The following is a 114,891-nucleotide window of genomic DNA, read 5'->3' on the forward strand; positions in this document are numbered from 1 at the left end:
GTGTTCGTGGACGAGTACCAGGACACCGACGCGGCCCAGGCCCGGCTGCTGAGGGCGCTGGCCGGAAACGGCCGTACCCTGGTCGCCTTCGGCGACCCCGACCAGTCCATCTACGCCTTCCGGGGCGCCGATGTGGGCGGCATCCTGGACTTCCCGCACGCCTTCCCGCGTACCGACGGCAGCCCCGCCCCGGTCGCGGTGCTCACCACCGCCCGCCGCTCCGGCGCCGCCCTGCTGGCCGCCACCCGGCTGCTCACCCACCGGATGCCGCTCACCCGGCTGCCGGCCGCGGCCGTCCGCGCCCACCGTGAGCTGACCGCCGTCCGGCCGGGCGGCCGGGTGGAGGCGTACACCTACCCGACCCCCGGCGCCGAAACCGAGAACATCGCCGACCTGCTGCGCCGCGCCCATCTGGAGGACGGCGTCCCCTGGGGCGCCATGGCGGTACTGGTCCGGGCCGGTGCCCGCTCGCTGCCGTCCATGCGGCGCGCGCTGACCTCGGCGGGAGTGCCGGTGGAGGTGGACGGCGACGATATGCCGCTGCGGCATGAGCCGGCGGTGGCGCCGCTGCTGACCGCGCTGCGGGTGGTGGCGGAGTCGGCGGTCGCCGGACGGACCGGACCGGCGGGCGGACAGCAGCCGGACGACAACAACGCACCCCGCAGCGCGGTCAGCAGCGACGCCCCCCGGCCGCGCCTGCGGCTGACTCCCGAGGTCGCCCTCGACCTGCTGACCTCGCCGCTGGGCGGCATGGACGGCGCCGATCTGCGCCGCCTGGGCCGGGCGCTGCGCGAGGAGGAACGGGCGGCGGGCGAGGCCGTACCCCGCCCCTCCGACACCCTGATCGCCGAAGCACTCGCCGAGCCCGAACGCCTGATCGCGCACCACAGCTCGTACGCCAGAGGCGCCCAGCGCCTGGGCGCGCTGCTGCGCACGGCGCACGAGCTGCTCGTCCGGGGGCGCACCGTGGAGGACGCCCTCTGGGCGCTCTGGGACGGCACCCCCTGGCCCGACCGCCTGCGGCGCTCCGCCCACCGCGGCGGCGCGGCGGGCCGTAACGCCGACCGCGACCTGGACGCGGTCTGCGCCCTCTTCGAGACCGCCGCCCGCGCCGAGGAGCACACCGGAGGCCCCGGCGCCCTGAACTTCCTGGACGAACTGGACGCCCAGGACATCGCCGCCGACACCCTCACCCGCCGCGCGGTGCGCCCGGACGCCGTCCGGCTGATGACCGCGCACCGCGCCAAGGGTCTGGAGTGGCGGCTGGTGGTGGTGGCCGGTGTCCAGGAGGGCCTCTGGCCCGACCTGCGCCGCCGCGGATCGCTGCTGGAAGCGGACCGGATAGGCCGCGACGGCATCACCGAACCGCTCAGCCAGGCCGCCCTGCTGGCCGAGGAACGCCGGCTGTTCTATGTCGCCGCCACCCGCGCCCGGGACCGCCTGGTGGTCACCGCCGTCAAGGCCGCCGCCGAGGACGGCGACCAGCCCTCCCGCTTCCTCGCCGAACTCGGCGTCCAGCCCGCCGACATAACCCAGCGCCCGCGCCGCCCGCTGGCCGTCTCGGCCCTGGTCGCGGAGCTGCGCGCCACCACCGTGGACCCCACCGCCTCCGCCGTGCTGCGCGCCGCCGCCGCCGAACGGCTGGCGCGGCTGGCCGCGCTGTGCGACGAGGAGGGCCGGCCGCTGGTGCCCGCCGCCCACCCGGACCGCTGGTGGGGCCTGTACGAACCCACCCACAGCCCCGCCCCGCTGCGTGACGCCGGGCAGCCGCTGGCCCTGTCCGGCTCCGCCCTCGGCCAGCTGGCCAACACCTGCTCGCTCCAGTGGTTCCTGGGCCGCGAGGTGAAGGCGGACGCCCCCGCCACCGCCGCCCAGGGCTTCGGCAATGTGGTGCATGTCCTGGCCGACGAGGTGGCCTCCGGCCGTACCCCCGCCGATCTGTCCGTACTGATGGAGCGCCTGGATACGGTCTGGGACGCGCTGGCCTTCGACGCCCCCTTCAAGTCCCGGCAGGAGAAGGAGAACGCCCGCGCCGCCCTGGAACGCTTCCTGCGCTGGCACGTCCTGGAACGCGGCCGTACCCCGGTGGCCACCGAGCACGGCTTCGAGGTCACCCTCCGGGCGGGCGAGCACCGCATCCGGGTGCGCGGCTCCATGGACCGGGTGGAACGGGACGCCGGGGGCCGCGCCTATGTGGTGGACTTCAAGACCGGCCGCACCGCCCCCACCGCCGACGAGGTGGCCCACCACCCCCAGCTGGCCGTCTACCAGCTCGCCGTCGAGGAGGGCGCGCTGGACGAGGCCTTCGGCGGGGTACGGCCCCCGGTGGGCGGCGCCGAGCTGGTGCATCTGCGGCAGGGCGCAGCCAGGAAGGACGGCGGGGACGCCCTGCCCAAGGTGCAGGGCCAGCGGCCGCCCGGCGAGGCACCGGACGGCGACTGGATCGGCGGGCTGCTCGCCGAGGCGGCCGGGCGCGTCCTGGAGGAACGCTTCGCCCCGCGCCCCGGCGCACACTGCGGCAACTGCTCCTTCCGCACCTCCTGCTCGGCCCGGCCCGAGGGCCGCCAGGTGATCGAATAGGGCGTTGTCAGTGGGTCCGGTTAGCGTCTTGTCCCGTGAACCCGCGCCTGACCGACCCCGAGCAGCTCAAGGAGCTGCTGGGCATCCCCTTCACCCCGGAGCAGACGGCCTGCATCACCGCGCCGCCCGCCCCGCAGGTCATCGTGGCCGGGGCCGGGTCGGGCAAGACCACGGTGATGGCCGCCCGGGTGGTCTGGCTGGTGGGCACCGGGCAGGTCGCCCCCGAGCGGGTGCTGGGGCTCACCTTCACCAACAAGGCGGCCGGCGAGCTGGCCGAGCGGGTGCGCAAGGCGCTGGCCCAGGCCGGCGTCCACACCGGGCAGCCGGATGACGGCGCCACCGGCGAGCCGCAGATCTCCACCTACCATGCCTTCGCCGGGCGGCTGCTGAAGGACCACGGCCTGCGCATCGGCCTGGAGCCGGACGTCCGGCTGCTCGCCGACGCCACCCGCTACCAGCTCGCCGCCCGGGTGCTGCGTACCGCCCCCGGCCCGTACCCCGCGCTCACCCGCCCCTTCGGCGACCTGGTCGCCGACCTGCTCGCCCTGGACGGCGAACTCGCCGAGCACCTGGTGGAGTTGGACGAGCTGCGCGCCCATGACACCGAGCTGCTGGCCCGGCTGGAAGGTGCCAAGCTCTCCAACGCCGATCTGCGCAAGGTGCCCGAGACGGCCCGGGCCCGGCTGGAACTGCTGGGCCTGGTCAGTGCCTACCGGGCCGAGAAACGGCGGCGCGGCCTGCTGGACTTCGGCGACCAGATCGCCCGCTGCGCCGAACTGGCCCGCACCCGGCCGGAGGTGGGGCGGCTGCTGCGCGAGGAGTTCCAGGTGGTGCTGCTGGACGAGTACCAGGACACCTCGGTGGCCCAACGCCTGCTGCTGGCCCACCTGTTCGGCGGCGGCAGCGGCCATCCGGTCACCGCGGTCGGCGACCCCTGCCAGGCCATCTACGGCTGGCGCGGCGCCTCGGTGGCCAACCTGGACGACTTCCCCCGGCACTTCCCGCACGCCGACGGCAGCCCCGCCCGCCGCCAGTCGCTCAGCGAGAACCGCCGCAGCGGCGGCCGGCTGCTGCGCCTGGCCAACGGCCTGGCCGCCGAGCTGCGCGAGCGCCATGAGGGCGTGGCGGCGCTGCGCCCGGCCCCCGGCGCCGAGCACGACGGCCTGGTGCGCTGCGCCCTGCTGCCCACCCACGCCGAGGAGTTGAGCTGGCTGGCCGACTCCCTCGCCCACCTGGTGCGCACCGGCACCCGGCCCGGCGCCATCGCGGTGCTGTGCCGTACCGCCACCGACTTCGCCCGGATCCAGGGGGAGTTGACCGCCCGGGACATCCCGGTCGAGGTGGTCGGCCTGTCCGGGCTGCTGCATCTGCCGGAGATTGCCGACCTGGTGGCCGTCTGCGAGGTGCTGCAGGACCCCACCGCCAACGCGGCACTGGTCCGGCTGCTGACCGGCCCGCGCTGGCGGATCGGCCCGCGCGACCTGGCACTGCTGGGCCGCCGGGCGCGCACCCTGGTGCCGTACGGCAGCGCGGGCACCGACCCGGAGCGGCGGCTGGCCGAGGCGGTGGAGGGCCGGGACCCGGCCGAGACCATCTCCCTGGCCGATGCCCTGGACACCTTTCTGACCGGCGAGGACGCCGACGACGGCCTGCCCTTCTCCGCCGAGGCCCGGGTGCGCTTCGCCCGCCTCGCCGCCGAACTGCGCGATCTGCGGCGCTGCCTGGCCGATCCGCTGATGGACCTGCTGCACCGGGTGCTGGCCACCACCGGCCTGGAGGTCGAGCTCTCCGCCTCCCCGCAGGCCCTGGCCGCCCGCCGCCGGGAGACCCTCGCCCAGTTCCTGGACATCGCCGCCTCCTTCGCCGGGCTGGACGGCGAGGCCGGGCTGGCCGCCTTCCTGGGCTTTCTGCGCACCGCCGCCCAGTACGAGAAGGGGCTGGACAACGCGCTGCCCGGCGGCGAGGACACCGTCAAGGTGCTCACCGCCCATAAGTCCAAGGGTCTGGAGTGGGATGTGGTCGCCGTTCCCGGCCTGACCGCCCGCGCCTTCCCCAGCGAGCAGTCCCGCGACCTGTGGACGGCCCAGGCCAGGGTGCTGCCGCACGCCCTGCGCGGCGACGCCGGCACCCTGCCGGAGGTGGCCTCCTTCGACGCCAAGGGGCTGGCCGCCTTCAAGGCCGCCATGAAGGAACACCAGCGCATCGAGGAACTCCGCCTGGGCTATGTCACCTTCACCCGCCCCCGCTCCCTGCTGCTGGCCTCCGCCCACTGGTGGGGCCCGGAACAGAAGCGCCCCCGCGGCCCGTCCGCCTTTCTGCACGCGCTGCGCGAGCACTGCGAGGCCGGCCATGGCGAGATCGAAGCCTGGGCCGATCCGCCCGAGGAGGGCGCCGAGAACCCCTCCCTGACCGCCACCCAGCAGGCCGACCTGGCCTGGCCGCTGCCGCTGGACGAAACGGCGCTGCGGCTGCGCCGGGCGGCCGCGGCGGAGGTACGAGCCCGCCTGGAGCGCCAACTCGCGAGCGGGGACGGCGAGTTGCCCTCCGGGGCGGGCCGGTCGTCGGACCCCGCGCCCGACCCGGAGCACGCCGCCGTACCGGACAAGGCCGCCGAGCCCGCTTGGGCCCACGCCCACGACCCGGACTGGCCACCGCCGGAGGAGGACGAGTTCCCCGAGCCCATGGACGAGGACGGGTTCCCCGAGTCCATGGACTGGGACGCGCTGTCCAGTGTCCGTCCGGACGGTGACCCGGGCCGGGCTCCGCTGCCGGCTCCCCGGCAGCAGGGCGAGGCGGCGCTCACTCACGAGGCGGCGCTCGCCCATGAGTCAGCGCTCACTCCCGAGGAGGCGCTCAGTCATGAGGAGACGCCCACCCCCGAGGAGACACTCACTCCCGAGGAGGCGCGGCTGATCGCCTCCTGGGACCGGGATCTGCGCTCGCTCACCGGTGAGCTGCGCCGGGCCCGGGCAACGGTGCGTGAGGTGCTGGTCCCGGCCTCGCTGACCGCCACCGAGCTCACCCGGCTGGCGGCCGACCCGGACGGCTTCGCCCAGGAGCTGGCCCGGCCCATGCCGCGGCCGCCGCAGCCCGCGGCGCGGCGCGGCACCCGGTTCCACGCCTGGGTGGAGTCCCGGTTCGAGGCCCTGCCGCTGCCGCTGCTGGGCCCGGACGAGCTGCCCGGCGGCGCCGAGGACGAGCCGGAGATCGCCGACGAGCGCGATCTGGCCGCGCTCAAGGAGGCGTTCGAGCGCACCCCCTACGCCCATCGCGCCCCGCACCGGGTGGAGGTCCCCTTCCAGCTGGCCCTGGCGGGCCGGGTGATCCGCGGCCGGATCGACGCGGTCTACCCGGGCGAGCGGCCCGGCACCTTCGAGATCGTTGACTGGAAAACCCACCGACGCCTCCCCCGGGGCCTGGAGGGCCCGGGAGGTGCCCCCATGGCCGACCCGCTCCAGCTGGCCGTCTACCGGCTGGCCTGGGCCGAGCGGCACCGGCTGCCGCTGTCCGCGGTCGGCGCGGCGTTCGTCTATGTACGCGACGGCGAGGTGGTCCGCCCCGAGGGCCTGCCCGACCGGGCCGGGCTGGAGCGGATCCTGCTGGAGGGGGATGGGTGAGGTGGCTCACGGCTGTGGTCAGGCGGGAAACACCGGTCCCGGTTACCGCCGGTGTCCGGATAGGCTCGACGGCATGAGCCCGACCCCGGACAGCGCCGTCCGCAGCTATATCGCCACGCACCGTGCCGCCTTCCTCGACGACCTCGCCGAGTGGCTGCGCATCCCGTCCGTCTCGGCCGACCCCGGCCGCGCGGGCGAGGTACGGCGCAGCGCCGACTGGCTGGCGGCCAAGCTCCGCGAGACCGGCTTTCCCACCGTGGAGGTCTGGGAGACGTCCGGCGGCCCGGCGGTCTTCGCCGAGTGGCCCGCCGGCACGGAGGGCGCGCCGACCGTGCTGGTCTACGGGCACCATGACGTCCAGCCCGCCGCCCGGGAGGACGGCTGGCACACCGAGCCCTTCGAGCCGGTGATCAAGGACGGCCGGCTGTACGCCCGGGGCGCCGCCGACGACAAGGGGCAGGTGTTCTTCCACACCCTGGGCCTGCGGGCCCACCTGGCGGCCACCGGCCGCAGCGCCCCCGCCGTCAACCTCAAGCTGATCGTGGAGGGCGAGGAGGAGATCGGCTCGCCGAACTTCCCGGCCCTGATCCGGGAGCACGCCGACCGGCTGGCCTGTGACGCGGTGATCGTCTCCGACACCGGGATGTGGTCCGAGGACACTCCCACCGTCTGCACCGGGATGCGCGGCCTGATCGACTGCCAGATCGACCTCTACGGCCCTGACCAGGACATCCACTCCGGTTCCTTCGGCGGCGCGGTGCCCAACCCGGCCACCGAGGCCGCCCGGCTGGCCGCCGCCCTGCACGACGAGGACCGCAGGGTGGCCGTCCCCGGCTTCTACGACGGCATCGTGGAGCTGACCGACCGCGAGCGCGAACTCTTCGCCGAGCTGCCCTTCGACGAGAAGAGCTGGCAGCGCACCGCCCACTCGCACGGCACCCTGGGCGAGTCCGGCTTCACCACCCTGGAGCGCGTCTGGGCCCGGCCCACCGCCGAGGTCAATGGGATCTCCGGCGGCTACCAGGGGCCGGGCAGCAAGACCATCGTCCCCGCCAAGGCCCAGCTGAAGCTCTCCTTCCGGCTGGTGGCGGGCCAGGACGCGGAGGGCATCCAGCAGGCGCTGCGCCGCTGGGTGGCCGGCCGGCTGCCCGAGGGCATCCGGCACGAGATCACCTTCTGGGGCGCCACCCGTCCCTGTCTGACCCCGCTGGACGACCCGGCGCTGCGGGCTGTCGTACGGTCGATGGAGCGCGCCTTCGAGCGGCCGGTGCGCTTCACCCGGGAGGGCGGCTCCGGACCGGCCGCCGATCTGCAGGACGTACTGGGCGTTCCCGTGCTGTTCCTGGGCATCTCGGTGCCCTCGGACGGCTGGCACGCGCCCAACGAGAAGGTGGAACTCGGCCTTCTGATGAAGGGCGTGGAGACCGCCGCCTATCTGTGGGACGAGCTCGCCGGCTAGCCGGCCGGCCGTACCCGCCATGTAACACCACCATTCGCAGGGGGAGTTGGAAGCAGCCGTGACCACCTGGACCGAGCCGGCCGCCGACCGGCCGATCAAGCTAAGCGGCGCGAGCGGCATCGACCGCGCCGCGCATCACCGCCTCGACGAGGCCTGGCTCTCCGCGGCCTGGAGCCACCCCTCCACCCGGGTCTTTGTGGTCTCCGGCGGTCAGGCGCTGATCGACGACACCCCCGACGGCCGCACCGAACTGGTGATGACCCCCGCCTTCGAGGCCCCGCCCACCGAGACCCATCGCTACTTCCTGGGCCAGGACGAGGACGGGGTGGCCTACTTCGCGCTCCAGAAGGACGCGCTGCCGGGCCGGATCGACCAGTCGGCGCGCCCCGCCGGGCTGCGCGAGGCCGGGCTGCTGCTCTCCCCGCGGGACGCCGGGCTGCTGGTGCACGCGGTGGCCCTGGAGAACTGGCAGCGCCTGCACCGGTTCTGCTCGCGCTGCGGGGAGCGCACGGTGATCGCCGCGGCCGGGCACATCCGCCGCTGCCCGGCCTGTGGCGCCGAGCACTACCCGCGCACCGACCCGGCCGTGATCATGCTGGTCACGGACGAGAAGGACCGGGCGCTGCTGGGCCGCCAGATGCACTGGCCGGAGGGCCGCTTCTCCACCCTGGCCGGCTTTGTGGAGCCGGGGGAGTCCATTGAGCAGGCGGTGCGGCGGGAGGTCGCCGAGGAGGCCGGGGTGCTGGTCGGGGCGGTGGAGTACATCGCCAGCCAGCCCTGGCCGTTCCCCTCCAGCCTGATGCTGGGCTTCCGCGCCCAGGCGCTGTCCTCCGACATACAGGTGGACGGCGAGGAGATCCATGAGGCCCGCTGGTTCTCCAGAGAAGAGCTGCGGGCCGCTTTCGAGTCCGGAGAGGTACTGCCTCCCACCGGAATCTCCATCGCGGCCCGGCTGATCGAGCTCTGGTACGGCGAGTCCCTGCCGTCCTGAGGGCTTGCGCCCCCGGCCCGGGTCAGATGCCGATCTTGGCCTTGACCTGGGCCAGCGAGGGGTTGGTGAGCGTCGAGCCGTCCGCGAACAGCACGGTCGGGACGGTCTGGTTGCCCCCGTTGGCCTTCTCCACAAAGGCCGCCGACTCGGCGTCGTGCTCGATGTTCACCTCGTTGTACGCGATTCCCTCGCGGTCCATCTGGCTCTTCAGGCGTCGGCAGTAGCCGCACCAGGTGGTGCTGTACATCGTCACGGCGGACATCGAGGCTCCTTTGCGGTCGGGGGTGGGTGGTGCTCCGGTGGTTGAACGCGCGACCGGCTTTGGCCATTCCCCGGCCGGCACGCCCCCGGTTCCGCCGGTACCCCGGTATTCGTATGACCGGCCGGGGCCGGCTGTGGACGACGGTCCCGGCCCGCTCCGCGAACCTGGCAGCATGGCGGGGTGACATCAGCGACGCACTCCACCCTCTTCCCCGCCGTGCCGGAGACCCCGGACGCGGTGCTCGACGGGCTGGACCCCGAGCAGCGCGAGGTGGCGACCTCCCTGCACGGACCGGTGTGCGTACTGGCCGGCGCCGGCACCGGCAAGACCCGGGCGATCACCCACCGGATCGCCTATGGCGTGCGCTGCGGAGTGCTCCAGCCGGCCAGTGTGCTGGCCGTCACCTTCACCAACCGGGCGGCCGGCGAGATGCGCGGCCGGCTGCGGCAGCTGGGCGTCACCGGCGTCCAGGCCCGCACCTTCCACTCGGCGGCCCTGCGCCAGCTGCAGTACTTCTGGCCCAAGGCGGTCGGCGGCGAGCTGCCCCGGCTGCTGGAGCGCAAGGCCCAGCTGGTCACCGAGGCCGCCGCCCGCTGCCGGCTCCGCCTGGACCGCACCGAGCTGCGCGATGTCACCGGCGAGATCGAATGGGCCAAGGTCACCCAGACCGTCCCCGAGGACTATCCGGCCGCCGCCGCCAAGCTCGGCCGCCAGGCCCCCCGCGACCCGGCCGAGATCGCCCGGATCTACGCCACCTATGAACAGCTCAAGCGCGACCGCTCGGTGATCGACTTCGAGGATGTGCTGCTGCTCACGGTGGCCGTGCTCCAGGACCGGCAGGACATCGCCGAGACCGTTCGCCGCCAGTACCAGCACTTTGTGGTGGACGAGTACCAGGACGTCAGCCCCCTCCAGCAGCGCCTGCTGGAGCTGTGGCTGGGGGACCGGGACAGCTTGTGTGTGGTCGGTGACGCCAGCCAGACCATCTACTCCTTCACCGGCGCCACCCCGGATCACCTGCTGAACTTCCGGGTCCGCCACCCCCATGCCACGGTGGTCAGACTCATCCGCGACTACCGCTCCACGCCCCAGGTGGTGCGGCTGGCCAACGGGCTGCTCGCCCAGGCCACCGGCCGGGCCGCCGAGCACCGGCTGGAGCTGGTCTCCCAGCGGGAGAACGGGCCGGAGCCGGAGTACGCCGAGTTCGCCGACGAGCCCTCCGAGGCGGAGGGCATCGCCCGGCGGATCCGCCGGCTGCTGGACTCCGGCACCCCCGCCAGCGAGATCGCGGTGCTCTACCGCATCAACGCCCAGTCCGAGGTGTATGAGCAGGCGCTGGCCGACGCCGGGGTGCCCTACCAGCTGCGCGGGGCCGAGCGGTTCTTCGAACGGCCCGAGGTGCGCGAGGCCCAGCTGCTGCTGCGCGGCGCCGCCCATGCGGCGGGCGGCGCCCTGGACCCCCGGCTGAACAACGCCGGGGAGCTGGCCTCGCAGGTGAGCGCGGTGCTCTCCAGCCGGGGCTGGACGCCCGAACCCCCGGCCGGCTCGGGCGCGGTGCGCGACCGCTGGGAATCCCTGGCCGCACTGGTCCGGCTGGCCGAGGACTTCGGCCGGGCCCGGCCGGACGCCGGCCTGGCCGACTTCTCGGCCGAGCTCACCGAGCGGGCCGCCGCCCAGCACGCACCCACCGTGGAGGGTGTGACTCTCGCCTCACTGCACGCGGCCAAGGGCCTGGAATGGGACGCCGTCTTCCTGGCCGGCCTCACCGAGGGCATGCTGCCGATCACCTACGCCAAGACCGATGAGCAGATCGAGGAGGAGCGCCGGCTGCTCTATGTCGGGGTGACCCGGGCCCGGCGCCATCTGACCCTCTCCTGGGCGCTGTCCCGCTCCCCGGGCGGCCGGCCCTCCCGCCGGCCCAGCCGGTTCCTGGCCGGCCTGCGGCCAGGCTCCAAGGCGCCCCGCCCCGGAACGGCGGACATCTGGGAGCCGGTGGCCGGCGGAATCGAACGCGGCCGGCCGGCCGGCCGGGTGCGGCGGACGCCCGCCCGGTGCCGGGTCTGCGGCCGCACCCTGACCGAGGCCGGCGAGATCAAGCTGCTGCGCTGCGCGGACTGCCCCTTCGAGCTGGACGAGGGGCTCTATGAACGGCTGGTGCAGTGGCGCGGTGAACAGGCCCGTCTGCTGGGCCAGCCGGACTTCTGCGTCTTCACCGACAAGACCCTGCTGGCCATCGCCGAGGCGGTTCCGGGAACCGAAAGCGAGCTGGCGGGCATCCCCGGTATGAGGAGACGCAAGCTCGCCCAGTACGGCGCCGACCTGCTCGCACTGTGCGCCGGAGGAGAGCCGGAGAAGTCTCCCGAAAAATAGTTTGCGCGGTCGGACGGCGTACCCATAGCCTTCCGAACACGGGAACACACGGTTCTTCCGGGAGCCGTTGGTTCCGTGCTGTACTCAACCGAATCCGACGGACTCCGGTCCGTCCCCGAGACGCCGAGAGGAGGCGAGACCAGTGATCAGCTTCATCATTCCGAACAAAATGACCGATCGCCCGGTCTTCGCCATGCTTCCGCTCGGCGCCGCCATCCGTCCCGTTTCCGTTTCGGTCAACGGCACCGGTATGTCCGCCGTCGTCCCGTCCCTGGTCAATGAGCGACCGACCAAGGCGTCTGCGGTAGTGGCAGCGGCAGCCGAAGCGGCACTCGCCCCGGCGAGCGCCCTCGCGCCGAAGACCGAAGGCGCCGGATCCCTGAAGCGGCAGTACCAGCACCACTCGCAGTGGGCCTTCCGTGGGCTCGAACCCTGGAGAGATCCAGCCTGATCGCGTGATCAGGTCGGCACCTTCCAGGGCCGCGGAACCCACACCGGGATCCGCGGCCCTTTTGTTTGTCCCCAAGCCGGGGACGCCAGCCCGGCCACCAGCCGGAACGACAGACGAGGAAAAGAAACCGTGCAACTCAGGACGCACACCCCGTCAGCCACCGACTTGATCCCCCCGCCCGTCCCCACGGAGGACAACTTGACTTCCCTCACCGCCCTGACCGACCTCGACGACGCGATCGAGAACCTGGGCGTGGCCGTTCCCTGCCGCAGCAACGACCCCGAGGTCTTCTTCGCCGAGTCCCCGGCGGACGTGGAGTACGCCAAGTCCCTCTGCCAGGCCTGCCCGTTGAAGGAAGCCTGCCTGGCCGGCGCCAAGGACCGCCGGGAGCCCTGGGGCGTCTGGGGTGGCGAACTCTTCGTCCAGGGCGTGGTGGTGGCCCGCAAGCGACCCCGCGGCCGCCCGCGCAAGAACGCGGTCGTCGCATGAACACCCTCGGCACCATCGACCGCCCCCTGACGCACGACCCCAAGAAGCAGGATCCGACCATGCAGCGCCCGATCTCCGAGCCCTTTGGCTCCGACTCCTTCGCCCGAGACGCCTCCGGCGCGACCGCCTCGCGCCAGAACAGGAACCTTGAAATGCAACTGATCCCAGAAGTCCTGGCCCGTGCCCAAATGCACGACCGGCTGCGCGAGGCCGAAAGCGAGCGCCTGGCCTGGCGCCTGGTCACCGCCCGGCGGATGCAGCGCCGGGCCGAGCGCGCCTCGCTGCGCGCCCGCCGGGCCCTGGCCATGGCCGTGATGCACTGAGGCCACACCTGCGGTGGGCCGGTCCGAACGGACCGGCCCCCCGGTGTTCGGGTGCGTTGTCCGCCGGCCGGGCCGCCCACGGGGATATCGTCTCCGGGTGGACCAGAAGACGCCTGACCCAGCGCAGTTGGACCCTGAGGCCACCGGGAAAACCGTGTGTGCCCGATGCGGCATCACCGCCGCCGGCGGCACACCGCCCACCTGGACCTGCTCCATGGAGAACGGCAGCCGCCGCTACTTCTGCGACGACTGCGCCCGGGCCAACCTCAGAGCGATCGAAGGCCGGCTCGACTCCTCCTGGTGGTAGGGCCCGCGGGACCCGGGCCCCGCCCGCTCAGGCGGGAGCCTCCTGGCTGAGACTGCCCGCCGCGAACCCCGGAACCCACGCCTCCATCTCATCCCGCAGCCGCACCGTCGCGCCGAGCTGGCACAGCACCCCGATGGTGCTGGTGGTCACCCGGTGGATCAGCAAATACGAGGGCGGCAGGTTGAGCTGACGGGCCAACTGATAGGCGGGGGACCGGGGATCGGCGATCCGCGCCGCCTGGGCCCGCATCCAGTCCCGGCTGAAGGTGAACTCCGCAGTCCGCGCCGGCTCGATGATCGGCAGCAGATAGTCCAGCACCGCGCCCGGATCCAGCTCTGTCCCCGGCTTGACGAAGCCCTCCGCACACAGCAGTTGGAGCACCTCCTCCGCCTCGCCGTCCAGCGCCAGCCGCAGCGCGGTGCCGATCTCCGGCGGCAGCCCCTGCGGCAGCCGGTCCACGGTGCCGAAGTCCAGCACCCCCAACCGCCATCTCTCCGGCGGGCCGTCGGGGGAGTCACCGGTCAGCAGCCGGAAGTTGCCCGGATGCGGATCGGCGTGCAGCAGCCCGGTACGTGCCGCGCCCGAGAAGAGGAAGCGCGCCAGCAACTGCCCCGCCCGGTCCCGCTGCTCCTGGCTGCCCTTGGCTATCACCTCGGACAGCGGCGTGCCCTCCAGCCACTCGGTCACCAGCACCTGATCGCTCTGGTGCACCACCTCGGGCACTGTCACATCCGGATCCCCGGCGAACTCCCGGGCATGCTCCCGCTGGGCCCGCGCCTCCAGCTCATAGTCCAGCTCCTCCGACACCCGGTCGCGCAGCTCGGAGATCAGCGGCTTGATGTCCATCCCCGGCACCAGCGGCCCCAGCAGCTTGGCGAACCGGCCCAGTTGGGTGAGATCGGACAGCAGCGCCTCGCCCGCCCCCGGGTACTGCACCTTCACCGCGACCTGCCGCCCGTCCCGCCAGACGGCCCGGTGCACCTGCCCGATGGACGCCGCCGCGGCCGGCTTGTCCTCGAACTCCTGGAACAGATCAGGCCAGTCGGGGCCCAGCCGCTCGGCCAGCGCCGCGTGCACCGACTTCACCGGCATCGGCGGGGCCGCCTCCTGAAGCTTGGTCAGCGCCGCCCGGTAGGGGCCCGCCACTTGCTCCGGGAGCGCCGACTCAAAGACCGACAGGGCCTGACCCAGCTTCATCGCCCCGCCCTTGAGCTGGCCCAGGGTGGCGAAGAGCTGCTCGGCGGTGCGCTGCTGCAACTCCGCGGCGATCATCTCCGCCGGCCGCCCGCCGATACGTTTGCCGAGCCCCAGTGCGGTGCGTCCGGCGAACCCCAGTGGCAGCGCGGCCAACTTGGCGGTACGAGCGACCGCCTTGCGCGGTAGATCAGACATGCGCCCCTCCAACTCGCTGAACAGCCACGCCGCTGACGGCGGTTACCCGTGCATTCTCCCGCGCGGCGCTCCGGCGGCCGAGGGAAAATCCGGATCGCCGGATCCCGCCGCACCGCAGGGGCACCGCGGATGGGGTGCGATGGGACGCGAGGACCAGCCCGGACCCGGCAACGCCAGCTCCAGACGCGACCCCGCGTTCGCCCGGGACCCACCGTCGAGGAACGCCAGCGCCCACGACGCGGTCAGCCCCGCCACCACCGTGGCCAGTGCCATGTCGCAAGACGGTACCCCCGGGCGCCGGCCGGACCTCCACTGGGCGAGCATCCGGGGCCAGGCGGCGTCCCGGTCCGCCTCCGCCAGCTCCAGACAGCCCGCACAGGCCGACCGGCCGGGCAGCACCAGCGGGCCCACCACCCCGGTCGCCTCCACCACCCCCGCGTACAGATGCGGGATACCGGCGGCCAGCAGCTCCCGGGCTCCGGCCGGGTCCGGCGCCCAGACCGACAGGCCGTCCCGGGGCGTCAACAGCTGGAGCGCCAGCGGAGGTTCGGGTGGCGCCCCGCCGCCGACGGCCCGGGCCCGGGGCGGTGGCTGGGAGGCGGTCCGCCGCACCACCCGGCGCGCTGCGGCATCCCGCCGCTCTCCGGTCTGGTCCGGATCCAGCCCGCCGGGGGCCGCGTCCCAGGGCTCCACACAGCCCCCGTCCAGCACATCCACCCGGCCCACTCCGGAGGCGGAGAGCAGCGCCGCGACCATCGCCCCCACCCGGCCGGCGCCCCGCACCTGCACCCGGGCCCGCCTGCGGGCGGCCAGCAGCCCCGCGGCCGCGCCCGGCTCGGGGTGCAGCAGGGCCAGCGAGGACCGGTCCGGCCGCAGCCGGTCGGCGGCCGCGCCCATGGCACGCGGGGCGGCGGCCTCCCGGCCGGCCAGCGGATCGTCCAGGAGACCGGCCGCGGCCAGCCGCCTCACCACGGTATCGGCCCGGTCCTCCGCGAGCCCCATGGCCGCGGCCTGCTCGCGCAGCAGCGGTAGCCCCCGGGTGCCGTCCAGCAGGGAGAGAAAGGCCCCGGTCGCGGTGTCCACCGGGGAGACCACCACCGCATGCGCCCGGGTCATCCCGAACTGCACGGTGTCCCGGCTCCGCCAGGCGCGGCGCAGCGCGGGCTTGATCAGCGGATGCATGGCATCCGGCAGCCTGTCGGAGGACGGCGGGGCGGACGGCGGGGCGGACGAAGGAGTGGATGACGGAGCGGACGACGGAGCGGACGACGGAGCGGACGACGGAGTGCGCTCGCATACGGCGGTGTTCAGCATGGTTCCCCCTCAAGTGAGCGGTTCTGCCCAGGTGTTGGGCGAGTGCCGTTCGGTGGTCTTCAGCATGCGCTACCGCCGCGATTGCCGTGCCGAGTTATCCACAGGCACCTGGTATTCGTCGTACAAACGCTGGCGAGGGTCCCCTTTCTTCGCCAACCCGGCGGGCGGCGGGACTTCACCCGCTGCCAGCGGGTAACGTCGGGGCGTGCCCGTCGACCCCCTGCACAGTGCCGCAAGACCACCGCGCAGTGCCTCGCACCCGCCCGCCAAGGGCGCGGAGAGCGGCGCGGTCGAGGTCCGCCGGAGCGCGCGCCGCCGCAGAACGGTCTCCGCCTACCGCGAGGGTGACCGCACCATCGTCCTGATCCCGGCCCGGATGTCGGACGCCGAGGAGCGGCGTTGGGTGAAGGTGATGCTGGAGCGGCTGGCGGCGCAGGAGAGCAAGCGGATGCTGGGCGACGCCGAGCTGGCCGACCACGCCGCCCGGCTCTCGGAGCAGTATCTGGGCGGCCGGGCGCGGCCGGACACGGTGCGCTGGGTCACCAACCAGAACACCCGCTGGGGCTCCTGCACCCCGGCCGAGGGCAGCATCCGGCTCTCCCACCGGCTCCAGGGCATGCCGGAGTACGTGGTGGACTATGTGCTGCTGCATGAACTGGCACATCTGCTGGTGCCGGGTCATGGCCCGGACTTCTGGCGGCTGCTGGAGGCGTACCCCCGCACCGAGCGGGCCCGCGGCTATCTCGAAGGGGTGGTGGCGGCGGAGCGGCTGCCGCATCTGCCCGCCGCCCGCAGCGAGTGACCCCGGCGGACCAGGGGCCACCCGCCACCACGGCGGCCGCTCACAGCCGGGCGCGGGTGCGCTCCACCAGCCGTACCACCGACTCATCGGCCACCGAGGCCACCTCGTCATAGGCGAACCAGCGGACGTCCAGCGACTCCTCGCTGACCGCGTGCACCGCACCGGCCGGCGCCAGCGCCGCGTACTGCACATCCAAGTGCCAGGCACAGGGCGTCCGATGACGGTCCAGGCGCACCGGACCGCCGGGCAGCAGGGTCAGCCCGGCGACCCCCGACTCCTCGGTGGCCTCGCGCAGCGCGGCCGCTCCCAGGGTGGCGTCGTGAGTCTCGCAGTGGCCGCCGGTCTGCAGCCACATCCGCAGCTTGCGGTGCAGGGTGAGCAGCACCCGGCCGCCCGCCGGGTCCACCACCAGGGCACTGGCGGTGAGGTGGCCGTCCGCGCAGGGCTTGAACATCCCGTCCGGGTGGGCCTGGAGGTGATCCAGGTAGGCCAGCCGCAGCGCCTCCTGCCCGGGTTCGGCGGAGGGCGCGGACCACTCCTTGAGGACCCGCTCGGCGTCCTGGTGCAGGGCCGGCGGGATCACTCCCCGGAGTCCTTGCCCTGGTCCTCCTGGCCCTTGCCCTGCTCCTCGCCCTTGGCGGAGTCCTGGGCGGAGTCCTCGCCCTTGGCGGGCTCCCCGGGCTTCGGCCGGCCGCCGCCCGCCGCCTCGCCCAGCATCTTGTCCAGCTCGGAGAAGTCCAGGTGCTCGCGGTGGACAAAGCCGTCCGGGTCGTCCAGGTCGGCGGCGGTGGGCAGCATGTCGGGGTGCTCCCACAGGGCGTCGCGGCCCTCGGCGCCACGGGCGTCGGTGAGCGAGGCCCACAGCCGGGAGGCGTCGCGCAGCCGGCGCGGGCGCAGCTCCAGGCCGATCAGGGTGGCGAAGGTCTGCTCCGCGGGGCCGCCACTGGCCCGGCGGCGGCGCAGGGTCTCCCGCAGGGCGCCGGCGGACGGCAGATGGGGCTCGGCGGCGGCGTGCACCACCGCGTCCACCCAGCCCTCGACCAGGGCCAGCGCGGTCTCCAGCCGGGCCAGCGCGGCCTTCTGCTCGGGGGAGTCCTCGGGCTGGAACATGCCCTGCTGCAGGGCCTCCTGCAACTGCTCGGGGCGCGAGGGATCGAGCTGGCCGACCGCGTCCTCCAGCTTGGCGGTGTCCACCTTGATGCCGCGGGCATAGCCCTCCACGGCGCCGAACAGATGCGAGCGCAGCCAGGGCACATGGGCGAACAGCCGCTGGTGGGCAGCCTCGCGCAGGGCCAGGTAGAGCCGTACCTCGTCCTTGGGCACGCCCAGGCCGGAGCCCAGGGCGTCGATGTTCACCGGCAGCAGGGCGGCCTTGCCGGCCGGGCCCAGCGGCAGGCCGATGTCGGTGGAGCCGACCACCTCGCCCGCCAGCACGCCCACCGCCTGGCCGATCTGGGTGCCGAACATGGCGCCGCCCATGGAGCGCATCATCCCCAGCAGCGGGCCCGCCATGGCCTGCATCTCCTCGGGCAGCACCCCGCCCATGGCCGCGCCGACCCGCTCGGCGACCGGGTCCACCAGCTCCTTCCAGACCGGAACGGTGGCCTCCACCCACTCCGCGCGGCTCCAGGCGACCGCCGAGGCGGAGCCGGAGGGCAGCGAGGTGACGCCGTCCAGCCACAGGTCCGCCAGGCGCACCGCCTCCTCCACCGCGGCCCGCTCGGCGGCCGTGACGCTGGAGTCCTTGGTGCCGTCGGCGGTGCCCTGGGCGACCGTCTGACGGGCGATGTCCTTGGCCATGTCCCAGTTCACCGGGCCGCCCTCGTAGGAGAGCATCTGCCCGAGCTGCTGGAAGGCGGCGCCCAGATCGGCGGGGTTCATCGAGCCGAACATCGCGGCGAAGGGGTTCTCCCCGCCGCCGGCGCCCGCCCCGAAGCCGAAGGGATTCGCGGGGCCCTGTCCGCGGCCGCCGCCGCCACCCTGGTCACCGCCCTTCTTCTTGCCGTTGTCGCCGTCCTCCGGCTCCTCCGGCGGAAGACCGAATCCGAATGGGGTGTCACTCACGGGTTTCCTCGGCTCGTAGGGCCGCCGGCCCCGGGCCGACGGCGAATGCCCGACAACACCACCCAGCGTAGACACCTCCTCCGGTTCCGGGCTTGGTGCTTCCCCGTCCCGGGGGCTGCGGCAGGATGGACGTCACCTGGTACGTACGGTTCATGACACTGGTGATGGCGCGTACGCACTGAAGACAACCGCTGGAGACGCCCGGTGAGTTCCCCCGACCGAGAAGTTCGCGCAGCGCGAAACGGTTCCGCGCGAGACAGTACGAGCCTGCCCGGCCGACGGCCCGTGGTCGCCGTGACCGGTGCTGCGCAGGGCGTGGGCGCGCTGCTCACGCGCCGCCTGGCCGCGTCCGAGGACATCAAGCATGTGATCGCCATCGATGAGCGGCGCGGTGAGGTGACCGAGGCGCAGTGGCATGTCCTGGACGTCCGGGACCCGGCCATCGCGGAGAAGCTGCGCGGCGCGGATGTGGTGGTGCACCTGGCGCTGGACCTCGACCTGGAGACCGATCCGGCCGCCCGTACCGCCTACAACGTCCGCGGCACCCAGACCGTGCTGACCGCGGCCGCCGCGGCCGGGGTGCACCGGGTGGTGCTGTGCACCTCGGCGATGGTCTACGGGGCGCACCCGGACAACGATGTCCCGCTGGCCGAGGACGCCGAGCTGCGGGCCACCGCCGAGGCCACCGGGGTCGGCGATCTGCTGGAGATCGAGCGGCTGGCCCGGCGGGCGCCACGGGCGCACCCCGGGCTCAATGTGACAGTGCTGCGGCCGGCCGTCCTGGTCGGCGGCACCGACACCGCGCTGACCCGGTACTTCGAGTCGCCGCGTCTGCTGGTGGTGGCCGGTTCCCGGCCCGCCTGGCAGTTCTGTCATGTGGACGACCTGGTCAGCGCGCTGGAGTTCGCCGCCCTGGAGAAGGCGGAGGGCGAGCTGGCGGTGGGCTGCGACGGCTGGCTGGAGCAGGAGGAGGTCGAGGAGCTCAGCGGGATCCGGCGGATGGAGCTGCCCTCGGCGGTGGCGCTGGGCGCCGCCTCCCGGCTGCACCGGCTGGGGCTGACCCCCTCCCCGGCCGGGGACCTGGCCTACACCATGCACCCCTGGGTGGTCAGCGGGCACCGGCTGCACGACGCGGGCTGGCGGCCGCGCTGGACCAATGAGGAGGTACTGGCCGAGCTGCTGGAGGAGGTGGCCGGACGGCACACGGTCGCCGGGCGCCGGCTGGGGCGCAAGGACGCCACCGCCGCGGGCGCGGCGGGTGCGACGGTCGCCCTGCTGGGTACGGCCGCGCTGGTGCGCAGGGCGCGCAAGGCCCGCCGCCGGGCGTAGGCCGGTGCCACACGCCTTGGCGGAACCTCCGGACGCCGGGCGGCCAAGCGGTAGGGACGCCCGGGGCGGGGCAGGATCCGGGGTACGGCACGATGGACGTCATGGCACGCACTGAGGACCACCCCGGCGAACTGGCCGCCCCGGAGCCCGTCCGGCTGCTGGCGATCCGCGACACCCCGCTGTCCGTGGACGAGGTGTTCACCGCCGTCGGCGACGATGCGGCGGGCGGCACCGTGCTCTTCGTGGGCACCGTCCGGGACCACGACGGCGGCGCGGACGTCGCCGGGCTCGGCTACTCGGCACACCCGTCCGCCGAGGCCGAGCTGCGGCGGGTCGCCGAGAAGGTGGCGGCGGACTTCCCGGTCCGGGCGCTGGCCGCGGTGCACCGGGTGGGGGAGCTGACGGTCGGCGACCTGGCGGTGGTGGTGGCGGTGTCCTGCCCGCACCGGGCGGAGGCGTTCGAGGCGTGCCGACGGCTGATCGACGACCTCAAGCGTGAGGTGCCGCTGTGGAAGCATCAGCGGTTTTCGGACGGTACGGAGGAGTGGGTCGGCGCGTAGCGCCGTCCTTGGGGGGTGGTGGCCGGGCGACGGGCGGGAGGGTGGGGATTTAGGGCGTTTGGGGGTTTCGGGGGGCTTTGGGGTTTGAGGGGGCTTTGCTCGGACGGTTCGCCTCCGGTTGCGTAACCGGTCCCCTGACGGGAGCGTTGAGTCGGCAGGCTATTAATCTGCTCATCGGTCAGTTAACGGTGTGTCAAGGGGTCGGAGGCCGGTATGGCGGCGCTCGCGTGGTTGCTGATTCCGGTTGTCGCGGCCGCCGCGGCGGCGCTGTGGGGAAGCTGGGCGGCCCGCAACCGCAAGGCCGGCGATGTCGCGGAGCTGGCGGGGTACGAGAAGTTCCGTGAGGCGATGGAGCGCTCGGATTCCGGGTCGGGCTCGGCCCAGCCCCCCTCTTCGGCCGCCTGACCGGCCACGATGGCCTCCGGCTGCCCCGGACGGACCGCCCCGGGAGTGGACTGTCGGACCGGTCCCGTACTGTCGTTCCATGCCCCGCCGCACCGCGACGATGCTCGCCTCCCTGCTGACGCTGATCGCGCTCCTCTGCGCAGGTGTGCTGATCCCCGTGCCCTACTCGGAGATGTCCCCCGGGCCCACGGTCAACACCCTGGGCGACCACGGCGGCGAGCCGGTGCTGCAGATCTCCGGCCATGAGACGTACCAGAACAGCGGCCACCTCAATATGACCACGGTGCGGGTCACCGGCTCGCAGTACCGGATGAACCTGATAGAAGCGCTCTACGGCTGGCTGGACAACGACTATCTGGTGGTGCCGCACAGCACGCTCTATCCGGACGACAAGTCGCCGGACGAGCTGAACCAGGAGACCGCCGAGGAGTTCAGCCAGTCCCAGGAGAGCGCCAAGGTGGCGGCGCTCAGGCATCTGCACTTCCCGGTGGGCAGCCGGGTGGTGGTCTCCACCGTGGTCAAGGCCAGCCCGGCGGAGGGCCGGCTGCACGCGGGCGATGTGATCAAGGCGGTGGACGGCACCGAGGTCAAGCAGCCCGGTGATGTGGCCAAACTGGTGACCAAGCACCGGCCGGGGCAGCAGGTCTCCTTTCGGGTGATCCCCGCCAAGGAGGCGGCCGCGGCCGAGAAGGAGAAGCGGCAGCCCACGACGGAGAGCACCGTCACCCTGACCACCGCCGCGGCGCCGGGGGACAAGCGGGCGATCGTCGGCATCCAGGCCGGGACCGCGCACACCTTCCCCTTCTCGATCAACATCAAGCTGGCGGATGTCGGCGGGCCCAGCGCCGGGCTGATGTTCGCGCTGGGCATAGTGGACAAGCTCACCAAGGGCGGGCTGACCGGCGGCAAGTTTGTCGCCGGCACCGGCACCATCGACGACGACGGCAAGGTCGGGCCGATCGGCGGGGTGGAGATGAAGACGCTGGGGGCGCGGGCCAAGGGCGCCCGCTACTTTCTGACGCCCAAGGACAACTGCGCCGCCGCGGCCAAGGACACGCCGTCGGGACTGACCCTGGTCAAGGTCGATTCCCTGGACGATGCGTTGGCTGCGCTCGGGAAGATTCGTACGGGGGATTCGGCGGGTTTGCCGCGCTGCACGGCGAGGTGAGGGCCGGCCGGGCACCCGGCTGGGAGTGTTTCGTTGCCGGGTGCGGGCCGTCTATGGCTGGTCGCGCCCACGCGGCGCAGCCGCAGGATGCAGCTGCCCCGCGCCCCTGAGGGGGCGCCCTACTCCGCGAAGGTCGCGGCCAGGGCGTCGGCCAGGCCGGGGACCAGGTCGGGGCCGGTGAGCACCTCGGTGGGGGAGTCCTTCTCCCGCAGCCGGATCGCCGACTCCCGGGCGCCGTCCCGCAGCACCGCCACCGTCATCCGGACCTCCTGCCGCTCCGGGTGCTTGGCCACCCAGGAGGCCAGCTGCTTCTCGCTCATCCCATGCGGCACCGAGCCCTCGGCGGATGGCGGCAGCATCAGCCGCTCCACGGTCAGCGCACAGCCCACCACCGCCTCGGGCCAGGCGATGGTGCCCAGGAACTCGTCCAGCGCGGTGCCGGCGGGCAGCTCCTCCTGCTCGATGGGGGTGTAGGAGGGGGCGGCCCCGCCCTCGGCGGGCTGGTCCAGGCCGAGCTGGGCGGCCAGCGCGGGCTCCTGGGCGCGCAGCCGCGCGGTGTCCACCAGGGCGAACAGCCGGGCGGGCTGGTCCCAGCCGAGGCCGGAGGCATAGTCGTCGATCTCAAGGACGGCGCGGGTGAGCGGGCTGGCGGCCATGGGGGCGCCGGGGTCGGGGAGGCTCGAGGAGCCGGTGTTGCTGGACATGCCCAATATCGTGCCTTGCCCGGGGCCGAAAACGGGAACCGAGTAAGCCCTCGGTAAGTTGCCACACTGGGCCCTGCTATCCCCGGGTCCCGATCCACAGCTCCACCGACAGCGAACTTCGAGGTGCGCACCTTGGCTTTCCAGATGCCGGACCGCGGCGGAGGCCCCACAGGGCCACGGATAAGAGTCGGCCGGCCGCCCCGGCGCGTGAGGACCCTGCTGACCACCCTGGGTGTGCTGGCCGCGCTGGCCATGCTGTTTGTGATGTTCGCCGGGTTCTGGACCGACTGGCTCTGGTACCGCTCGGTGCACTACTCCTCGGTCTTCACCACCACCCTGGGCACCAAGATCGGGCTGTTCGCGGTCTTCGGTCTGCTGATGGCGCTGGCGGTGGGGTTCAACATCTGGCTGGCACACCGGCTGCGGCCGCCGCTGAGCGCCATGTCGGTGGAGCAGCAGAGCCTGGACCGCTACCGGATGGGCATCGCCCCGTACAAGAAGTGGGTGCTGCTGGCGGTCACTTCGCTGGTCGCCCTGGTGGCGGGCGCTTCGGCGGCGGGGCAGTGGCGCACCTGGCTGCTGTGGGTCAACGGGGTCTCCTTCGGCCAGAAAGACCCGCAGTTCCACAAGGACATCTCCTTCTACACCTTCGATCTGCCCTGGTACCGCTTCCTGTTGAGCTTCGGCTTCGCGGCGGCGGTGCTCTCCCTGATCGCCGCGGCCCTGGTGCACTACCTCTACGGCGGACTGCGGCTGACCAGCCCCGGGCATCGGGCCACCGCGGCGGCCACCGGTCATCTCTCGGTGCTGCTGGGCCTGTTCGTCCTGCTGAAGGCGGTGGCCTACTGGCTCGACCGGTACGGCCTGGCCGTCAAGTCCAGCGGTCTGAAGTCCACCGAAGGCTGGACGGGCCTGCGCTATGTGGACGCCAATGCCTTCCTGCCGGCCAAGACCATCCTGTTCATCATCGCGCTGATCTGCGCGGTGCTGTTCTTCGCGACGCTGTGGCGGCGCACCTGGCAGCTGCCGGTGATCGGCTTCGGGCTGATGGTGCTCTCGGCCATCCTGATCGGCGGGCTCTACCCGGCGATTGTGCAGAAGTTCCAGGTCCAGCCCAATGAGCAGGCCAAGGAAGCGCCGTACATCAAGAAGAACATCACCGCCACCCGCCAGGCGTATGGCATCGACGGCGCCCAGGAGAAGGACTACACCGGCGCCAGCGACCTCAAGGGCAAGGACAAGGACAAGCTGCGCGCCGCCGCCGACACCACGGCCGCGCTGCGCATCCTGGACCCCAATATCGTCTCCCCGGCCTTCCAGCAGCGGCAGCAGGGCAAGGGCTACTACCAGTTCCCCTCCACCCTGGATGTGGACCGCTATCAGGTGGACGGCAAGGAGCAGGACACCGTCATCGGACTGCGCGAGCTGAACATCAGCGGCATTCCCGAACGGAACTGGATCAACGACCACTTCAAATACACCCACGGTTACGGGGCCATTGCCGCCAAGGGCACCGACGCCGACGGCCAGGGCGAACCCGACTACCTGGAGCGTGACCTGCCCGCCGAGGGCAAGCTGGGGACGTACCAACAGCGGGTGTATTTTGGCGAGAAGACCACCCAGTACTCGATCGTGGGCGGTCCCCAGCAGGAGCTGGACTACTCCAGCGACAAGGGTGAGAAGAGCTACCGCTACCGGGGCAAGGGCGGGGTGAGCCTGTCCAGCCCGGTCAACCGCGCCGCATACGCGGTGGCCTTCGCCGAGCCGCAGATCCTCTACTCCGGTGCCATCGGCGAGGGTTCGCGGATTCTCTACAACCGCACCCCCAAGGAGCGGGTGGAGGCGGTGGCGCCCTGGCTGACCATTGACGGCGACGCCTATCCGGCGGTGATCGACCACCGCATCCAGTGGATCGTGGACGCGTACACCACCAGCAATGGCTACCCCTACGCCTCCCGCACCACTCTGGGCGATTCCACCGCCGACTCACTGACCACCGGCCAGCGGGCGGTGGTCGCCCAGCAGAACCAGGTCAACTACATCCGCAACTCGGTCAAGGCCACGGTGGACGCGTACGACGGCACCGTCACCCTCTACCAGTGGGACAAGACCGACCCGGTGCTCAAGACCTGGATGAAGGCGTTCCCGGGCACCGTGAAGCCCAAGTCGGCGATAAGCCAGGACCTGTTGGCGCATCTGCGCTATCCGCAGGACCTGTTCAAGGTGCAGCGGGAACTGCTCACCCGCTACCACGTCACCGACGCCGAGACCTTCTACACCGGCAGTGAGCGCTGGCAGGTTCCGGATGACCCCACCAATAAGTCGGGGCACGCCGTTCCGCCGTATTACCTCAGCATGAAAATGCCGGACCAGGCACAGCAGGCGTTCTCCCTGACGACCACATTCACGCCCAACAGACGGGATAATCTGGGGGCGTTCATGGCGGTGAACGCGGATGCCAAGAGCGATGACTACGGCAAGATCCGTATTCTGAAACTGCGTTCGGACCGGACGGTCTCCGGTCCGCGCCAGGTGCAGAGCCAGTTCAACAGCAACAATGAGATCGCCAGCAAGATCAATATTCTGAAGCGCGGCGACTCGGAGATCGAGTACGGAAATCTGCTGACCGTGCCGCTGGAGGACGGGCTGCTCTATGTGGAGCCGGTCTATGTGCGGGGTGCGGGCGTCAACTTCCCGCAGTTGAAGAAGGTGTTGGTCACCTATGGCGACCGCACCGCCTTCGAGGACACCCTGCCGCAGGCGCTCGATGTGGTGTTCGGTGGCAAGGGTGCCACCGCGCCCCCCAAGCCGCCGGGCACCACCCCCACCGGGCAGGACGCCACGGTCCAGCAGGCGCTGAAGGACGCCCAGGACGCCTGGGATGCCTCCCAGAAGGCCCTGGAGAACAAGGATCTGACGGCCTATGACAAGGCCCAGCGGTCCCTGAAGGACGCGCTGGACCGGGCCAGCAAGGCCGAGAAGGAGGCCGCCGCCAAGGGCGGTGGCAAGAAGGAGGGCGGCCAGTAGGCCGAGCGAGGGAGCGTCACCCCGCGACATGGTACGGTTGTGCCACAACAGCGCGGGGTGGAGCAGCTCGGTAGCTCGCTGGGCTCATAACCCAGAGGTCGCAGGTTCAAATCCTGTCCCCGCTACGGAAGGACAAGGCCCGGAGTCCACGGACTCCGGGCCTTGTCGTGCGTCCGGGCATCGGTCCAAGGGCCGGGACCATCGTTCGCATCGGGCGCCACGCTGCTCTGTGCGGGTTATGTGCGGGGCTTTTGATTAGAGTTTGGAGCGCCGTTGTGTCGGGAAGTCGGGAAGTCGACAAAACGCTGAAGTGACCTCACTGGCTGCGGTATTCCAGGTGTACGCAGGTTGCGGGAGTGCGACGATGGGACTTATGGGGGACAGGGCGAGGCTGGTGGAGACGCGTCGGCTTGTGGCTCCCCGCGCCGGGAGCGAGGACGAGCAGGACGCGTCGCCGTGCCCGGCCGAGCCCATGCCCGCCGCGGACACCTCCTGCGCCGCAGACCCGGCGGACCTCGAACTCGAGACCGCCCGCCGCCGCGCCATGGAGACCGGTGACCCGGCGGCCTTCAGCAGACTGGGCGCGCTGCTGCTGCGCCGGGGCGATCTGGACGGGGCCGAGCGCCATCTGCGCGCGGCCACCGCCGAGGGCGACCGCTCCGCCGCCAACAACCTGGGCGTACTGCTGCACCAGCGCGGCTACGCGGACGAGGCCGCCGCCTGGTGGCGGGTGGCCGCGGTGGCCGGCTCCGCCGCCGCGGCCCACGCCCTGGGCCGCTACCACCGCGAGCGCGGCGACGAGCCGGCCGCCGAGTACTGGCTGCGCCAGTCCGCCGAGTCCGGCCATGCCCTGGGCGCCTACGCCCTGGCCGATCTGCTGGAGCACCGCAGCGATGTGGGGGCCGAGCGGTGGTTCCGCTCGGCCGCCGAGCGCGGGCACCGGGAGGCGGCGTACCGCCTGGCCCGCATCCTGGACGGCCGCTCCCCGGGCAAGGTGCCCGCCAACGGCCTGGCCGCCAGCCTGGGCCCGCAGCGCAATGTGGCCGGCGGCGACACCTCGGTACGCGATCTGCGGGCCGCCGCGGCCGGCGGGCGCGAGGCGGCCGAGGCCGAGCAGTGGTACCGCCAGGCCGCCGCCCGCGGCCACCGCCGGGCCGCCCTGCACCTGGGCACCCTGCTGGAGGGGCGCGGCGAGACCGAGGAGGCCGCGCACTGGTATCTGACCTCCGCCAAGGACGGCGAGTCCCGGGCCGCCTGCGCGCTGGGCTTCCTGCTGCGCGATGCGGGCGACACCGAGAGCGCGGCCGTCTGGTGGCGGCGGGCCGCCCAGGACGGCGACGGCAACGCCGCCAATGCGCTGGGCGCCATGCACGCCGACCGGGGTGAGCCCCAGCAGGCCGAGCGCTGGTACCGCGCGGCCCTGGAGGCGGGGGACGTCAACGGCGCCTACAACCTGGCGCTGCTCTGCGCCGAGCAGGGCCGTACCGCCCAGGCCGAGCAGTGGTACCGCCGCGCCGCCTACGCCGGGCACCGGGAGGCCGCCAACGCGCTGGCCATCCTGCTGCTTCAGGGCGGTGACGCGGCGGGCGCCGAGCCGTGGTTCTCCAAGGCGGCCGAGGCGGGCAGCGTGGACGCCGCCTTCAACCTGGGCATCCTCTACACCCAGCGGCAGGACGAGCGCACCGCGCTGAAGTGGTACGAGCGGGCCGCGGCGGCCGGGCACACCGATGCCGCCCTCCAGGTGGCCCTGGTGCTCCAGCGCGAGGGGGAGGATGCGGAGGCCGAGCGCCATCTGCGGGTGGCCGCCGAGGGCGGCAGCGCGGAGGCCGCTTTCCGGCTGGCCTCGGTGCTGGAGCGGGATCCGCACCGGGACGAGGCGGCGGAGACGGAGTGCGAGCGGTGGTACCGCAAGGCCGCCGAGGACGGCCACCGGCGGGCCCAGGTCCGGCTGGGCATGCTGGTCGCCGAGCGGGGCGATGTGGTGGAGGCGGCCCGCTGGTACCGCGAGGCCGCCGAGGCCGGCAGCCGCAATGGCGCCTTCAACCTGGGGCTGCTGCTGGCCCGGGAGGGCAGCGAGCCGGAGGCCGCCATGTGGTGGGCCCGGGCCGCCGAGGCCGGGCACGGCCGGGCGGCGCTGCGGCTGGCGCTGCTGGCGGCCCGGCGCGGCGATCTGGCCGAGGGCCAGCGGTGGTGCGCGCAGGCGGTGGAGTACGGCCCGGCGGAGGTCGCCGAGCGCGCCGCACGGCTGCGGGACGCGCTCCAGCAGGAGCTCTCGGCCTGACCGGGCCGGCCTGGCTTGCCGCTCTTTGGCACTCCGTTTGCGTGACCGTCGCACGGAGGTTACAGTTGGGACATCGACGCGGGGTGGAGCAGCTCGGTAGCTCGCTGGGCTCATAACCCAGAGGTCGCAGGTTCAAATCCTGTCCCCGCTACTGAAGACGAAGGCCCGGATCCTTGAGGATCCGGGCCTTCGGCGTTTCCCGTCCTGCCCCTTCTACCCCGCCGAGCAGTCCGGGCACAGACCCCGGTAGGTCACCTCGACCGCGGAGACCTGGAAGCCGAAGCGCTCCGCGGACGGCAGCCCGGCCAGCAGATCGCCCTCGGGGTGGACATCGCGGATGGTGCCGCAGCGGGAGCACACCAGGTGCTGGTGGGCATGGTGGGCGTTGGGGTCATAGCGCTTGGCCCGGCCGTCGGTGCTCACTTCCAGGACCTCGCCCAGGGAGACCAGCTCCCCGAGGGTGTTGTAGACGGTCGCCCGGGAGATCTCCGGCAGCCGTTCGGCCGCCTTGGCGTGCACTTCGTCAGCCGTGTAGTGCACATGGTCCCCATCGAGCACCTCCGCGACCACCCGCCGCTGCGCGGTCAGCCGCCAGCCGCGTCCTCGGAGCCGTTCCAGCAGGTCACTCATGCCATTCACCCATCAATCGGATAGCTCCAGAGTAGCAGTGGGCCTTGTCCATGCATGGAACCGGTATTTGTGTCACCTTCATCTTGACTTAGACAAAGTCTAATGTAGGATCGGTTTCGGCTCCGGATGGGAGTCAGGACGAGATCTACGGAGGTCGCACGTGTCGGTTCAGGGCGAGGCCACCACTACGGGTCCGCTGACCACGGAGTCCGGGGCTCCGGTGGCGGACAACCAGAACAGCGAGACCGCGGGCATCGGCGGCCCCGTCCTGGTGCAGGACCAGCTGTTGCTGGAGAAGCTCGCGCACTTCAACCGGGAGCGCATCCCGGAGCGGGTGGTGCACGCCCGGGGCGCCGGCGCGTACGGCACCTTCACCGTCACCGCGGATGTCACCCGGTGGACCCGGGCGAAGTTCCTCTCCGAGGTGGGCAAGCAGACCGAGACCTTTCTGCGCTTCTCCACCGTGGCGGGCAACCTGGGCTCCGCGGACGCGGTGCGCGACCCGCGCGGCTTCGCGCTGAAGTTCTATACCGAGGAGGGCAATTACGACCTCGTCGGCAACAACACCCCCGTCTTCTTCATCAAGGACGCCATCAAGTTCCCGGACTTCATCCACACCCAGAAGCGCGACCCGTACACCGGCTCCCAGGAGGCGGACAACGTCTGGGACTTCTGGGGGCTTTCGCCGGAGTCCACCCACCAGGTGACCTGGCTCTTCGGCGACCGGGGCATCCCCGCCTCGTACCGGCACATGGACGGCTTCGGCTCGCACACCTACCAGTGGAACAACGAGGCCGGCGAGGTCTTCTGGGTCAAGTACCACTTCAAGACCGACCAGGGCATCAAGAACCTCACCGCCGAGGAGGCCGCCAAGCTGGCCGGCGAGGACCCGGACAGCCACCAGCGGGACCTGCGCGAGGCCATTGAGCGGGGGGACTTCCCCAGCTGGACGGTGCAGGTGCAGATCATGCCCGCCGAGGACGCGGCCACCTACCGCTTCAACCCCTTTGACCTCACCAAGGTGTGGCCGCACGCGGACTACCCGCCGATCGAGATCGGCAAGCTGGAGCTCAACCGCAACCCGGAGAACATCTTCGCCGAGGTCGAGCAGGCCATCTTCTCCCCGGCCCACTTTGTGCCCGGCGTCGGCCCGTCCCCGGACAAGATGCTCCAGGGCCGGCTCTTCGCCTATGGCGACGCGCACCGCTACCGGGTGGGCATCAACGCCGACCAGCTGCCGGTCAACCGCCCGCACGCCACCGAGGCCCGTACCAACGGCCGGGACGGCTACGCCTATGACGGCCGGCACGGCAAGGCCAAGAACTACGAGCCCAACAGCTTCGGCGGTCCGGCGCAGACCGGCCGTCCGCTGTGGCAGCCGGTGCCGGTGACCGGCGTCACCGGCAACACCGCCGCCCCGGTGCACGCCGAGGACAATGACTTCGTCCAGGCGGGCAACCTCTACCGGCTGATGTCGGAGGCGGAGAAGGAACGTCTGATCAACAACCTGGCGGGCTTTATCGCCAAGGTCTCGCGGGACGAGATCGCCGAGCGGGCGATCAACAACTTCCGCCAGGCCGATCCCGACTACGGCAAGCGGCTGGAGGCCGCGGTCCAGGCCCTGCGTGGCTGATCCACCGCCTGCCGTACCACCGAAGAGGCCGGACGCCATGGGGCTCCGGCCTCTTCGGCCGTCATCGAGCCCCTTTGGCCGTCATGGGGCGAGTGCCCGCTCCCGTACCGGGGCCCAGCAGCGGATCACATCGCGCACCGACACCACACCCACCGCCTCCTGCCCGCTCAGCACGATCAGATGCCGGAAGCCGCCGGCCGCCATGGCGCTCGCCGCCTCCTCCAGGGTCCAGCCCGGAGCGGCGAAGACCACCTCGGTGGTGGTGTGGTCGGCCACTCGCTCCCGGTCCGGATCCTGGCCCGCGCCCAGCGAGTTGAGGATGTCGCGCTCGGTCAGAATGCCGGGCCCGCCGGCGTCCGGGTCGAGGACCACCGCCGCGCCGACCCCGCGCAGGGACATCAGCAGGGCCGCCTGCCGGAGGGTATGGGCGGGGCCGACGGTGAGAACCACCGTGCTCATGGCGTCTTGGACGAGCATGGACAAAGCCACCTCCTTGCCGGACCGTGAACTCCGGGCTGATATTCACAAGTTCACAAGCGTGGCGGATCCTCATCGTCACACAACGGCCGAGAACGGACAAGGGGCGTACAGGGGAGGAGTGCCCGGGGGCCTCCTCCGCCGCACGCCCCCATGGGTCAGCGGGTGAGATAGCCCAGCAGTTCGTCGTGGAGCAGGCCGTTCGAGGCGGCCGCGTTTCCGCTGTGCGGGCCCGGACGGCCGTCCAGGCCGGTGAACCGGCCCCCGGCCTCCTCGACAATGACCACATTGGCGGCCATGTCCCACAGCGAGAGCTCCGGTTCCGCGCAGATGTCCACCGAGCCCTCGGCGACCATCATGTACGGCCAGAAGTCCCCGTAGCCGCGGGTGCGCCAGCAGGCCCGGGTCAGCTCCAGGAAGCCCGGAAGCATCCCGCGCTCCTCCCAGCCGGACAGCGAGGAGTAGGCGAAGGAGGCGTCCTCGATGCGCGCCACCCGGGACGCCTGGAGCCGGGTGGCCGACATCAGGCTGCGGCCGGTGTACGCGCCGGAGTCCTTCGCCGCCCACCAGCGGCGGCCCAGCGCCGGGGCCGAGACCACGCCCACCACCGGGTGGAAACCGCCCTCGCCCTGCACCATCAGCGAGATCAGCGTGGCCCACACCGGCACCCCGCGGACATAGTTCTTGGTGCCGTCGATCGGATCGACCACCCAGCGACGCGGACCGGTGCCCTCGCTGCCGAACTCCTCGCCGAGTATGGCGTCGCGCGGCCGCGCCCGCTGGAGCTGGCTGCGGATCAGCTCCTCGGCGGCCTTGTCCGCCTCGCTCACCGGGGTCATGTCCGGTTTGGTCTCGACCTTGAGATCGAGGGCCTTGAACCGGTCCATGGTGGCCGCATCGGCGGCGTCCGCGAGGACGTGGGCCAGTCGCAGATCATCGTGGTAGTCGGACATGCTGGGAACATTACCCGTGGCCATGGCCTGAGCACGTGCAGGCCCGCTGGGGCTCTTGACACCGTCTGGCGGTGCGTCAATTCTGTGGCCACACTGGTCGTCCACTGTCGTCGGCCGTACGGCCGGGGAGGCGACGATGCCCGCGGCAAGAGATCTCTTACTGGACGCGGCCTTCACCGCGCTCGGGACCCGGCCGTGGAGCGGGGTCCGGATGGTGGATGTGGCGGCCGCCGCCGGGGTGTCCCGGCAGACCCTCTACAACGAGTTCGGCAGCAAGGACGGCCTGGCCAGGGCCCTGGTCCGGCGGGAGGCGGAGTCCTTTCTGGCCGGGGTGGACCGGTCACTGGCCGAGGCGGCCGAGCGGCGGCCGGAGGATCCGGGGGCATGTCTGGCGGCGCTGGCGGAGTGGACGCTGCGGGCCGCCCGTACCAATCCGCTGGTCCGCGCCGCGCTCACCGGCTGCCGCGGCGACCGGCTGCCCGCCCAGGCGGCGCCCGCGGTGCCCGCGCCCCGGACCGCCGCCGCCCCCGGCCCGCGGTCCGCGCCCTCGCCCGGGGCCCTGCTGGAGCGGATGTGCGCCGGGGTGGTGGCCGTGGTGGGCGGAGCGGAGCGTGATGCCGAGCGGGTACGGACGGCCTGTGAGGCGGCGGTGCGGATGACGCTGTCCTATGTGGTGGCGCCGGGGCCCTCGGACGCGGAGGCCGGGGAGCGGGTGGCCGGGGTGGCCCGGGAGCTGCTGGGCGGGTGACGGGGGTTCGGCGGGCGTCCGGTCCCCGGCCTCAGTGCGCCGAGCCGGACAGCTGGAGCCCGATGACTCCCAGGATCACCAGCGCGATGGACACCAGCTTCAGGGTGGAGACCAGGTCGCCCAGGAAGACCATGCCGTAGACCGCCGTGCCGGCCGCCCCGATGCCCGTCCACACCGCGTAGGCCGGGCCCACATCCAGCTTGCGCAGCGAGAGCGTCAGCAGGCCGAAGCTGCCCAGGGCGAAGCAGGCGAAGGCGATGGTGGGCCACAGCCGGGTGAAGCCGTGGGAGAGCTTGAGACAGACGGCGAACCCGGTTTCCAGCAGTCCGGCGACCACCACCAGCAGCCACGCCATCCGATTGCCTCCCGCGTCCTGGACCGCCCCGGGTGTCACCGGTGTGTTTGTTGCACTTGCCGCTGACGGTCAGTCGCAAACCCAGGCGATCGAACGCGGGCGATCAGTCGCCTTCCCGCCGCTCGCGGGTGGCCAGCAGCCGGCGCAGGGAGAACAGCCGCTGGGGGTCGGCATGGCCGTCCGCCACCCACTGGTCCAGCGCGCAGTCCGGCTCGTCATGACTGCACGCCCGGGGGCAGCCCTCGGTGCCCGGCTCCAGGTCGGGGAAGGCGTGGATGACCCGGGAGGGGTCGATGTGGTTGAGGCCGAAGGAGCGTACGCCCGGGGTGTCGATCACCCAGCCGCTGCCGTCGGGCAGCGGCAGAGCCAGGGCCGAGGTGGTGGTGTGCCGGCCTCGGCCGGTGACCGCGTTGACATGGCCGGTGGCCCGCTGCCGCTCCGGGACCAGATGGTTGACCAGGGTGGTCTTGCCCACGCCGGAGTGGCCCACAAAGGCGGTGATCCGTCCGCGCAGCCGCTCGCGCACCCGCTCGGCGGCGTCCCCGTCCGCCAGCTCCTGACGGTTGGTCACCACATAGGGCACACCCAGCGTCCCGTAGGACTCCAGCAGCCGCTCGGCCGGGGCCAGGTCGGACTTGGTGAGCACCAGCAGCGGCTCCAGCCCGGCGTCATAGGCGGCCACCAGACAGCGGTCGATCAGCCGGGGCCGCGGCTCGGGATCGGCCAGGGCGGTGACGATGGCCAGCTGGTCGGCGTTGGCCACCACCACCCGCTCGAAGGGGTCGGTGTCATCGGCCGTCCTGCGCAGCACCGAGCGGCGCTCCTCGACCCGGACGATCCGGGCCAGGGTGTCCTTCTTCCCGGTGAGATCGCCGACCACGGCGACCTGGTCGCCGACCACCACGCCCTTGCGGCCCAGTTCGCGGGCCTTCATGGCCAGTACGGTGCGGTCCTCGACCAGGACCGTCAGCCGGCCCCGGTCCACGGTGAGGACAAAGCCCTCGGCGGCGTCCTCGTGCTTGGGGCGGATGCTGGTGCGGGGGCGGGTGCCCTTGCGGTTGGGGCGGACCCGGACGTCGTCCTCGTCGGTGTGCTTGCCGTAGCGGCGCATGGCTGGTCGCTCTCTCAGACTCTCGGCACCGTCGCTCCGGCGCCGGAGCCGAGCATCGCGGTCCACAGCTCCGGGAAGTCCGGGAGCGTCTTGGCGGTGGTGGCCACGTTCTCCACCCGCACCCCGGGCACCACCAGGCCGAGGACCGCGGCCGCGGTGGCCAGCCGGTGGTCCTCATAGGTGTGGAACACGCCGCCGTGCAGCGGGCGCGGGCGGATGCGCAGTCCGTCCGCGGTCTCGGTGACATCGCCGCCCAGCTCGTTGATCTCCTTGGCCAGCGCGGCCAGCCGGTCGGTCTCATGCAGCCGCAGATGGGCGATGCCGCGCAGCTCGGACTCCGAGTCGGCCAGCGCCGCCACCGCGGCGATCACCGGGGTCAGCTCGCCCACCTCGTGCAGATCGGCGTTCAGGCCGGTGATCCGGCCGGTGCCGGTGAAGGTCAGCCCGGTCTCGGTGAGTTCGCAGGAGCCGCCCATGGCGGTGAAGATCTCGCGCAGCGCGTCACCGGGCTGGGTGGTGTGCTCCGGCCAGTCCGGGATGGTCACCCGGCCACCGGTGACCAGGGCGGCGGCCAGGAACGGCGCTGCATTGGACAGGTCCGGCTCCACCACCAGATCACGGCCCAGCAGCGCGCTGGGCGACACCCGCCAGACATTGGGCTCGCCGCCCGACTCCGGGGTGTCCACCTGGGCACCGGCCGCCCGCAGCATGTCCACCGTCATCCGGATATGCGGCATGGAGGGCAGTACGGCGCCGGTGTGCCGCACCTCCACGCCCTGGTTGAAGCGCGGTCCGGACAGCAGCAGGGCGCTGACGAACTGGGACGAGGAGGAGGCGTCGATCTCCACCGGGCCGCCGTCCAGCGCCCCCGCGCCATGCACCGTCAAGGGCAGCGCGCCGCGGTCGTTGTCGTCGATCCGGGCGCCCAGGGCGCGCAGCGCGTCGATCACCCCGTGCAGCGGACGCTCATAGCTGCGCGGGTCGCCGTCGAACCGGATGGGGCCGTCGGCCAGCGCGGCGACCGGCGGCAGAAAGCGCATCACGGTGCCGGCGTTGCCCACGTCCACGGTGGCCGGGCCGTGCGGATGGGCCGGGATCACCCGCCAGGTCTCGCCGGTGCCGTCCGGGCCCACGCCTTCCTCGATGCCGACGCCCATGGCGCGCAGCGCCTCGGCCATCAGCAGGGTGTCGCGGGAGCGCAGCGGGCGGCGCAGCCAGCCGGGCTCGGCGGCCAGGGCGGCCAGCACCAGACCGCGGTTGGTGACCGACTTCGAGCCGGGCACGGTGACGGTCGCATCGACGGCTGAGGTGGCGGTCGGGGCGGGCCAGAGGTCGGTGTGCGCGGGGCTCTCGGTCATGCCCTCAACCTTAGTGGCTCGATTCGGGCTCACACTCCGAGCAGCCAGCGCCCGCCGGCCACCAGTGAGGCCAGGGTGACCACATGGAACAGCAGCAGCCACAGTGCCGCCGGCGTCCGGGTCAGCCGGGCCAGCTGGTCGGCGTCGGAGTCGCCGGCGCCCCGGTAGCGGCGCTTGTGCTGGAGCTCGAACACCGGGCGCACCCCGCCCAGCAGCAGAAACCACACCACGGCATAGGCGAACATGCCCTGCACCTCGGAGCCGGCCCGCCAGGAGACCAGGACGAACGCGGCCCCGGCCAGCAGCACGGTGAGCACCCCATAGGCGTTGCGGATCATCACCAGCATGGCAGCCAGCAGCCCGGCGGCGCCCCACAGCAGCGCCGTGCTGTGCCCCGCCGCCAGCAGCGCGGCCCCGGCCAGGCCCAGCAGCGAGGGCGCGACATAGCCGGCCGCCGCGGTGAGCACCATGCCGGGGCCGGTGGGCCTGCCGCGGGAGACGGTCAGGCCCGAGGTGTCCGAGTGCAGGCGTATCCCGGACAGCCGGCGGCCGCTGACCAGCGCCACCAGGGCATGGCCGCCCTCATGCGCGATGGTGACCGCGTTGCGGGTCAGCCGCCAGACGGGACGGGGGAGAACGGCCAGCAGGGCCACCAGCCCGGTGACGATCACCGTCCAGTGCGAGGGGGCGGGCTGGGTGCCGAAGACGCGGTCCCAGAGATCGGTGGCGGTGATGTCCATCGGTGGGCCGCTCTCCTTGCTGCTGTGGTGCTGTGCTGCCGCGGGACTGTGGCGCTGCGCTGCCGCGGTGCTTCCTGCTGAGGGACGGCCGATATCGGCCAATGGTTCCCCGCGGCCGGGACCGCTGAGGCAGCATGGGCGTACGAGGCGTGAGCGAAGGGGCGGTTCATTCAGATGTGCGGGCGGTACGCGTCGAGCCGGCGGCCGGAGGACCTGGCCGGGCTCTTCGAGGTCGAGAAATGGGAGCCGGAGGAGACCCTGGCCCCCGACTGGAATGTGGCCCCCACCAAGGAGGTGCCCGCGATCCTCGAACGTCCGCTGAAGGGTTCCTCAGACCCGCGCCCGGTACGGCAGTTGCGCACCCTGCGCTGGGGCCTGGTGCCCTCCTGGGCCAAGTCGCCGGAGGGCGCCGCCCGGATGATCAACGCCCGGGCGGAGACGGTCCATGAGAAGCCGTCCTACCGGCGGGCCTTTGAGTCCCGGCGCTGTCTGCTGCCCGCCGACGGCTATTACGAGTGGGTCACCGGGGCCCAGGAGCGCGAGCTGGAGGAGAAGGGGCGCCGCAAGCGGCCGCGCAAGCAGCCGTACTTCGTCACCCCGGCCGACGGCTCGGTGATGGCGCTGGCCGGCCTGTTCGAGTTCTGGCGCGACCGTACCCTCCCCGACGATCACCCCGCCGCCTGGTGGGCCACCTGCTCGGTGATCACCACCGAGGCGGACACCGAGCCCTTCGCCGGTGAACCGCATGAGGGCGGGCCGCGCTCCCTGGCCGAAATCCACCCCAGAATGCCGCTGTTCCTCACCCCCGACCGCTGGGCGGCCTGGCTGGACCCGGGGTGCACCGACCCCGAGCGGCTGCGGCCGCTGCTCACCCCGCCGCCGGCCCGGCTGCTGCGGGCCTACCCGGTGACCACGGCGGTCAGCGATGTGCGCAACAACGGGCCCGAGCTGGTGGCGGAGCTGCCCGCGCCGGAAGCGGCGACGCTCTTCTGAGCTCTTCCGACGGCCATGATGTCCTCCATGAATTCCCCCATGCATGTGGAGAAGGCCGGCACCCCCGGCGGCGAGGCCCGCATCCACTGGCACCCCGCCCCGCGCCCCCGGCTGGTGCTCGCCCTGGGACATGGCGCGGGCGGCGGCATCGAGGCCCGGGATCTGACGGCGCTGGCCGCCGCGCTGCCGGAAGCGGGAGTGAGCGTCGCCCTGGTCGAGCAGCCCTGGCGGGTCGCCGGACGCAAGGTCGCCCCGGCGCCGCGCACGCTGGACGAGGCATGGTGCGCCCTGTGGCCCGCGCTGGCCGCGCCGGGGCTCCCGGTGGTGGCGGGCGGCCGCAGCGCGGGGGCGCGGGTGGCCTGCCGGACGGCCGCCGGGCTGGGCGCGCACGGGGTGCTGGCGCTGAGCTTCCCCCTGCATCCGCCGGGCCGGCCGGAGAGGTCACGGGCGGAGGAGCTGGTCTCGGCCGGGGTGCCCACGCTGGTGGTGCAGGGGGCGCGGGACCCCTTTGGGCGGCCGGAGGAGTTTCCGTCCCGGGTGGAGCTGGTGCCCGTGCCGGGCGGAGACCACGGCTTCGCGGTGCCCAAGAGGAGCGAGGTGGGCCAGGAGGAGGCGCTGGCCGTGATCACCGACGCCGCCCGGTCCTGGCTGGCGGGGCTCTGAGGACGCGTCGCCGGACGCGGTCCGCCGAGCGGGAATGCGCCGCGGGGCCGCCGCGTTGACGCCCTCGTAAAAACGTCAAGCCCTGGCACCTGACAAAGGAATGGGAGTCTCCCGCAATGGGTTCGATCGCCTGCCTGTCCCGCCCCTGCTCGGCCAATGCCGGATGGCCGGTGACCGGCCTGCCCCAGGCGGCCGCGGCTGGAGCGGCGGGCCGGGCGGATCGTCGTCTATTCTCCGAATCGAGCGAGCCCGTCATCGGGTCCGCCACGACGCTGGAGGAGGTGGGTCCGGTCGCCGGCACCGACGCGGGGACGAACGACAGCCCGGAGCCGCAGGCTGCCGAGAGCGTGGCGGAGCGCAACGCCCGCTTCGAGCGCGACGCGCTGACCTTCCTCGACCAGATGTACTCCGCGGCGCTGCGCATGACGCGCAATCCCGCCGACGCCGAGGACCTGGTGCAGGAGACGTATGCGAAGGCGTACGCGTCGTTCCACCAGTTCCGTGAGGGCACCAACCTCAAGGCCTGGCTCTACCGCATCCTCACCAACACCTTTATCAACTCCTACCGCAAGAAGCAGCGCGAGCCGCTGCGCAGCGGTTCCGAGGAGATCGAGGACTGGCAGCTGGCGCGTGCCGAGTCCCATATGTCGCAGGGCCTGCGTTCCGCCGAGTCCCAGGCGCTCGACCATCTGCCCGACTCCGATGTCAAGGCGGCCCTTCAGGCCATTCCCGAGGAGTTCCGCATAGCGGTATACCTCGCGGATGTCGAGGGCTTTGCCTACAAGGAGATCGCGGACATCATGGGTACCCCCATCGGCACGGTGATGTCCCGGCTGCACCGGGGCCGTCGGCAGCTGCGCGGGCTGCTGGAGGACTACGCCCGTGAGCGCGGTCTGGTCCCCGCCGGGGCCTCCGCCGCGCCGAACGGTTCCGACGCGTCGCACAATCGGAAAGGCTCGGACTCATGAGCTGCGGAGAGCCGCACGAGACGGACTGCTCTGAAGTCCTCGACCACCTCTATGAGTTCCTCGATCGCGAGATGCCCGACGGGGACTGCGCCAAGTTCGAGGTGCACATCGACGAGTGCAATCCGTGCCTGGAGAAGTACGGCCTGGAGAAGGCGGTCAAGAAGCTAGTCAAGCGCTGCTGCGGTCATGACGACGTGCCCGCCGATCTCCGGGCCAAGGTGATGGACCGGATCCAGCTGATCCGGGCCGGCCAGGCGGTGCCCGAGCAGGATGTGGTCGCGGAGGCCAGGGCCGCCGAGGCGCGCGGCCTGCCGCGCGACTGACCCCCGCCGCCCGGCCCAAACCGTCCGCCCCCCGAACATCACCCGAACGGACGGCTCCAGCGGTGGATGCGGCCGCCATCGGGCGGCCGCCGCCCTATTCTCCCCTTCCTGATGACGGGCCGATGGCAGGACGGGCCGCCGTGTTCGAGCACGGCCGGTACCGGGGCGGAACGGGGAGGACACCTGATGGGGGCACTTCCGGCGACGGCGCGAACCGGGGTCGCGTGCGCCGTGCTGGCCGCCGTCGCCTGTGGCGCGCCCGCCGTGTGCGCTCCGGGGGACACCCCCTGGCCGACGGTGGTCCTGCTCGCCGCGCTCTGTGCGCTGGGGGAACGGCTGCCCCGCTGTTCGCTGACCCTGCCGGCCCTGCTCACCGGGGCCTTGCTGCTTCCCCCGGCCGCCGCCGCACTGCTGGCCTGGCCGTCGGCGCTCACCACCCGGGTGACGGACCCGCCCCGGACCACCCGCCGCATCTGGCGCGCGGCCGTATACGCCCTGGCCACCACGGCCGCGTCCACCACGGCCACGGCAGCGCTGGGCGAGCCGCCGCGCACCGCCCGGCCGCCCGAGGCCCTGCCGGGTGCGCTGGCCGCCGCACTCACCCTTTTCCTGCTGACCGCCCTGCTGGACGCGGCCATCCGCCGCGCCGCGGACCACCGCCCGCTCCGGGCCGCCTGGCGCCGGCTGCCGCGCGAGGTGCTGGTGCCCACCCTGGTGCACGGTCCCACCGCCCTGCTCACCGCCGTGCTCTGGCACAGCGCCTACGGCCCGCCGGGCGCCCTGCTGGCACTGCCGCCGGTGTGCGTCTGCTGCTGGTTCCTCGACCGCCGCCGCCGGGAACGCGCCGCCCACCAGGCCGCCGTCCGGGCCCTGGTGCAGGCCGTGGACCTCAAGGACCACTACACCCGGGGGCACAGCGAGCGGGTCGGCCGGGCCTCGGTGCTGATCGCCCGGGAGCTGGGGGTGGCCGGCGAACGGCTGGAGGCGCTGCGCTTCGCGGGCACCCTGCACGATGTGGGCAAGCTGGGGGTGCCGACCCGGCTGCTGCGCAAGGACGGCCCGCTCACCCCGGAGGAGCGCCGGGTGATCCAGCTCCACCCCCAGTACGGCCATGAGATGGTGCGCGGCATCGGCTTCCTGGCCGAGGCCCGGGCGGCCATCCTGCACCACCATGAGCGGCTGGACGGCAGCGGCTACCCACTGGGGCTGACGGACCGTCAAATCCCGCAATCCGCCAAGGTGGTGGCGGTCGCCGACGCCTTTGACGCGATGACCTCCACCCGCTGCTACAGCCGCGCCCGTCCGGTTCCCGCCGCCCTGGCCGAGCTGCGCCGGTGTGCCGGATCGCAGTTCGACCCCCGGATGGTGGACGCCCTCTCCCGCGCCGTGGACCGCCATGGCTGGCACCCGGAGACAGTGGCGGAACAGGACGAAAGCGCAGTTCCCGCCCGCCGAAACGTCCCTCCTGATCACCAGCCGGCCCACCCGGGCGGCACTCGTTGAGCGCCCCCGCGCCCGGCACCCGGACGTCCGGCGCCGCCCATGGAACGCCTCTCCGGACGCGTTTCCGGACGTATCTCCGGGCGAACCTCCGGACGCGTCCGTTGACGGGCCTCGGCGCGCACCTCCGCACACACCTCCCCGTGCACCTCCACCCGCACCTCTGGGTCCACCTCGCCGCCGGCGCCTGCGCCCTTCTCGCCCTGGCCTGGACCGCCCGGCACGGACTGGCCCAGCCCCGGGTCGCCCTCGCCTACGGCCTGCTGATCGCCCTCGGCGAGGCCATCCGGCGCCGGCCGCCCCCCGGCGCCGGGCCGACGGAACCGGCGGACACCGCCCCGGTGAGCGCCGCCGGCTGTATCGCCTACGCCCTGCTGGACGGCGTCGGCGGCGACCCGGTCACCCAGGGCGTGCCCCAGGGGCCGCAAGTGCCCCAGGTGGTCGCCGTGGTGCTGGGCGCCACCCTGGCCGGCGCGGTGGGCCGGCGGCCCGCGCCGGACCGGCTCGCCCGCCGGGTGCTGCACTCGGCCTTCGCCGCCCTGTGCTGCCGCGCCCTGCACCAGCTGGGCGCCCTCGCCCACCGCCCCGGCTACGGCCCGTACCACGCCCCGGCGCTGCTGCTCCTGCTGGCGCTGACCGTGCTGTGCGACGCGCTGGTGGCCGCCGCCCTGGCCCGCTCCCGGCAGGGTGGCGGCTATGCCACCGCGCTGGGCGAGCGACTGCGTGCCCTGCCCGGTCTGGGCACCGCGGTCTGCGCCACCGCCGTGGTCACCGCGCTGGCGCCCAGGGTGGCCGGGCTGTGGGTGCTGCCGGTGTGCGCCCTGCCGCTGCTGGTCATCCAGCTCTCCGCGCGGCTGGGCGAACCGGCGCCGGCCACCCGGCGCCAGACGGTGGCCTCGCTGGCCCGGGCCACCGAGATCGCCGGCTGCACCCCGGCCGGTCACGCGGGACGCGTAGCCGCCCTCAGCCGGGCCGTCGGCCGGGAACTCGGCCTGTCGCAGGAGGAGCTCACCGTGGTCGAGTACGCGGCCCTGATGCACGACGTCGGCCAGCTCTCACTCGTGGACCCGGTGCCCGCCGGGGCCACCGAGCCGCTGCCGCCCGAGCAGCGCCGCCGCATCGCCCGCCTGGGCGGTGCCGTGGTGCGGCAGACCGGGGTGCCCGCCGAGGTGGCCCGGGTGGTGGAGCACCAGGCCGACCCCTACCGGGAGGCGCCCCTCGCGGCCCGTATCGTGCGCACCGTCAACGCCTATGAGGACCTGGCGGCCACCGGGGCGTGCGGCCCGCGCCGCGCGCTGGAGCGGCTGCGCGGAGCGACGGCGTACGACCATGAGCCCGGGGTGGTGGAGGCGCTCGCCCGGGTACTCGCCAGACAGGAGCCGCCGGGCCGGGCGGCGCTCTCCGCACTGACGGACGCCCCGGCGGATGCGGAGTAGCACGGCTAACCCACGGGTAATGAGCGGGCGTCCGAAGGGGCATGGTTGGATGCGAAGAGAAGCTGTAGTGACGAAGAGCAAGACGGGAATGCGGGATCGGGGGGTGTCGTGGGCGCCGTCATCGGCAACGAGGCGTGGTGGGCACCGCCCCCCGCGGTGACGGCCCGGCACACCGGCCGGGTCGTGACAGATGAGGCGTGGCGGACGGCCGTCGGGGAGGACGGCATCCGTCACCAGGGCCATCCGGCGTGGGCATACGCACAACGTCGAGGAATCAGCAGGCGGACATCGTGAGGATCTTCGGCAGGGTAAGGCACCGGCCTTCCGCCTCCTGGCGGCAGGCCACCGACCGCGCCTTCACTCTGATCGGCGACGGCCGGTACGAGGACGCGGGCGCGCTGCTGACGCGCGCCGCCGACATGGAGCCATGGCTGTCCGAGTCATGGTTCAACCTGGCACTGCTGCACAAGTTCCGGCATGACTGGGAGCAGGCCCGCGCCGCCGGCCTGCGGGCCGTGGCACTGCTGGACCGGGAGGCGGGCGCCCCCGACTGGTGGAATGTGGGCATCGCCGCCACCGCCCTGCAGGACTGGCCGCTGGCCCGCCGCGCCTGGCAGGCGTACGGGCTGAAGGTGCCCGGCGAGGGCAGCCCGGCCGGTGAGCCGGTGGGCATGGAGCTGGGCAGCGCTGCGGTGCGGCTCTCCCCGGAGGGCGAGGCCGAGGTGGTCTGGGGCCGCAGACTGGACCCGGCGCGGATGGAGGTGCTCTCCATCCCGCTGCCCTCCTCCGGCCGCCGCTGGGGCGAGGTGGTGCTGCACGACGGCGTCCCGCACGGCGAGCGGGTGACCGCGGCCGGCCCGTCCTACCCGGTCTTCGACGAGATCGAGCTATGGGCGCCCTCGCCGGTGCCCACCTGGGTGGTGCTGCTGGAGGCTGCCGCCGAGTCGGACCGGGACGCCCTGGAGCGGCTGGCGGCCGACGCGGGCTTCGCCGCCGAGGACTGGTCCTCCTCGGTGCGGCTGCTGTGCCGCACCTGCTCGGAGAGCCGGATGCCCAGCGACGAGGGCGACGGCGAGCATCTGGACCCGCACGACCACAGCGAGCCCGGCCACCCCGGCCCGCTGGGCCACCGCACCGCCGGCTCCGGCCTGCTGTGGGTGCCCGAGCGCGAGTGCGGCATCGCGGCGCCCGCCGGGCTGGTGCGCGGGCTGCTGGACGGCTGGGTCGCCGACAGCCCCGACACCCGTGAGTGGCGTGATCTGGAAGAGGTCTGCTGAGGCCGCGGGGCGGCACCCGTACCCTGTCAGGGCAAGATAGTGCTTTCGGGTTGTGAGAGAGGCATACGGCGGCCATGGCGCAGCAAGAGACCGAGCAGTCGGTGAACGAAGAGTTCATCGATGATGTGACGGACGCGGAGGAGCGCGAGCGGGCGCACCGGGAGCGGGGCACATCCCGTCCGATCACCGTCTACGGCAACCCGGTGCTGCACAGGGAGTGCCAGGACGTCACCGCCTTCGACGACGAACTGGCCAGGCTGATCGACGACATGTTCGCCAGCCAGCGCACCGCGGAGGGCGTCGGCCTGGCCGCCAACCAGATCGGTGTGGACCTCAAGGTCTTCGTCTACGACTGCCAGGATGACGAGGGCGTCCGGCATGTCGGCCATGTCTGCAACCCGGTGCTGGACGACCTCCCGGCCGACCAGCGGGTGCTGGACGACTCCAACGAGGGCTGTCTGTCGGTGCCCACCGCCTACGCGGAGCTGGCCCGCCCCGACTACGCGGTGGTACGCGGCCAGGACATGCACGGCAAGCCGATCGTGGTGCGCGGCACGGGCTACTTCGCCCGCTGCCTCCAGCACGAGACCGACCACCTCTACGGCCGGCTCTACATCGACCGCCTGTCCAAGCGGGACCGCAAGGACGCGCTCCGGCAGATGGCGGAGGGCACGCCGCGGTACCCGGTCGTTCCCAACGACTGACCCCGCCGGGGGTGAGCCGGCACCGGCTCACCCCAGCTCGGCGGCCTCCATGATGGGCCGCAGCTCAACGACCCCTTCCCGGAAGGGAATCCGGGTCGCCCAGTCCTTGGCCTCGTCCATGGACGCGACCTCGATCACCCAGTAGCCGGCGACCAGTTCCTCCGTCTCGGGGAACGGACCGGCGATCACGCTCGGCCGGCCGCCGGCGAACACCACCCGCGCCCCGTCCGAGGACGGCCGCAGCCCGTCGGCCGCCAGCAGCACCCCCGCCTTGGCCAGCTCATCGTTGAACCGGCCCATCTCCGCGAACTCCTCCTTGCCCGGCAGCGCCCCGGCCTCCGAGTCCTCGTTCGCCTTGACCAGCATCATCACTCGCATCGGCGGATACGCCTCTCTGCTCGATGAGAAAACGGCAGGACCGCCGGACAGCATTCACCACCCGGCGGTCCTGCCGCACGCCTATCCGCTTCGCGTCTCAGAACTCGTCGTCGAAGGAGACCGAGCCTTCAACGGCGATCTGGTAGGCCGAGGCCCGCCGCTCGAAGAAGTTGGTCAGCTCCTGGACGTTCTGCAGCTCCATAAAGGAGAACGGGTTCTCCGAGCCATAGACGGCCGGGAAGCCCAGCCGCTGGAGCCGCTGGTCGGCCACGCACTGGAGGTACTCGCGCATGGACTCGGTGTTCATGCCCGGCAGGCCCTCGCCGCACAGGTCCCGGCCGAACTGCAGCTCGGCCTCCACGGCCTCCTTGAGCATGTCGGTGACCTGCTGCTGGAGCTCCTCGTCGAAGAGGTCGGGCTCCTCCTGGCGGACGGTGTCCACCACCTCGAAGGCGAAGTTCATATGCATGGTCTCGTCGCGGAACACCCAGTTGGTGCCGGTGGCCAGACCGTGCAGCAGACCGCGGCTGCGGAACCAGTAGACATAGGCGAAGGCACCGTAGAAGAACAGTCCCTCGATGCAGGCCGCGAAGCAGATCAGATTGAGCAGGAAACGGCGGCGGTCGGCCTTGGTCTCCAGCCGGTCGATCTTCTCGACCGAGTCCATCCACTTGAAGCAGAACTGAGCCTTGTCCCGGATGGAGGGAATGTTCTCCACCGCGGCGAAGGCGGCCGCCCGCTCCTCCGGGTCGGGGAGGTAGGTGTCCAGCAGCGTCAGATAGAACTGGACATGCACCGCCTCCTCGAAGAGCTGCCGCGACAAGTACAGCCGCGCCTCGGGGGAGTTGATGTGCTTGTAGAGGGTGAGCACCAGGTTGTTGGCCACGATGGAGTCACCGGTGGCGAAGAAGGCCACCAGCCGTCCGATCATGTGCTGCTCGCCCGGCGAGAGCTTGGCGAGGTCGGCCACGTCGGAGTGGAGATCGACCTCCTCCACGGTCCAGGTGTTCTTGATCGCGTCCCGGTAGCGGTCATAGAAGTCCGGGTACCGCATCGGACGCAGCGTCAGCTCGAAGCCGGGGTCGAGCAGGTTCTTCGGGCGTTCGGGCGAGGAGGTGTCGGCGCGAAGCGCCGTCGATGAGGGGTGGTGGTCGGGCGACGGGTTGGGCATTACTGGCAGGCCTCGCAGGACTCGGGGTTCTCAAGGGAGCAGGCGATGGCGTCCGCGTCGGGCGCGGCCTGCTGGACGGGGACGGTGGCGGCGGACGAGCCGGACGCCGCGCGGGCGATCCGGGTGGCCGGGCGCGAGCGCAGGTAGTACGTGGTCTTGATGCCCTGCTTCCAGGCGTATGCGTACATCGAGCTGAGCTTGCCGATGGTCGGCGAGGCCATGAAGAGGTTGAGCGACTGGCTCTGGTCCAGGTACGGGGTACGGGCCGCGGCCATGTCGATCAGCGAGCGCTGCGGGATCTCCCAGGCGGTGCGGTACAGATCGCGCACCTCCTGCGGGATCCAGTTCATCTCCTGGATGGAGCCATTGGCGTCCGTCATGGCGTCCCGGGTCGTCCGGTCCCAGACGCCCAGCTTCTTGAGGTCCTCCACCAGATAGGTGTTGACCTGGAGGAACTCCCCGCTGAGCGTCTCGCGCTTGAACAGGTTGGACACCTGCGGCTCGATGCACTCATAGACGCCCGCGATGGAGGCGATGGTGGCCGTGGGGGCGATGGCCAGCAGCAGCGAGTTGCGCATGCCGACCGAGGCGATCCGGGCGCGCAGCGCCTCCCAGCGGTCCGCCCAGGCGGGCACCGCGTTGGGGTAGTGGTCCGGGTGCAGCACCCCGCGGGCGGTGCGGGTGGCGGACCAGGCCGGGTGCGGGCCGTGCCGCTCGGCGAGGTCGGCGCTGGCCTCGTACGCGGCCAGCATGATCCGCTCGGAGATCCGGGTGGACAGCTCCTTGGCCTCGGCGGAGTCGAAGGGCAGCCGCAGCCGGAAGAACACATCCTGAAGGCCCATCAGGCCCAGACCCACCGGCCGCCAGCGGGAGTTGGAGTTGCCCGCCTGCTCGGTCGGATAGAAGTTGATGTCCACCACGCGGTCCAGGAAGGTCACCGCGGTACGGACGGTACGGTCCAGCTTCGCCCAGTCCATCTCCCCGTCCTCGCCCAGGTGGGCGGCGAGGTTGACCGAGCCGAGGTTGCAGACGGCGGTCTCCCCGTCGTCGGTCACCTCGAGGATCTCGGTGCAGAGGTTGGAGGAGTGGACGACCCGGCCCGGCTCGGCCGTCTGGTTGGCGGTGCGGTTGGCGGCGTCCTTGAAGGTCATCCAGCCATTGCCGGTCTGCGCCAGGGTGCGCATCATCCGGGCGTAGAGCACCCGGGCCGGGATGGTCTTGACGGCCTTGCCCGCGGCCTCGTACGCGCGGTACGCGGCGTCGAACTCCGCGCCGTAGAGGTCCACCAGGTCCGGGGTGTCCACCGGGGAGAACAGCGACCAGTCGGCGTCCGCCTCCACCCGGCGCATGAACTCGTCCGGGATCCAGTGCGCGATATTGAGGTTGTGGGTGCGGCGGGCCTCCTCGCCCGTGTTGTCCCGCAGCTCCAGGAACTCCTCGATGTCCGCGTGCCAGGTCTCCAGGTAGACACAGGCCGCGCCCTTGCGCCGGCCGCCCTGGTTGACGGCCGCCACCGAGGCGTCCAGGGTGCGCAGGAAGGGCACGATGCCATTGGAGTGGCCGTTGGTGCCCCGGATCAGCGAACCGCGGGAGCGGATGCGGGAGTAGGACAGGCCGATGCCGCCGGCGTGCTTGGACAGCCGGGCCACCTGGTGGTAGCGCTCGTAGATGGAGTCCAGCTCGTCCAGCGGGGAGTCCAGCAGATAGCAGGAGGACATCTGCGGGTGCCGGGTGCCGGAGTTGAAGAGCGTGGGGGAGGACGGCAGGTAGGAGAGCGTGCTGGTGAGCCGGTAGAGCTCGGCCACATCGGCCAGCGCCCGCTCGGTGTGGTCCTCGGCCAGGCCGCAGGCCACCCGCAGCAGGAAGTGCTGCGGGGTCTCGATCACCTGACGGGTGATGGGGTGGCGCAGCAGATAGCGGCTGTGCAGGGTGCGCAGGCCGAAGTAGCCGAAGCGGTCGTCGGCGCCCTCGGCCAGCGCCGCCTCCACCAGCGCGTCCAGGCGCTCCGCGTGGGTGGTGACGAACTCGGCGGTCTCGTCGCCGATCAGGCCCTCGCGGTGGCCGGTGGCGACCGAGGCGGAGAAGGAGACGGCGCCCTGTCCGGCGGCCTCCTCGCGGATGGCCAGGGTGAGCAGCCGGGCGGCCAGCCGGGAGTACTCGGGCTCCTCGGCGATCAGCCCGGCGGCGGCCTCGGTGGCCAGCGAGCGCAGCTCGGCCTCGTCGGAGCCGGGGTGCCGGCCACGCAGCGCGGCGGCGGCCACCTTCCCGGGGTCCGTGGCGGGCAGGTCGGCGGTCAGTTCGGTCAGGGTGCGCAGCAGCGCGGTCCCGGGACCGCCGGACGCTTCCGCTGACACTGAGGCCGGTTCTGCGGGCGCGATGGTCACGTGTGGCTCTCCCTCGCTCGGCTGGGGGCCGGGCGGGAGGACGGCAAGGCACGCCAGGGCAGCCCCGAGCGCATCGGAGCGTTCGCCACACCAGCGTCCCTCGGCCCAACCCGCGAGGCCCGGACGTATTCCACGCCCAGGCCGGGCCGGGGGCTCGGTCATGGGCGTGCTGCCGGCAGGTCCTCGGACTGGTGGTGCGTCAAAAGAGCACACATTCACCGTTGCGGGACAGTTCCGGAATTCCACCGGATTCCCCTGCGGCGGCAGCGAAGACGAGCATACATCTAGTGCCGGGTGACGGAGGCACCCCCACATCTAGTGCCGGGATCGTGATAGTGCGCCCAGGGCTGGGCCTGATTGCCATGCTGAGGCCGCCCGGGGACCGGGACCGACGCGCCCTGATCGAGGCTTGTGTTCGCTTACTGACGCAATGTGATTAATCTACGGAATGCGCAATTCCTGGCCCCGTCCGACCCCGTGAAGGACGCCCATGTGATGCCCCTCCGCTTCTCCCTGGCAAAGACCGTCTACGGTACCCGCCGCCGGGCCCTCTGCAGCCTGGTGCTGCTCGCCGCGGTGGCCCTGGCGGCCGGGCTGGGCGGTCATGGAGTCGGGGAACGACTGGCGCCCGGCGGCTGGACCCCGGCCCACGCCCAGTCCACCCGGGCGGACACCCTGCTCGCCGACCGCTTCCACGCCGGGCAGCCGCAGCTGCTGTTGTTGGCGACCGCGAAGGGTTCCATCGACGCCCCGGAGGCGGACCGCGCCGGGCGCGCGCTGACCGCCCGGCTGACCGCCGACCCGCGCGTGTCGTGGGTACGCGGCTACTGGCCCCGGCAGACGCCCGAACTGCGCGGCCGGGACGGGCACAGCGCCCTGGTGGCGGTGCGCTTCGCCGGGGACGAGAGCGCGGTCCGCGCGGTGAGCAAGGAGGTGACCGACCGGGAGACCAGGCCGGGCGGAGCGCTGAGCGTCGCACCGGCCGGGGAGTCCGCACTGTTCTCCGAGATGGAACGGCTCAGCACCAGGGGCGCCATGATCGCCGAGCTGATCGTGGCGCCCCTGGTGCTGCTGGTGCTGCTGTGGGTCTTCGGCAGCCTGGTGGCCGCCCTGCTGCCGGTGGCGGTGGGCGCCTTCGCCGTACTCACCACCACCGCGCTGCTAAGGGCGCTCAGCGAGCTGATGACGGTCTCCATGTTCGTCCTCAATATCGCCACCGCCCTGGGTTTCGGCCTCGCCGTGGACTACTGCCTGCTGATCGTCAGCCGCTTCACCGAGGAACTCCACGGCGGGGCGCGGCCGGTGACCGCCGCCCGGCGGGCCATGCGCACCGCCGGCCGGGCGGTGGTGTTCTCCGCCGTGACGGTCGCCGCCGCACTGGGCGCGCTCACCGTCTTCCCGCTGCCGCTCACCCGCTCCCTGGCGCTGGGCGGCGCGGTGGTCGCCCTCTGCTCGGCCGCCGGCGCCTTCCTGGTGCTGCCCGCGCTGCTGGTGCTGCTGGGGCCGCAGGTCAACCGCTTCGACCTGTTCCGCCGTTGGCGGGGCAGCGGCCGGCCGGTGGCCGAGGGCCGCTGGTACCGGCTGGCGCTCTGGGTCACCCGGCGGCCCGCGCTGGTCGCCCTGGGCACCCTGCTGCTGCTCGGCCTGCTGGCCCTGCCCGGCGCCCAGGCCCGGTTCGGGATGTACGACGACCGCATCCTGCCCGCCTCCTCCCCGGTGGCCCGCGCCTCCCAGCGGCTGCGGGCCGAGTTCCCGGCCGACGACGAGGACGCGGCCGGCGTGGTGCTGCCCGCCGTCCATGTCCTGCCCCCGGGAACGGACCACAGCCGCCCGGCCCTGCGCTCCGCCCCCGACGAGCCCGCGGTCCACGCCTACGCGGCCCGGCTGTCCCGGCTCCCCGGAGTACGCCAGGTGACCACCGCCACCGGCGTCTACCGGAACGGGCTGCGCACCGCCCCCGCCGGGCCCTGGGCGGCGTCCTTCACCGGCCCGGCCGGCACCTGGCTGAGCGTCCGCCCCGCAGCGGACTCCGCGCTGTCCCCCGAGGGCCGCCGGCTGACCGAACGGCTGCGGGCCGAACCCGCCCCCGCCCCGGCCCTGGTGGGCGGCCCCGGCGCCCGGCTCACCGACACCGAGGACGCGCTGCTGGGTCCGATGCCGCTGGCCGTACTGCTCACCGTGGCCGCCACCCTGGTGCTGCTGTTCGCCTACACCCGCAGTGTGCTGGTGCCGGTGAAGGCCGTGCTGCTGAATGCGCTCAGCCTGGCGGCCACCTTCGGCATCATCGTCGCCGTCTTCCAGCAGGGCCGGCTGGAGGCACTGATCGGACCGCTGCGCGGCCCGCCCACCACCGATGTGGTCATCCCGGCGGTGATGTTCTGCACCGCCTTCGGGCTGTCCATGGACTACGAGGTCTTCCTGCTCTCCCGGATCCTGGAGGAGCACCGCCGGGGCACCCCCACCCGGCTGGCGGTGGCCACCGGACTCCAGCGCACCGGGCGGCTGTTCACCTCCGCCGCGCTGGTCTTCGCGGTGGTGATGGCCTCGCTGGCCGCCTGCGACCTGGTGATGCTCCAGCTGATCGGCTTCGGGCTGGCGGTGGCGGTGCTGCTGGACTGCACGCTGGTACGGGCGTTGCTGGTGCCGGCGGTCATGTCCCTGGTAGGCCACGCCAATTGGTGGCCCGCCTCCCGACGGAACGGCGCGCCCCACCAGGGGCGCGGGGAACTGCGCGACCAGCCCAGTGCGGCCCGCACGTGACGCACGACCGTTTGCACGGGGTCGCCTTTCAGGCGCGGGCCGGGTTCCTACAGGGGCGCGGGGAAACTGCGCGACCAGCCCAAGGCGGCCCGCAGTTGAAAGGCGGCCCCACGCCAACGGTTTCGTCTCACATGCGGGCCGTACGTGGCTGGTCGCGCAGTTCCCCGCGCCCCTGCAAGAGGCACCCGGCGCTTTGTAAGCTACCCACAGTCCACCGCCGGTGAATCCGTCACCTTTCCAAGGCCCAAAACACCCCCACACCTGGCACTCTCTCCAATGAGCCCTCATCGCCCGGCCGTTGCCGTGACGTCCGCGGCTTGTTGATACCGGACTGATCCCAAAGGAGACGGATATGGCCGACGACACCGCCGTACTGGTGACCGGCATGGGTGCGATAACCCCCCTGGGCGCCGACGCCGCATCCACCTGGTCCGCCCTGCTCGCCGGAAAGTCCGGAGTGCGCGCGCTGACCGAGGACTGGGCCGCGGAGCTCCCGGTCCGTATCGCGGCCGGACTCGCCGTGGAGCCCGCCCCGTTGCTGGACCGGGTACAGGCCCGCAAGCTGGACCGCTGCGAGCAGGTGGCGCTGATCGCCTCCCGGGAGGCCTGGCAGGACGCCGGGCGCCCCGAGGCGGATCCCGAGCGGCTGGCCGTGGTCATCGGCACCGGCACCGGCGGAGTGCTCACCACCCTGGGCCAGGACGATGTGATGGAGCGCTCCGGAACCCGCCGCCTCTCCCCGCACACCGTGCCCATGCTGATGCCCAACGGCCCCGCCGCCTGGGTCAGTATGGAGCTCGGCGCGCTGGGCGGGGCCCGGACGCCGGTGAGCGCCTGTGCCTCCGGCGCGGAGGCCATCGCCATGGGCCTGGACCTGATCCGCGCCGGACGGGCCGATGTGGTGGTCGCCGGTGGCGCCGAAACCTGTCTGCACCCCTTCACCCTGGGCGCGTTCGCCCAGATGAAGGCGCTGTCCACCCGCCATGACGACCCCGAGGCGGTCTCCCGGCCCTTCGATGTGGACCGCAGCGGCTTTGTCATGGGCGAGGGCGCCGGTGTGCTGGTCCTGGAACGGGCCGAGCACGCCCGGGCCCGTGGCGCACGGGCGCATGGCACGCTGGCCGGCGCGGGCCTGACCTCCAGCGCCCAGCACATCACCGCCTCCGACCCGGAGGGGCAGGTAAGGGCCATCCAGATGGCCCTGAGCTCGGCCCAGTTGGCACCGGCGGACATCAACCACGTCCACGCCCACGCCACTTCCACCGAATCCGGCGACCTGGCCGAGGCCCAGGCGGTGGCCCGGGCCATCGGTGATCACGCCGCCATCACCGCCACCAAGTCCATGACCGGCCATATGCTGGGCGCCTCCGGCGCGGTGGCGGCCATCGCAGCCCTGCGGACCATGGCCAGCGGCACCCTGCCCGCCACCCGCAACCTGGACCGTCTCGACCCCGGGGTGGCCCTCGATGTGGTGCACGGCGAGAACCGCTCCGGGGCCTGGACGGCCGGACTGGTCAACTCCTTCGGCTTCGGCGGCCACAACCTCAGCCTGATACTGACCCGTTGACCGTCCGATCGGTCAATGCCCGCCCGGCGCCCCGGCCGTGGCGGGCGGCAGCTCCACCTGCACCCCGGGCTCGCCCGCGTCCGCCGTGTAGTCCCCGGGCGAGGTCTGGTCCACCCCTTCGGGGGCCTTCAGCGCCCGGAACACCACGGTCAGCACCACCGCCACCACCAGATTGAGCACAAAGGCGGTGAGCCCGATATACCCCTTCTCGCCCAGGAAGGGGATCACATTGGTGTTGCCGAAGTGGTCCTGGGTGGCGCTGGGTGTCTCATACGCCCGCCAGGTTCCGTACCCCATGCCGGCCGCCCAGCCCGCCAGCAGGGCCCAGCGGTGGAACCAGCGGGTGAACAGCCCGCCCACCAGGGCCGGTACGGTCTGCAGCACCCAGATGCCGCCCAGCAGCTGGAAGTTGATGGCCACCGTCTTGTCCATGGTGAGCACGAACACCAGGGCGCCCACCTTCACCAGCAGCGAGGCCAGTTTGGACACCTTGGCCTCATGCTCCGGGGTGGCGTCCGGCCGGATGAAGTCCTTGTAGATATTGCGGGTGAAGAGGTTGGCCGCCGCGATGGACATAATGGCGGCGGGCACCAGCGCACCGATGCCCACGGCCGCGAAGGCCACCCCGGTGAACCAGTCCGGGAACATATCGGCGAACAGCTGCGGGATGGCCAGCTGCCCGTTCTTCACCTTCACCCCGGCGGCCACCGCCATAAAGCCCAGGATCGCCAGCATGCCCAGCATCAGCGAATACAGCGGCAGAATGGTGGTGTTGCGCCGGATCACCTCCCGGCTGCGGCTGGAGAGCACCGCCGTCACCGAGTGCGGATAGAGGAACAGTGCCATCGCCGAACCCAGCGCCAGCGTGGCATAGGTCCACTGTGCGTCCGGCCCCGTCGTCACCAGCGAGCCGCGTGGCTTCCCGGTGGCCTGGTTCACCGCCGCGAAGGCATGCCCCGCCTTGGTGAAGATGCTGTCGAACCCGCCCAGCCGGATGGGGATATAGATGATCGCGACCGCGATGACGATATAGATCAGCGCGTCCTTGACGAAGGCGATCAGCGCCGGCGCCCGCAGCCCCGAGGAGTAGGTGTACGCGGCCAGCACACCGAAGGCGATCAGCAGCGGCAGGTCCTTGACGAAACCGTTGGCGTGCTCGCCGCCGCCCACGCCCATCACATCCAGCACCGCCTGGATGCCCACCAGTTGGAGCGCTATATAGGGCATCGTCGCCAGCAGCCCGGTCAGCGCCAGCGCCAGCGACAGCCCCCGCGAGCCGAACCGTCCCCGGACGAAGTCCGAGGAGGTCACATAGCCGTGCCGGTGCGAAACCGACCACAGCCGGGGCAGAAAGGTGAACACCAGCGGGTAGCACAGGATGGTGTACGGCACCGCGAAGAACCCGGCCGCCCCGCCCGCATAGATCGCCGCCGGTACGGCCACAAAGGTGTACGCGGTGTACAGGTCACCGCCCAGCAGGAACCAGGTCACCCAGGTCCCGAACGACCGCCCGCCCAGCCCCCATTCATCCAGATTCTCGGCGTTCTCCGCCCGCCGCCACCGGGCGGCCAGGAACCCCATCACGGTCACCGCCACAAAGAACAGACAGAAGACCGTCAGCGCGACCGCGTTCACCCCGTGCTTCATGACCGCCCACCCCCCTTACGGGCCCGCTGGTGCCTGCGCACCAGCACATAGGCCACCGCCGTCAGCCCGGTGGAGATCAGCACCCAGAGCATCTGGTACCAGTAGAAGAACGGAACGCCCGCCAGCCTGGGCTCGACCCGCGCATAGGAGCCGACCCACAGCATCGCCCCGAAGGGAACGGCCAGACAGACCCCGGCCAGTACCAGCTCCACCGGTACAACTCGCCCGCGACTGCCCTCAGATGGTTCCGGCATGCGGCTGCTCCTCCCCCGTGCGCGATCACTTGCGTAATGTGCGGGCAATGTAGGGGAGGGGGCCTCCGGGCGTAACCCCCTGTCCGGATATCGGTATGACAACGTCATACGGGCCTTGGGGCGCGCTCACCCTCTCAGCGCCGCACGCACCGCCGCCGCCCCGCGCGTCGCACGTTCCGCCGCCGCCTGCTGTCCCGCCGGATCCTGTCGGCAATCGCCGCACAGCGTCTCCCCGTTCAGCGGGGTGAACAGCCGCGGCTGGATGTGCCGCTCGCCCCGGCACTCGCGCATGCGCCCGACGCGCGGCTCCAACCACGCGTTGGATGAGGACGGTTGCCGTCCGATCTCCGGCAGCCGCGGCACCTGGGGCATCTTCCGGTCAAGCCGGTCCCGCAGCAGTGCCGCCGCACAGTGCACCGGCTCCGGCAGCCCGGCGGTCAGTGTCTCGCGCATCTCGGCCACCGAGACCCCGCGCAGCAGCCACTCACCCGCCAGCGGCGCCAGCCGGGCGACCTCCCGTCCGGTCAGCCGCAGCCGTCGGTCCTGGTGCGAGAGCGAGGCCAGCACCAGCGCCCCCCGCTCGGCCAATGGATGTGATTCCGGGGCTGGTTGCGGCTCGGCGCCACGGGAGGGCTGGGAGGGCGGGTGGTCAGTCTTCTCCCCAGTGTTGGTAGGGGAGCCACCGACCGGCCGGGGGGCCGGTCCACCGACGACCGGTTTCCCGGCACTCGGTACGAACCCGTCCCGGATCGCCACCGCCTCCTCGGCGTCCAGCGGCACCCCCGACACCAGCTGAGCGGTGGTCCATCGCCCGCCCGTTCCCTGGCGGCGCCACTCATGCACATAGCCCGCTGCCGCCAACTCCCGTTTGGCGCGCTGGAATCCACCGTTCCGAATCCCGGCCCGCGCGGCGGCCGCCGACAGCGACAGTCCTGTTGTGTCCGGCAGCGACAGCACCCACAGCAGCAGTCGAACGGCGTCCGATCCCAGGCGGGGATGACGGATGAGATCGTTTGAAACCTGGGTGAAGAAGCGGGCGGGGGCGATAACATGCTTGAGCATGCGCTGAGAGCTCCTGACTCATGGTGCGTGTAGACCCCTGGCCCGGCTCTGCATCCGGCGCTGGGGGTCGCTTCGTTTCGGCGAACGTAACCCGCCGGTGGGCCGGAACGGTGTCCGCCTGGGGCAAGCAACACCCCTGTGGGTGACGGAGGTTGGCACCGAAACGCCACGCATGGCACGGTCCGGTGTGTCGTCCCCTTGGATCACGCCGCCCTGCTCTTTGACGCAGGTACGCATTGAGACGCGCTGATGTGTTTCTTGATCCCTTGGCTACGGTGTGCGCTCCACCCAAGGCGTACGAGAGGAGCACTGCCCATGGCTCGCAGGCTGCGGATGATCGGCACCAACTCCGGTAACAACGGCTGCCCCACGCTCTACGAGGACCTGGACACGGGCGAAGTCCTCGTCCAGGGTGACGAGGTCCGGGACCCAGGCGACATCGCCCAGCTCAAGAACGTCAAGGCCGGGGAAGGCTTTGTGGTGGTGCCGCGAGAGCTGATCGTTGACTTCGGCCCCAAGGAGGTGGCCCGAGTGCCCGTGCTCATCGGCTTCGACGAGTTCGACGAAATGTTTGAGACGTTCGAGCACACGGCTTGGCGGCTGGAGACCCGGGGCGCCTATCGGTCGGACGAGGAGACCGAGACCTACCGCCGGTTCGTCCGAGGCGAAGACGCCGGTTACGACCTGGACGACGCCTGGTGCGTATCCCGCCGCCAACAGTCCGCCCTGGGCAAGAGGTTCGAGCGTGTACGCGTGGTCGATAACCCGCCCACCCAAGGCCAGCTCTACCTCCTCGATGGCGCGCGCCGGAACTCTGCCGTCGGCGAAGAGATCCGCAACCTCTGGCGCGGTGAAGCGGAGCGACTGAAGCTGCCGGCCCAGGACTTCTGGATCTTCGACTCCCGGGTAGTGGCACTCCTGCACTTCGACGAGGCCGACCGTATGACCGGCGTGGAGCTGATCACGGAGCCGGTCCAGGTCCTGCGGTACTGCCAAGTGCGCGATGCCGCCTGGCACTACGCCGTCCCTCATAAGACCTTCTCGGCTCGGGTAGCTTCCACTGGGTGACCACCGATTTCCAGCGCGGCCGGATCGGCCTCGGTGCGCGGCTGCGTGAGCTACGCACCGAGGCGGGCCTGACCGTACGAGAACTGGCCGGCCGCTGCGGCTGGGCGCCATCCAAAATCTCGAAGCTGGAGAACGGCAAGCAGACGGCCACGGCCGACGACCTCGCCAAATGGGCTCAGGGCTGCGGCCGTTCCAAGGTCGCTGATGAGTTGCAGGGACGACTGCGTGGTCTGGAGTCCTCCTACCGCTCATGGCGCCGCCAGCTCACTGCCGGACACCGGCCGGTCCAGGAGGCATTGGCCGTCGAATACCACCGCTCGTCCCATATGCGCGCATGGGAGGCGGCGATGGTGGTGGGGATCCTTCAGACCGCGGAGTACGCCCGCCACATCTTTACCGGGTATACCGACCTTCACCAGTCGGTCAGGGATATCGACGACGCGGTACGAGCCCGGGTGAAGCGGCAGGAGGCGCTGTATCAGCCGGGCAAGCGCTACAGCATCGTCATGGGGGAAGCCACGCTCTACGCACGCGTGTGCCCGCCCGATGTGCTGGCCGGTCAACTCGATCGTCTCAGCGGCGTGGCGGCGGGCCTGGACACCTTGTCGCTCGGCATCGTTCCGTTCAGTGCGCGTTTGAGCATCCCGCCGGCCAACGGCTTCTGGATCTATGACGAGCGGCTGGTCATCGTCGAGGACTGGCATGCCGAGTTGTGGCTGGACGACTCCGAGAACATCGCCCTCTACCGCCGGGTGTGGGAGACGTTGAACACCTCGGCGGTGTACGGACGAATGGCCCATCGCCTGATCGCCCGCGCCCGGGCGGCGCTGGACCTGGCCTGAGCAACCACTCGAAACACGCCTCGGCAGTTGAGAAACAAGGCGAAACCTTGCGTCCGACAGGAAACACCTCTCCTTACCGTCCTGTGCATGGACTTGAGGACTGCCGTCAACGGCCGCCGCATTCGCCCCCACTGGCTCCCGCAACCCGGCGTACTCGACAGCATCCCCGCCGGCCGCTGGTGGGACGCCATCGCCATCGACGGCCCCCTCGGCATCGCCGTCGCCGAGCAGCTCGTACGGAACACCGGTGACGACACCGGCCCCATCGCCCGCGACCCGCTCGGTCCCCGGCCGCGCACCTACTTCCTGGTTCTGACCGGCACAGCTGACCGGTGGTGCGAGCCGGGAACCGTACCGCTGGGGGAGGGTTGCTATGTCGTGCTCAACGGCACGCTGGACGCGGACCGGGAAGCCGTGCACTGGGTGGTACGGCCACGGCTCCCCGAACTACTGGTTCCGCAACGCCAGTTGCGGGCAGCCCTCTCGGCGGCCCGTGTCAGGCCCGGGGCCGAGAGGTGGCTGGTATCCCGGGAGACCCACCCGGGCGTGGCCCGGGAAGCCTGGTCGCAAGGGCGGACGGCAACGCTCCGCCTGGGCAACCCCTTCGAGGCGATTCACCTGCCCGCCAAACTGGTTGAGGGACGCATCCACGGGATCAAAGACCGTGCGGCGATCGAGCGCCGCTTCCGCGCGGCGGGCATCGGCGGCGCGGTGATCGTCTCCCGGTCGCACGACCGGTACAGCGTGCTCGTACCACCCGGCACGGCCGAGCACTGGGCCACGCCCGGGACGGAATGCCTGGGCCGGGAGCATCCCTTCGGCTACCTCTCCGTTCCGCCGCCACACCGGGTGGAACCACCGGGTGCCTATTGGTTGTTGGACCCTCCCGAGAACGAGAACGGGCTCTGCGATCCACCTCGCGTACGCATGCTCATCAGGGATGATGTACGGCACACGTAGGCTTCCGACGGCGTTCGGGGTGCCGCGCCACGATGGTGGCCGCGGTGCGGCACTGGTGGCCGGGGTCCTACACCCCCCAACAGGCCTGCGAGCTCTCACTGTTGCTGCCCCGGCTGTTCATCCAGTTCTTCTCCGGCACCAGCCTGGTGTTGGAGCGGGACGGCGAGATCGGGGGCGTTCCTGGTCGGCTTCCACTCGGCGGACGACGCCGAGCGGGCGTATATCCACTTCGTGGGAGTGGACCCGCGGTTGCGCGGCCAGGGCGTGGGACGGGCCCTGTACACCGCCTTCTTCGAACGGGCCGCAGCGGCCGGCCGACGGGAGGTAAGGGCGGTCACCTCGCCCCGCAACACCGGTTCGGTGGCCTTCCACCAGGCGATGGGCTTCACGGTGGAGCCGGGAGACCGAAAGGTCAACGGCGCGTGGGTGCACAGCGATTACGACGGCCCGGGCCGGGACCTGGTGTGCTTCCGCAGAACGCTGCCCGGCGCCGGCTGAGCGTCCGGCAGCGGCGGGATCTCCCAGCTCCCGGCGGCGCACCCAGGGCCACGTCCTCCAAGGACCCGCCCGAATCCGCGGAGTCGCCCGGGGCGCGCTTCAGGACCGTCTCGGCGGCCTCGAAGGCACCCAGAGCCTCGGCATCCCCGCCCCAAGGAGGAGTTGCCCCTCCCCGGCCCGGGGGGACTCACCCCTCCGGCCGCCGCAGCCGGGCCACGAACTTATAGCGGTCGCCCCGGTAGACCGACCGGACCCACTCCACTGGCTTGCCCTCCGCGTCCAGGGAGTGCCGGGAGAGCATCAGCATGGGCAGCCCGGTGTCCGTGCCCAGCAGGCCGGCCTCGCGCGGGGTGGCCAGGGAGGTCTCGATGGTCTCCTCGGCCTCCGCCGGCCGTACGTCGTAGACCTCGGCCAGCGCGGTGTAGAGCGAGGTGTATTTGACCAGGTTGCGGCGCAGCGCCGGAAAGCGCTTGGCGGACAGATGGGTGGTCTCGATGGCCATCGGCTCGCCGCTGGCCAGCCGCAGCCGCTCGATGCGCAGCACCCTGCCCCCGGGGACGATGTCCAGCAGCCCGGCCAGCCGGTCGTCGGCGGTGACATAGCCGATGTCCAGCAGCTGGGAGGTGGGTTCCAGGCCCTGGGCCCGCATGTCCTCCGTGTAGGAGGTCAGTTGCAGCGCCTGGGAGACCTTGGGCTTGGCGACAAAGGTGCCCTTGCCCTGGATCCGCTCCAGCCGCCCCTCCACGACCAGTTCCTGCAACGCCTGGCGCACCGTGGTGCGGGAGGTGTCGAACTCCGCGGCCAGGCTGCGCTCCGGCGGTACCGGGGTGCCGGGCGGAAGGGTTTCGGTCATCTGAAGCAAGTGGCGTTTGAGGCGGTAGTACTTGGGAACGCGGGCGGTCCGCGTCGCGCTGCCCGGGCCGCCGTTTGCGTCCGTACCGTCCTCGCTCGCCATGGGGTGCCTTCCCGACTCCGATCCTGCTGCCGTCACCGGCATCCTCCGTTTATCGCGGTCACATGGTGGCACGGGCAGAGCCCGAGGGGACCGGAGACGCCCAGGTCGTCCTCAGGTGTCGGTCCGGTAACGGAGCCGACAGCGACTCTTATACACCCTTGACACCCCAAAAGGTCTAGGCCAAGCTGCGGGCACTGGTCTAAACCATTAAAGACCACTTTCGGTCTCTGAGGAGAGTGCTGACCGTGAAGCGTGGGCTCATAGCGGCGACGGGTGTCGTGGCCATGTTGGTGAGTGTTGCTGCCTGTGGGTCCAGTGGCGGCGACGACAAGGACGGCGATTCCGGTTCCGGCAAGGGCAAGACGCTGACCGTCTGGTTTATGGACGGCTCCAACCCGGCCGGCTGGACCAAGTCCGTACAGGCCGAGTTCGAGCAGAAGACCGGCGCCAAGCTCAATATCCAGGTCCAGAAGTGGGACGGCATCCAGCAGAAGCTGACCACGGCGCTCTCCGAGTCCAGCCCGCCGGATGTCTTCGAGGTGGGCAACACCCAGACCCCGTCCTACGCCCAGACCGGCGGCCTGGCCGAACTCGACGGTCTCAAGAAGGAGATCGGCCAGGACTGGACCGAATCCCTCAATAAATCCGCCGAGTTCGAGGGCAAGCAGTATGCCGCCCCCTGGTGGGCCGCCAACCGGGTGGTCATCTACAACAAGAAGATCTGGGCCGACGCCGGCATCAAGGATGTGCCCAGGACCCGGGCCGAGTTCTTCAAGGACCTCCAGGCCATCGGCAAGCAGGACGGCGTGGAGCCGCTCTACCTCCCCGGCCAGAACTGGTACTTCTTCGACGGGCTGACCATTGGCACCGGTGCCGACCTGGTGAAGAAGGACGGCAATAAGTACGTCTCCAACCTCGCCGACCCCAAGGTCGCCAAGGCCATGGACATCTACAAGCAGTACCAGGCGTTCAGCAAGGCCCCCAAGGACAAGGACGAGGCCACCCCGCAGCAGGCCGATGTCTTCGCCAAGGGCAGGACCGGCGCCTTTATCGGCATGGGCTGGGAGGCGCAGACCGCCATCAAGGCCAACCCGGCCATCGAAAAGGACCTGGGCTACTTCGCCATTCCGGGGGAAAGCGCCGACAAGCCCGAGGGCGTCTTCCTCGGCGGCTCCAACCTGGCCATCGCCGAGAACAGCAAAAAGCAGGCCCTGGCCAAGGAGTTCCTGAAGATCGCGCTGTCCGACAAGAACGAGGGCGCGCTGGCCCATGAGGCCGGGCTGATCCCCAACAAGTCCTCGCTGCTCTCCCAGGTACAGGCCAACTCCGCCGGTGCGGCGGGCGCCCCGGCCGCCAAGGGCGGCGGCACCACCCCGCTGATCCCCGAGTGGGCCGCGGTGGAGAACGCCCCCAACCCCATCAAGACCTATATGACCGCGGTGCTCGGCGGCGCCTCGCCGGAGCAGGCGGCCAAGCAGGTCGAGGGCGAGATCAACAAGCGGCTCAGCCAGAAGTCATGACCTGAGAGAAGGTTCCGGGCCGGGGACCGGCAGGGGTCCCCGGCCCGGCCATGCACCAACGCAGCACCGTTCGACAGGGGAGAAGGCGGACGACGATGTCAGCGCAGACCGAAGAGGCGGCCGTCCGGCCCGCCGCCGGGGACGGCAAGGGCGGTGCGCCGCCGCCGGAGAGCCCGCGCGGCAGGCCCCTCCCCGGCGTCCCGTATCTGCTGATCCTCCCCACCGCCGTGCTCACCGTGGGGGTGCTGGGCTGGACGCTGGTGCAGAACGGCCTGATGTCCTTCCAGACGCTCAACCCCCGGCAGCTCATCCGGCATGTCACCGAGTGGACCGGCATCGACAACTACCGGGAGCAGCTGACCAGTTCGGAGTTCTGGCATGTCGCCGCCCGCTCGCTGGTGTTCACCGCCGTCAATGTGGTGCTGATCATGCTGCTGGGCTGTGCCATCGGCCTGCTGCTGGCCCGGCTGGGCAGCAAGCTGCGGCTGCTGCTCTCGGCGGCGCTGGTGCTGGCCTGGGCGATGCCCGTGGTGGCCGCGACCACCGTCTTCCAGTGGCTCTTCGACCAGCGCTTCGGCGTGGTCAACTATGCGCTGGACAAGCTGGGATGGCATTCCATGCACGGCTACAGCTGGACCAGCGGACAGCTCTCCACCTTCTTTGTGATCACCGTGCTGATCGTCTGGCAGTCGGTGCCCTTTGTGGCCGTCAACCTCTATGCGGCCACCACCACCATCCCCAGGGAGCTCTATGAGGCGGCCGCGCTGGACGGGGCCACCGCCTGGCGCCGGTTCACCTCGGTGACCTTTCCCTTCCTCAAGCCGTTCTTCCTGGCCACCACCTTCCTCGAAGTCATCTGGATCTTCAAGGCGTTCACCCAGGTCTTCGCCGTCAACGAGGGCGGCCCGGACCGGCTCACCGAGACCCTGCCGGTCTATGCCTTCCAGGAGGGCATGGGCAGCCAGCACTTCGGGGTGGGCGCGGCGATCTCCATCCTGACCATAGTGATGCTGCTGGCCATGACCGCGTACTACCTGCGGCTGGTGCTCAAGCAGGAGGAGGACGAACTGTGAGGCGCTCGGTGCTCGGCCGGATCTGGCCGGGGGTGACGGCGGTCCTGCTCTCGCTGGGCTTCGCCTTCCCCGTCTACTGGATGTTCGCCACCGCCTTCAAGGCCAACAAGGACGTGGTCAGCGAGACACCCGTCTGGTTCCCCACCAGCCCCACCCTGGAGCACTTCCAACGGGCCGTGCACGCCGACGGGTTCTGGACCTTTGTCGGCAACTCGCTCACCGTCACCCTGGCCGCGGTGGCGCTGTCCCTGGTGATCGCCCTGCTGGCCTCCTTCGCCATCGCCCGGATGCGTTTCAAGGGGCGCAAGAGCTTCATCCTGGTGATGATGATGGCGCAGATGGCGCCCTGGGAGGTCATGGCGCTGGCCTACTACATGATCGTGCGCGATGCGGACCTGCTCAACAGCCTCACCCCGCTGATCGCCGTCTACACCGTGATGGTGCTGCCGTTCAGTGTGCTCACCCTGCGCGGCTATGTGGCCGCGGTGCCCAGGGAGTTGGAGGAGTCCGCCATGGTGGACGGCTGCACCCGCTTCCAGGCCTTCCGCCGGGTGATCTTCCCGCTGCTGGCGCCCGGGGTGATGGCCACCTCGCTCTTCGGTTTCATCACCACCTGGAACGAGTACCCCTATGTACTGATCCTCAACAAGGACCCGGGCGCCCAGACCCTGCCGGTCTGGATCACCGGGTTCCGCACCGCCTTCGGCGACGACTGGGGGGCCACCATGGCGGCGTCCTCGCTGTTCGCCCTTCCGGTGCTCGTCCTGTTCATCGTTCTCCAGCGCAAGGCAGTCGGCGGCCTTACCTCCGGCGCAGTGAAGGGCTAGTACGCATTCCATGGACTCCCAGCTCAACCGTGACGCACTGACCGTCCTCCAGCCCGGCTTCGCCGGCACCACCGCCCCCGACTGGCTGCTGCGGCGGCTGGGCGAAGGGCTGGGCGCGGTGGGGGTGTTCGGCCGCAATATCGTCTCCGCCGCCCAACTGACCGAGCTCACCGCGCGGTTGCGGGCCGAGCGGGAGGATGTGCTGGTGGCCATCGACGAGGAGGGCGGCGATGTCACCCGGCTGGAGGTGCGCACCGGCTCCTCCTTCCCGGGCAATCTGGCCCTGGGCACCGTGGACGACACCGGGCTGACCCGGGACGTCGCCGCCGAACTGGGCCGCCGGCTGGCCGAGTGCGGGGTCACCTTCAACTGGGCGCCCTCCGCGGACGTCAACTCCGACCCGGACAACCCGGTCATCGGCGTACGCTCCTTCGGCGCCGACCCGGAGCTGGTGGCCCGGCACACCGCGGCCTATGTACGGGGCATGCAGTCATCCGGAGTCGCCACCTGCGTCAAGCACTTCCCCGGGCACGGGGACACGGCGGTGGACTCGCACCATGACCTGCCCCGGGTGGAGGTGGACCTCCAGACGCTGCGGGAACGGGAGTTGGTGCCGTTCCGGGCGGCGGTGGCGGCCGGGGCCAAGGCGGTGATGAGCGCCCATGTACTGGTACCGGCGCTGGATCCCCGGCTGCCCGGCACCCTCAGCCCGGCGGTGCTGCACGGCCTGCTGCGGGCCCCGGCCGAGGAGGGCGGGCTGGGCTTCGACGGGCTGATCGTCACCGATGGCATCGAGATGAAGGCCATCGCCGAGGGCTATGGCCTGGAGCGGGGCACCGTGCTGGCCATCGCCGCCGGGGCGGACGCCATCTGTGTCGGCGGCGGGCTGTGCGACGAGGACACCGTGCTACGGCTGCGGGACGCCCTGGTACAGGCCGTCCGCCAGGGGGAGTTGGCGGAGGAACGGCTGGCCGACGCGGCGGCACGGGTACGGGCCCTGGCCCGCTGGACCTTGGGAGCGGGCGCCGCGGCGGGGACGGCGCCCGCCCCCGAGGTGGGCCTTGTCGCGGCCCGGCGGGCGCTGCGGGTCACCGCCTCGGCGGACTGGGCACCGCTGACCGCGCCCGCCTATGTCGCGGCCTTCACCCCGGTGGCCAATATCGCGGTCGGCGATGAGACCCCCTGGGGTGTGGGTGCCGAACTGGCCCGGCTGCTGCCCGGCACCGAGACCGGCACCCATGGCCCGGAGGACGCCGGGGTGGAGCGGGTGCTGGCCGCGGCGGGGGAGCGGCGGGTCGTCGCCGTGGTGCGGGACGCGCACCGCCATCGCTGGATGGCCGAGGGCCTGGCCCAGCTGCTGGCCGTCCGCCCGGACACGGTCGTGGTGGAGATGGGGCTCAACCAGGCGCCCCCTGCTGGGGCGTTGCATATCGCCACCCATGGCGCGGCCCGGGTTTGCGGCACCGCCGCCGCGGAGGTGATCGCCGGCGGTTAGGGGCGCCCCATCAGGGGCGCGGGGAACTGCGCGACCAGCCAAATACGGCCCGCACGCGACAGATGACCCCAGTAGAAGCCCACCCCCAACTCCGCGCCGGGTAACGGGTGGCGCGTGCCCCGAAACGGCGCCGACGCGCGAACTACAACCCCTGCCAGGCCGGCTTCGCCGCATAGGTAGCGCGGAAGTAGTCCGCGAGCTTCAACTTCGCGGCGGCCGCCTCATCGACCACCACCGTCGCATGCGGATGCAACTGGAGCGCCGACGCCGGCACCAGCGCGGAGACCGGCCCCTCCACCGACGCCGCCACCGCATCCGCCTTGCCCGCCCCCGTGGCCAGCAGCACCAGATGCCGGGCCTCCAGGATGGTGCCGATGCCCTGGGTGATGACATGGTGCGGCACCTGGTCGATGTCGCCGTCGAAGAAGCGGGCGTTGTCCACCCGGGTCTGCTCGGTGAGGGTCTTGATCCGGGTGCGCGAGGCCAGCGAGGAGCAGGGCTCATTGAAGCCGATGTGCCCGTCGGTGCCGATGCCCAGCAGCTGCAGGTCCACCCCGCCGGCCTCGGCCAGCGCCCGGTCATAGGCGTCACAGGCGCCCTGGACGTCCTCGGCCGTGCCATCCGGGCCCATAAAGGAGTCCACGGTCAGCCCCAGCGGCTCCACCACCTGGCGCAGCACCGTGGAGCGGTAGGACTCCGGGTGGTCGGCGGGCAGCCCGACATATTCGTCGAGCTGGCAGATGCGGGCCCGCGAGGGGTCCACGGCGCCCGACCGGACCTTGGCCTGAAGCGCCTGATAGACGGGCAGCGGGGTGGAGCCGGTGGCCACCCCGAGCAGGGCGTCGGGCTTACGGCGCAGCAGGGCGGCGATGGCCTCCGCGATGAGCTCGCCGCCTGCCTTGGCGTCCGGGACGATGACAACTTCCACGCTGGGGCCTGCCGATCTTGAAGGTGGGTCTTCGACGGTGGTATAGACCAATCTAACAGAGGCGTCCGGCCCGGTCTCCGGATGGCGGGGCATGCCAAGGCAGTTGGCTCACGGGGGGCCGGCCGGACCGGTCGCGCACCGGAGGCCGACTCGGGGCCGCGGTGCTGACCGGGACCCTCAACCCGGCCCGCACCGCAGCCCGGAGCGATATCGGCCGGTCCGCCGGAACGGGGTGTGCGGGCCCCGGGGCGGGGAGCGGCCGAGCGGAGGCCGGGCGCGGTCAGGGCAGAGAGCGCCGGGCCTCGATCCGCCCTCCGGTGCGGGGAGAGCGGAAGCCGTGCGCACATTGTGGACTAGACCATTCCTGGCTGTCCATGCCCGTGCACGGCCGGAAAGCGGCACCCGACCCTCCGGCACCACCGCTTCGGCGGAGCCGTACCACCGGCCGTCGGCGGAGCCGCACCACCGCCGTCGGCGGAGCCGGGGGAGAGGAACTAGGCTCACAGACGTGCCCTCCATGAACGACCTCGTACGCCAGCACACCACCCTCGACGACTCCGACCTGGAGTGGCTCCATCTGCTGGTCTCGGAGTGGCAGCTGCTCTCCGACCTCTCCTTCGCCGACCTGGTGCTGTGGATCCCCACCATGGACGGCACCCGCTATGTCTCGGTCGCCCAGATGCGTCCCAACACCGGCCCCACCTCGTACCAGAACGACATGGTCGGCCATCTGGTGCCGCGCGGCCGCCGCCCCATGCTGGACGCCGCCCTGGACGAGGGGCGGATTGTGCGCGAGGGCGATCCGGAGTGGCGCGAGGAGGTGCCGGTGCGGGTGGAGTCCATCCCGGTCCGCCGGGAGGGCCGGGTGCTGGGAGTGATCGCCCGCAATACCAATCTGCTGACCGTGCGCACCCCCAGCCGGCTGGAGCTCACCTATCTGCAGAGCGCCTCCGACCTCGCCCAGATGATCGCCGCCGGGGCCTTTCCCTTCCCTGGGCAACAAGTCGACATGGACGCCTCGCCACGGGCCGGTGACGGACTGATCCGGCTGGATGCGGACGGCATCGTCCAGTACGCCAGCCCCAATGCGCTCTCCGCCTACCACCGGCTGGGGCTGGCCGCCGACCTCGTGGGGCATCATCTGGGCGAGACCACCGCTCAGTTGGCACCCTCCCGGGGCCCGGTGGACGAGGGCCTGGCCAAACTCGCCAGCGGCTGGGCACCCCGGGAATTCGAGGTGGAGGCCAATGGCGGAGTCATCCAACTGCGGGCGATTCCCCTCAAACCCAAGGGAAATCACATCGGTTCACTGGTGCTGCTGCGCGATGTGACCGAACTGCGGCGCCGCGAGCGGGAATTGATCACCAAGGACGCCACCATCCGGGAGATCCATCACCGGGTGAAGAACAATTTGCAGACCGTGGCCGCCCTGCTGCGCCTCCAGGCCCGCCGGATCTCCTCGGCGGAGGGCCGGGAGGCGCTGGAGGAGGCGGTCCGCCGGGTCGGCTCCATTGCGATCGTCCATGAAACGCTGTCGCAGAACCTTGACGAGCGGGTGGAGTTCGACGAAATCGCCGACCGGGTGCTGGCCATGGTTTCCGAGATCTCCCCGGGCCGGGTGACCACCCGGCGGACGGGCCGCTTCGGAATCCTGGACGCCGAGGTCGCCACTCCGCTGTCCATGGTGCTGACCGAGTTGCTGCAGAACGCGCTGGAGCATGGGTTCGGGGCGGGGGAGCGGGGCACCGTCGAGGTCACCGCGGTGCGCGGCGGCAGCCGGACGGACGCCCGGTTGCTGATCTCCGTCCAGGACGACGGGCGGGGCCTGCCCGAGGGCTTCGATCCGCAGCGCGCGGGGAACCTGGGGCTGCAGATCGTCCGGACGCTGGTGGAGGGGGAGTTGGGCGGCACCTTCGATATGCGGCCGGCCACCGAGCGCGGCACCAGGGTGGTGCTGGACATTCCGGTACGGGCGGAGAAACCGTAGCGGTGCGGAGAAACCGTAGCCGTTTCGTTGCCGGCCGCGGCCCGGCGGCGCACAGCACTGAGCCCCGGACCTCAAAGAGATCCGGGGCTCAAAGCTGTCGCGTGCTCAGCACGGGGGATACTGCGCGCTGCGGCTCGGGGGGCGAGGGCAGTCGTCAGACAGGTGGCGTCAGGCGGTCGCGTTGCGCGCCCGGTTGCGAGCGGCGCGGCGCTTCATGGCGCGGCGCTCGTCCTCGCTGAGGCCACCCCAGACGCCGGAGTCCTGGCCGGACTCGAGCGCCCACTGCAGGCACTGCTCCATCACGGGGCAGCGACGGCAGACGGCCTTGGCTTCCTCGATCTGCAGCAGCGCAGGACCGGTGTTGCCGATGGGGAAGAACAGCTCGGGGTCTTCCTCGCGGCAAACGGCGTTGTGACGCCAGTCCATGGCTGCTCCATCTCCTCGTAATTGCGGCTACGTTGCTACGTTGCTTGTGAATGTGAACGCTTTCACGAATCCCCCCGCAAGGGAAGGGCCGACCTCCAGTCCTAAGACTGGTGCGGTCCAGGTAAGTGAGAGGGGGTTCGGGCAATTCAGGGAGCCGAGATGAGCGGCCGTCCCGATCGCCAAGAAGAGACTCGCAAACCTCGGCGGCGGATACAACCCCTTCTGGAAAGTTTTTTTTGATTCCTCGGTGTCGGCTAGGTCACAGCCGTACTTCCAGGGGGTGGAACCCAGCCTAAACGTTCGAGTGGAAGGACTTTCGCCCTCGTCACTCACACAATCACACGCAGTGCTCGCCGAACGCCTGTGAACGTCACGCTGGTACGCAGTCCCAGGTGGTCACCGTCCATCTGGAAGGGCAGCGGCACCTGCGAATGCAAGGTGAAGTCCGTCAGGTCGTGCAGCGACACCGCGTGTTTGCCCTGTGGTCCGCGCTCGGGGCTGGAGGCCAGCAGCTGCCGGCCGTAGCGGCCGGCCGTCAGAGTGCTCAGCTTGGTGAGTCCCAGCACGTCAAGGGCGGTGTCGAAGGACGCCTGGGGCAGCGCGTAGAGCGGCCGGTTGCCCAGATAGGTCCAGGGCGCGGTATTGCAGATTATCGACATGACGAGATTCTCGAGTGGCTCCCCGCCCGGCCGTTCGAGGGTGATCGTGCCATGTCTGCGGTCCGGCTCACCGAAGAACTGACGCATCACCTGTCGCACATACAGGGAGTGCGTCGAACGCTTGCCGCGCTCCCGTTGCTGCTCGACCCGGCCCACCACACCGGCGTCGAAGCCGAAGCCCGCGCAGAAGGTGAACCAGCGCGGGGGGACCCCCTCGTCCTGGGAGCCGGGGGTGCCGGCCGCATGGCCCAGGCCCACGGTGCGCTCGCTGCCCTCGCGCAGCGCGTCCAGCAGGGCGCCGGTGGCCTCGACCACATCATTGGGCAGGCCCAGGGCCCGGGCGAAGACATTGGTGGAGCCGCCGGGCACCACCGCCAGCCGGGGCAGGCCCTCCGGGTCGGGGCCCCGGTGCAGCAGGCCGTTGACCACCTCATTGACGGTGCCGTCCCCGCCGAGGGCGACCACCAGCTCGGTGTTGCCGCTCTCCGCGGCGGCCCGCGCCAGATCGCGGGCGTGGCCCCGGTACTCGGTGGTGGCGACCTCCAGTTTGAGGTCGCTGGCGAGCGCGTGCACCAGGACATCACGCGTACGGGCACTGGTGGTGGTGGCCGAAGGGTTGACCACAAGAAGCGCACGCATGCGCGCCAGCCTACCTACTTGTGGGTACACGCCTCATCTCCGGCCCGGCCGATCGACCGCGGGGGACGGTGGTGGCGGGGCTACCCTGCAAGGGTGAGCAGCAAGCAGTCCTCGTCGAAATCCGCCGGAACGGCCGCCGACCGATCCGCTGAAACGGCCGCCGGCCGGGCCCGGCCCGGATCCGTGCCCACCGGCCCCCGGCCGCCGCGCCTGACCGGCGCCGCGGCGCTGACCGCAGTGGAGGGGGTGGCACTGGCCGGCAGCGGGATCTATCTGCTGGCCATGGCGCTGCTGAGCAAGCCGGACAGCCTGCGCCAGGCGCTGACCGCCGGGGTGACGGTGCTGGTGCTGGCCGCCCTGCCGCTGGTGGCGGCGCGCGGGCTGTGGCTGCTGCGGCGCTGGAGCCGGGGCCCGGCGATCATCACTCAGCTGATGGCGCTGCCGGTGGCCTGGACCTTCTGCAACGGCGGCGGAGCGCTGATCGCGGCGGGCGCGGCCCTGGCGCTGGCCGCCGTGGTCACCCTGGTACTGCTGGTGAACCCCACGGCGACCGAGGCGCTGGGCATCGGCCCGCGCGAGGACTGAACCCCCCGGGGACCGGCCCGGCGCTCACTCCTCGACCAGCAGCCGGTCCCTGAGCTGGGCCAGCGTGCGGGCCAGCAGCCGGGAGACATGCATCTGGGAGATGCCCACCTCCTGGGCGATCTGGGACTGGGTCATATTGCCGAAGAACCGCAGCAGCAGGATCTTCTTCTCCCGAGGCGGCAGGTCCTCCAGCAGCGGCTTGAGGGACTCCCGGTACTCCACGCCCTCCAGCGCCTCGTCCTCGGCGCCCAGGGTGTCGGCCACCGCCGGGGACTCGTCGTCGGTGTCCGGCACATCCAGGGAGAGCGTGCTGTAGGCGTTGGCGGACTCCAGCCCCTCCAGCACCTCCTCCTCCGAGATGCCCAGGTGCTCGGCGAGCTCATGCACGGTGGGCGCGCGGCCGTGCCGCTGGGAGAGCTCCGCGGTGGCGGTGGTCAGCGACAGCCGCAGCTCCTGAAGCCGGCGCGGCACCCGCACCGCCCAGCCCTTGTCCCGGAAGTGGCGCTTGATCTCGCCCACCACCGTGGGGGTGGCATAGGTGGAGAACTCCACGCCGCGGTCGGGGTCGAACCGGTCCACCGACTTGATCAGGCCGATGGTGGCGACCTGGGTCAGATCGTCCAGCGGCTCGCCCCGGTTGCGGAACCGCCGGGCCAGGTGCTCCACCAGCGGCAGATGCATCCGCACCAGGTGGTTGCGCAGCTCGGCCCGCTCGGGTGACCCCATGGGCAGGGCACGCAGCTCCACGAACAGGGCCCGGGCTCCGCTGCGGTCCTGCGGATCGGGGCGCTGCCCGGTGTGGTGCTGGTACTGGTCCATGTGGTCCGCCCGCTCCGGTGGGTCACTCGCCTGGTCCGGCTCCAGGGCCGCGGCGCTTCCCGAACCGTTCCGGGCGGGCTGCTGCGGGATGGCCGGGGTACGCACTTCCCGCGACGATGCAGTACTCACGGAGCCCCCTCTTCCGTCACGGCTGTCCGGGGCCGGCGCCGCGCTTCTTGTGCAGGCTGATGCTGACCGTACGGTCGTCCGCGACGGTGGAGTCAACCTCGCCGGCCAGTGCGGAGAGCACCGTCCAGGCGAAGGTGTCGCGCTCGGGTGCGCGGCCGTCCGTGGTGGGTGCCGAGACGGTCACCCTGAGGGCGTCACCGACGAGTCGGAAGACGCAGCTGAGCACGGACCCGGGAACGGCCTGTTGCAGGAGGATGGCGCATGCCTCGTCCACGGCGATGCGCAAGTCCTCGATTTCGTCGAGGGTGAAGTCCAGTCGGGCCGCGAGACCGGCGGTGGCCGTTCGTAGCACCGACAGGTAGGCACCCGCAGCGGGCAGCCGGACTTCCACGAAGTCCTGGGTCGTCCCAGGCGCGCCTGCGATTGGGGACACCCTCACCTCCAAGGTGGCACAAGCTTCTTGAGCTGTTATGAGCGTCGGCCCCCGTTCCCCTCCGTCGAAGGGTGACACAGGCCGCCGCGGCACATTTCCGGCTGCGACGCTATCGCGATCTGTGGATCCCTGCCGCAACCCCGCGACTGTCACTCATGGTAAACCCATGAGTACGGAACGTGGCTAGGGGTCTGCGGTCCCAAATCGAAAGAGAAGTCGCCCTGTTGGGATTTTCGTCACTCTGCGCGAGTGCCGCAAGGGCTTCTCCGCAGAAGTGCCGAAGAGCTCAATCCATCGTCGCCCGGCCCCCGATGGGAGCGGTGGCCGTGGCGGGGGATTCGTCCCGGTCCCGCACTGACCACGTGAAACGGCGCCGGGCGCGATCAAGGACGGTCGGCACGGCGGACGCGCCGCCGACGCCCGCAGCCCGGGTAAGGGCCCTTCCCCATCCGGCGCGAGAGATTTCGCTGTGTAGCGAAGACCTCGGGAACGGGGCGGCCCGGCCGACCGGTTCGGCTTCCGTACGGGCGTCCCGGCCACCGGCATCGTCACTCTCCGCTATCGGCGCGGAGGCCCGAGGACGCGCCCGGCACGCCGCCGTGCGCATCCTGCCCATGCCCCAGCGCCCCTTGCAGCGTGGCGAGTTCACGGATCATGCGGGCATGGTAGGGCATGTCCAATGGCTCTTGGGGCGCCCCGTCGGGGGCGCGGGGCGGCTGCGGCATGCGGCTCCGCCGCGTGGGCGCGACCAGCCAAAGACGACCCGCACGTGACATGTGACCCGGAAAATGGGGCCGCTCATACCAGGTGCGCGTCCACATAGCACCAGCGCCAGTTCTGTCCCGGCTCGAAGCTGCGCATCACCGCGTGCCCGGTCTCCTCGAAGTGGGCCGTGGCATGCCGCCCCGCCGAGGAGTCACAGCAGCCGACGTGTCCGCACACCAGGCACAGGCGCAGCTGCACCGGGTGGCCGCCGTCCGCCGCGCAGCCTTCGCAGGTGGCGCTCAGCGGCGCCGGTTCGGGGCGCGGCAGCCCCGCGAGGTGGGAACAGTCGATCATGATTGCCAGGTTAGAGCGCCCAGCCGAGGAGCCGCCATGGACGTCATGCCCCTGCTGTTGCTGGTCGCGGTCAGTGCGGCGATCGCCGGGGCGGCCCGGCGCACCCCGGTGCCCGCGCCGCTGCTGCTGGTCGCGGCCGGCCTGGTGGCCTCGTATCTGCCCGGAGTGCCCGGCTATGCACTCCAACCCGAGGTGGTGCTCCCGCTGTTGCTGCCCCCGCTGCTGCACACCGCCGCCCTGGAGAGTTCCTATCTCGACCTGCGTGCCAATCTGCGTCCGGTGGCGCTGCTGTCCGTCGGCTATGTGCTGTTCGCCACGCTGGCCGTGGGCTGGGCGGCCTATCTGGTGGTGCCCGGACTGCCGCTGCCCGCCGCCCTGGTGCTGGGCGCGGTGGTGGCCCCGCCGGACGCGGTGGCCGCCACCGCCATCGCCCGCCGACTGGGGCTGCCCTCCAGGATCACCACCATCCTGCAGGGCGAGTCGCTGGTGAACGACGCCACCGCGATCACCGCCTACAAGGTGGCGCTGGCCGCGGTGGTGGGGACCGGCGTCGGCTGGGCCCAGGGCATCGGGGAGTTCGCCATGGCGGCGCTGGGCGGCATCGCGACCGGGCTGGTGCTGATGGTGCCGCTGCACTGGCTGCGCAAGCGGCTGCGTGACCCGCTGCTGCAGAACACCCTGTCGCTGCTGATCCCCTTCGCCGCCTACGCCGCCGCCGAACAGCTGGGCGCCTCCGGGGTGTTGGCGGTGGTGGTGGTCGGCCTGTACCTGGGACACCGGGCCTGGCAGGTGGACTTCGCCACCCGGCTCCAGGAGGAGGCGGTGTGGCGGATGGTCTCCTTCATCCTGGAATCAGTGGTGTTCGCCCTGATCGGCCTGCAACTGCCGGTGGTACTCAGGGGACTTGGCGCCTATGGCCTGGGGCAGGCCCTGTGGTACGCGCTGGCGGTCTTCCTGGCGGTGGTCGTCTCACGCTTCCTCTGGGTCTTCCCGGCGACCTTCCTGCCCCGGGCGCTGTCCGCCCGGATCCGCGAGCGCGAGCCGGACACCGACGCCCGGGGCGTGGTGGTAGTCGGCTGGGCCGGGATGCGCGGGGTGGTATCCCTGGCCATCGCCTTCGCGATCCCGGTCACCGCCCACCACGGCAGTCCCTTCCCGGCCCGGAACCTGATCCTCTTCCTGACCTTCGGCACGGTGATCGGCACCCTGGTGGTGCAGGGCCTGACGCTGCCGCCGCTGATCCGGGCGCTGCGCCTGCCCGGCCGGGACGAGCAGGCCGAGACCCTGGTGGAGGCCCAGGCGCAGAGCGAGGCCTCGCTGGCCGCCGAACGCCGCCTGGAGGAACTGCTGGCGGACGAGCGCAACGCCCTGCCGCAGCCGCTGGCCGACCGGCTGCGGGCGGTGCTGGAACGGCGCCGCAACGCGGTCTGGGAGCGGCTGGGCGCGGTGCACCAGGTCACCGGGGAGTCGGTGGACGCCACCTACCGGCGGCTGACCCGGGAGGTGATCGGCGCGGAGCGCGCGGTCTTTGTGGCACTGCGGGACGCCCGGCGGATCGACGACGAGATGCTGCGTACGCTGCTACGGCGGCTGGACTTCGAGGAGGCGGCGGCCTACCGGGAGGAGGAGTAGTAGTCCGCGGCCCCGGTGACCACCACGGCCACCGAGGTGCCCGGGGCGAACGCGCCCTCCCGCAGCAGCGTGGTCACCCCGTACAACGCCTTGGCGACATAAAGCCGTTCCAGGCCGATATCGTGCAGTTCTCCGAACTCCCTGGAGAACTCCTCCAGTTCGGGAGAGGTACGGGCATAGCCCCCGCAGTGGAAGCGCTCCTCCAGCCGCCAGTTCCCGCGCCGCCCGCCGAAGGCCGCCCGCTGCAGCCGCTCCACCTCGGCGCCCAGGAACCCGCCCTTGAGCACCGGGAAACCGATCGCCCGCTGGTCCGCGGCCAGCCCCGCGGCCAGCCCGGCGAGGGTGCCGCCGGTACCACAGGCCACCGCCACCACTTCGGCGGCGCCGCGCAGTTCACGCCCCAGCGCCGTACAGCCGCGGGCGGCCGCCGCGTTGCTGCCGCCCTCCGGGATGACCAGGCAGTCCTCGGGCACCAGGGCGGCCAGCACCTCGGGCTCGGCCTTGCGCCGGTAGGTGGCGCGGTCGATGAAGCGCAGCTCCATGCCGTCGGCCGCGCAGCGGGCCAGCGAGGGGTTGAGCGGGCGGCCGGCCAGCTCCTCGCCGCGTACCACCCCGATGGTGCGGAAACCCAGCAGCCGTCCGGCGGCGGCGGTGGCCCGCAGATGGTTGGAGTAGGCGCCGCCGAAGGTGAGCAGGGTGCGCCGCCCGGCCTCGGCGGCGGCCAGCAGATTGGGCTCCAGCTTGCGCCATTTGTTGCCCGGCAGCTCGGGGTGTATCAGGTCGTCCCGCTTGAGCAGCAGCCGCACCCCGCGCCGGGTGAACCGGTCGTCCGCGACCTCGGTGAGCGGGGAGGGCAGACGGGGCCGCAGGGCGGCCAGGGCGGCGGCGGGGCTGGTCACCCGTCCATTGTCACCCGTCCATCGTCACCCGGCGCCGCTCACTCCGGCGGGGCGGCCGGGTGCCCGGCCAGCCGGTCCCGGACCCGGGCGCGCAGCCGGTCCATGGTGAAGCCGGTGGGGTCCACCTTGCCCGGCCGCCACTCGCGGTGGCCGATCACCGAGCGCTCGGTCCAGCCATGGCGGCGGCAGAGGGCGGCCGCGGTACGGGCGATTGCCGCCAGCTGGTCCGCCGGCCAGGGGTCCCGGCCGTCGCCCAGGTTGACGCACTCCAGGCCGTAGAAGTGGGTGTTGCCATCCGCGTCCGCCTTGTGCACCGGGGGCAGCGGACGCTCCTCGATCACCGCCCGCAGGACGTCCGAGTCCCCGCGGCCCGCGTGATTGGCCCGGCCGTGGCCCACCAGATGGATGGTGCCGTCCTTGGCGATCACGCCATGGCACAGCGGGCCGGGCAGCCCCTCCCGGCCGTCCCGGCAGAGCCGGACGGTGTCCGTGGTGCCGCTGGTGGCGGTGTGGTGGACCACGATGCCGTGCACCGGGCCCCAGGGGCCATGGCCCGCCCGGTTGTGGGTGCGCCAGCCGGGCACCTCGCGCACGGCGCAGCCCGCGCCCCGGAGCGCGGAGAGGAAGTCGCTCGCGGACAACGGCGGGGCCATGGCGGTCTCCTGTAACGGCGGGTGAGGGAGATGGCGGGTGGGGACAATGGCCCTGTTGTACCGAAAAGTTCGCAGGTGGTCCGGGTGTTCGGATATCGTGCGAGCCGATTCGGCCGAGTGCCGGAGCAGCCAGCCGGTACCGACAGCGCGAGGACACAAGGACGTGGACTACCAGGCCGTACTAGAGGAGGTCGCCGCCTTCGCCCGCCCGCTGGTCGGCCGGGGCCAGGCGGCCGACTACATCCCGGCGCTGGCCGGGGTGGACACCGGCCAGTTCGGCATGGCCGTCGCCGATGTGGACGGCGGGCTGTACGGCGTGGGGGACTGGGAGCGGCCGTTCTCCGTACAGTCCATCTCCAAGGCCTTCGGACTCGCCCTGGTGCTCGCCGAGGGCGGCGACCTGATCTGGGAACGGGTCGGCACCGAACCGTCCGGAAACGCCTTCAACTCCCTGGTGCAGCTCGAATACGAGAACGGCATCCCGCGCAATCCCTTTATCAACGCGGGCGCCCTGGTGGTCACCGACCGGCTGCAGACCCTCACCGGGGACGCCAGCACCACCCTGCTGGAGTTCCTGCGGGCCGAGAGCGGCAACCCCGAGGTGTCCTTCGACCCCGAGGTGGCCCGGTCCGAGTCCGAACACGGCGACCGCAATGCCGCCCTGGCCCACTTCATGGCCAGCTACGGCAACCTCGACAACCCGGTGCCCACGGTGCTGGAGCACTACTTCTGGCAGTGCTCCATCGAGATGAGCTGCCGCGACCTGGCCCTGGCCAGCGGGTTCCTGGCCCGGCACGGACTGCGCACGGACGGCAGCCGGCTGCTGCCCCGCCGGGAGGCCAAGCAGATCAACGCGGTCATGCTGACCTGCGGAACCTATGACGCGGCCGGCGACTTCGCCTACCGGGTGGGCCTGCCGGGCAAAAGCGGAGTGGGCGGCGGCATCATCGCCGTGATACCGGGCCGCTGCACCCTGTGCGTCTGGAGCCCCGGCCTGGACTCCCGGGGCAACTCGGTGGCCGGAGTGGCCGCGCTCGACCACTTCACCACCCTCACCGGATGGTCGGTGTTCTAGGCGCCGTTGCGGGGACCGTTCCGGCACCCCGGGCGCGGTGGCAGGGCGCGAAGCGGTGGCGCATCGTGGGTGCGAGGACACCAGGAGGTGGGCACATGGAACACGAGTTGCGAGCCGAGTACGCGGCCGGCAGCTCCCCGGCCGACGAGGACCCGGCGGTCAAGACCTGGCATGTGGTGCGCCCGGAGGAGGGTGCCAGGGCCATGTGCGGCCGGGATCTGGACCCCGCCTCGGCGGTCCGCTCGGTGGACCTCTGGGGCACCGGCAAGGTGCCGATCTGTCACTCCTGTGGGGCGCTCTTTCTCCGCGAGTCGCCGTAGTGGACCACCGCGAACGTCCCTCCCGGGCCATCCCCGGGGCGGTGGTGTGGACACGGACGGCCTCCGTGACGCCCCTGCGCGTCCTCCCGGACGGCTGCCTGGACCTCATCTGGACCGGTGAACGGCTGCTGGTGGCGGGCCCGGACACCGGCGCTCACCTGGTGACCGGCGCCCCCGGCGGCACCGCCACCGGAGTACGCCTCGCCCCCGGCACCGGCCCCGCCCTGCTGGGCGTACCCGCCGCGGAACTACGCGACCTCCGGGTACCACTGGCCGACCTATGGCCGGAACACCGGGTGCGCCCGCTCCACCAGCGCATGGCGGAATCCACGGCCCCGGGACGTGCCCTGGAAGAGGCCCTGCGCCCGGCGGAGGACGCGCCCTGGCCGGGCCGCGATCCGCTGACCGCCGGCCTCCTCGCGGGCGCCCGCCGGGGCCGGCCGGTATCCGCCCTGGCCGCCCAACTCGGCGTGGGCGAACGCCGGTTGCACCGGCACAGCCTGCAAGTCTTCGGCTACGGACCCAAGATGCTGACCCGGATACTCCGCATGCGCCAGGCCCTGACCCTGGCCCGCGCCGGCCACCCCTTCGCCCAACTGGCCACCACCTGCGGCTACGCCGACCAGTCCCATCTGGCCCGCGAAATCAGGGCCTTGACGGGCGTCCCCCTGCGCGAACTCATCCCCTGAGGGTGCCCCCTCAGGGGCGCGGGGCCGCGACATCATGCGGCTCCGCCGCGTGGGCGCGACCGGCCACGCACGGCCCGCGGCCGACCGGCAAGAGTCGCCGGCAGACGGCCCGGTGGGCGCAACGCGGCTCAAACGCAACTAGCGCCCCAGCGGGGCGAAAAGATCAACCCCATTACCATCCGGATCCCGGACCACCGCATACCGCTGCCCCCAAAACGCATCCCATGGCGCCCGCACCCCCTCGTAACCGGCGCCCGTCAACTCCCCGTAAACCCGGTCCACTTCTTCCGGTCCGTCACACAGAAACGCCAGACCGAGCCGCCCCGGACCGGGCGGTGGCGGGGCCTCGTCCAGGGCTGCCGCGCTGTCCCACATCAGCCGGAGGCCGCCCGGCAGGGCAGCCTCCACATGCGGTTCCTTATCGGCCCCGGGCGGCAGGTCCAGGCCGAGGCGGCGGTAGAAGGCGAGCGAGGCGGCCATGTCGGAGACCACGATGCCGATGGCGTCGAAGCGAGGTGTCATACGGCGAGGCTAGGCACCCGGCGGCCGCCCCGTCTTGAACGTTTCGGACAGCCGCCGCTCAAGGGCAGCGGATGACCTGCCCCGCATACGACAGGTTCCCGCCGAAGCCGAACAGCAGCACCGGCGCTCCCGACGCCACCTCGCCGCGTTCGACCAGCTTGGACAGGGCGAGCGGGATGCTGGCTGCCGAGGTGTTGCCGGACTCGGTGACATCGGTGGCGATCACCGCGTTGACCGCGCCCAGCTTGCGCGCCACCGGCTCGATGATGCGCAGATTGGCCTGGTGCAGCACCACTGCCGCCAGCTCCGCCGGCTCGATTCCGGCCCGCAGGCACACCTCGCGGGCGATGGGCGGCAGCTGGGTGGTGGCCCAGCGGTAGACGGACTGGCCCTCCTGGGCGAACACCGAGGGCGAGCCCTCGATGCGTACCGCATGGCCCATCTCCGGGACCGAGCCCCACAGCACGGGGCCGATGCCGGCCTCCTCGGCCGCGGAGACCACCGCCGCGCCCGCGCCGTCGCCGACCAGCACACAGGTGGTGCGGTCGGTCCAGTCGGTGACCGAGGTGAACTTCTCCACCCCGATGACCAGCGCGTTCCTCGCCGCCCCGGCGCGAATCGCATGGTCCGCGCTGGCCAGGGCGTGGGTGAAGCCGGAGCAGACCACATTGACGTCCATCACCGCGGGCGAGGGCAGCCGCAGCCGGGCGGCCACCCGGGCCGCGGTATTGGGGCTGCGGTCCACCGCGGTGCAGGTGGCGACCAGCACCAGGTCGATCTCCTCGCGGGCCAGCCCCGCCGCGGCCAGCGCCTTGGCCGCCGCCTCGGCGGCCATGAAGTCAACGGTCTCCTCCGCGCCGGCCACCCGGCGGGTGCGGATGCCGACCCGGGAGCGGATCCATTCGTCGCTGGTATCGACCATCCCCGCCAGTTCGTCATTGGTGAGAACCCTGGCGGGCTGGTAGTGGCCCAGGGCCAGAACACGAGACCCGGACATCGGTGGTTCCTCCTGCGCGCGTGATCCGGAACCACCAGTGTTGATGGACCACCGCCGGGATCAGGTGCGAGAACGACCAATGTTCCGGCCGGAATACTGGGCGCACCCCACAGCGCCCGCCGCGCGCCTAGTGCGAGCCGTCCACCACGGTGCCGGTGTGGACCTTCTCCCCGGCCTTGTCCGCCGCCTTGTCCGCGGCCGTCTCCTCCGACGCGGAGGCCGCGGCGGCAGCGGTTCCGCCGTCGTTCTTCATCGCCTTGGCCTCGCTCTTGAGGATGCGCATGGACTTGCCGAGCGCCCGCGCCGCGTCCGGCAGCTTCTTGGAGCCGAAGACGACGACCACGATCAGCACAACCACCAGGAGGTGCCAGGGTTCCAGGGCGTTGCGCAGCATGTGTGTCCCCACTTTCTCGGCCGCTTGGAGCTACTTGGATGCCCGCATCGGTGCTTTCACCATACTTGCTAGATTGCGCAACCTGACAACCAAAAGCAGTGGTCATCCGTCTATACGTAGGGGAACGACGGGATGACCCCCGGAGCGGATGAGGTCGCGCAGAATGACGGGCAGGCGGGGCAGGCGCGAGCGCCGGCGAATGCGTACCTTCACCATCGTCGCGGTCTCCTTCCTGGTGCTGCTCACCGCCGGAGCCGGCTGGCTCTATCTGGAGCTCAACGGCAACATCAACACCTTTGACGCCGACGGGCTTTCCAAGAACCGGCCCGGCGCCTCCGCCGCCGGCAAGAACGTCCTGGTCATCGGCTCCGACTCCCGCGCGGGGGACAACAAGAAGCTCGGCGGCGGGCAGGGTGACGTCGGCCGCTCGGACACCACCTTCCTGCTGCATGTCTATGGCGACGGCGAGCACGCGGTAGGCGTCTCCATACCCAGGGACACCCTGGTGGACATTCCGCCGTGCAAACTGCCCAACGGCAGCTGGACCAGCGGCGCGAGCCGGCAGATGTTCAACTCGGCCTTTTCGGTGGGTGATACCGCCAAGGGAAATCCGGCCTGCACCCAGAACACCGTGGAGAAACTCACCGGACTGCGGGTGGACCACACCATCGTGGTGGACTTCGCCGGGTTCTCCTCGATGACCTCCGCCGTGGGCGGGGTGGACGTCTGTGTGCCCAAGGATCTCTACCAGGGCGACCTCAACCCCAACCTGGGCTCACGCGGCGAGCTGGTCTTCCACAAGGGAGAGCAGAAGGTCTCCGGGCAGAAGGCGCTGGACTATGTCCGGGTCCGGCACGGCATCGGTGACGGCTCCGACATAGGACGAATACAGCGGCAGCAGGCATTCGTCTCGTCGATGATCAAGAAGGTGAAGTCCGAGGGCTTCGACCCCACCACCCTGCTGCCACTGGCCAACGCCGCCACCAAGTCGATGACCGTGGACCCGGGACTGGGCTCGGCGCAGAAGCTGCTCTCCTTCGCCATGTCGATGAAGAACATCGATCTGCACAACATCAAGTTTGTGACCATGCCCTGGCGTTACCAGGGCAGCCGGGTGGCCGTGGTGGAGCCGGACGCCGACCGGCTGTGGGCCGCGCTGCGGGCGGACGAGACCGTGGACGGCAAGGACGCCGGCAAGAAGGGCGCGAAGAAGGACGACAAGCCCTCCCCCTCCGCCCCCGTCTCCGGCGCCGGGGTGAGCGTCTCCATCACCAATGCCACCCGGATCAACGGGCTGGCCGCCCGGGCCGCCGGAGCACTGAAGGAACACGGCTACCGGATCACCGCCACCGCCACCTCCGCCACCCGGGACGAGGCCACCACGGTGATCGACTTCGGGCCGGGTGAGGCGGATCACGCCCGCACCCTGGCCAGGCTCTTCCCCGGCGCCTTTGTGCGTGGCACCGCGGACCATGGGATCGCGGTCACCCTCGGCCGTGACTACGCCACCGCATCGGCCTCGCCGAGCCCCTCCGCATCGTCCTCCGCACCCGTACCCTCGGAGGTGGCCGAGAAGGCCAGGTCGGCGGATGACAATCCCTGCTCCAACCTCACCTACGGGTGACGGCGGGAAAGCCGGGAACCGGGCCTTGGGGAGTTCCGTTGTCCAGGTGTACACAGAGTCAGTTCGTGATCTTGATGAGTGACCGTTCCATCGCTCGCCCTCCGAGGAGAGTTCCCATGTCCGTCACCCGGGCACTGTCCAGGCCGCTGCCGGCCCTGTTCGCGGGGCTGCTCGCCGCGCTGCTGGTGCTGGCGGGGGCGATGCTGTACGCACCCCCGGCGCATGCCGCCGGCGGGGTGAGCGAGGTGGCCGACCACCTCAAGAAGAGCCCGGTCTATGTGGACCCGCGGATGTCCTCGCAGCTGTCCTCCTCGGACGCGGAGGCGCTGGCCAAGAAGATCAAGGACGCCGACAAGCCGGTGTTTGTCGCGGTGCTGCCCAACACCTCGGAGTTTCCGCCGGACTCGATCATGAACAACCTGCGCACCGAGGTCGGCATCTCCGGCGTCTACGCCATCCGGCTCGGCGACAAGTTCAATGCCCACGCCGACGGCAGGGTGCTCTCCAAGAACGCGGTACAGAACCTCACCTCCGATGCCAGGGCCAACAACAGCAGCGCCAATGCCGAGCTGACCGCCTTCGTTGACGGCGCCGTCAAGACCGCCAAGGGCCATGCCCCCGGCTCCTGGGGCGGCTCCGGCAGCTCCGCCGCCGGCCTGGCCGTGGGCGCCGCCGTGGTGGTGGCCGGTGGCGCGGGCGCCTTCGTCCTGGTCCGCCGGGCCAGGAGGAAGCGCGAGGAGCGCGAGCGCGCCGAGCTCCAGCAGCTGCGCGTGGTGGTGGACGAGGACATCACCGCCTTCGGCGAGGAGCTGGACCGGCTGGACTTCAACCCCGGCCAGCCCGGCGTCAGCGACGATATGCGCAAGGACTACGAGCGGGCGCTGGACGCCTATGAGGACGCCAAGGCCAAGATGGAGGCGGCCAAGCGGCCGCAGGATGTGACGGCCGTCACTCAGGCGCTGGACGAGGGCCGGTTCGCCCTGGCCACGCTGGCCGCCCGCCGCTCCGGCTACCCGCTGCCCGAGCGCCGGGTGCCCTGCTTCTTCGACCCGCGCCATGGGCCGTCCGTCCAGGATGTGCCCTGGGCCCCGCCGGGCGGCGCGGTGCGCACCGTCCCGGCCTGCCAGGCCGACGCCACCCGGCTGGCCTCCGGGCAGGAGCCCATGTCCCGCACCGTCCAGACCGCCCAGGGCCCCCAGCCGTACTGGAACGCCGGCCCCGCCTACGGCCCCTGGGCCGGCGGCTACTTCGGCGGCGGCCTGCTGCCGGGCCTGCTGGTGGGCACCATGCTCGGCAGCATGCTGAGCACCCCCGCCTACGCATACGGCGGTGACGGCGGCTTCGGCGGCGCGGAGGGCGGCGACTTCAGCGGTGCCGACTTCAACTCCTCGGACTTCTCCGGCGGTTGGGACGGCGGCGGCGGAGACTTCGGCGGTGGCGACAGCGGCTTCGGCGGCGGCGACTGGTAACCGAGCCAGGTCACTGATGGGACGGGCCGAACCGGACTCTCCGGTTCGGCCCGTCCGTCATTTCCCCGTCTTCGTTCCCTGCGCGTCTTCCTTCCGCTTCCTTCCGCTTCCTTCCGCGTTCAGAGCCAGCGCCGCCGGGCCAGCCACAGGCCCGTCCCATAGAGCACCAGCACCACCGCCAACAGGCCGTAGTACAGCGGCGGCAGCACCGACATGGACAGCACCGGCCCCAGCGGGGACACCGGCAGCAACAGCCCCAGCACCGACAGCCCGGCCACCGCCGCCCGCAGCGGCCCCGGCACCCGGGAACCCCCGGCCGCCGCCCGCCCCGAGCGCAGCAGCACCATCACCATCGCCTGGGTCAGCAGGTTCTCGGTGAACCACCCCGAATGGAAGGCGGTCTGCCCCTGCTGCCCGCCCAAGGACCGCAGCGCCAGGGCCAGTACGCCGAAGGTCGCCAGGTCGGCCGCCGCGTTCAGCAGACCGAAGCCGGTGACAAAGCGCACCAGGGACCGCGGCCGCAGCAGCGCCGGACGGGAGCCCGCCCCCGTGCCCGGCCGGTCGAAGGCCAGCGCCAGCTGGGCCGCGTCAAAGCAGAGGTTCTGCACCAGTACCTGGGCCGGGAGCATGGGCAGGAAGGGCACCAGCAGCCCGGCCGCCAGCATGGCGATCACATTGCCGAAGTTGGAGGACAGGGTGATCCGCAGATAGGCGGCGATATTGCCGGTGCTGCGCCGTCCGGCGTCCACGGCCCGGTCCAGGGCGGTGAGATCCTTGGCGGTCAGCACCACATCCGCGGCCTCGCGCACCACATCCACCGCGTCCCTGGGACAGATGCCCACATCCGAACCGGACAGCGCCGCCAGGTCGTTGACGCCATCGCCCAGGAAGCCGGTGGGGCGGCCGCCGTCCCGCAGGGCCGCCACAATACGTGCCTTGTGCTCGGGGGCGCAGCGGGCGAAGACCGTGGTGCCGGCCGCCAGTCGCGCCAACTCGCCCTGGTCCAGGGCGTCGATCCGGTCGGCGGTGACCACCTGGCCCGGTTCCAGGCCCAGTTCACGGCAGACCCGGGCGGCCGTGCCCGGGTGGTCGCCGGTGAGCACCTTGACCTCGATGCCACGGGCGGCGAGTGCGCCCAGGGCATCGGCGGCGGTGGGCGTCACCGCGTCGCGCAGCGCCACCAGGCCGGTGAACTCCAGCCGGTGCTCGTCCGCCGGGCCATAGGGGCCGGGGCGCGCGGGCCGTTCGGCGCGGGCCACGGCCAGCACCCGCAGCCCCTGGGCGGCCAGTTCGGCGGCCCGGGCCAGCTGGCGCTCGCGCTCCGGCGGACTCAGGGCGCAGCGCTGAAGGACGTCCTCCGGAGCCCCCTTGACCACCAGCAGATGACGGCGGTCGAAGAGGGGGGCCGGGGCGGGCCGTACCACGGCGGTGGCCAGCCGGCGGCCCGGACCGCAGGGCAGCGCGGCGACTCCCTCGTACTCCTCCTGGCCGCCCGCCCCGGGCAGGTCCTCGGCGGCGGCCAGTACGGCCTCGTCCAGGGCGTCCGGCATGGGGGGTTCGGCCAGTTGCAGCGTCCATAGGGCGTTGACGGCGGCCCAGCGCAGCACCTCGGGATCGTCCCGGCCGTCCGGGCCGACCGCCCGGTGGAAGACCGGCTGGTCCTGGGTGAGGGTGCCGGTCTTGTCCACACAGAGCACCTGGACGGCGCCCAGGTCGTGCAGGGCCGGCAGCCGCCGCACGATCACCTGGCCGCCCCGGGCCAGCCGGGCGGCGCCCCGGGCCAGTACCGCGGTCACCACCACCGGCAGCATTTCCGGGGTGATGCCCACCGCCACGGCCACCGCGAAGGGCACTGCCTGAAGTCCCCGGCCGCTCAGCAGGGCGTCGGTGATCAGCACCAGCGGGGCGGTGAGCAGCATAAAGCGGATCAGGGTCCAGGCAATGCCGTTGACCGACCGGTCGAAGGGGCTGGGCAGCCGCCGCCCCGGGCGCCGGCCCCCGGCGAAGGCGCCGGACAGCGCGGTGTCCGCACCGGTGGCGATCACCACCCCGGTGCCGCTGCCGGAGACCACACTGCTGCCCTGAAAGCACAGCTGGGGCCGGTCGAAGCCGCCGCCCGCCGCTCCGTCCTCGTAGTCGTGCCCGGCCGGGTGTTTGCCCACCGGGGCCGATTCCCCGGTCAGGGCCGCCTGGTGGACGGTCAGTCCGGTGGCGCGCAGCAGCCGCAGATCGGCGGGGACCAGGTCACCGGGGCCGAGCAGCACCACATCGCCCGGGACCAGCTGGTCCACCGGGACCTCCCGGGCGGCGGGCGGGGACCCGGCGGTGGCCCGGCGGCGTACGGTCGCGGTGCCGGCCACCAGCCGGCGGAGGGCGGCGGTGGCCCGTTCGGCGCGGTGCTCGCCGGTGGCCCGCAGCACACAGCTGACCGTCACCAGGATGGCGATCACACAGACGGTGCCCCAGGAGGCGAGCACCGCGGAGATCACGCCCAGGCCGATGAGCACGGCGGTGAACGGGTCCCGCAGGCCGCGGGCGAAGCGGCGGGGCCAGGAGTCGGTGCGCCGCCCGGGCGGCAGATTCTCGCCGTACCGGGCCAGCCGGTTCTCGGCCTCCGCCTCGGTCAGCCCGCGCGGTCCGCTGTCCAGGGCCCGCAGCACCTGGAGGGTGGTGCGGGGGCCGGGGGTCTCCGGTGTCCTCGGCCCGGCGGCCGGGCCGGCCTCAGGCGCCCAGACCACGGAGGTGTCCGGCACCGGCCCGCGGTCCAGCATCCGCCTGGCGGTCGGAGAGCTGGCCGACCATACGGCGGACAATGGTCACCACATCGGGATCGTCCACCAGGTACACCACCCGGCGCCCCTCACGGCGGGAGCGCACCAGTCCGGCCAGCTTGAGCTTGGCCAGGTGCTGGCTGATGGCGGGCAGCGCGCCGCCGACCCGCTCGGCCAGGCCGCTGACATCGCTCTCCCCTTGGGCCAGGGCCCAGACCAGGTGCAGCCGGGCGGGCGAGGCGAGCAGGCCGAAGGCGGCGGCGGCCTCGGCCAGGACCTCCGCCGAGGGGTCGTCGAAGCCTCCTTCGAGCGCCTCGAATCTGCCGACGCCTGCCGCCACTGTCGCTCTCCGTCCCTTGGGGGGCACTTCTCATCCCGGGCGGGACCAGTTTAGGCAACCTCGTCCGAACAACCGGGGGAACAGGTGAGCGAGGGTTCCTTCTTGCCGCCGGGCTGCCCGCCGCGGGGCCGGGCCACAGTGATCAATGCGGGGGCGCGTGCCTCAGGGCGGGGGCAGCGCCGGGAACCCCGGCGGCGGCTCCGGGAAACCGGACGGCGGCCGTAGGGACGGAAGGGCGGGCGGCCGGGAATCCCCGTCACCCTTCTTCTCGCCGGACAGGCCCTTGGCCACGGTGAAGAAGACCACGCCGATCGCCAGCGACAGCAAGGTGAAGAAGGCCAGTGCCGCCAACTGGCCGCCCGCCCTGGCCCGTACCCGTCCGTCACCCGGCGGCGTGGCCGTGGCCCGGTCCGGACGGCCCGCCGGATAGCGCACCACCACCGCGTCCCCCTCGAAGACGGTGGCGGACCCCGCCTCCTCGAAGCGATGGGTCCGGCCGTCCGGGGTGCTGAACTCATAGACATGGAGCAGGGAGGAGCTGGACGACTCCCGATGCCCCTGGCGCCGCGTGGTGGTGACCTCATACGCCCGCAGACAGCGCCCCTCGGCGGTCAGCCCGCTGTACCAGGCCGCACGGATACGGCGGTGCCGGATGAGTACCCACACCATTCCGGTAAGGCTGCAGACCACTAAAAATCCGGGTATGGCGGGAAGAAGGTAGGTAAACACCGGCTCATTCAACAGGGTTGCCCTTGGTCCAGGCCAACGCCCCGTCAGATTACGGCGCCCAGCGGCCCCCTCGCACCCGGCGCCGCAGCACCCACCCGGACAAATCCCGGTCCCAGTCCAAGAGTTGGGACTCCCGGAAGGGCGCAAAACAGACCGCACCCGGCCCATCATCTGGACCGGGTGCGGAAGGACCGGCCGCGCGAGACAAGATGCGCGCGCCGGATCGCCTGGGACTGGCTCAGGCCTTCTTGGTCTCCCAGAAGATCCGGTCGATCTCGGCGATCAGCTCCAGCGCCTTCTCGCCCGTCTTCGGGTCGTTGGACGCCTTGGCCGCGCTCAGCGCCTTCAGGGTGTCATTGACCAGCTGGTGCAGCTGGGGGTACTTCTCGAAGTGCGGGGGCTTGAAGTAGTCGCTCCACAGCACGGAGACATGGTGCTTGGCCAGCTCGGCGCGCTGCTCCTTGATGATCAGGGCCCGGGTACGGAAGTCCGGGTCCTCGTTGGCCTGGTACTTCTCCTGGACGGCCTTGACGGACTCCGCCTCGATGCGGGCCTGGGCCGGGTCGTACACGCCGCAGGGGAGGTCGCAGTGCGCGCTGACCTTCACCTTCGGAGCGAACAGGCGGGAAAGCATAAGGTGCTGTCCTTCCTCGTGATCGTCTTCTCAGGTGCGAGATTACTCGGTGTGGGAAGGCTTTTCCCGGGTGCCCCGGCAGGCTTAGGACGAAAGTCCGGTGCCGTCCGGGACCGGATGGAGATTGGACCGGGAGTGAGGTGCCGTGGTGCAGGAGCAACTGGACGAGCGCGGGCAGGAGCTGGACCGCGAACGTCGCGGACTGCTGCGGATCGGGCTGGCCGAGGTCTACAACCCGTCGATGGTCCCGACTCTGAATCCGGGGGACCAGCTGGTCGTCCAGTACGGAGCGGTGGTACGGCCGGGGAATGTGGTGGTGGTGCGCCACCCGTTCCGGCAGGATCTGCTGATCGTCAAGCGCGCGGTGGAACGGCGCGACGGCGGCTGGTGGGTGCTGGGGGACAACCCTCTGGTGGAGAACGACAGCCGGGAGTTCGGCACGGTCCCCGACGAACTGGTGGTGGCCCGGGCCTGGATCAGGCTGCGCCGCCCGCCGGCGCCCGGCGGCCGGTCCGCGGCCGCCCTGCTGAGGTGGGTGTGCTCGGCGGTACGGCCGATGCGCGGGGTGGGCTATCCCGGGCGCTCGCTCTCCCGGCGCTTGCGGGCGCGGTAGGCGGCCACATTGGCTCGGGTGGCGCAGCGGTCGGAGCAGTAGCGCCGGGAGCGGTTGGTGGAGGTGTCCAGATAGGCGTTGCGGCAGGGCGCGGCCTGGCAGATGCCCAGCCGGTCCACGCCCAGTTCGGTGAGGTGGACCGCCAGGCCCATGGCCGCGGTCGCGGTGTAGCCGGCGGCGGCGTTGCTGGCGTGGTCGGCGATATGCATATGCCACAGCGGACGGCCGTCGGCGTCCCGCTGCTCATGGCCGGAGATCTGGGGGCTGACCGGGAACTCCATCAGCAGGGCATTGAGCAGGTCCACGGCCCGTACCTCGTCGCCCTCGTCCGCGGCCTCGAAGACCGCGCGCAGCCGGGTGCGTACGCTGCGCATCCGGGTCACATCGCTGTCGGTGAGCCGGCGGGCCATCTGGGAGTTGGCGCCGAACAGGGCCCGGGCTGCCTCGATGGAGGTGAGGGTGTCGGTGCCGCGCGCCGGCTCTTCGGTGTTGACCAGCCGGACGGCGAAGTCCGAATAGAGGGCCAGTTCCACGGGAATCCTTCTGCGGCTGGGCCGGGTTGGTAACGGATGTCGTTACCACGAGGGTATTACACGTGGGGGGTTGGCGGGGGGTTCGGGTTGTGAATCCGGGTGGTGAAAGGGCGCCCGGCGGGGCCATGCGGCCGCCGCCGGGCGTTCGTACCTCAGAGTCTCTCAGAGCGCTCTCAGAGCATCCTCAGAGCACCTTGGAAAGGAAGGACCTGGTCCGCTCGTGCTGGGGATTGGTCAGCACCTCCCGGGGGTGTCCGGACTCCACCACCACGCCGTTGTCCATAAAGACGATGGAGTCGCCCACCTCGCGGGCGAAGCCCATCTCATGGGTGACCACGACCATGGTCATGCCGTCCTCCGCGAGGCCGCGCATCACATCCAGGACATCGCCGACCAGCTCCGGGTCCAGGGCGGAGGTGGGCTCGTCGAAGAGCATCAGCTTGGGCTCCATGGCCAGGGCGCGGGCGATGGCCACCCGCTGCTGCTGACCGCCGGAGAGCTGGGAGGGGTAGTTGCCCGCCTTGTCGGCCAGGCCCACCCGGTCCAGCAGCTTCAGCGCCCGCTCCCGGGCCACCGCCTTGGTCTCCCGCTTGACCTGGACCGGCGCCTCCATGACGTTCTCCACCGCCGTCATATGCGGGAAGAGGTTGAAGCGCTGGAAGACCATCCCGATGTCCCGCCGCTTGGCGGCGACTTCGCGGTCCTTGAGCTCATAGAGCTTGTTGCCCGACTGGCGGTAGCCGACCAGGTCGCCGTCCACATACAGCCGCCCGGCGTTGATCTTCTCCAGGTGGTTGATACAGCGCAGGAAGGTGGACTTGCCGGAGCCGGACGGGCCGATCAGGCAGAACACCTCGCGGGGGGCGACCTCCAGGTCGATGCCCTTGAGTACCTGGGTGGCGCCGAAGGACTTGTGTACGCCCTCGGCCTTGACCATCGCTGTCATCGGGCCTCCTGGGGGCGTCGCAGGGTGAGCATGTTCGCCTTGATCTTCTGCCAGGGCGTGGGCGGCAGTTGGCGCAGCGAGCCGCGAGCGAACCGCCGTTCCAGGTAGTACTGGCCGACGCTGAGCACGCTGGTGAGCACCAGGTACCAGGCGGCGGCGACCAGGAGCATCTCCACCGTCGCGCCGGATGTCTGACCGATGTTGGTGGCCGCCTGCAGCAGGTCGTAGTACTGAACGGCGATCACCAGCGAGGTGGTCTTGAGCATATTGATGAACTCATTGCCGGTGGGCGGCACGATCACCCGCATCGCCTGCGGCAGCACCACCCGGCGCAGGGTCTTGGCGTGGCTCATGCCCAGCGCGTGCGCGGCCTCGGTCTGGCCCTCGTCCACCGCCTGGATGCCGGCCCGGCAGATCTCGGCCATATACGCGGCCTCGTTCAGGCCGAGCCCCAGCAGGGCGGCCAGGAACGGGGTCATAAACGAGGACCAGTAATCCTTGTAGAACGGCATCAAGTTGATGTACTTGAAGACCAGGCCCAGGTCGAACCACATCAGCAGCTGCACATACACCGGGGTGCCACGGAAGAACCAGATATAGGCCCAGGCGATGGAGGATGTGACCGGGTTCTTGGACAGACGCATCACGGCCAGGATGATGCCGAGGACGACACCCAGAACCATGGACAGAATGGTGATGGTGATGGTGTTGCGGACGCCCTTGAGAACGTTGGCGTCAAAGAAGTAGTCCGGAACAGCGTTCCAGTTGATGTTGCCCTGTGCGAAAGCGTTGATCAGTGCGCCCAGTACGGCGAGGGCGATGGCCGCGACGATCCAACGGCCGTAGTGCCGTACGGGGATGGCCCTCAGTGTCTGGGGGGCGGGGGCCTTGTCGTGGGGGGCGGCGTCGGACGGTTCACCGTCCGGCTCGGCCTTGTCCTTGCCGGAACCGGCCTTGTCGGCAACGGAGTCGGCCTTGTCCTTGCCGGGATTGGCCTTGTCTGACCCGGTTTTCGCCTCACCGGGCTCGCTGCCGGGCTGGTCGTCGGCCTCGGCCTCGGCTTCGGCCTTGGCCTTATCGGAACCGTCCGAGGATTCCTTCTCGGCGCCGTCCGAGGGCTCCTTGTCGGTGCGCTCCGAGGCGTCCTCGTCCTTACCGGCGGAGGCGGCCTCGTCCGCATCCGCTGAGGCGGTTCCCTCCGTACCGGCCGGGGCGGCCTCGTCCGTACGGTCCGCGACGGCCTCGTCCCCATCCGCGGAGGCGGTTTTCGCGATGGCCGCCGAGGCGGGCAAGTCGGTACGTACCGACGCGGCCTTGTCCGCGTCCTCACCGGCGGCGGGCTTTGCGGCGGGCTTCCCGTCCGGCTTTGCCTCCGGCTTGTCGGCCGTGGCCTTGTCCGGGAGCGGTGTGCTCTCCGGTTCCTTTTCCTTGGAACTGCTGTCCTTCTCTATGGACACAACTGTGGCCTTTCAGCGAGCTGTTGAGCGCGGAATATTGCCGTCAGGAACCACCGTTGATCTTTGATTCGGTGATCGCGCCCGCCTTGACGCCCCACTTGTCAAGGATCTGCTCGTACTTGTGGCTGGCGATGATGCGGTCCATCGCGGCCTTGATCGCATCCCGCAGCTGGCTCTGGTTCTTGGGCACCGCCATGCCGTACGGCGCGGCCTCCACCTGGTCGCCGACCAGCTCGAAGTCATTTCCGCCGCCGGAGGTCTTCACCGCGTACGCGGCCACCGGGAAGTCGCTGAGGCCCACATCCGCGCCGCCGCTGCGCAGCCGGGTCTGGGCCAGGACGTCGGTGTCGAAGGCCTCGATGTCCAGCTTCTTGTCACCGCACTTGTCGGCCTGCTTCTTGGCCATGTCCTCGGAGGTCGTGCCGCGTTGGACCACGATCTTCTTGCCGCACAGGTCGTCCAGCGACTTGATGCCCTGGGTCTTGCCCTTGGGCACGTACATCGAGACACCGGCCTGGAAGTAGTCCACGAAATCGACGCCATCGCCGACCTTGGTCTTCTTCTCCGGGTCCACGCCGTTCTGGCGGTCCTTGGTGTCGGTCATCGCCGACATGGCGATGTCATAGCGGTTGGAGCGCAGACCGGCCATCAGCGCGTCGAACTTGGAGTTGTTGAACTGGAACTTCACGCCCAGTTCCTGGCCCAGCGCATCGGCGATGTCCGGGTCCATGCCCACGGTCTTGCCGTCCTTGATGAACTCCACCGGCGGATAGGCGATATCCGAACCGACCTTGATGACCTTGGAGTCCTTGATCGACTGCGGCAGCTTGTCGAAGAGCGGGGCGGAACTGCCGGTCGCCGAGGAGTCGCCGTTGTCCGAGTGCTTCTTGGTCTGGTCGCCACAGCCGGTCAGCAGCAGGGCGCCGGCGACCGCGATCGCGCCGACGGCGGCCAAACGACTCCTGGCGGCAGCCGGGCGGGGGGTGGTGCTTGCGGTCATTGCTGGGTCCTCCTGCGGGTGAGGGGATAGCCGAACGTATGGACTCTGCAGGGCACGCGCGATTTGCCTGCCCGGGCCCCGCGCATGCTTCGTTGGTGCGCCGCGACCTCGGGTGATTCGGCATCTTGCCACCTGAACCGCACCATTCGGGGGGCCCGCAATGTCAAAATCGGATAACAAGGCGTGCCCCGTTCGGCACCGGCTGCTGTGCTCGGCTGCCCGGGGCCGACCGCTTGCGTTCGTTTGGCGACGAGAGACATCTCACGCACCAGACGTCCCATTTCCCGGACTTAGCAGACCAGTTGACAGGTTTCTGACCGTCTCCGGTGGCCGCCCTGACGGGACGGGCCGGATCTCGCTCGTGAGCCGGGCGCTCTTCCGGTAGAAAGACCAGTTACACCCCGCACCCGGGGCCCAGGACGCGCAGGTGCGAGCACGTCCGCTGTCCTTGCTGCCCGTTGACTGTCCTTGCTGCCGTTGACGCGCAGATGGCCCGCGCACCGCCGGGCCGAGGACATGTGCCCGACCCTCCCCGCATACCAGGGGCGGTTACCCTCGATAAGCAATCACGACAAAGGGGTCAAGATAGTGGCAGCGGAGATCGTCAACCCTCGCAGCGAGAGCGATGCGGGCCGGCCGGGGCCGAGTGAGCCCTTCGATCCGGCCTTCGCGCTGCACCGGGGCGGCAAGATGGCCGTGACGGCGACCGTCCCGGTGCGCGACCGGGACGATCTGTCCCTCGCCTATACGCCGGGTGTCGCCAAGGTGTGCAGCGCCATCGCCGAGCAGCCCGAGCTGGTGCATGAGTACACCTGGAAGTCCCAGGTGGTCGCGGTGGTGACGGACGGCAGCGCGGTGCTGGGCCTGGGAGACATCGGGCCGGAGGCATCCCTGCCGGTGATGGAGGGCAAGGCCATTCTGTTCAAGCAGTTCGGCGGGGTGGACGCGGTGCCCCTCGCGCTGGACTGCCGGGGCGTGGACGAGATCGTGGAGACGGTGGCCCGGCTGGCCCCGTCCTTCGGCGGCGTCAACCTGGAGGACATCTCCGCCCCGCGCTGCTTCGAGATCGAGCGCAAGCTCCAGGAGCGGGTGGACATCCCGGTCTTCCATGACGACCAGCACGGCACCGCCGTGGTCACCCTGGCCGCCCTGCGCAACGCCGCCAGGCTGACCGGCCGCACGCTGGGCGAGCTGCGCGCGGTGATCTCCGGCGCGGGTGCCGCCGGGGTGGCCATCGCCCGGATTCTGGTGGAGGCGGGCATCGGCGATGTGGCCGTGTGCGACCGCAAGGGCGTGGTCTCCGCCGACCGTGAGGACCTCACCGAGGTCAAGCGGGAGCTGGCCGGTTTCACCAACAAGGCGGGCAAATCAGGCACGCTGGAGTCCGCGCTGGACGGTGCGGACGTCTTTATCGGCGTCTCCGGCGGCACCGTGCGTGAGGAGGCGGTGGCCACCATGGCCAAGAACGCGCTGATCTTCGCCATGGCCAACCCCAACCCGGAGATCCACCCGGACGTCGCCCACAAGTACGCGGCCGTGGTCGCCACCGGGCGCAGCGACTTCCCCAACCAGATCAACAATGTGCTGGCCTTCCCGGGCATCTTCGCCGGTGCGCTCCAGGTGCGGGCCTCGCGGATCACCGAGGGGATGAAGCTGGCCGCCGCGGAGGCGCTGGCGGCGGTGGTGGCGGACGAGCTGAGCGCGGACTGTGTGATTCCGTCGCCCTTCGACGAGCGGGTCGCTCCCGCGGTGACGGCCGCGGTGGCGGCGGCGGCGCGGGCGGACGGGGTGGCGCGGCGCTGAGCGTCCTTCATTGCCGGGTGCGCCTGCAAGGGGCGCGGGGAACTGCGCGATCAGCCCAGAGCGACCCGCACCCGGCAACGAAACCCCCGGGCCCTCTGGGGCCCCGCGGGCGCAACGTACCGGCGGGGCGACCGCCAATACGGCGCGTGTCACACCCCCATCCCGTTCCGCCGAGCGCAGCGACCGGGCTAGGTTCGGATCATGTTCGCTGCCTACGCCTCCCGTATCGACCGTGATCAGCCGCTGAACGGACTTGAGTTGGGGGAGCGCCCCGAACCCGAGGCGCGGCCCGGCTGGACGATCATCAATGTCAAGGCCGCCTCGCTCAACCACCACGACCTGTGGTCACTGCGCGGGGTGGGCCTGGACGAGAAGCTGCTGCCGATGATCCTCGGCTGCGATGCGGCCGGGACCGACGCGGACGGCAACGAGGTGGTGATCCACTCCGTCATCGGCCAGAGCGGCCATGGGGTGGGCCCGGACGAGCCGCGCTCCATTCTCACCGAGCGCTACCAGGGCACCTTCGCCGAGCGGGTCGCCGTGCCCGCCTGGAACGTCCTGCCCAAGCCCAAGGAACTCTCCTTCGCCGAGGCCGCCTGTCTGCCCACCGCCTGGCTGACCGCGTACCGGATGCTGTTCACCAACGCGGGCGTCCGCCCCGGGCAGTCGGTGCTGGTGCAGGGCGCCGGCGGCGGGGTGGCCACGGCCGCGATCGTGCTGGGAGCGGCGGCCGGGCTGCGGGTCTTCGCCACCAGCCGGGACGAGAACAAGCGGGCCCGCGCGGTGGAACTGGGCGCCGAGGCCGCGTTCGAGGCGGGCGCGCGGCTGCCGCACCGGGTGGACGCGGTGATCGAGACGGTCGGCGCCGCCACCTGGTCGCACTCGGTCAAGTCGCTCAAGCCGGGCGGCACTTTGGTGATCTCCGGGGCCACCAGTGGCCCCAACCCGCCCGCCGCCGAGCTCACCCGGATCTTCTTCCTGGAGCTCAAGGTGGTCGGCTCCACCATGGGTACCAAGGAGGAGCTGGCCGATCTGCTGAGCTTCTGCGCGGCGACCGGGGTACGGCCGGTCATCGACTCCACGCTGCCGCTGGACCGGGCGCGCGAGGGCTTCGAAAAGATGGCCGGTGGTGAGCTGTTCGGGAAAATCGTGCTCACGGTATGAACGGCGGATGCGGACGAGACGTCTGATCGCATCAGTGCCGGCGGTGGGGGTGGCGGTGGTGTCCTGCCTGCTGCCGTCCTCCGCGTTGGCGGCGGGGAACGCTGATCATTCGGGGCATGCGGGCCTCGCCGGCCACGCGGCCCCCTCGGGTATCCCGCCTCTTACCGATGAGCGGGGACGGGCTCTGACCCTCCACGGCTGGAACCTGGCCGACAAGGACCACCGTGGAGCGTCGGCCCTCTCCGGCATTACCGAGCGCCATCTGCGCGATATGGCCGCGCATGGCTTCAACTTCGCCCGGCTGGCCGTCTTCTGGGACGATCTGGAGCCGCGGCGGGGGCAGTTCAGTGAGCGCTATCTGCGCAAGATCGAGCGCATTCTGGGGTGGGCCGCGCACTACCACGTCAAGGTGGTGCTCGATGCCCACCAGGACGTCTACGGGCCCAAGTTCGGCGGTCACCGGGGTATTCCGGAGTGGGCCACCCGCGATGACGGGTTGCCCTATGCGCCCCATCCCGGGGACTGGTTCTCCGAGTACTACGAGCCCGCCGTGCAGGCCGCCTTCCAACACCTCTATGAGGACGCGGACTTGCGGGCCGCGCAGGCGCGGATGTGGGGCGTACTGGCGAAGCGCTTCAGGGACCAGCCGGCGCTGCTGGGCTACGACCTGATCAACGAGCCCATGGGCAAGCAGCGTCCGGGAGAGGATCTGCCGGGCGCGGCCCGCCGGGTGGAGAGTACGCAGATCACGCCCATGTACGGGCGCCTCGCGGCGGCCATCCGTGCGGTGGACCGCCGCCACTGGCTCTTTGTGGAGCCCACTCCGGTGGTGGGGGAAGGGGTGCCCACTTCGCTGGGCAGGGTGCCCGACCCCAAGGTGGTGTACGCCCCGCACTTCTACAACTCCGCGATGGAGCTGGGGAAGGACTATGACCCGGGGGCGGGGTGGATCGAGGCGTATGAGGCCGCTGTGGTCCGTTACCCCCGTGAGCAGCGGGTACCGGTGGTGGTGGGGGAGTGGGGGCCGCCGGACAGTTCGCTGCCGCAGATGCGGCGCTACTACCTGGACGCCCTTGCGTCGCTGGCCCGCTACTCCAGCGGCTGGGCGGGCTGGACCTGGTGTTACGGGGGTGCGTATTGCGCCCTGGATGCGGGGGGTCGCTTCCAGCGCAACAAGGAGCTTATGGCCGCGCCGTATGCGGAGGTGGTGGCGGGGCTGGTGCGGGACCAGTCCTATGACCCGCGCGCTCGGCGCTACGGGCTGCGGTACGAACCCCGGGGCGGGGTCAGTGAGTTGTCCTTGCCCGGACCCGGGTGGCGGGTGTCGGTCACCGGGCCGGTGAGGGTTGAGGTGCGAGGGCGGCGGGTTCTGCTGCGGTCGGTGGGTTCGCGTGGTCCGGTGACGGTGACGGTTGAACCGGGCCGGGAAACCGCACCCGTTGGGCGCTCTGGGGGTGCGGGTTCCTGACCCGGTTCGGGTGGGCACAACCGCCACGGGGCCGCACCCGGTGACGATTCGGCGTCTGCCGATGGCCGTTGCCGTTCGGCCGCGGGCCGTGGGTGGCTGGTCGCGCAGTTCCCCGCGCCCCTGGAGGGGCGCACCCGGCGACGGGGCGGCGTCTGCCGATGGCCGTTGCTGGTCGGCTGCGGGCCGCGGGTGGCTGATCGCGCAGTTCCCCGCGCCCCTGACGGGGCGCACGCTCCGCGCCCCTGGAGGGGCGCCCCTAGCGGGGACCTCCTTCGCGTAGCAGGGCCCCAATGCGGGTCGCCGCCTGGGCCAAGTGGGTCCTGGTTTCGGCCAGTTGGTCGGGGGTCACCCCGTGGTCGCGGGCCGTGTCGCGGATTTCGTCGCGGAAGCGGTCCAGGAGGCGGTCCAGGTCGCGGGCCGGGTCCTTGGAGAGGGCGTCGGGGGCCGTGGCCCAGTCGGGGGCGGGGGCGTGGTCGCGGGGCTCCTCGCGGGGCGGGGTCCAGCCCTGGCCGGCCAGGGAACCGAGCTCGCGGGCAAGGGCGTTGACGCCCTCGGCGAGCCCCGAGGGCCAGTCGCCCTTGCGGGTGTGCTCGCGGACCTGCTCCTGCACCCGCTCCTTGATGCGCAGCACCTCCTCCCGGGCGTGCTCCTGGGCCTCGCGGGCCTGACGGCGGGCCCGCTGGGCGTCCTGGCGGGCGCGGCGGCTCTCCTCCTTGGCCCGGCGGGCCTGTTCCTTCCACTCCTCCTTGGCGCGGCGCCATTCGTCCTTGGCGGTGGCGAAGTAGTCCGCGGAGGAGCCGGTACCGGCCTCACCCCGCGCCTGGCGCATCGCCTCGCGCATCTCGCGGCGCAGATCGCCGGCCGCGTCGCGGACGTCCTCGCGGATGTCGGCGGCGAGGGCGGAGACGGAGTCCTGGATCTCCAGCTCCAGCTCGGCCAGTTCGCCCTGGCGGTCGGCCAGTTCGGCCCGGCCGGCCTCGGTGATGGCATAGACCTTGCGGCCGCCCTCGGTGGTGTGGGTGACCAGGCCCTCGGCCTCCAGCTTGGCCAGCCGGGGGTAGACGGTGCCGGCGGAGGGCGCGTACAGCCCTTGGAAGCGCTCCTCCAGCAGCCGGATGATCTCGTAGCCGTGCCGCGGTGCCTCGTCGAGCAGCTTGAGCAGATACAGCCGCAGCCGGCCGTGGGCGAAGACGGGGGGCATCAGAGAACCTTTCCGTTCACGGGGGCGTCGGCGGGCTCCTCGGGCGAGGGTGGCCTGCGCAGCACGGCGACGGTGCCGGAGGCGGTGGTGGCCTTGAGCGAACCGCCGCCGGAGCCCAGTCGGCCGGTGATCCGCTTGGCGCCCCACTGGCCGCTGACCCGCAGGTCCTCAAAGGCGCAGGAGGCGCCGCCGGTGGCGGTGCTGGCCTCCACATCGGCGTCCACCGGGTGCGGCAGCCGGATGGCGATATCGCCGGAGACGGTGCTCACCTCCAGCGAGAGGGCGCCGCCGGTGGCGGAGAGATCCACCAGCACATTGCCGTTGACCGTCTTGGCGCGCACCGTGCCATTGGTGCCCTCCACCAGTGTCAGGTCGCCGGAGACGGAGTTGAAGATCAGGTCGCCGCCGAGGGCCTGGGCTTCCAGGGCGCCGGAGACGGTCTGCGCGCTGACCGGGCCGCCGAGGCCGACCAGGGTGGTGTCCCCGGTGACGCCGCGCAGCTCGGCGGGGGCGGTGATGCCGGAGACCACGGCGGCGGCGCCGACCGTGCCGACCTCGACCCGGGTGCCGCAGGGCACGGTGAGGGTGACCTCCACGGTGCGCTGCCAGCCCTTGCGGTCCAGCCACTTCAGGAAGCTCTGCCAGGTGAGGTCGTCATAGCCCACCCGGAGCGTGCCCTCGTCCAGCCGGACCCGCAGCGGCGGGCCCTGGAGGGCGGACAGCTCCAGCCGGGCCGGGCCGCCGTCGGTGCCCACCACATTGACCGTGCCATTGACGACGCTCACATTGAGGGCGCTGACCGGCTCATCGAAGGTGAGCTTCTGGGGTGTGGTCAGCGACCACTCGGACCGGTCGGGCATGGGGACCTCCTATATCGCGTCTTCCCATAAACACGATATATCGCGGCTCCCGGAAGTCAAGGGCCGGTGGTTGGCATAGCGTTGACGCATGTCCGCGACTGATCACGCCCCGGCCGGTCTGCTGCTGCTCTGCCGGGCCGCGCCCGACCGCCTCCGCCTTGCCGCCCGACTGCTGGGCACGCCGCTGCTGCTGGCCCCGGCGGGGGAGGGGTGGAGCGTGCTGGTTCCCGCCGCCGGGGCGGCGGATGCGGCGGAAGGGGTCGAGGAGGGCGGCAGCCCGGCCGCGCGGGCCGCGCGGTGGGCCACCGCCCTGACGGCCACCGGGGGCCGGCCCGTGGTGGGGCTGTGGTGGGACGCGGACGGGGCCGGGTTTGTGGTGGCCGCCGGTCTGCGGCGCACCGCCGGGCACACCTGGCTGGCGGACGGTACGCCGCTGGGCGAGGCGGACGCGCTGCGCGTCCTGCGGGTACGGCTGGGGCTGGACCCGGTGCTGGACGCGGAGGCGCTTCAGGCGCTGGGCCGGGCGGATTCGGAGGCCGATGCCCGCGCCCGGCTGCGGGGGCTGATCGCGGTCCTGGGCCGGGCCGGACTGCGGCTGGGGCCGGGCCTGGCGCCCGGCAAGGGGCGGGAAGAGCTGTACGCCGCCGCGTCCGCGCTGCCGTTGGCGGAGGCGGTGCGGGGGCCGGGCCCGCGGGCCCTCGGCCCACAGCTCGCCCGGCGGGTCCGGGTGCGGGTGCGGGTGCTGGGTGCGGCCGAGGTGGGTGCCGGTCTGGTCCTGCTCACCTGGGCGGGCACGCGGCGGCGCGGCTGGGCGGCGGTGGGGGCGGCGCTGGTCGTGGACGGGGCGCTGGTGCTGGCTTATGAGCGGTGGCGGCGGGAGGGGTAGGGATCGCCGGGTGCGGGGTTTTGTCTGCGGGGCGGTGGGTGGTTGCTCGCGCCCACGCGGCGGAGCGGCATATGTGGCTGCCCCGCGCCCTGGGTGGAGCGCGCCCGGCGACGGGACGGCGTCTGCTGGCGACCATTGCCCTTCGGCTGCGGGCCGGTGTGTGGCTGGTCGCGCAGTTCCCCGCGCCCCTGACGGGGCGCTCGCTCGCCGGTCAGGTCAGCGCCGGTGGGGCGGCCCCGCACGGTGGCTGCGAAGGGTGTGGGCGGTCCACCCGGTGGGCTACTCGTCGTCCTCGTCGTCCAGGCGGGCCAGCCAGGTCGCCAAACGCTCCACCGGCACCTCGAAGTCCGGGTTGAGATCGACGAAGGTGCGCAGCTGGTCGGCCACCCAGCCCAGGGTGACCTCCTCCTCGCCTCGCCGGTTCTCCAGCTCCTCGATGCCGCGGTCGGTGAAGTACAACGCTCTCTCCGTCAGATGGGGTGTGGCCGGACAATGCCGTCCAGGATAGGCCGCCCGGGCCGAAAGGCCTTGGCCACGGCCTCTCCCGGCCCCTCGCGCCCGTCAGGGCAGCGGACTAGCCTGCTGCCACACCGCGGAACGGCGGAACGATCGTCGGCGATCGCGGCATCATCGCGGATGACGGGGGTGGCGCATGGCCGACGGAATCACTCAGGTGCGGCTGGACGACGGCACGGTGGTCTGGGCGCGGGTCAGCGAGGCCGAGGAGCTGGCCGGGCCGGGGGAGGGCGGCTACCGGGATTCCAGCGCCGTGCACCGGGTCGCCGACCTGGCCGGCGGGCTGTCCGATGTGGTGCGCGGGGTGGTGGGCTCGCTGCGCGAGGGGCTGGCCGCCGCCCGGCCGGACGAGGTGGAGGTCGAGTTCGGCATAGAACTCTCCGCCAAATCCGGCAAGGTGATCAGCCTGCTCGCCGATGGCGAGGGAAGGGCCTCGGTGAAGGTGACGCTCACCTGGTCCGAAAGCGGATCCGAAACCGGACGGGCGGCTCCGGCCCCCGGAGGCGTCAACTCCGCTTCCGCCGGTGCCTCTTGAACTCCCTGGAGGGCACCGTGCGCCGCAGTGTGGTGCGCATCTGCGCACCCGGCGGCGGAAAGGAGCCCATTGGTGACCGTTTCTGGGGCAGCGGGTTCTTTATAGCGCCCGGCCTGGTCCTGACCTGTGCCCATGTGGTGGGGGTGGGAGGTGGTGACGTGCTGGACGGCGGCACCGCCATCGACATCACCGACTGGCGGGAACGCACCACCGAGGGCCGGGTGGTGCTCGCCATGCCCCGCCCGCAAGACCCCCAACGCCCGCCCAGCCCCTGGCCGTTGCCCGATCTGGCCCTGGTGGAGGTGGCCGGTGCCGAGGACGCCGAGTGCCTCTGGCTCAGCGACCGCTCGGCCGTGGTCCCGGCCCCCATCAGCCTGCACGGCTGGTCCCGGGAGCTGGGAGAGCTCACCCTGCGCTTCGGCACCGGGATCGCCGCCGGCGGCGACGGCGGCAGCGCCATGCTGCTGCGCGGCGAGATACCCGTGGAGGGCTGCTCCGGCGGGCCGGTGCTGGACACCGGACGGGGCGCGGTGATCGGCGTCAGCAAGGGGCGCGGCCGGGACACCGCGGGCCTGGCGGTGCCCATCACCGCCCTCCGGCGGCTGGCCAACGACCTGCCCGGACGGGCGCGGCTGCATGCCCTGGTCCGTGCCCATGACCGCCACCACCTGCTGCGCTACCGAGCCTTCGGCACCACCGCCACCTGGACCGGCCTCCAGCGCGGGCTGCGCCCGCAGGGCCGGGGGCTCACCCCCGTGCTGCGTACCCAACTCTTCGCCCAGCTGGCCGAGTTGCCGCCGCCGGAGACGCCCGGCGAGGTGATGGCCCTGGTGGACGAGGTCAAGAGCCGGGTCATCCAGGACCCCTACCAGCCCGGCGTGGAGCATGACCCGCGCAGCTGGCGGGAGGGCGTGGGCCTGCTGTACGACCTGCGCGACGGCGCGGGCGGCAAGGAGGACGGCGGCACGGCCCGGGATCTGGAGGTGGAGGCGGTGCTGCTGTACGCGGCCCATGTCGCGGCGGCGGTCAGCGCCCTGGGCCGGGCCGAGGACGAGCGGGCGCTGCGCGACCTGGGCGGCTGGCTGACCCTGAACGCCGAGGCGCTGGAGCTGCCGGATGTCATCCGGCATGACATCCGCCGCATTCTGTACGGGGGTTCGGCCGGATTCCCCCAGGTGCCCGAGACGGCACCGGTCCGGGACGGGGCGGTGGTGCTGACCCCGCGGAAGACGCCCCCGCTGAAGCCCGAGCAGCGGCCGGTGCGTGCCCGGGCCGATGTGATCGTGGAGATAGACCAGTTGCTCTATGGCGACCGTTACCCCTGGCGGGTGAAGCTGCTGCGCGAGGATGACCTGGTCACCCCGTTGTGTGAGGATGAACTGGGCGCACAGCGGCAGGAGTTGGCCCAGGTGCTGCGGGAGCCGATCGCGGACGCGCTGCGCAAGGGCGATGTGGGCGAGCATCTGGCCGCCCTGCAGCTGATCGTGCCGCGGGAGCTGTTCGACGAGCCGCTGGACGACTGGCGGCTCGCCCCGCCCGGGGCCGGGGCCGGCTCCATCGACCCGCGCAGCCTGCCGCTGGGCCGGCGCCGGGTGGTCTATCTGCGCGACCGGCGGCGCCGGGACGAACCGGCCATCCCGGAGTGGATCAGCCGCTGGAAGGGCGCCGAGCGCGGCGGGCTGACCGCGGTGCCGCTGCGCCGGGAAGTGCCCGTCCAGGGGCATGGCCGGGGCCGCCGGGAGAGCCCGGACGCGGCCTACGCCCGGCTGTCGGAGGTTCCGGACACCGCGGTTCCGGTCTACTGCGGGCCGGTGGCCAGCGGGGAGGGGGCGCAGGCGATGGAGGCGGCGCTCGCCGCGGGGCACGCGGTGGTGATCTGGCGGCGGTGCGCCAGTGAGCACAGCGATTGCGCCGACTTCCACCAACGAGTGGGCGAGCTGCTGCATTCTGTGGGGAGGGCGGGGGAACTCCACCGAACGATAAGGAGTTTGCGGCGCCGCTGTGCCGATCCCGAGGCGGACCAGGAGGTGCTGTGGGCACGGTCGATCGCGGTCCTCTTCGACTCGCCCGAGCGGCCGCCGCTGCCGGATGTGCTGCGCGCCCCCGGCGGCTCCAGATGACCGTGGGCCGGCCGGATGGCCGTTGCGTCAGCCAGATGGCCACACGTCAACTTCCTTGCCAACAAGGTGTCAAAGGGGTATCAGGCACTCGGCAGGCCGGTCGCCGGAGGGTAACGTCGTTGCGGGGACGGGAGTTCCACCGGGCGGCGGGGCGAGCGGCACGGCGGGCCTGTCGAGGGCCACACCAGCGACGGAGGAGCCCAGGGTGAACGATTGGCGGATCTACCGCGGAGCGGGCCTGCCGCACGACGGCATACGGCGGCTGCCGCCACCCCCGCCCTGGCGGGACTTCGCCGCCTCCGGGCCGGACCGGGGAGCGGCCGCCGACCCCAGTGCGGCACGTCGGCTGGGGGTGCTGCGCCGGCTGGTGGAGAACCACCATCCGCGGCCCGAGGAGGTGGAGGCGGTCAACGCCGCGCTCTATCTGCGCCGTCCGCTGCTGGTGACCGGCAACCCCGGAACGGGGAAATCCACTTTGGCCCATGCGGTGGCCCATGAGCTGGGCCTGGGGCGGGTGTTGCGCTGGCCCATCGTCAGCCGCAGCACCCTGCGCGACGGGCTCTACCACTACGACGCCATCGCCCGGCTCCAGGATGTCCAGCTGGAACGGGCCGGCGGCCTGGAGGGCGTCCGGCACTCCATCGGCTCGTATATCCGCCTGGGCCCGCTGGGCACCGCCCTGCTGCCGGGGGAACAGCCCCGGGTGCTGCTGGTGGACGAGCTGGACAAGAGCGATCTCGACCTGCCCAACGACCTGCTGAACGCCCTGGAGGAAGGCGAGTTCCAGCTGCCCGAGCTGGAGCGGATCGCCGACCGGGAGCCGGAGGTGGAGGTCGGCACCGATGACGGCGGCCGGGCCCTGATCCGCGGCGGCCGGGTGCGCTGCACCACCTTCCCGCTGATCGTCCTCACCTCCAACGGCGAACGCGACTTCCCCGCCGCCCTGTTGCGGCGCTGTATCCAGCTGGAGCTCAAACCCCCCGGCGAGGAGCAGCTGACCGCCATGGTCCGGGCGCACCTGGGGGATGACGCGGTCACCGAGGGCGAGGAGCTCATCCAGCGGTTCCTGGACCGCGAGCCCGGCGAGGTGATCGCCGCCGACCAGCTGCTCAACGCGCTCTTCCTCACCCAGCACGCGCCGCGCACCGAACCGGTCACCCGGGAGCGGCTGGCCGACATGCTGATGCAACCGCTGGACCGACCGAGGTGATGAGGGGTGATGAGGGATGACCGCGCCCCCCGAGCCACGACTGCACCAGCTCATCGCCCGGCTGCGGGCGGCCGCCCTCGATCTGACCGCCGAGCAGATCGCCGACGCGGTCTGGCTCGCCCGGTGGATGACCCCACGGCCGGAGCCTGAGCCCATAGTCAAGAACGGGCCGGTGTTCACCGGCGGCGAGCCGGAGGTCCGGCCGCCGGCCGCCCCCCTGGTCGCCCCGGTGGGCGCCCCGGTGGCCGGGACGGCCGCCGAGACCCGCCGGGCCGAACGCACCGCCCCCGTCTCGCTCTATGCCGAGGGGCGCGCCGAGACGCCCGTACGCCCCCGGGGGCGCCCCGAGGTGTTCCCCATCCGGGTGCCCGCCGCCACCGCGCTGCCCGGCCTGCTGGGCCTGCAGCGCTCGCTGCGCCCGCTGCGCGGCTACCGCTCGCTGGCCGCGCCGCTGCCCGGCCCGCTGGACGAGCAGGCCACTGCGGACCGCGGCGCGCGCACCGGCGTGCTGGAGCCGGTCTACCGGCCCGGCGCCCGGCAGGCTGCCACCATGCAGCTGCTGATGGACACCGCCTCCTCGATGGTCGTCTGGGAGCGGATGCTGGAGGAACTCCAGCAGGTCTGCGCCCAGTTGGGCGTCTTCCGGGACGTCCAGGTGCGCTATCTGCACCGGGGCCCGGACGGCACCCCGCTCATCGGCACCACCGCCGCCCCCGGCGGCGGGCCCGATCTGGGGCTGCGCCCCGCGGATCAGTTCCGCGACCCCACCGGACGGCTGCTCACCCTGGTCATCAGTGACTGTGTGGGACCGCTGTGGCGCGAGGGGCAAGCCCAGCGACTGCTGCACCACTGGTCACGCACCTCGCCGGTGGCCATCGTCCAGCCGCTGCCGCCGAGGCTGTGGAGCCGTACCGCGCTGTCCGCCGAACCCGGGCTGCTGGTCCGCGACCCGGAGGCGGGCGGGCGCCTGGGCTTCCGGCCGGACGGCTTCCGGCGGCCCGCCCGGCCGGACGCGCTGCCGGTGCCCGTACTGCTGCCGGCCGGCGAGGCGCTGGGCGCCTGGGCCCGGCTGCTGTCCGGCCCCGGCCGCAGCCAGGTGCGCGGGGCCGCCGCCTGGCTGCTGCCCGACCACCCCGCCCTGCCGGAACCGGCCGAGGACACGGACGGGCGCGGCGCCGACGAACGGCTGCGCTCCTTCCGGGCCGGGGCCTCCTCGGGAGCGCTGCGGCTGGCCGTGCACCTGGCCGCGGTGCCGCTGACCCTGCCGGTGATGCAGCTGGTCCAGCGGGCCATGCTGCCCGACACCGGCCCCATGGAGCTGGCCGAGGTGCTGCTCAGCGGCCTGCTGTGGCGGCTGCCGGACCACGGCGAGCAGCAGGGCACCGGACCCTGGTACGAATTCGCCGCGGGGGTACGGGAGTTGCTGCTCCAGTCGCTGGAGCAGGGCGAGGCCGCGCTGGTGCTCAAACACTGCTCGGACTATGTGGAGCGGCAGTTCGGCAAGGGCGCCCGCAACTTCTCCGCGCTGGCCGTCGCCCAGCTCACCGGCGAGGCGGCCGCCGGCACCGACGCCGGTACCCCGGAACCGGAGCTGTTCGCCCGGGTGCCCGCCCGGGTGGTCCGCTGGTACCGCAGGGTGCCCACCGAGACCGGGCCGCTGGCCGAGGCGGAGGCGCTGCTGGCGCTGTGGCACGCCCAGGGCGACCCGGAGCTGCTGCACCGCGCCCGCGGCCTGGCCGAACCGGCCCTGGGCCGGGAGGTGGACGCGGTACGGGCCCATCTGCTGCTGGGCAAGGTGCTGCGGGCGCTGGCCGGCACCGAGGACATCCGCCGGGACCCGGCCGCCCGGCGGGAGACCCTGGAGCAGGCGGCCGGCGTACTGGCCGAGGCCCACCGGCGCACCGGACCCGGCAGCCCCGGGCACACCGAGGCCGCCCTGGAACTGGCCGCCGTCCGGCATGCCGCCTGGCAGGCGGACGGCGAGCGGGAGCGGCTCCACGAGGCCGAGCGGGTGCTGCGCGAGCTGCCTCCCGGCAGCCGCCGCCATCTCCGGCTGGGGCGGGTACTGCTGGATCTGGCCCGCACCGAGCCGGAGCCGCTGCCCCGGACCGAGCCGCTGCCCCGGACCACCGATGCGGCCGCCATGGCGCACGGCGCTCGCGGGGCGGACAGCGGGGGCGATGACCTCGCCGGAGTCCTGCGGAGGCTGCGCGAACCGGCCCGTACGGGGCCCGAGCCGCCGCCCCGCGCCGTGGGCCCGCTGGCCCTCGCCACCGAGGCCGCCGCCGAACTCCGGGCCGGCTGCGCCCTGCTGGACGCCGAGGACGCGCCCGCCGTCCGCCGCTGCGCGGCCCGGCTGGACCTGGCCCGGGCGCTGCGGCTGGCCGGTGCCCCCGCCCCCGAGACGCTGGCCGCGCTGGAGCTGGCCGAGGCCGCCGCGGTGGACGACTCCCAGCGCCTGCACTGCCGCACCGAGTCGGCCCGTACCCATGCAGCCCGGCGGGACTGGCTCCCCGCCGACGCCGCCTATGAGTCGGCGGTCTCGCTCACCGGCCGGGACAGCCCCCGGCGCAGCGAACTGCTCGCCGAATGGGGGGAGTTGCTGCTGGCGCGGGCCGAGCACGGGGACGACGAGACCGTCACCCGGGCCGAGGCCGTGCTGCGCGAGGCCTTCGCGGTGGTGCCCGGCCGCTCCCCGCTGCGCTCCGGGCTGCAACTGCTGCTGGGCCGGGCCCTGGTGCTGCGCTCGGCGCGGCTGGGCTATCTGCCCGACCTCTATGAGAGCTGCCATCTGCTGGAGCAGGCCGCCCGGCGGTCCGAGGACGGCATGGTGCGCGCCGAGGCCTGGCTGGCGCTGGGCACCGCCCGGCTGGCGCTGCGCGAGCACTCCGCCGCGATACCGCTGGCCGACGCGGCCGCCGCCTTCACCGCCGCCGCCGAGGAGGCCGGCCGGCAGTCCACGGAGCCCGGCTCGGTGATCGCCGCCCGTGCCTGGCACCGCTATGGCGAGGCCCTGGAGCGGCTGGGCCTGCACCGGCAGGCGCTCACCGCCTACCGGGACGCCGCCCGGCAGTGGCGCGACCTGACCGCGCGGCTGGCCGAGGTGGACTGGGCGGAGGTGCGGGCCACCCGGGAGAGCGTGGCGCGGCTGTCCGGCGGTTGACCACAGGTGTTCCGAACGGGTTTCCGGATTACGGTGGTTGGGAAGAACCGAGCAACCGCGTCGGCCGCCTCCGGCGGACGGCGGCAGGGAGGGAGACGAGGGTGCCGAAGCAGAGGAACGCCGCTACGGCCGACCCCAAGAACAGCGCGGCCGGCGTGCCACTGCCCGACCTCACCGGCGTCGGCCTGCGGAATCTTCGCACCATGGCCGACCCGGCACTGACGGCCGCGGTGGAGAGCACGCTGCGGCACTCCGCGGAGTTCGGGGAGATGTGGTACTCCAGCGGGGCGACGGTGGGCAAGCGGACGCGTCCGGGGGGCAGGACCGGCAGGTGACGCGCGGAGAACCGGACAACGGCCGGACGATATCCGGCCAGAGTTCGGCGGGTCAGAGTGCGTCCGCCCAGAGTGCGTCCGGCGGGAGTTCGGCGGGCCGGAGTGCGTCCGGCGGGAGTTCGGCGGGTCAGAGTGCGTCGGGCCGGAGTGTGTCCGGCCAGAGTGCGTCCGGCCGGAGTCCGGCGGGCCGGAGTTCACCCGGCGGCGGCCCCGGCCGGGCGGTGCCCGCCGCCGCGCTGGACCGGCTGGCCCGTACCCGCTCCACCGCCCAGGACCGGGCCCTGCTCCGGGACGCCCTGCACAGCCGGCGGCTGGTCCTGCTCAAATCCCTGCTCACCCGGCTGGAACGGCAGCCCCGGACGCTGGCCGGGGCCGCCGGGCGGCGCTTCGAGGAGCACTGGCGGTTACTGGAGCGCGCCGAGGAACGCCACCCGGGCCCGGCGCGCGACACCCTGGACTACCCGGCCGTGGGCAACTGGCTGGCCGGTGCGCTGACGGCCCCCGACGGACCGGAGATCACCCGGGCCGCGGCGCACCTGGGCGCCGTGGCCACCGCCGCCGCACTCCTCTCCGGTATCTCCTTCACCACCGAACTCGCCACCCCCGACGGCACCTTGGCCCTCCCCGGCATAGGGCTGCTGGAGACCGGCGCCCCCCTGGTCCGGCTCACCGCCCGGGCCCGTACCGCCCGGCTGACCGCCGAGGGCCGCCGCACCGGCCCGGTCCTGCTGCGGGCCGCCGGCCGGGTGGCCGGGGCGGGCGCCGGCTGGCACGCCCTGCGCCGGCTGCCCGGCGGCCGGGCCCTGCTGGACGACCTGGACCCCTACCGGGCACCCGCCCGGGGCGTGGGCCGGGCCGCGCTGCCCGCCGCCGCCCGCGGCGCCACCACCCCCGAACCCTGGACCCGCCGCTGGCGGGCGGCCTGGACCCTGCTGCGCGCCACCGATCCCGAACGGGCCGCCGAAACCGCCGAACTGCTGCGCTGCCTGGTGCCGCTGGCCACCCCGCCGGGCACCGCCGTCAGCGCCACGCTGCGGGCCGCCCCCGGCGCGGTGCTCACCACCCTCCCGGACGGCCCCGCCGACCTGGCCGAGGTGCTGGTCCATGAGACCCAGCACAGCAAACTGGCCGTCCTCCACGATGTGCTGCCGTTGCACCGGGCCGGCCCGCAGGCCGTTCACAAGGTCGCCTGGCGCCGGGACCCCAGGCCCCTGGAGGGGGTGCTCCAGGGCTGCTACGCCCATCTGGCGCTGGCCGACTTCTGGGCCAGGGCGGCCGGCCGGCAGGGACTGTCGCCCGGGGCGCGGCAAACGGCCCGCGCACGCTGTGATTCCTACCGCCAACAGGTCGCGGAAGCCCTGCCCATCCTGCTTGAATCCAATGAACTCACTGTCGCGGGCAGGGAGTTCACCTCCGGAATGGAACGTCTGCTGGCCACCCTGGGACGCTCCGGCCGGTCACTGGTGAGGGTCGGCGACGCGTCACCGCTTGGTGACGTACGGTAATCTTGCCGCCGCGTCAGACGGCCGGGCCGGTCCCGGACACCGCGGTGCGAAGGAACGAGGGACGTGCATGAACACGCAGCGGCAACCGGCTACCGCCGGTGCGCAGGACCAGGTCAGTGAGCTCTTCGTCGTCGTCTTCGCCGGCTACTACCGGCCCTGGGCCACCTGGATCCAGCACCGCCTGGAGAGCCATGGCCACCGGGTGGTGCTCCAGCGCTGGGACCCGCCCCGGGAACTCCCGCTGGAGAGCGCGCTGGGCGATCTGCTGCTGGCCCGGGGGCGGATCCTGCTGGTGCTCAGCGACTGGTTCTTCGAGCTCGGCCCCCGTCCGGAAGGGGAGTGGACCCAGGCGCTGCGCGGGATCGTGGCCGCCAACGCCGAGCGGTTCGCGGCGGTCAACCTCACCAACCGGGCACTGCTGCCCGCCACCGCCGTACTGGAGCCGGTGGACCTGTGGGGCATCGGCGCCGCGGAGGCCGAGCGCCGGCTGCTGAGCCGGCTGGGGCTGCCGGAGGGCCCGGCCCGGCGCGAGCTGCCCACCTGCTCCCGCTACCCCAACGACCCGCCGGCCGTCTGGGGCGAGGTCCCCCGCCGCAACCGCCGCTTCACCGGCCGCGACGAACTGCTCAACCGGCTCCAGCAGCAGCTCACCGAGGCCGAACAGGGCTCCGCCGTAGTGGCGTTGCTGGGCATGAGCGGCATCGGCAAGACCCAGATGGCCGCCGAGTATGCGCACCGCTTCAGCTCCGAATACGACGTCATCTGGTGGGTGAACTCCGACACCCGGGGCACCCAGCGCGAACGCTGGGGCGAACTCGCCCCGGAACTGGGCCTGCCGGTGGGCTCCGAGCCCGGAGAGCGCATCCGCGCGGTCCGCGAGGCGCTGCGCCGCGGCCGGCCGTACGGCCGCTGGCTGGTGATCTTCGACGGCTGGGACGACCTGGAGGGCGCCGAGGAACTGCTGCCCACCGGCCCCGGCCATGTGCTGATCACCTCACGCAACCGCGGCTGGGCCGAGGCCGGGGCCACCGTGCTGGACGTCCCCGGCTTCCTGCGCGCCGAGAGCACCGCCTATCTGATGCGCCGCGCCCCCCGGCTGACCGCGGCCGAGGCGGACGACGTGGCCGTCGAACTCGGCGACATCCCGCTGGCGTTGGTGCAGGCCGCCTCCTGGCTGGGCGAGTCGGACATGGAGGTCTCCGAGTATCTGCGCATGGTGCGCGACGGGGAGATGGCCCAGCTGGTCGATCCCAGCGGCCTGGACGGGGTGCCCCGCTCCTCGCTGACCTCCTGGTCGATACTGATCAACCGGCTCCGTGAGTCCCAGCCGCACGCGGTGGAACTGCTCAGCCTGTGCACCGCCTTCGCGCCCGGCCGGATCCCCATCGGCCTGGTCCGGCTGCTGCCGCCCGGCCAGCTGCCGGACAACCTCGGCTGGCTGGCCGGCGACCTGCCCAGCTGGACCAGGGCCCTGGACACCCTGGTCAACTACTCGGTGTTCACCCGGCGGGACGCCCGTTCCACCGGCGATCCCACCGCGGAGCCGGGCCCGGAGCAGGAGGCCGTGCATATGCACCGGCTGGTGCATGACATCGTCACCCGGCTCACCTCCCCGGAGGACCGGCAGGCCCACTGCCGGATCGTCCGCCGGATGCTGGCCGCCGCCGACCCCGGCAACCCCCAGGACTCCCGGCTCTGGCCCCGCTACGCCGAACTGCTGCCACACCTGGAGCCCTCCGGCGCCCTGGGCAGCCATGACTACCGGGTCCAGGAGACGGTGCTCAATCTGCTGCGCTACTGCCTGCACAGCGGGGAGTACCAGACCGGCACCGAACTCGCCGAGAAGATCCGCGAACAGTGGTCGGAGCTCTTCCCGCCCGAGCACCCCAGGATGATGGAGCTCACCAACCAGCAGGGCAACATCCTGCGCGCCTATGGGCAGTTCAGGGCCGCCTATGAGCTGGACCGGGAGATGCTGGAGCGACTGCGGGCCCTGCCCGAGGCGGACGCCACCAGCCTGCTGCTCACCGCCGGGTGCCTGGCCGCCGACCACCGCTTCCTGGGGCAGTACACCGAGGCCCTGGAGCGCCAGCAGGAAGTGCTGGACACCGCACGGGAGTTGCTGGGCCCCGACGACTTCCTCACCCTCCAGGCCCAGCACCATCTGGGCGTGGGGCTGCGGCTGCTGGGCCGCTACGCGGACGCCTATGACATCGACCTCAAGACCCTGCGCCGCCGCGAGACCCTGCTGCGTGCCCGCCACCCCGCCACCCTGATGTCCGGTATCGCCTGCGCCCGCGACCTCAGGCTGCTGGGCCGCTACGGCGACGCGCTGGCCCGCCAAGAACTGGGCATGCGGCTGCACTTGCAGGTGCTCGGGCCACAGCACCCCAACACCCTCCGGGCCCGGCACAATCTGCTGCTGTGCGAGCGGCGGGCCGGCTCCCACCAGGACCTGGGCGGGGCGATGGCCGCCCTGCTGGAGGACATGGAGCGGGTGCACGGCCGGGGGCACTACGCCACGGTCGGCCTGGTGGTGGACTACGGCAACTACGCCCGGGAGCACGGCGATCTGCGCCAGGCGCGGGATCTGATCGAGGAGGGTGAGAGCGCCTTCCGCGGCCTGCTGGGCCCGGCGCATCCGATCAGCACCGGGATGCTGTCCAACACCGGGCTGGTGCTCCAGGCGGCGGGGGAGCGGTCGGAGGCGCTCACCATGTTCGAGTCCGCCTACGCCGGACTGTCCGTCACCTTGGGCACGGACCACCCCTGGGTGCTGGGCTGCGCGCTCAACGCGGCCGCCGGACGGAACTTCAACGGCCGCCTGGAGAGTGCCAAGGAGCTGAGCCGGGACACCCTGCGCCGGGCGCGCCGGGTGCTGGGGCCGGACCATCCCTTCACGCTGTCCTGCGAGGTGGCGCTGGCCTGCGATTTGCGGGGGCTGCGGGAGCATGAGGAGGCGGGCAAGGTGGAGGAGGATGCCCTCCAGCGGCTGGCCCGTACGCTGGGGGCCCAGCACCCGCACACCCAGTCCGCGCGCCAACGCGTCCGCCCCTACTGGGACTTCGAGCCCTACTTGGGCTAGCGCTCGGGGGGGCGCCCCATCAGGGGCGCGGGGAACTGCGCGAGCAACCCACCACGGCCTGCGGCCGACCGGCAACGGTTGTTGGCAGACGCCGTTTCGTTGCCGGGTGCGCCCCGGTGGGCGGTTGTGCCCACCCTCCCCCAGCTACCGCTGGGAGGTGCCCCCATCGCCCTGCGGAACGACTGCCCACAACCGCAAGAAGAGCGGGCCCAGGGTCAGAGACCCCGGACCCGCCCTACTGGCCAGTCAGGCGAACCCTTACGCGTCGAAGACCTCGGCGATCAAAGTAGCCTGCTCCACCTGATGCCGCTTCGCGGAACCCACCGCCGGCGAGGAGGAGTGCGGCCGGGAGATCCGGCGCAGCCGCTCCGCGGCCGGCACATCCGCCCCGACCGCCAGGTCGAGGTGGTCGATCAGGTTCAGCGCGATAAACGGCCACGCACCCTGGTTCGCCGGCTCCTCCTGCGCCCAGATGTACTTCTCCGCGTTGGAGAACTTGGCGATCTCCGCCTGGAGTTCGGCACCCGGCAGCGGGTACAGCCGCTCCAGACGGATCAGCGCGGTGTCGGTGATGCCGCGCTTCTTCCGCTCGGCGTCCAGGTCGTAGTAGACCTTGCCCGAGCAGAAGACCACCTTGCGGACGTCCGCCGGGTTGACGCTCTCGTCACCGATGACCGGCCGGAAGCCGCCCGTGGTGAACTCCTCCGCCTTGGACGCCGCCGCCTTCAGCCGCAGCATCGACTTCGGGGTGAAGACGATCAGCGGCTTGTGGTGCGGGTTGTGCACCTGCCAGCGCAGCAGGTGGAAGTAGTTCGACGGCAGCGTGGGCATGGCGACCGTCATGTTGTTCTGCGCGCACAGCTGGAGGAACCGCTCGACCCGGGCCGAGGAGTGGTCCGGGCCCTGGCCCTCGTAACCGTGCGGCAGCAGCAGGGTGACGCCGGAGGTCTGGCCCCACTTCTGCTCGGAGGAGGAGACGAACTCGTCCACGATGGACTGGGCGCCGTTGACGAAGTCACCGAACTGCGCCTCCCACAGCACCAGCGCGTCCGGGCGGGCCAGCGAGTAGCCGTACTCGAAGCCCATCGCCGCGTACTCGCTGAGCAGCGAGTCATAGACGTTGAAGCGCGCCTGGTCCTCGGAGAGGTACATCAGCGGGGTGTAGTCCTCGCCGGTCTCCCGGTCCACCAGCACCGCGTGGCGCTGGCCGAAGGTGCCGCGGCGGGAGTCCTGGCCGGCCAGCCGGACCGGGGTGCCCTCCATCAGCAGTGAGCCGAAGGCGAGGGTCTCGCCCATGCCCCAGTCGATGGTGCCGTCCTCGATGCTGGCCGCGCGGCGCTGCAGCTGGGGCAGCAGACGCGGGTGCACCGTGACATGGTCGGGGATGTTGACCTGGGACTCGGCGATCCGCTTGATGACCTCCTGGGAGACCGCGGTCTGCACCGGCACCGGGAACTCGGCCTGCGGGGCCGGGACTTCGGCCGGGGTCTGGGCGGTGTCGGCCTCCCGGACCTCGATGAAGACCTTCTCCAGCTGGCTCTGGTAGTCCTGCAGCGCCTGCTCGGCCTCTTCCAGGGTGATGTCGCCACGGCCGATCAGGGACTCGGTGTAGAGCTTGCGCACCGAGCGCTTCTTGTCGATCAGGTCGTACATCAGCGGCTGGGTGAAGCCCGGGTTGTCGGACTCGTTGTGGCCGCGGCGCCGGTAGCAGATCAGGTCGATGACCACGTCCTTGTTGAACGCCTGCCGGAACTCGAAGGCCAGCCGGGCCACCCGGACCACGGCCTCCGGGTCGTCACCGTTGACGTGGAAGATCGGGGCCTCGATCATCCGCGCCACATCGGTGCAGTACATCGAGGAGCGCGAGGACTCCGGCGGGGCGGTGAAGCCGACCTGGTTGTTGATGACGATGTGCACGGTGCCACCGGTGCGGTAGCCGCGCAGCTGCGACATGTTGAGGGTCTCGGCCACCACGCCCTGGCCGGCGAAGGCCGCGTCACCGTGCAGCTGGATGGGCAGCACGGTGAAGTCGGTGCCGGCCTTGCCGATGATGTCCTGCTTGGCGCGGGCGATGCCCTCCACCACCGGGTCCACGGTCTCCAGGTGGGAGGGGTTGGCGGCCAGCGAGACCTTGATCTGCTCGCCGTCCAGGCCGGTGAAGGTGCCCTCGGCGCCCAGGTGGTACTTCACATCGCCGGAGCCGTGCATCGACTTCGGGTCCAGGTTGCCCTCGAACTCGCGGAAGATCTGGGCGTAGGACTTGCCGACGATGTTGGCCAGCACATTGAGCCGGCCGCGGTGGGCCATGCCGATGACGGCCTCGTCCAGCCGGGCCTCGGCGGCCGCGTCCAGCACCGAGTCCAGCAGCGGGATGACGGACTCGCCGCCCTCCAGCGAGAAGCGCTTCTGGCCGACGTACTTGGTCTGCAGGAAGGTCTCGAAGGCCTCGGCGGCGTTGAGGCGGCGCAGGATGCGCAGCTGCTCCTCGCGCTCGGGCTTGGCGTGCGGGCGCTCCACCCGGTCCTGGATCCACTTGCGCTGCTTGGGGTCCTGGATGTGCATGTACTCGATGCCGGTGGTGCGGCAGTACGAGTCACGCAGCACGCCCAGGATGTCGCGCAGCTTCATCATGGACTTGCCGGCGAAGCCGCCGACCGCGAACTCCCGCTCCAGGTCCCACAGGGTGAGGCCGTGCTCGGTGATGTCCAGGTCGGGGTGCTTGCGCTGGCGGTACTCCAGCGGGTCGGTGTCGGCCATGACATGGCCGCGCACCCGGTAGGAGTGGATCAGCTCGAAGACCCGGGCGGCCTTGGTGACATCGTCGTCGTGCGAGGCGTCGATGTCCCGCATCCAGCGGACCGGCTCATAGGGGATGCGCAGGGCCTCGAAGATCTCGTCGTAGAAGCCGTTCTCGCCCAGCAGCAGCTGGTGCATGATGCGCAGGAACTCGCCGGAGGCGGCGCCCTGGATCACCCGGTGGTCATACGTCGAGGTCAGGGTCATGACCTTCGAGATGCCCATCTTGTTCAGGGTGTCCTGGGAGGTGCCCTGGAACTCGGCCGGGTAGTCCATCGCGCCCACGCCGATGATCAGGCCCTGGCCGGGCATCAGGCGCGGCACGGAGTGCACGGTGCCGATGCCGCCGGGGTTGGTCAGCGAGGCGGTGACGCCGGTGAAGTCCTCCATCGTCAGCTTGCCCACCCGGGCGCGCTTGACGATGTCCTCGTAGGCCTGCCAGAACTCGAAGAAGTTGAGGGTCTCGGCCTTCTTGATGGCCGCGACCACCAGCTGGCGGTCGCCATTGGGCTTCACCAGGTCGATGGCCAGGCCCAGGTTGACATGCTCGGGCTTGACCAGGGTGGGCTTGCCGTCCTTCTCCGTGAAGGAGTAGTTCATCGACGGCATCAGCTTCAGCGCCTGCACCATGGCGTAGCCGATGAGGTGCGTAAAGGACACCTTGCCGCCGCGGGCGCGCTTGAGGTGGTTGTTGATGACGATGCGCTGGTCGAACAGCAGCTTCACCGGGACGGCGCGGACCGAGGTGGCGGTCGGCAGCTCCAGGGAGGCGTTCATGTTCTTGGCGACCGCGGCGGAGGGGCCGCGCAGCGTCACATACTCGGGGCCGGCCGGGGCCTCGGTCGCCGGCTGCGCCTTGGGCTTGGGCCGGGCGGCCGGAGTGACCGGCTTGGCGGGCGCCGGAGCCGCGGCGGGAGCCGGGGCGGCGGCAGCGGCCGGCTTGGCCTGCGGCGCGGCGGGTGCCGGGGCCGGAGCGGCCGGCTGGGCGGCGGGCGCCGGGGCGGCCGGCTGGGCCGGGGCCTTTGCGGCGGCGGGCGGCGCGGCGGGGGCCGTGCCCG

General features: G+C 71.8%; 98 protein-coding genes, 2 tRNA genes, 1 pseudogene and 1 riboswitch (2 of these 102 only partly in view). Of the genes and pseudogenes, 58 read left to right on the forward strand and 43 right to left on the reverse strand.

Annotation, left to right across the window (positions count from 1 at the left end; translation table 11 throughout):
- The 4 genes from CV755_RS28580 to nudC all read left to right on the forward strand — a co-directional run.
- Positions 1-2,580 carry the 3' portion of an ATP-dependent helicase gene (locus tag CV755_RS28580; RefSeq protein WP_241561428.1) on the forward strand. The gene continues 780 nt to the left of window position 1, outside the view, so only the last 2,580 of its 3,360 coding nucleotides appear in the window; the start codon falls outside the window, past its left edge; the stop codon is at positions 2,578-2,580.
- 35 nt (positions 2,581-2,615) lie between these two features.
- Positions 2,616-6,197 (forward strand): ATP-dependent DNA helicase, encoded by a 3,582-nt coding sequence (locus tag CV755_RS28585; protein ID WP_109283134.1) that lies wholly within the window; start codon positions 2,616-2,618, stop codon positions 6,195-6,197.
- A 73-nt stretch (positions 6,198-6,270) separates the two neighbouring features.
- Complete coding sequence (locus tag CV755_RS28590; protein WP_109283135.1) at positions 6,271-7,656, forward strand: dipeptidase; 1,386 nt, start codon at positions 6,271-6,273, stop codon at positions 7,654-7,656.
- Between the two features lie 58 nt (positions 7,657-7,714).
- Positions 7,715-8,647: an NAD(+) diphosphatase gene (nudC, locus tag CV755_RS28595; protein ID WP_109283136.1), complete on the forward strand. Its 933-nt coding sequence runs from the start codon at positions 7,715-7,717 to the stop codon at positions 8,645-8,647.
- Positions 8,648-8,669: 22 nt separating this feature from the next.
- Here nudC and CV755_RS28600 read toward each other — a convergent pair whose 3' ends face one another.
- Complete coding sequence (locus tag CV755_RS28600; protein ID WP_109283137.1) at positions 8,670-8,909, reverse strand: mycoredoxin; 240 nt, start codon at positions 8,907-8,909, stop codon at positions 8,670-8,672.
- A gap of 180 nt (positions 8,910-9,089) precedes the next feature.
- Here CV755_RS28600 and CV755_RS28605 point away from each other — a divergent pair, with 180 nt between their 5' ends.
- From CV755_RS28605 to CV755_RS28625, 5 genes are all read left to right on the forward strand, one after another.
- Positions 9,090-11,279, forward strand: coding sequence for an ATP-dependent DNA helicase UvrD2 (locus tag CV755_RS28605; RefSeq protein WP_109283138.1), 2,190 nt, complete (start codon positions 9,090-9,092; stop codon positions 11,277-11,279).
- Positions 11,280-11,421: 142 nt separating this feature from the next.
- Complete coding sequence (locus tag CV755_RS28610) at positions 11,422-11,730, forward strand: hypothetical protein (protein WP_241561429.1); 309 nt, start codon at positions 11,422-11,424, stop codon at positions 11,728-11,730.
- 129 nt (positions 11,731-11,859) lie between these two features.
- The gene (locus tag CV755_RS28615) at positions 11,860-12,219 is read left to right on the forward strand and encodes a WhiB family transcriptional regulator (protein WP_109283140.1); all 360 of its coding nucleotides are present in this window, start codon (positions 11,860-11,862) and stop codon (positions 12,217-12,219) included.
- Positions 12,216-12,542, forward strand: coding sequence for a hypothetical protein (locus CV755_RS28620; RefSeq protein ID WP_109283141.1), 327 nt, complete (start codon positions 12,216-12,218; stop codon positions 12,540-12,542). The genes CV755_RS28615 and CV755_RS28620 overlap by 4 nt, the downstream gene beginning before the upstream one ends.
- Positions 12,543-12,639: 97 nt before the next feature.
- Positions 12,640-12,849: a hypothetical protein gene (locus CV755_RS28625; RefSeq protein WP_109283142.1), complete on the forward strand. Its 210-nt coding sequence runs from the start codon at positions 12,640-12,642 to the stop codon at positions 12,847-12,849.
- Between the two features lie 27 nt (positions 12,850-12,876).
- Here the strand turns inward: CV755_RS28625 and CV755_RS28630 are convergent, their stop codons facing one another.
- Together CV755_RS28630 and CV755_RS28635 are read right to left on the reverse strand one after the other, a co-directional pair.
- A complete protein-coding gene (locus tag CV755_RS28630) occupies positions 12,877-14,241 on the reverse strand; it encodes an ABC1 kinase family protein (RefSeq protein WP_109283143.1) in 1,365 nt (454 codons plus the stop codon).
- 42 nt (positions 14,242-14,283) lie between these two features.
- Positions 14,284-15,423, reverse strand: coding sequence for a ThiF family adenylyltransferase (locus CV755_RS28635; RefSeq protein ID WP_109283144.1), 1,140 nt, complete (start codon positions 15,421-15,423; stop codon positions 14,284-14,286).
- A gap of 337 nt (positions 15,424-15,760) precedes the next feature.
- Here CV755_RS28635 and CV755_RS28640 point away from each other — a divergent pair, with 337 nt between their 5' ends.
- Positions 15,761-16,357, forward strand: coding sequence for a M48 metallopeptidase family protein (locus CV755_RS28640; RefSeq protein WP_109283145.1), 597 nt, complete (start codon positions 15,761-15,763; stop codon positions 16,355-16,357).
- A 40-nt stretch (positions 16,358-16,397) separates the two neighbouring features.
- Here CV755_RS28640 and CV755_RS28645 read toward each other — a convergent pair whose 3' ends face one another.
- Together CV755_RS28645 and CV755_RS28650 are read right to left on the reverse strand one after the other, a co-directional pair.
- On the reverse strand, positions 16,398-16,940 hold the full coding sequence (locus CV755_RS28645; protein ID WP_241561430.1) for an NUDIX hydrolase: 543 nt from the start codon (positions 16,938-16,940) through the stop codon (positions 16,398-16,400).
- On the reverse strand, positions 16,937-18,421 hold the full coding sequence (locus tag CV755_RS28650; protein ID WP_109283146.1) for a zinc-dependent metalloprotease: 1,485 nt from the start codon (positions 18,419-18,421) through the stop codon (positions 16,937-16,939). Before CV755_RS28650 ends, CV755_RS28645 begins: the two co-directional genes overlap by 4 nt.
- Before the next feature lie 204 nt (positions 18,422-18,625).
- On the opposite strand from CV755_RS28650, the gene CV755_RS28655 reads away from it, so the two are divergent.
- From CV755_RS28655 to CV755_RS28670, 4 genes are all read left to right on the forward strand, one after another.
- Positions 18,626-19,750: an SDR family oxidoreductase gene (locus CV755_RS28655; RefSeq protein ID WP_109283147.1), complete on the forward strand. Its 1,125-nt coding sequence runs from the start codon at positions 18,626-18,628 to the stop codon at positions 19,748-19,750.
- A 101-nt stretch (positions 19,751-19,851) separates the two neighbouring features.
- On the forward strand, positions 19,852-20,310 hold the full coding sequence (locus tag CV755_RS28660; RefSeq protein ID WP_241561431.1) for a molybdenum cofactor biosynthesis protein MoaE: 459 nt from the start codon (positions 19,852-19,854) through the stop codon (positions 20,308-20,310).
- A gap of 213 nt (positions 20,311-20,523) precedes the next feature.
- Positions 20,524-20,715: a hypothetical protein gene (locus CV755_RS28665; RefSeq protein WP_109283149.1), complete on the forward strand. Its 192-nt coding sequence runs from the start codon at positions 20,524-20,526 to the stop codon at positions 20,713-20,715.
- A gap of 79 nt (positions 20,716-20,794) precedes the next feature.
- Entirely contained in the window at positions 20,795-21,883 is a 1,089-nt protein-coding gene (locus tag CV755_RS28670; protein WP_109283150.1) for a YlbL family protein, read from the forward strand.
- 119 nt (positions 21,884-22,002) lie between these two features.
- On the opposite strand, the gene CV755_RS28675 is transcribed toward CV755_RS28670, so the two are convergent.
- A complete protein-coding gene (locus tag CV755_RS28675; RefSeq protein ID WP_109283151.1) occupies positions 22,003-22,587 on the reverse strand; it encodes a PPA1309 family protein in 585 nt (194 codons plus the stop codon).
- A gap of 144 nt (positions 22,588-22,731) precedes the next feature.
- Here CV755_RS28675 and CV755_RS28680 point away from each other — a divergent pair, with 144 nt between their 5' ends.
- The 4 genes from CV755_RS28680 (at position 22,732) to CV755_RS28695 (ending at position 28,046) form a co-directional block, all read left to right on the forward strand.
- Entirely contained in the window at positions 22,732-25,614 is a 2,883-nt protein-coding gene (locus CV755_RS28680) for a UPF0182 family membrane protein (protein ID WP_109283152.1), read from the forward strand.
- A gap of 51 nt (positions 25,615-25,665) precedes the next feature.
- Positions 25,666-25,739: transfer RNA gene (locus CV755_RS28685), tRNA-Met, on the forward strand.
- 347 nt (positions 25,740-26,086) lie between these two features.
- On the forward strand, positions 26,087-27,895 hold the full coding sequence (locus tag CV755_RS28690; protein ID WP_422070610.1) for a tetratricopeptide repeat protein: 1,809 nt from the start codon (positions 26,087-26,089) through the stop codon (positions 27,893-27,895).
- A 77-nt stretch (positions 27,896-27,972) separates the two neighbouring features.
- Positions 27,973-28,046: transfer RNA gene (locus CV755_RS28695), tRNA-Met, on the forward strand.
- Positions 28,047-28,108: 62 nt separating this feature from the next.
- Here CV755_RS28695 and CV755_RS28700 read toward each other — a convergent pair.
- Positions 28,109-28,525, reverse strand: a complete 417-nt coding sequence (locus CV755_RS28700) for a Fur family transcriptional regulator (RefSeq protein ID WP_109283154.1) — start codon at positions 28,523-28,525, stop codon at positions 28,109-28,111.
- A gap of 160 nt (positions 28,526-28,685) precedes the next feature.
- On the opposite strand from CV755_RS28700, the gene CV755_RS28705 reads away from it, so the two are divergent.
- A complete protein-coding gene (locus CV755_RS28705; RefSeq protein ID WP_109283155.1) occupies positions 28,686-30,158 on the forward strand; it encodes a catalase in 1,473 nt (490 codons plus the stop codon).
- Positions 30,159-30,239: 81 nt separating this feature from the next.
- On the opposite strand, the gene CV755_RS28710 is transcribed toward CV755_RS28705, so the two are convergent.
- Complete coding sequence (locus CV755_RS28710; RefSeq protein WP_109283156.1) at positions 30,240-30,635, reverse strand: CBS domain-containing protein; 396 nt, start codon at positions 30,633-30,635, stop codon at positions 30,240-30,242.
- 158 nt (positions 30,636-30,793) lie between these two features.
- The gene (gene hisN / locus CV755_RS28715; protein ID WP_109283157.1) at positions 30,794-31,588 is read right to left on the reverse strand and encodes a histidinol-phosphatase; all 795 of its coding nucleotides are present in this window, start codon (positions 31,586-31,588) and stop codon (positions 30,794-30,796) included.
- Positions 31,589-31,724: 136 nt separating this feature from the next.
- Here hisN and CV755_RS28720 point away from each other — a divergent pair, with 136 nt between their 5' ends.
- A complete protein-coding gene (locus CV755_RS28720; protein WP_109283158.1) occupies positions 31,725-32,336 on the forward strand; it encodes a TetR/AcrR family transcriptional regulator in 612 nt (203 codons plus the stop codon).
- Positions 32,337-32,367: 31 nt separating this feature from the next.
- On the opposite strand, the gene CV755_RS28725 is transcribed toward CV755_RS28720, so the two are convergent.
- The 4 genes from CV755_RS28725 to CV755_RS28740 all read right to left on the reverse strand — a co-directional run bounded on the left by CV755_RS28725 (position 32,368) and on the right by CV755_RS28740 (position 35,900).
- Positions 32,368-32,691, reverse strand: a complete 324-nt coding sequence (locus CV755_RS28725; protein ID WP_109283159.1) for a DMT family transporter — start codon at positions 32,689-32,691, stop codon at positions 32,368-32,370.
- A 103-nt stretch (positions 32,692-32,794) separates the two neighbouring features.
- Positions 32,795-33,802: a ribosome small subunit-dependent GTPase A gene (gene rsgA, locus CV755_RS28730; RefSeq protein WP_109283160.1), complete on the reverse strand. Its 1,008-nt coding sequence runs from the start codon at positions 33,800-33,802 to the stop codon at positions 32,795-32,797.
- Between the two features lie 14 nt (positions 33,803-33,816).
- Complete coding sequence (gene aroA, locus CV755_RS28735) at positions 33,817-35,160, reverse strand: 3-phosphoshikimate 1-carboxyvinyltransferase (protein ID WP_109283161.1); 1,344 nt, start codon at positions 35,158-35,160, stop codon at positions 33,817-33,819.
- A gap of 29 nt (positions 35,161-35,189) precedes the next feature.
- Positions 35,190-35,900, reverse strand: a complete 711-nt coding sequence (locus tag CV755_RS28740) for a M50 family metallopeptidase (RefSeq protein WP_109283162.1) — start codon at positions 35,898-35,900, stop codon at positions 35,190-35,192.
- Between the two features lie 174 nt (positions 35,901-36,074).
- On the opposite strand from CV755_RS28740, the gene CV755_RS28745 reads away from it, so the two are divergent.
- The 8 genes from CV755_RS28745 (at position 36,075) to def (ending at position 43,764) form a co-directional block, all read left to right on the forward strand.
- Positions 36,075-36,893, forward strand: coding sequence for an SOS response-associated peptidase (locus CV755_RS28745; RefSeq protein ID WP_109283163.1), 819 nt, complete (start codon positions 36,075-36,077; stop codon positions 36,891-36,893).
- Positions 36,894-36,920: 27 nt separating this feature from the next.
- Complete coding sequence (locus CV755_RS28750) at positions 36,921-37,556, forward strand: alpha/beta hydrolase family protein (protein ID WP_241561432.1); 636 nt, start codon at positions 36,921-36,923, stop codon at positions 37,554-37,556.
- Between the two features lie 281 nt (positions 37,557-37,837).
- Positions 37,838-38,524, forward strand: coding sequence for a sigma-70 family RNA polymerase sigma factor (locus CV755_RS28755; RefSeq protein WP_193553515.1), 687 nt, complete (start codon positions 37,838-37,840; stop codon positions 38,522-38,524).
- On the forward strand, positions 38,521-38,847 hold the full coding sequence (gene rsrA, locus CV755_RS28760) for a mycothiol system anti-sigma-R factor (protein WP_109283166.1): 327 nt from the start codon (positions 38,521-38,523) through the stop codon (positions 38,845-38,847). The genes CV755_RS28755 and rsrA overlap by 4 nt, the downstream gene beginning before the upstream one ends.
- Before the next feature lie 186 nt (positions 38,848-39,033).
- On the forward strand, positions 39,034-40,350 hold the full coding sequence (locus tag CV755_RS28765) for an HD-GYP domain-containing protein (protein WP_109283167.1): 1,317 nt from the start codon (positions 39,034-39,036) through the stop codon (positions 40,348-40,350).
- A 140-nt stretch (positions 40,351-40,490) separates the two neighbouring features.
- The gene (locus CV755_RS28770) at positions 40,491-41,783 is read left to right on the forward strand and encodes an HD-GYP domain-containing protein (RefSeq protein WP_422070597.1); all 1,293 of its coding nucleotides are present in this window, start codon (positions 40,491-40,493) and stop codon (positions 41,781-41,783) included.
- Positions 41,784-42,073: 290 nt separating this feature from the next.
- Entirely contained in the window at positions 42,074-43,060 is a 987-nt protein-coding gene (locus CV755_RS28775) for a tetratricopeptide repeat protein (RefSeq protein ID WP_109283168.1), read from the forward strand.
- 74 nt (positions 43,061-43,134) lie between these two features.
- On the forward strand, positions 43,135-43,764 hold the full coding sequence (gene def / locus CV755_RS28780; RefSeq protein ID WP_109283169.1) for a peptide deformylase: 630 nt from the start codon (positions 43,135-43,137) through the stop codon (positions 43,762-43,764).
- Positions 43,765-43,791: 27 nt separating this feature from the next.
- Here def and CV755_RS28785 read toward each other — a convergent pair whose 3' ends face one another.
- The 3 genes from CV755_RS28785 to CV755_RS28795 all read right to left on the reverse strand — a co-directional run bounded on the left by CV755_RS28785 (position 43,792) and on the right by CV755_RS28795 (position 47,697).
- Positions 43,792-44,142: a YciI family protein gene (locus CV755_RS28785; RefSeq protein WP_109283170.1), complete on the reverse strand. Its 351-nt coding sequence runs from the start codon at positions 44,140-44,142 to the stop codon at positions 43,792-43,794.
- Between the two features lie 97 nt (positions 44,143-44,239).
- The gene (locus CV755_RS28790) at positions 44,240-45,313 is read right to left on the reverse strand and encodes a ribonucleotide-diphosphate reductase subunit beta (protein WP_193553493.1); all 1,074 of its coding nucleotides are present in this window, start codon (positions 45,311-45,313) and stop codon (positions 44,240-44,242) included.
- Positions 45,313-47,697, reverse strand: coding sequence for a ribonucleoside-diphosphate reductase subunit alpha (locus CV755_RS28795; RefSeq protein ID WP_109283171.1), 2,385 nt, complete (start codon positions 47,695-47,697; stop codon positions 45,313-45,315). The genes CV755_RS28790 and CV755_RS28795 overlap by 1 nt, the downstream gene beginning before the upstream one ends.
- 169 nt (positions 47,698-47,866) lie before the next feature.
- A riboswitch (adenosylcobalamin-variant (AdoCbl-variant) riboswitch) is annotated at positions 47,867-47,964 on the reverse strand.
- A 228-nt stretch (positions 47,965-48,192) separates the two neighbouring features.
- On the opposite strand from CV755_RS28795, the gene CV755_RS28800 reads away from it, so the two are divergent.
- Both CV755_RS28800 and CV755_RS28805 read left to right on the forward strand, forming a co-directional pair.
- Positions 48,193-50,457, forward strand: a complete 2,265-nt coding sequence (locus CV755_RS28800) for an MMPL family transporter (RefSeq protein ID WP_241561490.1) — start codon at positions 48,193-48,195, stop codon at positions 50,455-50,457.
- 352 nt (positions 50,458-50,809) lie between these two features.
- Positions 50,810-52,024 carry a beta-ketoacyl-[acyl-carrier-protein] synthase family protein gene (locus CV755_RS28805; protein ID WP_109283173.1) on the forward strand — a complete coding sequence of 405 codons (1,215 nt, stop codon included), beginning with the start codon at positions 50,810-50,812 and terminating at the stop codon, positions 52,022-52,024.
- 12 nt (positions 52,025-52,036) lie between these two features.
- Here the strand turns inward: CV755_RS28805 and mctP are convergent, their stop codons facing one another.
- The 3 genes from mctP to CV755_RS28820 all read right to left on the reverse strand — a co-directional run bounded on the left by mctP (position 52,037) and on the right by CV755_RS28820 (position 54,987).
- Positions 52,037-53,671 carry a monocarboxylate uptake permease MctP gene (gene mctP / locus CV755_RS28810; RefSeq protein WP_109283174.1) on the reverse strand — a complete coding sequence of 545 codons (1,635 nt, stop codon included), beginning with the start codon at positions 53,669-53,671 and terminating at the stop codon, positions 52,037-52,039.
- Positions 53,668-53,925, reverse strand: coding sequence for a DUF3311 domain-containing protein (locus tag CV755_RS28815; RefSeq protein ID WP_109283175.1), 258 nt, complete (start codon positions 53,923-53,925; stop codon positions 53,668-53,670). The genes mctP and CV755_RS28815 overlap by 4 nt, the downstream gene beginning before the upstream one ends.
- A gap of 126 nt (positions 53,926-54,051) precedes the next feature.
- Complete coding sequence (locus CV755_RS28820) at positions 54,052-54,987, reverse strand: hypothetical protein (RefSeq protein ID WP_109283176.1); 936 nt, start codon at positions 54,985-54,987, stop codon at positions 54,052-54,054.
- A 315-nt stretch (positions 54,988-55,302) separates the two neighbouring features.
- Between CV755_RS28820 and CV755_RS28825 the strand changes: the two genes are divergently transcribed.
- The 4 genes from CV755_RS28825 (at position 55,303) to CV755_RS28840 (ending at position 58,355) form a co-directional block, all read left to right on the forward strand.
- Positions 55,303-56,055, forward strand: a complete 753-nt coding sequence (locus CV755_RS28825) for a DUF6879 family protein (RefSeq protein ID WP_109283177.1) — start codon at positions 55,303-55,305, stop codon at positions 56,053-56,055.
- Positions 56,052-56,897, forward strand: a complete 846-nt coding sequence (locus CV755_RS28830) for a helix-turn-helix domain-containing protein (RefSeq protein ID WP_109283178.1) — start codon at positions 56,052-56,054, stop codon at positions 56,895-56,897. The genes CV755_RS28825 and CV755_RS28830 overlap by 4 nt, the downstream gene beginning before the upstream one ends.
- Positions 56,898-56,984: 87 nt before the next feature.
- A complete protein-coding gene (locus CV755_RS28835; protein ID WP_109283179.1) occupies positions 56,985-57,857 on the forward strand; it encodes a hypothetical protein in 873 nt (290 codons plus the stop codon).
- Between the two features lie 222 nt (positions 57,858-58,079).
- Entirely contained in the window at positions 58,080-58,355 is a 276-nt protein-coding gene (locus CV755_RS28840; protein WP_338323714.1) for a GNAT family N-acetyltransferase, read from the forward strand.
- Positions 58,356-58,542: 187 nt separating this feature from the next.
- On the opposite strand, the gene CV755_RS28845 is transcribed toward CV755_RS28840, so the two are convergent.
- Entirely contained in the window at positions 58,543-59,310 is a 768-nt protein-coding gene (locus CV755_RS28845) for a GntR family transcriptional regulator (protein WP_109283180.1), read from the reverse strand.
- Positions 59,311-59,555: 245 nt separating this feature from the next.
- On the opposite strand from CV755_RS28845, the gene CV755_RS28850 reads away from it, so the two are divergent.
- From CV755_RS28850 to CV755_RS28865, 4 genes are all read left to right on the forward strand, one after another.
- Positions 59,556-60,830, forward strand: coding sequence for an extracellular solute-binding protein (locus CV755_RS28850; protein WP_109283591.1), 1,275 nt, complete (start codon positions 59,556-59,558; stop codon positions 60,828-60,830).
- Positions 60,831-60,925: 95 nt separating this feature from the next.
- Positions 60,926-61,903 carry a carbohydrate ABC transporter permease gene (locus CV755_RS28855; RefSeq protein ID WP_109283181.1) on the forward strand — a complete coding sequence of 326 codons (978 nt, stop codon included), beginning with the start codon at positions 60,926-60,928 and terminating at the stop codon, positions 61,901-61,903.
- Entirely contained in the window at positions 61,900-62,730 is an 831-nt protein-coding gene (locus CV755_RS28860) for a carbohydrate ABC transporter permease (RefSeq protein WP_109283182.1), read from the forward strand. Before CV755_RS28855 ends, CV755_RS28860 begins: the two co-directional genes overlap by 4 nt.
- Positions 62,731-62,740: 10 nt before the next feature.
- A complete protein-coding gene (locus CV755_RS28865; RefSeq protein ID WP_109283183.1) occupies positions 62,741-64,225 on the forward strand; it encodes a glycoside hydrolase family 3 protein in 1,485 nt (494 codons plus the stop codon).
- Positions 64,226-64,367: 142 nt separating this feature from the next.
- Here CV755_RS28865 and nagB read toward each other — a convergent pair whose 3' ends face one another.
- The gene (gene nagB, locus CV755_RS28870; RefSeq protein WP_109283184.1) at positions 64,368-65,153 is read right to left on the reverse strand and encodes a glucosamine-6-phosphate deaminase; all 786 of its coding nucleotides are present in this window, start codon (positions 65,151-65,153) and stop codon (positions 64,368-64,370) included.
- A 517-nt stretch (positions 65,154-65,670) separates the two neighbouring features.
- On the opposite strand from nagB, the gene CV755_RS28875 reads away from it, so the two are divergent.
- On the forward strand, positions 65,671-67,140 hold the full coding sequence (locus CV755_RS28875) for a sensor histidine kinase (protein ID WP_109283185.1): 1,470 nt from the start codon (positions 65,671-65,673) through the stop codon (positions 67,138-67,140).
- Between the two features lie 168 nt (positions 67,141-67,308).
- On the opposite strand, the gene CV755_RS28880 is transcribed toward CV755_RS28875, so the two are convergent.
- Positions 67,309-67,566, reverse strand: coding sequence for a WhiB family transcriptional regulator (locus tag CV755_RS28880; protein WP_004937597.1), 258 nt, complete (start codon positions 67,564-67,566; stop codon positions 67,309-67,311).
- Between the two features lie 329 nt (positions 67,567-67,895).
- Entirely contained in the window at positions 67,896-68,864 is a 969-nt protein-coding gene (locus CV755_RS28885; RefSeq protein WP_109283186.1) for a diacylglycerol/lipid kinase family protein, read from the reverse strand.
- 93 nt (positions 68,865-68,957) lie between these two features.
- On the opposite strand from CV755_RS28885, the gene CV755_RS28890 reads away from it, so the two are divergent.
- Positions 68,958-69,449 carry a hypothetical protein gene (locus CV755_RS28890; RefSeq protein WP_422070598.1) on the forward strand — a complete coding sequence of 164 codons (492 nt, stop codon included), beginning with the start codon at positions 68,958-68,960 and terminating at the stop codon, positions 69,447-69,449.
- Positions 69,450-69,473: 24 nt separating this feature from the next.
- On the opposite strand, the gene CV755_RS28895 is transcribed toward CV755_RS28890, so the two are convergent.
- The 3 genes from CV755_RS28895 to CV755_RS28905 all read right to left on the reverse strand — a co-directional run bounded on the left by CV755_RS28895 (position 69,474) and on the right by CV755_RS28905 (position 71,889).
- Positions 69,474-70,358, reverse strand: coding sequence for an RNA polymerase sigma factor SigF (locus CV755_RS28895; RefSeq protein ID WP_109283593.1), 885 nt, complete (start codon positions 70,356-70,358; stop codon positions 69,474-69,476).
- Between the two features lie 55 nt (positions 70,359-70,413).
- Positions 70,414-70,830, reverse strand: a complete 417-nt coding sequence (locus tag CV755_RS28900; protein ID WP_109283595.1) for an ATP-binding protein — start codon at positions 70,828-70,830, stop codon at positions 70,414-70,416.
- A 798-nt stretch (positions 70,831-71,628) separates the two neighbouring features.
- Entirely contained in the window at positions 71,629-71,889 is a 261-nt protein-coding gene (locus tag CV755_RS28905) for a UBP-type zinc finger domain-containing protein (RefSeq protein ID WP_109283188.1), read from the reverse strand.
- 36 nt (positions 71,890-71,925) lie between these two features.
- Here CV755_RS28905 and CV755_RS28910 point away from each other — a divergent pair, with 36 nt between their 5' ends.
- Positions 71,926-73,521: a Na+/H+ antiporter gene (locus CV755_RS28910; RefSeq protein ID WP_109283189.1), complete on the forward strand. Its 1,596-nt coding sequence runs from the start codon at positions 71,926-71,928 to the stop codon at positions 73,519-73,521.
- Here the strand turns inward: CV755_RS28910 and CV755_RS28915 are convergent.
- Entirely contained in the window at positions 73,503-74,420 is a 918-nt protein-coding gene (locus CV755_RS28915; protein ID WP_109283190.1) for a 1-aminocyclopropane-1-carboxylate deaminase/D-cysteine desulfhydrase, read from the reverse strand. The two genes, CV755_RS28910 and CV755_RS28915, sit on opposite strands and share 19 nt — an antisense overlap.
- 38 nt (positions 74,421-74,458) lie before the next feature.
- Positions 74,459-75,073, reverse strand: a complete 615-nt coding sequence (locus CV755_RS28920; RefSeq protein ID WP_109283191.1) for an N-acetylmuramoyl-L-alanine amidase — start codon at positions 75,071-75,073, stop codon at positions 74,459-74,461.
- A gap of 163 nt (positions 75,074-75,236) precedes the next feature.
- On the opposite strand from CV755_RS28920, the gene CV755_RS28925 reads away from it, so the two are divergent.
- The 3 genes from CV755_RS28925 to CV755_RS28935 all read left to right on the forward strand — a co-directional run bounded on the left by CV755_RS28925 (position 75,237) and on the right by CV755_RS28935 (position 77,157).
- Positions 75,237-76,148: a glutaminase gene (locus tag CV755_RS28925; protein WP_109283192.1), complete on the forward strand. Its 912-nt coding sequence runs from the start codon at positions 75,237-75,239 to the stop codon at positions 76,146-76,148.
- A gap of 95 nt (positions 76,149-76,243) precedes the next feature.
- A complete protein-coding gene (locus tag CV755_RS28930; RefSeq protein ID WP_109283193.1) occupies positions 76,244-76,468 on the forward strand; it encodes a hypothetical protein in 225 nt (74 codons plus the stop codon).
- Positions 76,469-76,533: 65 nt separating this feature from the next.
- Positions 76,534-77,157 (forward strand): helix-turn-helix transcriptional regulator, encoded by a 624-nt coding sequence (locus CV755_RS28935; protein ID WP_241561434.1) that lies wholly within the window; start codon positions 76,534-76,536, stop codon positions 77,155-77,157.
- 138 nt (positions 77,158-77,295) lie between these two features.
- Here the strand turns inward: CV755_RS28935 and CV755_RS28940 are convergent, their stop codons facing one another.
- The 3 genes from CV755_RS28940 to tatA all read right to left on the reverse strand — a co-directional run bounded on the left by CV755_RS28940 (position 77,296) and on the right by tatA (position 79,070).
- Positions 77,296-77,679 carry a VOC family protein gene (locus CV755_RS28940; protein WP_109283194.1) on the reverse strand — a complete coding sequence of 128 codons (384 nt, stop codon included), beginning with the start codon at positions 77,677-77,679 and terminating at the stop codon, positions 77,296-77,298.
- 58 nt (positions 77,680-77,737) lie between these two features.
- Complete coding sequence (locus CV755_RS28945) at positions 77,738-78,676, reverse strand: beta-ketoacyl-ACP synthase III (protein ID WP_109283195.1); 939 nt, start codon at positions 78,674-78,676, stop codon at positions 77,738-77,740.
- Positions 78,677-78,803: 127 nt separating this feature from the next.
- Entirely contained in the window at positions 78,804-79,070 is a 267-nt protein-coding gene (tatA, locus tag CV755_RS28950) for a Sec-independent protein translocase subunit TatA (RefSeq protein WP_109283196.1), read from the reverse strand.
- A 199-nt stretch (positions 79,071-79,269) separates the two neighbouring features.
- Here tatA and CV755_RS28955 point away from each other — a divergent pair, with 199 nt between their 5' ends.
- Together CV755_RS28955 and CV755_RS28960 are read left to right on the forward strand one after the other, a co-directional pair.
- Positions 79,270-80,694, forward strand: a complete 1,425-nt coding sequence (locus tag CV755_RS28955) for an LCP family protein (protein WP_422070599.1) — start codon at positions 79,270-79,272, stop codon at positions 80,692-80,694.
- Positions 80,695-80,810: 116 nt separating this feature from the next.
- Complete coding sequence (locus CV755_RS28960) at positions 80,811-82,163, forward strand: hypothetical protein (RefSeq protein WP_109283198.1); 1,353 nt, start codon at positions 80,811-80,813, stop codon at positions 82,161-82,163.
- 119 nt (positions 82,164-82,282) lie between these two features.
- On the opposite strand, the gene mgtA is transcribed toward CV755_RS28960, so the two are convergent.
- The 4 genes from mgtA to sodN all read right to left on the reverse strand — a co-directional run bounded on the left by mgtA (position 82,283) and on the right by sodN (position 86,637).
- Positions 82,283-84,934 (reverse strand): magnesium-translocating P-type ATPase, encoded by a 2,652-nt coding sequence (mgtA, locus tag CV755_RS28965; RefSeq protein ID WP_109283199.1) that lies wholly within the window; start codon positions 84,932-84,934, stop codon positions 82,283-82,285.
- Positions 84,885-85,274, reverse strand: coding sequence for an ArsR/SmtB family transcription factor (locus CV755_RS28970; RefSeq protein ID WP_109283200.1), 390 nt, complete (start codon positions 85,272-85,274; stop codon positions 84,885-84,887). Before CV755_RS28970 ends, mgtA begins: the two co-directional genes overlap by 50 nt.
- Positions 85,275-85,436: 162 nt before the next feature.
- On the reverse strand, positions 85,437-85,943 hold the full coding sequence (locus tag CV755_RS28975; protein ID WP_109283201.1) for a DUF3592 domain-containing protein: 507 nt from the start codon (positions 85,941-85,943) through the stop codon (positions 85,437-85,439).
- A 298-nt stretch (positions 85,944-86,241) separates the two neighbouring features.
- Positions 86,242-86,637, reverse strand: a complete 396-nt coding sequence (sodN, locus tag CV755_RS28980; protein ID WP_109283202.1) for a superoxide dismutase, Ni — start codon at positions 86,635-86,637, stop codon at positions 86,242-86,244.
- A 148-nt stretch (positions 86,638-86,785) separates the two neighbouring features.
- Between sodN and sodX the strand changes: the two genes are divergently transcribed.
- Positions 86,786-87,250: a nickel-type superoxide dismutase maturation protease gene (gene sodX / locus CV755_RS28985; protein ID WP_193553516.1), complete on the forward strand. Its 465-nt coding sequence runs from the start codon at positions 86,786-86,788 to the stop codon at positions 87,248-87,250.
- Here sodX and CV755_RS28990 read toward each other — a convergent pair.
- The 4 genes and pseudogenes from CV755_RS28990 to CV755_RS29005 all read right to left on the reverse strand — a co-directional run.
- Positions 87,217-87,783 (reverse strand): annotated as a pseudogene (locus CV755_RS28990) (CGNR zinc finger domain-containing protein); the annotation flags it as partial. The gene sodX and the pseudogene CV755_RS28990 sit on opposite strands and share 34 nt — an antisense overlap.
- A gap of 184 nt (positions 87,784-87,967) precedes the next feature.
- Positions 87,968-88,720: an amino acid ABC transporter ATP-binding protein gene (locus CV755_RS28995; protein WP_109283204.1), complete on the reverse strand. Its 753-nt coding sequence runs from the start codon at positions 88,718-88,720 to the stop codon at positions 87,968-87,970.
- 5 nt (positions 88,721-88,725) lie between these two features.
- On the reverse strand, positions 88,726-89,598 hold the full coding sequence (locus tag CV755_RS29000; protein WP_109283601.1) for an amino acid ABC transporter permease: 873 nt from the start codon (positions 89,596-89,598) through the stop codon (positions 88,726-88,728).
- 631 nt (positions 89,599-90,229) lie between these two features.
- A complete protein-coding gene (locus tag CV755_RS29005) occupies positions 90,230-91,186 on the reverse strand; it encodes an ABC transporter substrate-binding protein (RefSeq protein ID WP_109283205.1) in 957 nt (318 codons plus the stop codon).
- Between the two features lie 588 nt (positions 91,187-91,774).
- Between CV755_RS29005 and CV755_RS29010 the strand changes: the two genes are divergently transcribed.
- The 3 genes from CV755_RS29010 to CV755_RS29020 all read left to right on the forward strand — a co-directional run bounded on the left by CV755_RS29010 (position 91,775) and on the right by CV755_RS29020 (position 95,621).
- Positions 91,775-92,989: an NAD(P)-dependent malic enzyme gene (locus CV755_RS29010; RefSeq protein ID WP_109283206.1), complete on the forward strand. Its 1,215-nt coding sequence runs from the start codon at positions 91,775-91,777 to the stop codon at positions 92,987-92,989.
- 201 nt (positions 92,990-93,190) lie between these two features.
- On the forward strand, positions 93,191-94,153 hold the full coding sequence (locus CV755_RS29015; RefSeq protein WP_109283207.1) for a zinc-binding dehydrogenase: 963 nt from the start codon (positions 93,191-93,193) through the stop codon (positions 94,151-94,153).
- Between the two features lie 7 nt (positions 94,154-94,160).
- The gene (locus CV755_RS29020) at positions 94,161-95,621 is read left to right on the forward strand and encodes a glycoside hydrolase family 5 protein (protein WP_109283208.1); all 1,461 of its coding nucleotides are present in this window, start codon (positions 94,161-94,163) and stop codon (positions 95,619-95,621) included.
- 256 nt (positions 95,622-95,877) lie between these two features.
- On the opposite strand, the gene CV755_RS29025 is transcribed toward CV755_RS29020, so the two are convergent.
- Positions 95,878-96,822: a PadR family transcriptional regulator gene (locus tag CV755_RS29025; protein ID WP_109283209.1), complete on the reverse strand. Its 945-nt coding sequence runs from the start codon at positions 96,820-96,822 to the stop codon at positions 95,878-95,880.
- The gene (locus CV755_RS29030) at positions 96,822-97,682 is read right to left on the reverse strand and encodes a DUF4097 family beta strand repeat-containing protein (protein ID WP_109283210.1); all 861 of its coding nucleotides are present in this window, start codon (positions 97,680-97,682) and stop codon (positions 96,822-96,824) included. The genes CV755_RS29025 and CV755_RS29030 overlap by 1 nt, the downstream gene beginning before the upstream one ends.
- Positions 97,683-97,770: 88 nt before the next feature.
- Between CV755_RS29030 and CV755_RS29035 the strand changes: the two genes are divergently transcribed.
- Positions 97,771-98,568 carry a hypothetical protein gene (locus tag CV755_RS29035; RefSeq protein WP_109283211.1) on the forward strand — a complete coding sequence of 266 codons (798 nt, stop codon included), beginning with the start codon at positions 97,771-97,773 and terminating at the stop codon, positions 98,566-98,568.
- Positions 98,569-98,847: 279 nt separating this feature from the next.
- Here the strand turns inward: CV755_RS29035 and CV755_RS29040 are convergent, their stop codons facing one another.
- Positions 98,848-99,027, reverse strand: coding sequence for a DUF6104 family protein (locus CV755_RS29040; protein WP_030811338.1), 180 nt, complete (start codon positions 99,025-99,027; stop codon positions 98,848-98,850).
- Between the two features lie 193 nt (positions 99,028-99,220).
- On the opposite strand from CV755_RS29040, the gene CV755_RS34795 reads away from it, so the two are divergent.
- From CV755_RS34795 to fxsT, 7 genes are all read left to right on the forward strand, one after another.
- Entirely contained in the window at positions 99,221-99,619 is a 399-nt protein-coding gene (locus CV755_RS34795) for a CU044_2847 family protein (RefSeq protein WP_161968758.1), read from the forward strand.
- Entirely contained in the window at positions 99,616-101,739 is a 2,124-nt protein-coding gene (locus CV755_RS29045; protein ID WP_161968759.1) for a VMAP-C domain-containing protein, read from the forward strand. The genes CV755_RS34795 and CV755_RS29045 overlap by 4 nt, the downstream gene beginning before the upstream one ends.
- A 205-nt stretch (positions 101,740-101,944) precedes the next feature.
- Positions 101,945-102,949 carry an AAA family ATPase gene (locus tag CV755_RS29050; RefSeq protein WP_109283213.1) on the forward strand — a complete coding sequence of 335 codons (1,005 nt, stop codon included), beginning with the start codon at positions 101,945-101,947 and terminating at the stop codon, positions 102,947-102,949.
- A 16-nt stretch (positions 102,950-102,965) separates the two neighbouring features.
- On the forward strand, positions 102,966-106,112 hold the full coding sequence (locus CV755_RS29055) for an SAV_2336 N-terminal domain-related protein (RefSeq protein ID WP_109283214.1): 3,147 nt from the start codon (positions 102,966-102,968) through the stop codon (positions 106,110-106,112).
- A 101-nt stretch (positions 106,113-106,213) separates the two neighbouring features.
- Entirely contained in the window at positions 106,214-106,447 is a 234-nt protein-coding gene (locus tag CV755_RS34800) for a hypothetical protein (RefSeq protein ID WP_161968760.1), read from the forward strand.
- 149 nt (positions 106,448-106,596) lie between these two features.
- The gene (locus CV755_RS36810; protein ID WP_161968761.1) at positions 106,597-107,952 is read left to right on the forward strand and encodes an aKG-HExxH-type peptide beta-hydroxylase; all 1,356 of its coding nucleotides are present in this window, start codon (positions 106,597-106,599) and stop codon (positions 107,950-107,952) included.
- Between the two features lie 67 nt (positions 107,953-108,019).
- A complete protein-coding gene (gene fxsT, locus CV755_RS29065; RefSeq protein ID WP_109283216.1) occupies positions 108,020-111,037 on the forward strand; it encodes an FxSxx-COOH system tetratricopeptide repeat protein in 3,018 nt (1,005 codons plus the stop codon).
- A 258-nt stretch (positions 111,038-111,295) separates the two neighbouring features.
- Here fxsT and CV755_RS29070 read toward each other — a convergent pair whose 3' ends face one another.
- A protein-coding gene (locus tag CV755_RS29070) for a multifunctional oxoglutarate decarboxylase/oxoglutarate dehydrogenase thiamine pyrophosphate-binding subunit/dihydrolipoyllysine-residue succinyltransferase subunit (RefSeq protein WP_193553494.1) crosses the window boundary here: on the reverse strand, positions 111,296-114,891 show its 3' portion. It continues 211 nt past the right edge of the window; 3,596 of the gene's 3,807 nt are visible here — the last part of the coding sequence; its start codon lies off the right edge, out of view; it ends in the stop codon at positions 111,296-111,298.

It is taken from the genome of Streptomyces orinoci (assembly GCF_003121295.1).
GTDB classification, from domain to species: domain Bacteria; phylum Actinomycetota; class Actinomycetes; order Streptomycetales; family Streptomycetaceae; genus Streptomyces; species Streptomyces orinoci.

What these genes read in the sequence shown, in the direction of transcription:
- CV755_RS28590 (WP_109283135.1), top strand. Translation starts at nt 6,271, where the DNA reads ATGAGCCCGACCCCGGACAGCGCCGTCCGCAGCTATATCGCCACGCAC.
- CV755_RS28600 (WP_109283137.1), bottom strand. Translation starts at nt 8,909, where the DNA reads ATGTCCGCCGTGACGATGTACAGCACCACCTGGTGCGGCTACTGCCGA.
- CV755_RS28620 (WP_109283141.1), top strand. Translation starts at nt 12,216, where the DNA reads ATGAACACCCTCGGCACCATCGACCGCCCCCTGACGCACGACCCCAAG.
- CV755_RS28630 (WP_109283143.1), bottom strand. Translation starts at nt 14,241, where the DNA reads ATGTCTGATCTACCGCGCAAGGCGGTCGCTCGTACCGCCAAGTTGGCC.
- CV755_RS28635 (WP_109283144.1), bottom strand. Translation starts at nt 15,423, where the DNA reads ATGCATCCGCTGATCAAGCCCGCGCTGCGCCGCGCCTGGCGGAGCCGG.
- CV755_RS28660 (WP_241561431.1), top strand. Translation starts at nt 19,852, where the DNA reads ATGGCACGCACTGAGGACCACCCCGGCGAACTGGCCGCCCCGGAGCCC.
- CV755_RS28665 (WP_109283149.1), top strand. Translation starts at nt 20,524, where the DNA reads ATGGCGGCGCTCGCGTGGTTGCTGATTCCGGTTGTCGCGGCCGCCGCG.
- CV755_RS28670 (WP_109283150.1), top strand. Translation starts at nt 20,795, where the DNA reads ATGCCCCGCCGCACCGCGACGATGCTCGCCTCCCTGCTGACGCTGATC.
- CV755_RS28675 (WP_109283151.1), bottom strand. Translation starts at nt 22,587, where the DNA reads ATGTCCAGCAACACCGGCTCCTCGAGCCTCCCCGACCCCGGCGCCCCC.
- CV755_RS28680 (WP_109283152.1), top strand. Translation starts at nt 22,732, where the DNA reads ATGCCGGACCGCGGCGGAGGCCCCACAGGGCCACGGATAAGAGTCGGC.
- CV755_RS28690 (WP_422070610.1), top strand. Translation starts at nt 26,087, where the DNA reads ATGCCCGCCGCGGACACCTCCTGCGCCGCAGACCCGGCGGACCTCGAA.
- CV755_RS28700 (WP_109283154.1), bottom strand. Translation starts at nt 28,525, where the DNA reads ATGAGTGACCTGCTGGAACGGCTCCGAGGACGCGGCTGGCGGCTGACC.
- CV755_RS28710 (WP_109283156.1), bottom strand. Translation starts at nt 30,635, where the DNA reads ATGCTCGTCCAAGACGCCATGAGCACGGTGGTTCTCACCGTCGGCCCC.
- hisN (WP_109283157.1), bottom strand. Translation starts at nt 31,588, where the DNA reads ATGTCCGACTACCACGATGATCTGCGACTGGCCCACGTCCTCGCGGAC.
- CV755_RS28720 (WP_109283158.1), top strand. Translation starts at nt 31,725, where the DNA reads ATGCCCGCGGCAAGAGATCTCTTACTGGACGCGGCCTTCACCGCGCTC.
- CV755_RS28725 (WP_109283159.1), bottom strand. Translation starts at nt 32,691, where the DNA reads ATGGCGTGGCTGCTGGTGGTGGTCGCCGGACTGCTGGAAACCGGGTTC.
- rsgA (WP_109283160.1), bottom strand. Translation starts at nt 33,802, where the DNA reads ATGCGCCGCTACGGCAAGCACACCGACGAGGACGACGTCCGGGTCCGC.
- aroA (WP_109283161.1), bottom strand. Translation starts at nt 35,160, where the DNA reads ATGACCGAGAGCCCCGCGCACACCGACCTCTGGCCCGCCCCGACCGCC.
- CV755_RS28740 (WP_109283162.1), bottom strand. Translation starts at nt 35,900, where the DNA reads ATGGACATCACCGCCACCGATCTCTGGGACCGCGTCTTCGGCACCCAG.
- CV755_RS28745 (WP_109283163.1), top strand. Translation starts at nt 36,075, where the DNA reads ATGTGCGGGCGGTACGCGTCGAGCCGGCGGCCGGAGGACCTGGCCGGG.
- CV755_RS28750 (WP_241561432.1), top strand. Translation starts at nt 36,921, where the DNA reads ATGAATTCCCCCATGCATGTGGAGAAGGCCGGCACCCCCGGCGGCGAG.
- rsrA (WP_109283166.1), top strand. Translation starts at nt 38,521, where the DNA reads ATGAGCTGCGGAGAGCCGCACGAGACGGACTGCTCTGAAGTCCTCGAC.
- CV755_RS28765 (WP_109283167.1), top strand. Translation starts at nt 39,034, where the DNA reads ATGGGGGCACTTCCGGCGACGGCGCGAACCGGGGTCGCGTGCGCCGTG.
- def (WP_109283169.1), top strand. Translation starts at nt 43,135, where the DNA reads ATGGCGCAGCAAGAGACCGAGCAGTCGGTGAACGAAGAGTTCATCGAT.
- CV755_RS28785 (WP_109283170.1), bottom strand. Translation starts at nt 44,142, where the DNA reads ATGCGAGTGATGATGCTGGTCAAGGCGAACGAGGACTCGGAGGCCGGG.
- CV755_RS28790 (WP_193553493.1), bottom strand. Translation starts at nt 45,313, where the DNA reads ATGCCCAACCCGTCGCCCGACCACCACCCCTCATCGACGGCGCTTCGC.
- CV755_RS28800 (WP_241561490.1), top strand. Translation starts at nt 48,193, where the DNA reads ATGCCCCTCCGCTTCTCCCTGGCAAAGACCGTCTACGGTACCCGCCGC.
- CV755_RS28805 (WP_109283173.1), top strand. Translation starts at nt 50,810, where the DNA reads ATGGCCGACGACACCGCCGTACTGGTGACCGGCATGGGTGCGATAACC.
- mctP (WP_109283174.1), bottom strand. Translation starts at nt 53,671, where the DNA reads ATGAAGCACGGGGTGAACGCGGTCGCGCTGACGGTCTTCTGTCTGTTC.
- CV755_RS28815 (WP_109283175.1), bottom strand. Translation starts at nt 53,925, where the DNA reads ATGCCGGAACCATCTGAGGGCAGTCGCGGGCGAGTTGTACCGGTGGAG.
- CV755_RS28820 (WP_109283176.1), bottom strand. Translation starts at nt 54,987, where the DNA reads ATGCTCAAGCATGTTATCGCCCCCGCCCGCTTCTTCACCCAGGTTTCA.
- CV755_RS28825 (WP_109283177.1), top strand. Translation starts at nt 55,303, where the DNA reads ATGGCTCGCAGGCTGCGGATGATCGGCACCAACTCCGGTAACAACGGC.
- CV755_RS28835 (WP_109283179.1), top strand. Translation starts at nt 56,985, where the DNA reads ATGGACTTGAGGACTGCCGTCAACGGCCGCCGCATTCGCCCCCACTGG.
- CV755_RS28845 (WP_109283180.1), bottom strand. Translation starts at nt 59,310, where the DNA reads ATGGCGAGCGAGGACGGTACGGACGCAAACGGCGGCCCGGGCAGCGCG.
- CV755_RS28855 (WP_109283181.1), top strand. Translation starts at nt 60,926, where the DNA reads ATGTCAGCGCAGACCGAAGAGGCGGCCGTCCGGCCCGCCGCCGGGGAC.
- CV755_RS28865 (WP_109283183.1), top strand. Translation starts at nt 62,741, where the DNA reads ATGGACTCCCAGCTCAACCGTGACGCACTGACCGTCCTCCAGCCCGGC.
- CV755_RS28875 (WP_109283185.1), top strand. Translation starts at nt 65,671, where the DNA reads ATGAACGACCTCGTACGCCAGCACACCACCCTCGACGACTCCGACCTG.
- CV755_RS28880 (WP_004937597.1), bottom strand. Translation starts at nt 67,566, where the DNA reads ATGGACTGGCGTCACAACGCCGTTTGCCGCGAGGAAGACCCCGAGCTG.
- CV755_RS28885 (WP_109283186.1), bottom strand. Translation starts at nt 68,864, where the DNA reads ATGCGTGCGCTTCTTGTGGTCAACCCTTCGGCCACCACCACCAGTGCC.
- CV755_RS28905 (WP_109283188.1), bottom strand. Translation starts at nt 71,889, where the DNA reads ATGATCGACTGTTCCCACCTCGCGGGGCTGCCGCGCCCCGAACCGGCG.
- CV755_RS28910 (WP_109283189.1), top strand. Translation starts at nt 71,926, where the DNA reads ATGGACGTCATGCCCCTGCTGTTGCTGGTCGCGGTCAGTGCGGCGATC.
- CV755_RS28920 (WP_109283191.1), bottom strand. Translation starts at nt 75,073, where the DNA reads ATGGCCCCGCCGTTGTCCGCGAGCGACTTCCTCTCCGCGCTCCGGGGC.
- CV755_RS28930 (WP_109283193.1), top strand. Translation starts at nt 76,244, where the DNA reads ATGGAACACGAGTTGCGAGCCGAGTACGCGGCCGGCAGCTCCCCGGCC.
- CV755_RS28940 (WP_109283194.1), bottom strand. Translation starts at nt 77,679, where the DNA reads ATGACACCTCGCTTCGACGCCATCGGCATCGTGGTCTCCGACATGGCC.
- CV755_RS28945 (WP_109283195.1), bottom strand. Translation starts at nt 78,676, where the DNA reads ATGTCCGGGTCTCGTGTTCTGGCCCTGGGCCACTACCAGCCCGCCAGG.
- tatA (WP_109283196.1), bottom strand. Translation starts at nt 79,070, where the DNA reads ATGCTGCGCAACGCCCTGGAACCCTGGCACCTCCTGGTGGTTGTGCTG.
- CV755_RS28955 (WP_422070599.1), top strand. Translation starts at nt 79,270, where the DNA reads ATGCGTACCTTCACCATCGTCGCGGTCTCCTTCCTGGTGCTGCTCACC.
- CV755_RS28960 (WP_109283198.1), top strand. Translation starts at nt 80,811, where the DNA reads ATGTCCGTCACCCGGGCACTGTCCAGGCCGCTGCCGGCCCTGTTCGCG.
- mgtA (WP_109283199.1), bottom strand. Translation starts at nt 84,934, where the DNA reads ATGCTGGACCGCGGGCCGGTGCCGGACACCTCCGTGGTCTGGGCGCCT.
- CV755_RS28975 (WP_109283201.1), bottom strand. Translation starts at nt 85,943, where the DNA reads ATGGTGTGGGTACTCATCCGGCACCGCCGTATCCGTGCGGCCTGGTAC.
- sodN (WP_109283202.1), bottom strand. Translation starts at nt 86,637, where the DNA reads ATGCTTTCCCGCCTGTTCGCTCCGAAGGTGAAGGTCAGCGCGCACTGC.
- CV755_RS28995 (WP_109283204.1), bottom strand. Translation starts at nt 88,720, where the DNA reads ATGGTCAAGGCCGAGGGCGTACACAAGTCCTTCGGCGCCACCCAGGTA.
- CV755_RS29005 (WP_109283205.1), bottom strand. Translation starts at nt 91,186, where the DNA reads ATGACCGCAAGCACCACCCCCCGCCCGGCTGCCGCCAGGAGTCGTTTG.
- CV755_RS29015 (WP_109283207.1), top strand. Translation starts at nt 93,191, where the DNA reads ATGTTCGCTGCCTACGCCTCCCGTATCGACCGTGATCAGCCGCTGAAC.
- CV755_RS29020 (WP_109283208.1), top strand. Translation starts at nt 94,161, where the DNA reads ATGCGGACGAGACGTCTGATCGCATCAGTGCCGGCGGTGGGGGTGGCG.
- CV755_RS29025 (WP_109283209.1), bottom strand. Translation starts at nt 96,822, where the DNA reads ATGCCCCCCGTCTTCGCCCACGGCCGGCTGCGGCTGTATCTGCTCAAG.
- CV755_RS29030 (WP_109283210.1), bottom strand. Translation starts at nt 97,682, where the DNA reads ATGCCCGACCGGTCCGAGTGGTCGCTGACCACACCCCAGAAGCTCACC.
- CV755_RS29035 (WP_109283211.1), top strand. Translation starts at nt 97,771, where the DNA reads ATGTCCGCGACTGATCACGCCCCGGCCGGTCTGCTGCTGCTCTGCCGG.
- CV755_RS34795 (WP_161968758.1), top strand. Translation starts at nt 99,221, where the DNA reads ATGGCCGACGGAATCACTCAGGTGCGGCTGGACGACGGCACGGTGGTC.
- CV755_RS29055 (WP_109283214.1), top strand. Translation starts at nt 102,966, where the DNA reads ATGACCGCGCCCCCCGAGCCACGACTGCACCAGCTCATCGCCCGGCTG.
- fxsT (WP_109283216.1), top strand. Translation starts at nt 108,020, where the DNA reads ATGAACACGCAGCGGCAACCGGCTACCGCCGGTGCGCAGGACCAGGTC.